Annotated in this window: 102 protein-coding genes, 3 tRNA genes and 1 other RNA gene (2 of these 106 only partly in view); 41 read left to right on the top strand and 65 right to left on the bottom strand. The window is 73.7% G+C overall.

Annotation, left to right across the window (positions count from 1 at the left end; all coding sequences use genetic code 11):
• The 4 genes from CLV52_RS12100 to CLV52_RS12115 all read left to right on the top strand — a co-directional run.
• On the top strand, window positions 1–246 hold the 3' end of the coding sequence (locus tag CLV52_RS12100) for a DUF3000 domain-containing protein (RefSeq protein WP_133766819.1). It extends 324 nt beyond the left edge of the window; 246 of the gene's 570 nt are visible here — the last part of the coding sequence; its start codon lies off the left edge, out of view; the stop codon is at window positions 244–246.
• Window positions 239–1,480: an HRDC domain-containing protein gene (locus CLV52_RS12105; protein WP_211342683.1), complete on the top strand. Its 1,242-nt coding sequence runs from the start codon at window positions 239–241 to the stop codon at window positions 1,478–1,480. Before CLV52_RS12100 ends, CLV52_RS12105 begins: the two co-directional genes overlap by 8 nt.
• A gap of 90 nt (window positions 1,481–1,570) precedes the next feature.
• Window positions 1,571–2,812, top strand: a complete 1,242-nt coding sequence (locus CLV52_RS12110) for a thiolase family protein (protein WP_133766571.1) — start codon at window positions 1,571–1,573, stop codon at window positions 2,810–2,812.
• A complete protein-coding gene (locus tag CLV52_RS12115) occupies window positions 2,809–4,971 on the top strand; it encodes a 3-hydroxyacyl-CoA dehydrogenase NAD-binding domain-containing protein (protein WP_133766572.1) in 2,163 nt (720 codons plus the stop codon). Before CLV52_RS12110 ends, CLV52_RS12115 begins: the two co-directional genes overlap by 4 nt.
• Window positions 4,972–5,066: 95 nt before the next feature.
• Here the strand turns inward: CLV52_RS12115 and CLV52_RS18460 are convergent, their stop codons facing one another.
• From CLV52_RS18460 to dut, 7 genes are all read right to left on the bottom strand, one after another.
• Window positions 5,067–5,285: an endonuclease domain-containing protein gene (locus CLV52_RS18460; RefSeq protein ID WP_162850834.1), complete on the bottom strand. Its 219-nt coding sequence runs from the start codon at window positions 5,283–5,285 to the stop codon at window positions 5,067–5,069.
• Complete coding sequence (locus CLV52_RS18465) at window positions 5,276–5,971, bottom strand: hypothetical protein (protein ID WP_162850835.1); 696 nt, start codon at window positions 5,969–5,971, stop codon at window positions 5,276–5,278. Before CLV52_RS18465 ends, CLV52_RS18460 begins: the two co-directional genes overlap by 10 nt.
• Window positions 5,972–6,158: 187 nt before the next feature.
• Window positions 6,159–8,087, bottom strand: a complete 1,929-nt coding sequence (gene dxs / locus CLV52_RS12125; RefSeq protein ID WP_133766574.1) for a 1-deoxy-D-xylulose-5-phosphate synthase — start codon at window positions 8,085–8,087, stop codon at window positions 6,159–6,161.
• 109 nt (window positions 8,088–8,196) lie between these two features.
• A complete protein-coding gene (locus CLV52_RS12130) occupies window positions 8,197–11,049 on the bottom strand; it encodes an aconitate hydratase (protein WP_133766575.1) in 2,853 nt (950 codons plus the stop codon).
• A 74-nt stretch (window positions 11,050–11,123) separates the two neighbouring features.
• Complete coding sequence (locus CLV52_RS12135; RefSeq protein ID WP_133766576.1) at window positions 11,124–11,840, bottom strand: DUF3159 domain-containing protein; 717 nt, start codon at window positions 11,838–11,840, stop codon at window positions 11,124–11,126.
• Window positions 11,837–12,466: a DUF3710 domain-containing protein gene (locus tag CLV52_RS12140; protein WP_133766577.1), complete on the bottom strand. Its 630-nt coding sequence runs from the start codon at window positions 12,464–12,466 to the stop codon at window positions 11,837–11,839. Before CLV52_RS12140 ends, CLV52_RS12135 begins: the two co-directional genes overlap by 4 nt.
• 40 nt (window positions 12,467–12,506) lie before the next feature.
• Complete coding sequence (gene dut, locus CLV52_RS12145) at window positions 12,507–12,941, bottom strand: dUTP diphosphatase (RefSeq protein WP_133766821.1); 435 nt, start codon at window positions 12,939–12,941, stop codon at window positions 12,507–12,509.
• Between the two features lie 59 nt (window positions 12,942–13,000).
• On the opposite strand from dut, the gene CLV52_RS12150 reads away from it, so the two are divergent.
• Complete coding sequence (locus tag CLV52_RS12150; protein WP_246018102.1) at window positions 13,001–13,453, top strand: DUF3093 domain-containing protein; 453 nt, start codon at window positions 13,001–13,003, stop codon at window positions 13,451–13,453.
• Between the two features lie 61 nt (window positions 13,454–13,514).
• Here CLV52_RS12150 and CLV52_RS12155 read toward each other — a convergent pair whose 3' ends face one another.
• Window positions 13,515–13,808 (bottom strand): DUF4193 domain-containing protein, encoded by a 294-nt coding sequence (locus CLV52_RS12155; RefSeq protein WP_119482387.1) that lies wholly within the window; start codon window positions 13,806–13,808, stop codon window positions 13,515–13,517.
• Between the two features lie 248 nt (window positions 13,809–14,056).
• Here CLV52_RS12155 and sepH point away from each other — a divergent pair, with 248 nt between their 5' ends.
• Window positions 14,057–15,478: a septation protein SepH gene (gene sepH / locus CLV52_RS12160; RefSeq protein ID WP_133766578.1), complete on the top strand. Its 1,422-nt coding sequence runs from the start codon at window positions 14,057–14,059 to the stop codon at window positions 15,476–15,478.
• A 12-nt stretch (window positions 15,479–15,490) separates the two neighbouring features.
• Here the strand turns inward: sepH and CLV52_RS12165 are convergent, their stop codons facing one another.
• The gene (locus tag CLV52_RS12165) at window positions 15,491–16,612 is read right to left on the bottom strand and encodes an alkaline phosphatase family protein (RefSeq protein WP_246018103.1); all 1,122 of its coding nucleotides are present in this window, start codon (window positions 16,610–16,612) and stop codon (window positions 15,491–15,493) included.
• A gap of 126 nt (window positions 16,613–16,738) precedes the next feature.
• On the opposite strand from CLV52_RS12165, the gene CLV52_RS12170 reads away from it, so the two are divergent.
• Both CLV52_RS12170 and CLV52_RS12175 read left to right on the top strand, forming a co-directional pair.
• Window positions 16,739–19,168, top strand: a complete 2,430-nt coding sequence (locus tag CLV52_RS12170) for a DNA gyrase/topoisomerase IV subunit A (protein WP_133766580.1) — start codon at window positions 16,739–16,741, stop codon at window positions 19,166–19,168.
• 182 nt (window positions 19,169–19,350) lie between these two features.
• Window positions 19,351–21,276 carry a S53 family peptidase gene (locus CLV52_RS12175; protein WP_211342684.1) on the top strand — a complete coding sequence of 642 codons (1,926 nt, stop codon included), beginning with the start codon at window positions 19,351–19,353 and terminating at the stop codon, window positions 21,274–21,276.
• Between the two features lie 90 nt (window positions 21,277–21,366).
• Here CLV52_RS12175 and CLV52_RS12180 read toward each other — a convergent pair whose 3' ends face one another.
• Window positions 21,367–23,457 carry a DNA gyrase/topoisomerase IV subunit B gene (locus tag CLV52_RS12180; RefSeq protein ID WP_133766581.1) on the bottom strand — a complete coding sequence of 697 codons (2,091 nt, stop codon included), beginning with the start codon at window positions 23,455–23,457 and terminating at the stop codon, window positions 21,367–21,369.
• Between the two features lie 172 nt (window positions 23,458–23,629).
• Here CLV52_RS12180 and CLV52_RS12185 point away from each other — a divergent pair, with 172 nt between their 5' ends.
• On the top strand, window positions 23,630–23,863 hold the full coding sequence (locus tag CLV52_RS12185) for a DUF7455 domain-containing protein (RefSeq protein ID WP_133766582.1): 234 nt from the start codon (window positions 23,630–23,632) through the stop codon (window positions 23,861–23,863).
• 67 nt (window positions 23,864–23,930) lie between these two features.
• Here the strand turns inward: CLV52_RS12185 and CLV52_RS12190 are convergent, their stop codons facing one another.
• From CLV52_RS12190 to CLV52_RS12210, 5 genes are all read right to left on the bottom strand, one after another.
• Window positions 23,931–24,656 (bottom strand): glutamine amidotransferase, encoded by a 726-nt coding sequence (locus CLV52_RS12190; protein WP_133766583.1) that lies wholly within the window; start codon window positions 24,654–24,656, stop codon window positions 23,931–23,933.
• Window positions 24,653–25,894 (bottom strand): Mur ligase family protein, encoded by a 1,242-nt coding sequence (locus CLV52_RS12195; protein WP_133766584.1) that lies wholly within the window; start codon window positions 25,892–25,894, stop codon window positions 24,653–24,655. The genes CLV52_RS12190 and CLV52_RS12195 overlap by 4 nt, the downstream gene beginning before the upstream one ends.
• Entirely contained in the window at window positions 25,891–27,192 is a 1,302-nt protein-coding gene (locus CLV52_RS12200; RefSeq protein ID WP_133766585.1) for an RNA polymerase sigma factor, read from the bottom strand. Before CLV52_RS12200 ends, CLV52_RS12195 begins: the two co-directional genes overlap by 4 nt.
• A 177-nt stretch (window positions 27,193–27,369) precedes the next feature.
• Window positions 27,370–28,701 (bottom strand): MFS transporter, encoded by a 1,332-nt coding sequence (locus tag CLV52_RS12205; protein WP_246018104.1) that lies wholly within the window; start codon window positions 28,699–28,701, stop codon window positions 27,370–27,372.
• Window positions 28,698–29,615 carry a proteasome assembly chaperone family protein gene (locus CLV52_RS12210; protein ID WP_133766586.1) on the bottom strand — a complete coding sequence of 306 codons (918 nt, stop codon included), beginning with the start codon at window positions 29,613–29,615 and terminating at the stop codon, window positions 28,698–28,700. The genes CLV52_RS12205 and CLV52_RS12210 overlap by 4 nt, the downstream gene beginning before the upstream one ends.
• A gap of 196 nt (window positions 29,616–29,811) precedes the next feature.
• Here CLV52_RS12210 and CLV52_RS12215 point away from each other — a divergent pair, with 196 nt between their 5' ends.
• From CLV52_RS12215 to sucB, 3 genes are all read left to right on the top strand, one after another.
• On the top strand, window positions 29,812–31,326 hold the full coding sequence (locus CLV52_RS12215) for a leucyl aminopeptidase (RefSeq protein ID WP_133766587.1): 1,515 nt from the start codon (window positions 29,812–29,814) through the stop codon (window positions 31,324–31,326).
• A gap of 101 nt (window positions 31,327–31,427) precedes the next feature.
• Window positions 31,428–32,801, top strand: coding sequence for a dihydrolipoyl dehydrogenase (gene lpdA, locus CLV52_RS12220; protein ID WP_133766588.1), 1,374 nt, complete (start codon window positions 31,428–31,430; stop codon window positions 32,799–32,801).
• Between the two features lie 52 nt (window positions 32,802–32,853).
• Window positions 32,854–34,371, top strand: a complete 1,518-nt coding sequence (gene sucB, locus CLV52_RS12225) for a 2-oxoglutarate dehydrogenase, E2 component, dihydrolipoamide succinyltransferase (RefSeq protein WP_133766589.1) — start codon at window positions 32,854–32,856, stop codon at window positions 34,369–34,371.
• 3 nt (window positions 34,372–34,374) lie between these two features.
• On the opposite strand, the gene CLV52_RS12230 is transcribed toward sucB, so the two are convergent.
• On the bottom strand, window positions 34,375–35,514 hold the full coding sequence (locus tag CLV52_RS12230; protein WP_133766590.1) for a protein kinase family protein: 1,140 nt from the start codon (window positions 35,512–35,514) through the stop codon (window positions 34,375–34,377).
• 73 nt (window positions 35,515–35,587) lie between these two features.
• Here CLV52_RS12230 and CLV52_RS12235 point away from each other — a divergent pair, with 73 nt between their 5' ends.
• The 3 genes from CLV52_RS12235 to glnA all read left to right on the top strand — a co-directional run bounded on the left by CLV52_RS12235 (window position 35,588) and on the right by glnA (window position 38,246).
• The gene (locus CLV52_RS12235; protein ID WP_133766591.1) at window positions 35,588–36,283 is read left to right on the top strand and encodes a DUF4191 domain-containing protein; all 696 of its coding nucleotides are present in this window, start codon (window positions 35,588–35,590) and stop codon (window positions 36,281–36,283) included.
• 17 nt (window positions 36,284–36,300) lie between these two features.
• Window positions 36,301–36,693, top strand: coding sequence for a J domain-containing protein (locus tag CLV52_RS12240; protein ID WP_133766592.1), 393 nt, complete (start codon window positions 36,301–36,303; stop codon window positions 36,691–36,693).
• 116 nt (window positions 36,694–36,809) lie between these two features.
• The gene (gene glnA, locus CLV52_RS12245; RefSeq protein ID WP_133766593.1) at window positions 36,810–38,246 is read left to right on the top strand and encodes a type I glutamate--ammonia ligase; all 1,437 of its coding nucleotides are present in this window, start codon (window positions 36,810–36,812) and stop codon (window positions 38,244–38,246) included.
• 59 nt (window positions 38,247–38,305) lie between these two features.
• Here the strand turns inward: glnA and CLV52_RS12250 are convergent, their stop codons facing one another.
• Complete coding sequence (locus CLV52_RS12250; RefSeq protein ID WP_133766594.1) at window positions 38,306–39,328, bottom strand: hypothetical protein; 1,023 nt, start codon at window positions 39,326–39,328, stop codon at window positions 38,306–38,308.
• 145 nt (window positions 39,329–39,473) lie between these two features.
• On the opposite strand from CLV52_RS12250, the gene CLV52_RS12255 reads away from it, so the two are divergent.
• The 4 genes from CLV52_RS12255 to CLV52_RS12270 are packed head-to-tail and all read left to right on the top strand — an operon-like array spanning window position 39,474 to window position 43,470.
• Window positions 39,474–40,463, top strand: a complete 990-nt coding sequence (locus CLV52_RS12255) for a LysR family transcriptional regulator (RefSeq protein WP_133766595.1) — start codon at window positions 39,474–39,476, stop codon at window positions 40,461–40,463.
• 31 nt (window positions 40,464–40,494) lie between these two features.
• Window positions 40,495–41,691: a nuclear transport factor 2 family protein gene (locus tag CLV52_RS12260; RefSeq protein WP_133766596.1), complete on the top strand. Its 1,197-nt coding sequence runs from the start codon at window positions 40,495–40,497 to the stop codon at window positions 41,689–41,691.
• Window positions 41,692–41,695: 4 nt separating this feature from the next.
• Entirely contained in the window at window positions 41,696–42,187 is a 492-nt protein-coding gene (locus CLV52_RS12265) for a hypothetical protein (RefSeq protein WP_133766597.1), read from the top strand.
• Window positions 42,184–43,470 carry an MFS transporter gene (locus CLV52_RS12270; RefSeq protein WP_133766598.1) on the top strand — a complete coding sequence of 429 codons (1,287 nt, stop codon included), beginning with the start codon at window positions 42,184–42,186 and terminating at the stop codon, window positions 43,468–43,470. The genes CLV52_RS12265 and CLV52_RS12270 overlap by 4 nt, the downstream gene beginning before the upstream one ends.
• Here CLV52_RS12270 and hisD read toward each other — a convergent pair.
• From hisD to CLV52_RS12290, 4 genes are all read right to left on the bottom strand, one after another.
• Window positions 43,397–44,716 carry a histidinol dehydrogenase gene (gene hisD / locus CLV52_RS12275; protein WP_133766599.1) on the bottom strand — a complete coding sequence of 440 codons (1,320 nt, stop codon included), beginning with the start codon at window positions 44,714–44,716 and terminating at the stop codon, window positions 43,397–43,399. The genes CLV52_RS12270 and hisD overlap by 74 nt on opposite strands.
• A gap of 508 nt (window positions 44,717–45,224) precedes the next feature.
• Window positions 45,225–45,617 (bottom strand): hypothetical protein, encoded by a 393-nt coding sequence (locus CLV52_RS12280; RefSeq protein WP_133766600.1) that lies wholly within the window; start codon window positions 45,615–45,617, stop codon window positions 45,225–45,227.
• A 308-nt stretch (window positions 45,618–45,925) separates the two neighbouring features.
• Window positions 45,926–48,958, bottom strand: a complete 3,033-nt coding sequence (locus tag CLV52_RS12285; RefSeq protein WP_133766601.1) for a bifunctional [glutamine synthetase] adenylyltransferase/[glutamine synthetase]-adenylyl-L-tyrosine phosphorylase — start codon at window positions 48,956–48,958, stop codon at window positions 45,926–45,928.
• Window positions 48,927–50,267: a glutamine synthetase family protein gene (locus tag CLV52_RS12290; protein WP_133766602.1), complete on the bottom strand. Its 1,341-nt coding sequence runs from the start codon at window positions 50,265–50,267 to the stop codon at window positions 48,927–48,929. The genes CLV52_RS12285 and CLV52_RS12290 overlap by 32 nt, the downstream gene beginning before the upstream one ends.
• A gap of 104 nt (window positions 50,268–50,371) precedes the next feature.
• On the opposite strand from CLV52_RS12290, the gene panB reads away from it, so the two are divergent.
• The gene (panB, locus tag CLV52_RS12295; protein ID WP_133766603.1) at window positions 50,372–51,181 is read left to right on the top strand and encodes a 3-methyl-2-oxobutanoate hydroxymethyltransferase; all 810 of its coding nucleotides are present in this window, start codon (window positions 50,372–50,374) and stop codon (window positions 51,179–51,181) included.
• A gap of 1 nt (window position 51,182) precedes the next feature.
• Here panB and CLV52_RS12300 read toward each other — a convergent pair whose 3' ends face one another.
• Window positions 51,183–51,350: an SPOR domain-containing protein gene (locus CLV52_RS12300; RefSeq protein ID WP_133766604.1), complete on the bottom strand. Its 168-nt coding sequence runs from the start codon at window positions 51,348–51,350 to the stop codon at window positions 51,183–51,185.
• Window positions 51,351–51,423: 73 nt separating this feature from the next.
• On the opposite strand from CLV52_RS12300, the gene ppgK reads away from it, so the two are divergent.
• Together ppgK and rnpB are read left to right on the top strand one after the other, a co-directional pair.
• Window positions 51,424–52,236, top strand: coding sequence for a polyphosphate--glucose phosphotransferase (gene ppgK, locus CLV52_RS12305; protein ID WP_133766605.1), 813 nt, complete (start codon window positions 51,424–51,426; stop codon window positions 52,234–52,236).
• 14 nt (window positions 52,237–52,250) lie between these two features.
• Window positions 52,251–52,629, top strand: an RNA gene (gene rnpB / locus CLV52_RS12310) — RNase P RNA component class A.
• A gap of 136 nt (window positions 52,630–52,765) precedes the next feature.
• Here the strand turns inward: rnpB and CLV52_RS12315 are convergent.
• From CLV52_RS12315 to CLV52_RS12330, 4 genes are all read right to left on the bottom strand, one after another.
• Complete coding sequence (locus CLV52_RS12315) at window positions 52,766–53,401, bottom strand: DUF1345 domain-containing protein (RefSeq protein WP_246018105.1); 636 nt, start codon at window positions 53,399–53,401, stop codon at window positions 52,766–52,768.
• 10 nt (window positions 53,402–53,411) lie between these two features.
• Window positions 53,412–54,146: a zinc ribbon domain-containing protein gene (locus tag CLV52_RS12320; RefSeq protein WP_133766606.1), complete on the bottom strand. Its 735-nt coding sequence runs from the start codon at window positions 54,144–54,146 to the stop codon at window positions 53,412–53,414.
• Entirely contained in the window at window positions 54,143–56,914 is a 2,772-nt protein-coding gene (locus tag CLV52_RS12325) for a hypothetical protein (protein ID WP_133766607.1), read from the bottom strand. Before CLV52_RS12325 ends, CLV52_RS12320 begins: the two co-directional genes overlap by 4 nt.
• A gap of 482 nt (window positions 56,915–57,396) precedes the next feature.
• Window positions 57,397–57,469, bottom strand: a tRNA-Val gene (locus CLV52_RS12330).
• Between the two features lie 130 nt (window positions 57,470–57,599).
• Between CLV52_RS12330 and aceE the strand changes: the two genes are divergently transcribed.
• The 7 genes from aceE to CLV52_RS12365 all read left to right on the top strand — a co-directional run bounded on the left by aceE (window position 57,600) and on the right by CLV52_RS12365 (window position 67,337).
• Window positions 57,600–60,326: a pyruvate dehydrogenase (acetyl-transferring), homodimeric type gene (gene aceE / locus CLV52_RS12335; protein ID WP_133766608.1), complete on the top strand. Its 2,727-nt coding sequence runs from the start codon at window positions 57,600–57,602 to the stop codon at window positions 60,324–60,326.
• Window positions 60,327–60,336: 10 nt separating this feature from the next.
• Window positions 60,337–61,584, top strand: a complete 1,248-nt coding sequence (locus tag CLV52_RS12340) for a PucR family transcriptional regulator (RefSeq protein ID WP_246018106.1) — start codon at window positions 60,337–60,339, stop codon at window positions 61,582–61,584.
• 96 nt (window positions 61,585–61,680) lie between these two features.
• Entirely contained in the window at window positions 61,681–62,586 is a 906-nt protein-coding gene (locus CLV52_RS12345) for an ACP S-malonyltransferase (protein WP_133766609.1), read from the top strand.
• 37 nt (window positions 62,587–62,623) lie between these two features.
• Complete coding sequence (locus CLV52_RS12350) at window positions 62,624–63,628, top strand: beta-ketoacyl-ACP synthase III (protein ID WP_133766610.1); 1,005 nt, start codon at window positions 62,624–62,626, stop codon at window positions 63,626–63,628.
• Between the two features lie 85 nt (window positions 63,629–63,713).
• On the top strand, window positions 63,714–63,962 hold the full coding sequence (locus CLV52_RS12355) for an acyl carrier protein (protein ID WP_133766611.1): 249 nt from the start codon (window positions 63,714–63,716) through the stop codon (window positions 63,960–63,962).
• Between the two features lie 62 nt (window positions 63,963–64,024).
• Complete coding sequence (locus CLV52_RS12360; protein ID WP_133766612.1) at window positions 64,025–65,266, top strand: beta-ketoacyl-[acyl-carrier-protein] synthase family protein; 1,242 nt, start codon at window positions 64,025–64,027, stop codon at window positions 65,264–65,266.
• Window positions 65,267–65,291: 25 nt separating this feature from the next.
• The gene (locus CLV52_RS12365) at window positions 65,292–67,337 is read left to right on the top strand and encodes an NAD(+) synthase (protein ID WP_133766613.1); all 2,046 of its coding nucleotides are present in this window, start codon (window positions 65,292–65,294) and stop codon (window positions 67,335–67,337) included.
• Window positions 67,338–67,641: 304 nt separating this feature from the next.
• Here the strand turns inward: CLV52_RS12365 and CLV52_RS12370 are convergent, their stop codons facing one another.
• The 5 genes from CLV52_RS12370 to CLV52_RS12390 all read right to left on the bottom strand — a co-directional run bounded on the left by CLV52_RS12370 (window position 67,642) and on the right by CLV52_RS12390 (window position 73,978).
• Complete coding sequence (locus CLV52_RS12370; RefSeq protein WP_133766614.1) at window positions 67,642–68,148, bottom strand: DUF3145 domain-containing protein; 507 nt, start codon at window positions 68,146–68,148, stop codon at window positions 67,642–67,644.
• Window positions 68,149–68,350: 202 nt separating this feature from the next.
• Window positions 68,351–69,301: an NADP-dependent oxidoreductase gene (locus tag CLV52_RS12375; RefSeq protein WP_133766615.1), complete on the bottom strand. Its 951-nt coding sequence runs from the start codon at window positions 69,299–69,301 to the stop codon at window positions 68,351–68,353.
• A gap of 35 nt (window positions 69,302–69,336) precedes the next feature.
• Complete coding sequence (locus CLV52_RS12380) at window positions 69,337–70,980, bottom strand: bifunctional 3'-5' exonuclease/DNA polymerase (RefSeq protein WP_133766616.1); 1,644 nt, start codon at window positions 70,978–70,980, stop codon at window positions 69,337–69,339.
• A gap of 73 nt (window positions 70,981–71,053) precedes the next feature.
• Entirely contained in the window at window positions 71,054–71,893 is an 840-nt protein-coding gene (locus CLV52_RS12385; RefSeq protein WP_133766617.1) for a DUF1684 domain-containing protein, read from the bottom strand.
• 189 nt (window positions 71,894–72,082) lie between these two features.
• The gene (locus CLV52_RS12390; protein ID WP_133766618.1) at window positions 72,083–73,978 is read right to left on the bottom strand and encodes a S9 family peptidase; all 1,896 of its coding nucleotides are present in this window, start codon (window positions 73,976–73,978) and stop codon (window positions 72,083–72,085) included.
• 92 nt (window positions 73,979–74,070) lie between these two features.
• Here CLV52_RS12390 and CLV52_RS12395 point away from each other — a divergent pair, with 92 nt between their 5' ends.
• Window positions 74,071–74,340, top strand: coding sequence for a hypothetical protein (locus CLV52_RS12395; RefSeq protein ID WP_133766619.1), 270 nt, complete (start codon window positions 74,071–74,073; stop codon window positions 74,338–74,340).
• A 46-nt stretch (window positions 74,341–74,386) separates the two neighbouring features.
• On the top strand, window positions 74,387–75,511 hold the full coding sequence (locus CLV52_RS12400; protein ID WP_133766620.1) for an aggregation-promoting factor C-terminal-like domain-containing protein: 1,125 nt from the start codon (window positions 74,387–74,389) through the stop codon (window positions 75,509–75,511).
• Window positions 75,512–75,608: 97 nt separating this feature from the next.
• On the opposite strand, the gene CLV52_RS12405 is transcribed toward CLV52_RS12400, so the two are convergent.
• Both CLV52_RS12405 and CLV52_RS19085 read right to left on the bottom strand, forming a co-directional pair.
• Window positions 75,609–76,283 (bottom strand): LysM peptidoglycan-binding domain-containing protein, encoded by a 675-nt coding sequence (locus tag CLV52_RS12405; protein WP_133766621.1) that lies wholly within the window; start codon window positions 76,281–76,283, stop codon window positions 75,609–75,611.
• A gap of 255 nt (window positions 76,284–76,538) precedes the next feature.
• Window positions 76,539–77,123: a LysM peptidoglycan-binding domain-containing protein gene (locus CLV52_RS19085; protein ID WP_133766622.1), complete on the bottom strand. Its 585-nt coding sequence runs from the start codon at window positions 77,121–77,123 to the stop codon at window positions 76,539–76,541.
• A gap of 268 nt (window positions 77,124–77,391) precedes the next feature.
• Between CLV52_RS19085 and CLV52_RS12415 the strand changes: the two genes are divergently transcribed.
• From CLV52_RS12415 to CLV52_RS12425, 3 genes are all read left to right on the top strand, one after another.
• Window positions 77,392–77,715, top strand: coding sequence for a TfoX/Sxy family protein (locus CLV52_RS12415; RefSeq protein ID WP_246018107.1), 324 nt, complete (start codon window positions 77,392–77,394; stop codon window positions 77,713–77,715).
• Between the two features lie 28 nt (window positions 77,716–77,743).
• Window positions 77,744–78,640: an oxidoreductase gene (locus tag CLV52_RS12420; RefSeq protein WP_133766623.1), complete on the top strand. Its 897-nt coding sequence runs from the start codon at window positions 77,744–77,746 to the stop codon at window positions 78,638–78,640.
• 218 nt (window positions 78,641–78,858) lie between these two features.
• Window positions 78,859–79,557, top strand: coding sequence for a tetratricopeptide repeat protein (locus CLV52_RS12425; protein WP_133766624.1), 699 nt, complete (start codon window positions 78,859–78,861; stop codon window positions 79,555–79,557).
• A 185-nt stretch (window positions 79,558–79,742) separates the two neighbouring features.
• On the opposite strand, the gene CLV52_RS12430 is transcribed toward CLV52_RS12425, so the two are convergent.
• The 6 genes from CLV52_RS12430 to CLV52_RS12455 all read right to left on the bottom strand — a co-directional run bounded on the left by CLV52_RS12430 (window position 79,743) and on the right by CLV52_RS12455 (window position 83,437).
• Window positions 79,743–80,624: a helix-turn-helix domain-containing protein gene (locus tag CLV52_RS12430; RefSeq protein WP_162850847.1), complete on the bottom strand. Its 882-nt coding sequence runs from the start codon at window positions 80,622–80,624 to the stop codon at window positions 79,743–79,745.
• A 126-nt stretch (window positions 80,625–80,750) separates the two neighbouring features.
• On the bottom strand, window positions 80,751–81,908 hold the full coding sequence (locus tag CLV52_RS12435; protein WP_133766828.1) for a GmrSD restriction endonuclease domain-containing protein: 1,158 nt from the start codon (window positions 81,906–81,908) through the stop codon (window positions 80,751–80,753).
• Window positions 81,909–82,033: 125 nt separating this feature from the next.
• Window positions 82,034–82,258, bottom strand: coding sequence for a hypothetical protein (locus tag CLV52_RS12440; protein WP_133766626.1), 225 nt, complete (start codon window positions 82,256–82,258; stop codon window positions 82,034–82,036).
• A 67-nt stretch (window positions 82,259–82,325) separates the two neighbouring features.
• Window positions 82,326–82,399, bottom strand: a tRNA-Ile gene (locus tag CLV52_RS12445).
• A gap of 91 nt (window positions 82,400–82,490) precedes the next feature.
• Entirely contained in the window at window positions 82,491–82,799 is a 309-nt protein-coding gene (locus CLV52_RS12450; RefSeq protein WP_133766627.1) for an SPFH domain-containing protein, read from the bottom strand.
• Window positions 82,796–83,437: an SPFH domain-containing protein gene (locus CLV52_RS12455; protein WP_162850836.1), complete on the bottom strand. Its 642-nt coding sequence runs from the start codon at window positions 83,435–83,437 to the stop codon at window positions 82,796–82,798. The genes CLV52_RS12450 and CLV52_RS12455 overlap by 4 nt, the downstream gene beginning before the upstream one ends.
• 65 nt (window positions 83,438–83,502) lie before the next feature.
• On the opposite strand from CLV52_RS12455, the gene CLV52_RS12460 reads away from it, so the two are divergent.
• Together CLV52_RS12460 and CLV52_RS12465 are read left to right on the top strand one after the other, a co-directional pair.
• Entirely contained in the window at window positions 83,503–84,576 is a 1,074-nt protein-coding gene (locus tag CLV52_RS12460) for a hypothetical protein (protein WP_133766629.1), read from the top strand.
• A 35-nt stretch (window positions 84,577–84,611) separates the two neighbouring features.
• Window positions 84,612–85,403 carry an alpha/beta fold hydrolase gene (locus CLV52_RS12465; protein WP_133766630.1) on the top strand — a complete coding sequence of 264 codons (792 nt, stop codon included), beginning with the start codon at window positions 84,612–84,614 and terminating at the stop codon, window positions 85,401–85,403.
• A gap of 75 nt (window positions 85,404–85,478) precedes the next feature.
• Here the strand turns inward: CLV52_RS12465 and CLV52_RS12470 are convergent, their stop codons facing one another.
• The 3 genes from CLV52_RS12470 to CLV52_RS12480 all read right to left on the bottom strand — a co-directional run bounded on the left by CLV52_RS12470 (window position 85,479) and on the right by CLV52_RS12480 (window position 88,989).
• The gene (locus tag CLV52_RS12470; protein ID WP_133766631.1) at window positions 85,479–86,669 is read right to left on the bottom strand and encodes a glycoside hydrolase family 3 N-terminal domain-containing protein; all 1,191 of its coding nucleotides are present in this window, start codon (window positions 86,667–86,669) and stop codon (window positions 85,479–85,481) included.
• Entirely contained in the window at window positions 86,666–87,874 is a 1,209-nt protein-coding gene (locus tag CLV52_RS12475; RefSeq protein WP_246018108.1) for a glycosyltransferase, read from the bottom strand. The genes CLV52_RS12470 and CLV52_RS12475 overlap by 4 nt, the downstream gene beginning before the upstream one ends.
• A 176-nt stretch (window positions 87,875–88,050) precedes the next feature.
• Entirely contained in the window at window positions 88,051–88,989 is a 939-nt protein-coding gene (locus CLV52_RS12480) for a DMT family transporter (RefSeq protein ID WP_246018109.1), read from the bottom strand.
• An 89-nt stretch (window positions 88,990–89,078) separates the two neighbouring features.
• Here CLV52_RS12480 and def point away from each other — a divergent pair, with 89 nt between their 5' ends.
• Entirely contained in the window at window positions 89,079–89,645 is a 567-nt protein-coding gene (def, locus tag CLV52_RS12485; RefSeq protein ID WP_133766633.1) for a peptide deformylase, read from the top strand.
• 1 nt (window position 89,646) lies between these two features.
• Complete coding sequence (locus tag CLV52_RS12490) at window positions 89,647–89,919, top strand: GNAT family N-acetyltransferase (protein WP_133766634.1); 273 nt, start codon at window positions 89,647–89,649, stop codon at window positions 89,917–89,919.
• Here CLV52_RS12490 and CLV52_RS12495 read toward each other — a convergent pair.
• From CLV52_RS12495 to CLV52_RS12570, 17 genes are all read right to left on the bottom strand, one after another.
• Window positions 89,916–90,335: a response regulator gene (locus CLV52_RS12495; protein ID WP_133766635.1), complete on the bottom strand. Its 420-nt coding sequence runs from the start codon at window positions 90,333–90,335 to the stop codon at window positions 89,916–89,918. The two genes, CLV52_RS12490 and CLV52_RS12495, sit on opposite strands and share 4 nt — an antisense overlap.
• Entirely contained in the window at window positions 90,332–91,225 is an 894-nt protein-coding gene (locus CLV52_RS12500; protein WP_133766636.1) for a sensor histidine kinase, read from the bottom strand. The genes CLV52_RS12495 and CLV52_RS12500 overlap by 4 nt, the downstream gene beginning before the upstream one ends.
• A gap of 69 nt (window positions 91,226–91,294) precedes the next feature.
• Window positions 91,295–91,819: a GNAT family N-acetyltransferase gene (locus CLV52_RS12505; RefSeq protein WP_133766637.1), complete on the bottom strand. Its 525-nt coding sequence runs from the start codon at window positions 91,817–91,819 to the stop codon at window positions 91,295–91,297.
• Between the two features lie 9 nt (window positions 91,820–91,828).
• Window positions 91,829–92,509, bottom strand: coding sequence for an HNH endonuclease signature motif containing protein (locus CLV52_RS12510; protein WP_162850837.1), 681 nt, complete (start codon window positions 92,507–92,509; stop codon window positions 91,829–91,831).
• Window positions 92,510–92,637: 128 nt separating this feature from the next.
• Window positions 92,638–92,713: transfer RNA gene (locus CLV52_RS12515), tRNA-Asn, on the bottom strand.
• A gap of 245 nt (window positions 92,714–92,958) precedes the next feature.
• Entirely contained in the window at window positions 92,959–93,591 is a 633-nt protein-coding gene (locus tag CLV52_RS12520; protein ID WP_133766638.1) for an ABC transporter ATP-binding protein, read from the bottom strand.
• Window positions 93,588–94,268, bottom strand: coding sequence for an ABC transporter ATP-binding protein (locus tag CLV52_RS12525; RefSeq protein ID WP_133766639.1), 681 nt, complete (start codon window positions 94,266–94,268; stop codon window positions 93,588–93,590). Before CLV52_RS12525 ends, CLV52_RS12520 begins: the two co-directional genes overlap by 4 nt.
• Window positions 94,265–97,303 carry an FtsX-like permease family protein gene (locus CLV52_RS12530; RefSeq protein WP_133766640.1) on the bottom strand — a complete coding sequence of 1,013 codons (3,039 nt, stop codon included), beginning with the start codon at window positions 97,301–97,303 and terminating at the stop codon, window positions 94,265–94,267. Before CLV52_RS12530 ends, CLV52_RS12525 begins: the two co-directional genes overlap by 4 nt.
• Before the next feature lie 60 nt (window positions 97,304–97,363).
• Window positions 97,364–98,230, bottom strand: coding sequence for an ATP-binding cassette domain-containing protein (locus tag CLV52_RS12535; protein ID WP_133766641.1), 867 nt, complete (start codon window positions 98,228–98,230; stop codon window positions 97,364–97,366).
• A gap of 216 nt (window positions 98,231–98,446) precedes the next feature.
• Window positions 98,447–100,831: a glycoside hydrolase family 2 TIM barrel-domain containing protein gene (locus CLV52_RS12540; protein ID WP_133766642.1), complete on the bottom strand. Its 2,385-nt coding sequence runs from the start codon at window positions 100,829–100,831 to the stop codon at window positions 98,447–98,449.
• Between the two features lie 31 nt (window positions 100,832–100,862).
• Window positions 100,863–102,734, bottom strand: coding sequence for a DNA primase (dnaG, locus tag CLV52_RS12545; RefSeq protein WP_133766643.1), 1,872 nt, complete (start codon window positions 102,732–102,734; stop codon window positions 100,863–100,865).
• A 76-nt stretch (window positions 102,735–102,810) separates the two neighbouring features.
• On the bottom strand, window positions 102,811–103,146 hold the full coding sequence (locus CLV52_RS12550) for a hypothetical protein (protein WP_133766644.1): 336 nt from the start codon (window positions 103,144–103,146) through the stop codon (window positions 102,811–102,813).
• 33 nt (window positions 103,147–103,179) lie between these two features.
• The gene (locus CLV52_RS12555; protein WP_162850838.1) at window positions 103,180–103,968 is read right to left on the bottom strand and encodes an oxygenase MpaB family protein; all 789 of its coding nucleotides are present in this window, start codon (window positions 103,966–103,968) and stop codon (window positions 103,180–103,182) included.
• Complete coding sequence (locus CLV52_RS12560) at window positions 103,965–105,221, bottom strand: deoxyguanosinetriphosphate triphosphohydrolase (RefSeq protein WP_246018110.1); 1,257 nt, start codon at window positions 105,219–105,221, stop codon at window positions 103,965–103,967. Before CLV52_RS12560 ends, CLV52_RS12555 begins: the two co-directional genes overlap by 4 nt.
• Entirely contained in the window at window positions 105,214–106,383 is a 1,170-nt protein-coding gene (dusB, locus tag CLV52_RS12565) for a tRNA dihydrouridine synthase DusB (RefSeq protein ID WP_133766647.1), read from the bottom strand. The genes CLV52_RS12560 and dusB overlap by 8 nt, the downstream gene beginning before the upstream one ends.
• 91 nt (window positions 106,384–106,474) lie before the next feature.
• Window positions 106,475–106,612, bottom strand: coding sequence for a hypothetical protein (locus tag CLV52_RS18470; protein WP_162850839.1), 138 nt, complete (start codon window positions 106,610–106,612; stop codon window positions 106,475–106,477).
• Entirely contained in the window at window positions 106,609–107,262 is a 654-nt protein-coding gene (locus tag CLV52_RS12570; protein ID WP_133766648.1) for a DsbA family oxidoreductase, read from the bottom strand. Before CLV52_RS12570 ends, CLV52_RS18470 begins: the two co-directional genes overlap by 4 nt.
• 65 nt (window positions 107,263–107,327) lie before the next feature.
• Between CLV52_RS12570 and CLV52_RS12575 the strand changes: the two genes are divergently transcribed.
• On the top strand, window positions 107,328–107,783 hold the full coding sequence (locus CLV52_RS12575; RefSeq protein WP_133766649.1) for an aminoacyl-tRNA deacylase: 456 nt from the start codon (window positions 107,328–107,330) through the stop codon (window positions 107,781–107,783).
• A 73-nt stretch (window positions 107,784–107,856) separates the two neighbouring features.
• Window positions 107,857–108,318, top strand: a complete 462-nt coding sequence (locus CLV52_RS12580) for a DUF7715 family protein (protein ID WP_133766650.1) — start codon at window positions 107,857–107,859, stop codon at window positions 108,316–108,318.
• 11 nt (window positions 108,319–108,329) lie between these two features.
• Here CLV52_RS12580 and CLV52_RS12585 read toward each other — a convergent pair whose 3' ends face one another.
• From CLV52_RS12585 to CLV52_RS12595, 3 genes are read right to left on the bottom strand one after another with little or no spacing between them, the layout of a single operon-like run.
• Window positions 108,330–109,406 (bottom strand): geranylgeranyl reductase family protein, encoded by a 1,077-nt coding sequence (locus CLV52_RS12585; protein WP_211342685.1) that lies wholly within the window; start codon window positions 109,404–109,406, stop codon window positions 108,330–108,332.
• A complete protein-coding gene (locus CLV52_RS12590; RefSeq protein ID WP_246018111.1) occupies window positions 109,403–110,173 on the bottom strand; it encodes a YqjF family protein in 771 nt (256 codons plus the stop codon). The genes CLV52_RS12585 and CLV52_RS12590 overlap by 4 nt, the downstream gene beginning before the upstream one ends.
• Before the next feature lie 25 nt (window positions 110,174–110,198).
• Window positions 110,199–111,581: a glycine--tRNA ligase gene (locus CLV52_RS12595; RefSeq protein WP_133766651.1), complete on the bottom strand. Its 1,383-nt coding sequence runs from the start codon at window positions 111,579–111,581 to the stop codon at window positions 110,199–110,201.
• Window positions 111,582–111,777: 196 nt separating this feature from the next.
• Between CLV52_RS12595 and CLV52_RS12600 the strand changes: the two genes are divergently transcribed.
• Window positions 111,778–112,104, top strand: coding sequence for a hypothetical protein (locus CLV52_RS12600; RefSeq protein WP_133766652.1), 327 nt, complete (start codon window positions 111,778–111,780; stop codon window positions 112,102–112,104).
• A gap of 4 nt (window positions 112,105–112,108) precedes the next feature.
• Here CLV52_RS12600 and CLV52_RS12605 read toward each other — a convergent pair whose 3' ends face one another.
• The 3 genes from CLV52_RS12605 to recO all read right to left on the bottom strand — a co-directional run.
• On the bottom strand, window positions 112,109–112,519 hold the full coding sequence (locus CLV52_RS12605; protein ID WP_133766833.1) for a four-helix bundle copper-binding protein: 411 nt from the start codon (window positions 112,517–112,519) through the stop codon (window positions 112,109–112,111).
• A 125-nt stretch (window positions 112,520–112,644) separates the two neighbouring features.
• Window positions 112,645–113,436, bottom strand: coding sequence for an isoprenyl transferase (locus tag CLV52_RS12610; RefSeq protein WP_133766653.1), 792 nt, complete (start codon window positions 113,434–113,436; stop codon window positions 112,645–112,647).
• On the bottom strand, window positions 113,436–113,693 hold the final stretch of the coding sequence (recO, locus tag CLV52_RS12615) for a DNA repair protein RecO (protein ID WP_133766654.1). The gene runs 513 nt beyond the window's last position; only the last 258 of its 771 coding nucleotides appear in the window; its start codon lies off the right edge, out of view; its stop codon occupies window positions 113,436–113,438. Before recO ends, CLV52_RS12610 begins: the two co-directional genes overlap by 1 nt.

Genomic DNA, 113,693 nt, shown 5'->3' on the forward strand with positions numbered 1-113,693 from the left:
GTGCGCGGGGCCGAGTACACGGCCGCCTCGGGCACCGCGACGACCATCGTCTCCTCCGGCTTCGGCGAACTCGCGAGCCAGGGCACCGGCGCGAAGGTCGAGCTGCGCGCCTCCTGGACGCCGACCGACCTGGACCTCGGCAAGCATGTGGAAGGCTGGAGCGAGTTGCTGTGCATGCTCGCCGGTCTTCCGCCGGCGGCCGAGGGAGTGAGTGTGTTGTCCGCACGACGAGCAGGGCGTGACTGACCCGGCCGAACCGGCCCCGCTGCCCGACGCGACGCCGGCCCAGCCGGTCGAGGTCGTCGCGGACCCGGACGCCTACCGGGACGCCGTTCGGCGCATCGTGGCCGGGAGCGGCCCCATCGCCGTCGACGCGGAGCGCGCGAGCGGCTTCCGGTACTCGCAGCGCGCCTACCTGATCCAGCTGTTCCGTCGCGGCTCGGGCACGGTGCTGCTCGACCCGATCGCGTTCGACGACCTCTCCGAGCTCGCCGAGGCCATGCGCGGCGCGGAATGGGTGCTGCACGCGGCGAGCCAGGACCTCCCCTGCCTCCTCGAGGTCGGGCTCGTCCCGGACCGGATCTTCGACACCGAGCTCGGCGCCCGCCTGCTCGGGTTCGAGCGGGTCGGGCTCGGGGCGGTCGTCGAGCGGCTGCTCGGGCTCCACCTCGCCAAGGAGCACTCCGCCGCCGACTGGTCGACCCGCCCGCTGCCGACCCCGTGGCTCGTCTACGCCGCGCTCGACGTCGAGCTGCTGCTCGACGTGCGCGACGCGGAGGAGGCGCTGCTCGTCGAGCAGGACAAGACGGAGATCGCCCGCCAGGAGTTCGAATCCGTGCGGACCCGCGAGGCGAAGCCGGCCCCCGCCGAGCCGTGGCGGCGCCTCTCGGGCGTCCACGCCGTCCGCGGCGCGCGGAACCTCGCGGTCGCCCGGTCGCTGTGGCAGGCGCGCGACGCCTATGCGCGGCAGATCGACGCGGCGCCCGGGCGGCTCGTGCCGGACGCGTCCCTCGTCGCCGTCGCCCGCACGCCGCCCGGCTCGAAGCGGGAGCTCGCCGGCATGCGCAGCTTCAGCGGCCGTGCGAGCCGGTCCGAGATCGATCGCTGGTGGGCGGCCGTCGAGGCCGGCCTCGCCGCGGAGGACCTCCCCTCGACCCGCGTGCAGTCCGATGCGCTGCCGCCGCCCCGCGCCTGGAGCGACCGCAACCCGGAGGCGGACCGTCGGCTCAAGGCCGCCCGGCCCGCGGTCGCGGCGATCGCCGAGGCCATGGCGCTCCCGGCCGAGAATCTCCTGCCTCCCGAGGCGCTCCGTCGCGTCGCGTGGGAGCCGCCGCAGCCCGCGACGGCCGAGGCGATCGCCGAGGTGCTCGAGCAGCACGCCGCGCGACCCTGGCAGGTCGTGGCCACGGCACAAGCGATCGCCGATGCCTTTGTGCGGGCCGCACAAGCGCCCGCCGAGACGGACGGATCGCCCTCGTAGGTCTCCTGCAGCCGATTCGGTCCAGGCCGAGCGCCGGAGAATGATTCCGGAGGCCCGTTCCGAAGGGGCCGCGTGAGGAGTCGATCAGGCGTGACGGAGCGCAGCGAGGTCGTGTTCGTCGACGGGGTGCGGACCCCGTTCGGACGGGCCGGCGAGAAGGGCATGTACTGGGGGACGCGGGCCGACGACCTCGTCGTGAAGGCGATGGTCGGGCTGCTCGAGCGCAACCCGCAGCTCCCGAAGGATCGCGTGGACGACGTGGCGATCGCCGCGACCACGCAGCAGGGCGACCAGGGCCTCACCCTCGGCCGCACGACGGCGCTGCTCGCGGGCCTCCCCCGCACCGTGCCGGGCTACGCGATCGATCGCATGTGCGCGGGCGCGATGACGAGCGTGACCACGGTCGCCGGTGCCATCGCGTTCGGGGCGTACGACGTCGCGATCGCGGGCGGCGTCGAGCACATGGGTCACCACCCGATGGGCTTCGACGCGGACCCCAACCCGCGCTTCGTCAGCGAGCGGCTCGTCGGCTCCGACGCCCTCGTCATGGGCGCGACGGCCGAGCGAATCCACGACCGCTTCCCGCTCCTGACGAAGGAGCGCGCCGACCGGTTCGCGATGCGCTCCCAGCAGAAGGCCGCGGCCGCCTACGACGCGGGCGAGATCCAGCCGGACCTCGTCCCCGTCGCGACCCGCTCCGCCGAGGGCTGGGGCCTCGCCACGCGCGACGAGGTGATGCGGCCGGAGACGACGATGGAGGGCCTCGCCGCCCTGCGCACGCCGTTCCGTCCGCACGGCAACGTGACGGCGGGCAACGCCGCCGGCCTCAACGACGGCGCGACGGCGTCCCTCATCGCGAGCGAGGAGGCCGCGAAGGCGCTCGGGCTGCCGGTCAAGATGCGGCTCGTCAGCTTCGCGTTCGCCGGCGTCGAGCCCGAGGTGATGGGCCTCGGCCCGGTGCCGAGCACCGAGAAGGCGCTCGTCAAGGCGGGCCTCACGATCGACGACATCGGCCTGTTCGAGCTGAACGAGGCGTTCGCCGTGCAGGTGCTCAGCCTCCTCGACCACTTCGGCATCGACGACGAGGACCCGCGGGTGAACCCGTGGGGCGGCGCGATCGCCTTCGGGCACCCGCTCGCGTCGTCCGGCGTCCGGCTGATGATCCAGCTGGCCCGGCAGTTCGAGCAGCACCCGGAGGTCCGCTACGGCCTCACCGCGATGTGCATCGGGCTCGGCCAGGGCGGCAGCGTGATCTGGGAGAACCCGCACTTCGACCGCAGGGCTGCCAAGAAGGCGAGCGCCGTGAAGGCAGCGAAGGGAAGCGGCAAGTGACCGACCTCCAGGAGGCGCCCGTCGACCTCGTCGCCCTCGCGGCCGACGAGGTCGTGACCGAGGCGTACGCCCGCGACCTGCCGCTGCCCGACGGCGGCGTCCTCGTGCTCGTCACGCTCGACAACGGGCGCGACCACACCCGGCCGAACACCTTCGGGCCGAGGAGCCTCGTCGCGCTCGAGACGGTGCTGCTCGCGCAGCGGGAGCGCGCCGCCCGCGGGGAGATCGCGGGCCTCGCGGTCACCGGCAAGCCGTTCATCCTCGCCGCCGGCGCGGACCTGAGCCAGGCGAGCAGGATCCCGTCGCGGGCAGCGGCCCTCGAGCTCGCGCGGCTCGGCCACCGGGTGCTCGGCCGCCTCGGCGAGTTCCCGGTGCCGACGTTCGTGTTCATCAACGGGCTCGCCCTCGGCGGAGGCCTCGAGCTGCCGCTGAACGCGGACTACCGGACGATCGACGCGAGCGCCCCCGCCGTCGCGTTCCCCGAGGTGTTCCTCGGCATCGTCCCCGGCTGGGGCGGATCGACGATCCTCCCGAACCTCATCGGCATCGAGGCGGCCCTCAAGGTCATCGTCGAGAACCCGCTGAAGCAGAACCGGACGCTGACCGCGCAGCAGGCGTTCGACCTCGGCATCGCCGACGCGATCTTCCCGTCCGCGGTGTTCCTCGAGCGCTCGGTCGCGTGGGCGGCCGACGTCATCGCCGGCCGCACGAAGGTCGAGCGCTCGCACGCGCCCGGGCGCCTCGAGCGCGCCGTCAAGTGGGACGTCGCGATCCGCATCGCCCGCAGGAGCCTCGAGTCGAAGATCGGCACGGTGCCGAAGTCGCCGTACGCCGCGCTCGACCTCCTGGCGGGCGCGAAGAGGGCGACGGACCGGGCGGGCGTGCTCGCCGGGTTCCGGGCCGAGGACGAGGCGCTCGCCGATCTGCTCGCGGGCGACCAGGGGGCGGCGTCGCTGTACGCGTTCGACCTCGTGAACCGCCGCGCGAAGCGACCGGCCGGGGCGCCCGACAAGGCGCTCGCGCGGAAGGTGACGAAGGTCGGCGTGATCGGCGCCGGCCTGATGGCGAGCCAGTTCGCGCTCCTGTTCGCGCGGCGGCTCAAGGTGCCGGTGCTCATCACCGACCTCGACCAGGCGCGCGTCGACGCGGGCGTCGAGCGCATCCGCGGCGAGATCCAGAAGCTCGCGGACCGCGGCCGGGTCAACCCGGACGAGGCGAACCGGCTGCGCGCCACCATCTCCGGCACGACGGACCTCGCCGACTACGCGAACTGCGACTGGGTCATCGAGGCCGTCTTCGAGGACCTCGGCGTGAAGCGGCAGGTGTTCGCGAACGTCGAGCCGCACCTCTCCCCCGAGGCAGTGCTCGCGACGAACACGTCCTCCCTCTCGGTCGACGACATCGGCGCCGAGCTCGCGCACCCGGAGCGGCTCGTCGGCTTCCACTTCTTCAACCCCGTCGCGGTGATGCCGCTGGTCGAGGTCGTGAACGCGTCGAAGACGGACGAGGCGACGCTCTCGACCGCGATGGTCGTGGCGAAGAACCTGCGGAAGAACGCGGTCATCACGAAGGACGCCCCCGGCTTCGTCGTGAACCGGGTGCTCGCGAAGGTGCTCGGCGAGGCGATGCACGCGGTCGACACCGGCACGCCGTTCGAGGTCGTCGACCACGCGCTCGACCCGTTCGGGCTGCCGATGACGCCCTTCGAGCTGCTCGACCTCGTCGGGCTGCAGGTCGGCGCGCACGTGCTCGACACGCATCACGCGGCCTTCCCGGACCGGTTCTTCGACTCCGCGAACCTCCACGCGCTCGCGGACGCGGGCGTGCTGCTGGACAAGGACGACAAGGGCGCGGTGAAGGGCTTCGACAAGCGGGCCCTCGCGATCGTGAAGAAGTCGCTGCCGAAGCAGACGTCGCCGATGACGGCGGAGGAGTTCCGCGTCCGCGTGGAGGACGGCCTCGCCGACGAGATCCATCGGATGCTCGAGGACGGCGTCGTCGCGGCAGCGGAGGACATCGACCTCTGCCTCATCCTCGGCGCGGGCTACCCGTTCCAGGCGGGCGGCATCACGCCGTACCTGGACCGCAGCGGCGCCTCGGAGCGCGCCTTCGGCGGCACCTTCCACACCCCGAGGATCGCCGGCCCCGCGAACCGCTGACCCGGACTGCGTCGACCCGGACGAGGAGGTTCACGGATACGGAGGTGCGGCGGCGCTTCGCGCCGCCGCACCTCCGTATCCGTGAACCGAAGCCGTCAGAGCACTGCGAGCGCCGCCTCGATCTCGTCGAGGATCGCCTCGATGTCGTGCAGGATCCGGTCGTAGCCGAACCGCAGGACGACGTAGCCGAGCGCTCGCAGCTCCGCGTCTCGGATCCTGTCCTGCTCGGAGTCGTGGAACGCCGCACCGTCGGCCTCGACGACGAGTCGTCCGCGCACGAGGAAGTCGACGCGGTGCGCCGGGTCTACCTGCACCTGCAGCCGAACCGGCCCGATCCCGCGACGGAGCATCGCGAGCCGAAGCAGCGACTCGATGGGGCTCTCCGAGGCGGCGTCGGCCGCGTCGAGCGCGTGACGGAGCCGACGAGGCAGGAGGGCCGCGAGACGACTGCGATCGTACTCATCGAGCAGCGGTGCGCCGTCCCGAGCGCCCTCATGGCGGCATCGAGCGCCGCGACGAACCAGTCGAACGGAACACATCCGCTCAGGAGCAGCAGCGTGTCGACGATGCTCGTCCGGCCGCCGACCGGCGCATCGACCAGGCCGCCCCAGTGCAGCTCGAGTCGTTCGTCGTCGTGCACGGAGTCGAGCACCCAGCGGCGGTCCCTGCTGTGCCGCAGGTGGCTCGCGTGCGCTTCCACTGCGACGTGGATCGACCGCTTCGTCGACGGCGGCGTCGGCAGCCCCATCGCGTCCGCCGAGGAGACGCAGGCAGCCGCGCCGCCTACACCGACCGCCCGCTTGACCTGCCACGGTGAGTCGGGGTCGACGAACCACCCGATCCGCGGCCGCTCGATCACTCCACGACCGTGCAGGAGCCCGACCTGCTTCCGCGTGATCCCAGCGGCGTCGAAGGCGCTGATGTGCGCGACGCCCCCGCTCTGCGCCAGGACGGCGCGAGCACGCGCATCGAGTTCGGACCAGTCGCGGTGGCGAGACATGCCGAGCAGCGTGACGGCCGGTCCCACCTCGAGCGCGGCCGCCGACCAACCGCCCTCGCATCGCGTCCTGTGGAGGAGGCGATCTCCACCCGCAGAGTTCACGGATACGGAGATCCGGGGGCGCTTCGCGCCGCCGGATCTCCGTATCCGTGAACTCGAACTGCCGGAAGGGGGTCAGGAGGGAAGGTCAGGTGCGGGTGCGGGTCCTCGTGGGGGCCGGCCTCGCCGCCGGGAGCTTCGTGCCCGCCAGCTGGCCCTGGATGTCGGCGGCGATGCGGTCGGCCGCGAGACCGCTCTCCGCGAGGATCTCCCCGCGCTCCGCGTGCGGCAGGAACGCGTCCGGGAGGCCGACCTCGTTCAGCGCCGTGTCCACGCCCGCAGCGCGCATGTCCTGCCGCAGCCGCGTCCCGACCCCGCCGACGCGCACGCCGTCCTCGATGGTCACGACGAGGCGGTGCCGCGCCGCGAGGTCGATCAGGCTCGGCGCGATCGGCACGGCCCACCGCGGGTCGACGACGGTCACGTCGATCCCCTGCTCGGCGAGCAGGCGCGCGACCTCGAGGCCCTGCGCCGCCATCACGCCGATCGCGACGACGAGGACGTCGGCGCCCTCGCCGCGCGCGAGCACGTCCACGCCGTCGTCGAGCCGCTCGAGCGCCGGGATGTCGACCGGCACCGTGCCCTTCGGGAGGCGCAGCACGGTCGGCGCGTCGTCGACGGCGATCGCCTCCGCGAGCTCCTCCGCGAGCGTCGCGCCGTCGCGCGGGGAGGCGATCCGCATGCCCGGCACGATCTGCAGCATCGCGAGGTCCCACATGCCGTGGTGGCTCGGCCCGTCCGGCCCGGTGATCCCGGCCCGGTGCAGCACGAAGGTCACGCCGGCCCGGTGCAGGGCGACGTCCATCAGCACCTGGTCGAGCGCGCGCCCCATGAACGTCGCGTAGACGGCGAAGACGGGGTGGAGGCCGCCGAACGCGAGGCCGGCGGCGGAGGTCACCGCGTGCTGCTCGGCGATGCCCACGTCGATGACGCGCCGCGGGAACCGCTCGGCGAGCGGGGCGAGCCCGACCGGGCGGAGCATCGCCGCCGTGACGCCGATGATGCGGGTGTCTCGCTCGGCGAGCCCGACCAGATCGGCGCCGAACACGTCGGCCCAGTCGCGCGCGGGTGTCGCCGCGGCGAGCGGTGCGCCCGTCTCCGGATCGATGACGCCGACGGCGTGGAACCGGTCCGCCTCGTCCGCGCGGGCCGGCGCGTAGCCGCGGCCCTTCTGCGTGATCACGTGGACGAGCACCGGCAGCTCGTAGTTCCTCGCCTGCCGGAGGGCGTTCTCGACGGCCGCCTCGTCGTGGCCGTCGATCGGGCCGAGGTACTTGATGTCGAGGTTCGAGTACATCCGCTCGTTGTTCACGAATCGGGCGAGGAAGCCGTGCATCGCGCCGCGCGTGCCGCGGTAGATCGCGCGGCCGGGTGCGCCGAAGCGGTCGAACAGCTGCTTCGACCCCTTCTGCATGTCGCGGTAGGTGCGCCGGGTGCGGACGTCGTTCAGGTAGCGCGCCATCCCGCCGATGGTCGGCGCGTAGGAGCGTCCGTTGTCGTTCACGACGATGACGAGGCGGCGGTTGTTGTCGTCGCTGATGTTGTTCAGCGCCTCCCACGTCATCCCGCCCGTGAGCGCGCCGTCGCCGACGACCGCGACGACGTGCCGGTCCGTCTCCCCCGTCACCTGGAACGCGCGCGAGATGCCGTCCGCCCAGGACAGGGAGCTGGAGGCGTGGGAGCTCTCCACGATGTCGTGGACGCTCTCCGCGCGGTCCGGGTAGCCGGAGAGCCCGCCCCGTTTGCGGAGCCGCGAGAAGTCCTGCCGCCCGGTGAGCAGCTTGTGGACGTAGGTCTGGTGCCCGGTGTCCCAGACGATCGCGTCCTTCGGCGAGTCGAAGACGCGGTGGATCGCGATCGTCAGCTCGACGACCCCGAGGTTCGGGCCGAGGTGGCCGCCGGTGCGCGAGACGTGCTCGATGAGGAACGCGCGGATCTCCCCCGCGAGCGCGTCGAGCTGCTCGTGCGAGAGCCGGCGCAGATCCTTCGGGGTCCGGATGGTCTCGAGCAGGCTCATCCGTTCACTTTAGGAGCACTGCTGGACGGAACCTGCGCGGCTCCGCGGCGTCCGAGCGAGCGGGGGCTCCGGCCGTGCCGGAGCCCCCGCGTCGATCGGTCCACCGCCGTCAGGCGACGAGCGAACGGAGGACGTACTGGAGGATCCCGCCGTTCCGGTAGTAGTCGGCCTCGCCCGGGGTATCGATGCGGACGACGGCGTCGAACTCGATCGGCGCCTTCCCGTCCGCCGAGTGCCCCGTCGGCGTCGCGACCACGTGCACCGTCTTCGGCGTCGAACCGTCGTTCAGCGCGGTGATGCCGGTGACCTCGAACTCCTCCGTGCCGTCGAGACCGAGGGAGTCCGCCGTCTCGCCCGCCGGGAACTGGAGCGGCAGCACGCCCATGCCGATCAGGTTCGACCGGTGGATGCGCTCGAAGCTCTCGGCGATGACGACCTTCACCCCGAGGAGGTTCGTGCCCTTCGCCGCCCAGTCGCGGCTCGAGCCGGAGCCGTACTCCTTGCCGGCGAGGATCACGAGCGGGACGCCCGCCGCCTGGTAGCGCTCGCTCGCGTCGTAGATGAACGCCTGCGGGCCCTCCGGCTGCGTGAAGTCGCGGGTGTAACCGCCCTCGACGCCGTCGAGCAGGCGGTTGCGCAGCCGGATGTTCGCGAACGTGCCGCGGATCATCACCTCGTGGTTGCCGCGGCGCGAGCCGTAGGAGTTGAAGTCCTTCCGGTCCACGCCGTGCTCCGTGAGGTACCGGCCGGCGGGGCTGTCCGCCTTGATCGAGCCCGCGGGGCTGATGTGGTCGGTGGTGACCGAGTCCCCGAGCTTCGCGAGGACGCGTGCGCCCGCGACGTCGACGACCGGGCTGGTCTCGAGCGTCATGCCGTCGAAGTAGGGGGGCTTGCGCACGTAGGTGGAGGCGTCGCTCCACTCGAACGTCGCGCCGGTCGGCGTCGGCAGGTTCTGCCAGCGCTCGTCGCCGTCGAAGACGCCGGCGTACTCGTGGTCGAACATGTCGGTCGAGATGGACGAGTCGATGGTCCGCTGCACCTCGTCCGCGTCCGGCCAGATGTCCTTCAGGAACACCTCCCGGCCGTCCGAGTCCGTGCCGAGGGCGTCGTGCTCGAAGTCGAAGTTCATCGTGCCCGCGAGCGCGTACGCGATGACGAGCGGCGGGGACGCGAGGTAGTTCATCTTCACGTCGGGGTTGATGCGGCCCTCGAAGTTGCGGTTGCCGGACAGCACCGCGGTCACGGCGAGGTCGTTCTGCTGCACGGCCTCCGAGATCGGCTCCTCGAGCGGGCCCGAGTTGCCGATGCAGGTGGTGCAGCCGTAGCCGACGAGGTAGAAGCCGAGGTCCTCCAGCGGGCCCATCAGGCCGGCCTTCTGGTAGTAGTCCGTGACGACCTTCGAACCCGGCGCGAGCGTGGTCTTCACCCACGGCTTCGCCTTCAGGCCCTTCTCGCTCGCCTTCTTCGCGAGCAGACCGGCGGCGAGCATCACCGACGGGTTGGAGGTGTTCGTGCAGGACGTGATCGCGGCGATCGCGACGGCGCCGTGGTCGAGGGTGAAGTTCCCGGCCGCGCCGGAGACCTGCACGGGGTTCGACGCGTGATGCGGGGCGTGGCTGACGTGCGCCGCCTCGGCTTCGCCGGGGAAGCTCGCGCCGGCCGGCTGCAGGGCGCGGTCCTCCGACTGGTCGTCGTCGCCGGGGCTCGACGCCACCGGGTCGGACGCGGGGAACGTGCCCTCGACCGCGGCGTCGAGCACCGTCGGCTTCTCGGCGTAGTCCGCGAGGTCGTGCTCGAACGTCGCCTTCGCGGCGGAGAGCTCGATGCGGTCCTGCGGGCGACGCGGGCCGGCGATGGACGGGACGACCGTGGAGAGGTCGAGCTCCATGTACTCGGAGTACGACGGCTCCCGCGTCGCGTCGTGCCACAGCGACTGGCGCTTCGCGTACGCCTCGACGAGCGCGACCTGCTCCTCCGAGCGGCCGGTGAGGCGGAGGTAGTCGAGCGTCACGTCGTCGATGGGGAACATCGCCGCGGTCGAGCCGAACTCGGGGCTCATGTTGCCGATCGTGGCGCGGTTCGCGAGCGGCACCTGGCCGACGCCCTCGCCGTAGAACTCGACGAACTTGCCGACGACGCCGTGCTTGCGGAGGGCCTGCGTGATCGTGAGGACGACGTCGGTCGCGGTGACACCGGTCGGGATCGCGCCGGTCAGCTTGAAGCCGACGACCTTCGGGATGAGCATCGAGACGGGCTGGCCGAGCATGGCCGCCTCGGCCTCGATGCCGCCGACGCCCCAGCCGAGCACGCCGAGGCCGTTCACCATCGTGGTGTGCGAGTCGGTGCCGACGAGCGTGTCCGGGTAGGCCTGCTCCACGCCCTCGACGACGCGGGTGTACGTGACCCGGGCGAGGTGCTCGATGTTGACCTGGTGGACGATGCCGGTGCCGGGCGGGACGACCTTGAAGTCGTCGAACGCCGTCTGGCCCCAGCGGAGGAACTGGTAGCGCTCGCCGTTGCGCTCGTACTCGATCTCGACGTTGCGCTCGAAGGCGTTCTCGGTGCCGAAGAGGTCGGCGATGACGGAGTGGTCGATGACCAGCTCGGCGGGGGCGAGCGGGTTGACCCGCTTCGGGTCGCCGCCCAGCTGGGCGACGGCCTCGCGCATCGTCGCGAGGTCGACGATGCAGGGCACGCCGGTGAAGTCCTGCATGACGACGCGCGCGGGCGTGAACTGGATCTCGGTGTCCGGCTCGGCCTCCGGCGCCCATGAGCCGAGGGCGCGGATCTGGTCGGCGGTGACGTTCGCGCCGTCCTCGGTCCGGAGGAGGTTCTCGAGGAGCACCTTCAGGCTGAAGGGGAGCTTCTCGTACCCCTCGACCGCGTCGATCGCGAAGATCTGGAAGGTCTTCCCGCCGACCGTCAGGTCGGTCCTGGCTCCGAAACTGTTCACCGCGGCCATGTCGCTCCTCACCCGAGGGCTCGCGGCGACCGGCCGCGACGCCCCCAGCACAGTACCGCGAGCGACCGGGGCGTTCAGGCCGCGGGGGCGGCGACCGGCCCCTCCGGCCGGCGCCGCAGCGCCTGCACGACGAGCACGGTGACGACGAGCACGATCGAGTAGAGCGGGAGACCGAGGACGATGCGGGCGATGCCGAGCTCGACGACCCTGTCGCCCGCGAGGTAGAGCGGCACCTCCACCGCGAGTCGGATCGCGAACAGGGCGACCCAGAGCAGGCTGAGCCACGAGGCCGCGCGGCGCCGCCGCGGGTCGCTCCCCCAACCGGTGTCCGAGGTGAGCAGGCCCGTCACCACCCCGACGAGCGGACGGCGGATCAGGACGGAGACGAGGAACGCCAGCCCGTAGGCGCCGTTGATGAAGAAGCCGGGCAGGAAGTTCGTGTTGGCGTCGCCCGTGACGAGCACCAGGACCGCGGACACGGCCACGAGCGCGGCGCCGCTGATGGCCCCGCCGGGCTTCTGCCGCCGGATGAGGCGGTATGCCGCGAAGACGGCGGACAGCACGAGCGGCGCGGCGACGATCGGGATCAGCGCGGGCCGCTCGACCGGTGCGGGCGCCTGCGCGATCGCGACGACCTGGTAGTAGACGACGAACACGAGCGGCGGCAGCACGCTCTCGACGATCCCGAGCGGACCGCCGACGGCGTCGAGCACGCCCCGCGCGGTCAGCGGCCGGTCGTCCGCGGCGCGAGCGAGCCCGGTCCGGGGATCCTCCCCGCCGCCGTCCGTCACGCGCCGAGCCGCGGGCGGTCGACCGCGTCGGCCTCCGCGCCCTGCGGCATGTGCAGCGGGATCAGGTCCCGCGGCGGCATCGGCGAGGACCCACGGACGACGACGACGCTGCGGAACAGCTCCTCCATCGCCGCGCCGACCTGCGGGTCGAGCGCGCCGTCGCCGGAGATGACGCCGCGGAGGAACCAGCGCGGGCCGTCCACGCCGATGAAGCGCGCGATCCGGTTCACCGGCGGCTGGCCCGGGCCGGACTGCGCCGGGATCTGCGCGAGCAGCTCGGGGCCGAACACCCCGTCCACCACGCGCGTGGTCCCGCCCTGCGCGAGGATCTGCTGCTCGATCTGCTCGCGGATCTCGTGCCAGAGACCGCTCGACCGCGGCGCTGCGAACGGCTGCACCTGCAGGCTGGAGTTGGCGAAGTCGAGCCCGACCGCCACGACGCGGCCCGTGCCCTCCTCGACCTCCAGCCGGAGCCCGAGACCCTCGCGCGGCGGGATCTTCACCCCGCCGAGGTCGACGTAGGGGCGGACGGCGTTCGCCTCCTGCGCGTCGAGCGGCCCGGTGCGCTCCCGGTCGGCGGGCGCCGACTTCGGCCTCGGCTCGGGCCCGGTGTCCTCGTCGGTCACGACGCTTCCCTTCGTTCAGGCCAGCGCTCGGCCGGCCGCGTCATCGCGTCGGCCCCGCGCCGACGCCGGTCGATCCGAAGCCGCGCTCCCCGCGGGCGCTGCCCGGCAGGCTCACGACCGGCACGAACGCCACCTCCGGCAGCGGCAGCACCAGCAGCTGCGCGATCCGATCGCCGACCGCGACATCGTACGAGGCGCTCGGGTCGGTGTTGAGGAGCGTCACGCGGATCTCGCCGCGATAGCCCGCGTCGATCAGGCCCGGCGCGTTCACGACGGTGATGCCGTGCTTCGCGGCGAGCCCGCTCCGGGGCAGCACGAGCGCCGCCGTGCCCGCAGGCAGGGCGATCCGCAGGCCCGTCCCGACGGTCGCGCGCTGCTGCGGTGCGAGCACGACGGCCTCCGCGGCCCGCAGGTCGGCGGCCGCGTCCCCGTGGAGGGCGCGCTCCGGCACGGGCCCGTCGACCAGCACCTCGATCACGAGCGCCGAGGCTACCGTCGGCCGCTCCGCGCGTCCCGCAGTGGTGGAATGGGCCGGTGCAGCGCTTCCGCGAACGTCTCGTCCCCGGCGTCGGGCCGATGCTCGCCGCACTGCTCCTGCTGCCCGCGGTCTACGTCGTCTTCCTGCCGATCTCGCCGATCGTCGGCGCGTTCGCCTGCGTCCTGCTCACGGCACTCGTCGAGGTGCTGCTGGTGGTCACCGCGCCGATCGTCGCGGTCCGCGACGGCCTGCTCGTCGCCGGCGCCGCGCGCATCCAGGTCGCCCTCACCGGGGAGACGGAGCAGTTCCGCGGGCCGGACGCGGTCCAGGCGCGCGGTCCCGGGCTCGACGCCCGGGCGTACACGATGTTCCGCGGCTGGGTCGACCCCGTGGTGCGCGTCGCCGTGGAGGACCCGGACGACCCTGCGCCCTACTGGCTGATCTCGACCCGGCGGCCGGAGGAGCTGCGCGCCGCCCTCGCCGCGGAGCGGACGACCGCGGCGTCCTGAGACGCGGAACGGCCCGCCGGCGGATCGCCGGCGGGCCGTTCGGACGGGTGCGGTGCGGGCCTCAGGCCTCGCACTCGCGGCAGATCGGGCCGAGCTTCGTCTCGTGGTCGAGCTGCGAGCGGTGCTTCACCAGGAAGCAGCTCACGCAGGTGAACTCGTCCGCCTGGGGCGGGAGCACGACCACGTCGAGGTCGAGGTCGGACAGGTCCGCGCCAGGCAGCTCGAAGCCGCCGGGGTTGTCCGCGTCCTCCACGTCCACGACCCCGGACATCTTGTCCGGGACTCGCTCCTTCAGCGCTTCGATCGAGTCGGAGTCGTCATCCGTCTTGCGGGGGGCGTCGTAATCGGTCGCCATGAAATCCGTGCCTCTCTCAAGCGTCGCGCGGGCTGTTCGCCCGGGGGTCTCGGGCGGAAAGCGGCGACAGTATGCACGAGGCGGCATGCGGATGCAAACGCCTCGCCGCGACCGCTGTCCCGGGGTCGCAGGCCGTTCAACATCCAGGACGCGCCCGCTATTTCCGGGGCAGCGGCCCCGGTGCGTGACATCCTCGACCGCGTCCCGGGATCGCCGGGCGCTCCACCCACGGAGGGAACGGGACCCGGATGCAGACGCTGAGCGTGCTGGCGGTCGAGGACGGCGCGATCATCGTCGCGTCGCCGGCCGGTGAGCGCTTCCGCCTGCCCGTCGATGCGGCGCTGCGCGCGCGCATCGCCAGCCCGACCACGCAGGGCGGCGAGAAGCGGCTGTCGCCGCGCGAGATCCAGGCGCACATCCGCTCCGGCCTCACCGCCGACCAGGTCGCCGCCATGACGGGCGTGCCCGTCGCGTTCATCGAGCGCTTCGTCGGCCCGGTGCTCGCCGAGCGCGCCTACATCGTCGAGTCGGCGCTCGCGGTGCGGCTCCCGCCGGAGACCGAGGGCGCCAGGGCCCGCACGTTCGGCGCGGTGATGGGCGAGCGCCTCGACGCGCTCGCGGCGAAGGAGGTCCTTTGGACCAGCGCGAAGGAGCCCTCCGGGTGGATCCTCGCGGTGGCCTTCGTCGCCGACGACGTCCAGCACGCGGCCCGGTGGCGCTTCGACCCGAAGCACATGCGCCTCGACGCCGACAACGTGGAGGCGTCGACGCTCTCCCAGCAGGGCGTCCCCGCCGCGCTGACCCCGCGCCTCCGCGCCATCGAGCCGACCGCTCCCGTCACCATCGTCCCGCCCGCCGCGAGCGCGCCGGCCGCGGAGCCGGCCACCGGGCCGACCGCCCGGCCGCCGCAGCTGCACGGCGCCCGCGTCGCGCCGGTTCCGCCGGCCGAGTCGGACCGCACGCGGTTCGACAGCGCCGTCTTCCGCTTCCCGCCGATCGAGCCCGGCCCGAAGCAGGACCAGGAGTCGCGGAAGGCGCCGGCCGCGGCTGCCGAGCCGGCCGTCGACCGGCCGACCACCGGCGAGATCGATCAGCTGCACCGCCGTCGCGGCGAGCGCCGGCCCGCACCCGAGCCGTCGACGGACACCGACTCCCTGCCCGTCACGAGGGCGATGGACGTCGTCGAGACGGGCGACGTCTTCGCGCCGCGGCCGAAGCCGATCCGCGTCGAGCCGACCCCGGAGCAGCCGCGCCGCGAGCCCGCGCCCGTGCAGCGGCTGCCGATCCGCACGCCGCAGGCCCCCGCCACCGCACCGACGCCGCAGCCCGCGGCCGCGAAGTCGCCGCAGCCGCAGCAGCAGCCCCGGCAGCAGCCGGCGTCCCGCACGCAGCAGCAGGCCACCGCGCCCATCCCGCCCGCGTTCCTCCGCGGGCCGGCCGCCGGCGGCCGCCCGGGCCCGACGCCGCCGAAGCAGGCGCAGGACCGGCCCACCGAGCCGATGCGGCGCCGCCGCGAGCGCGGCCGACCCGGATCCGTCCTCGAGCCCGTCGAGCACCTGCTGGAGACCGCCGAGCAGGAGACCGAGCCCGTGCCGCCCGTGCGTCCGCGCCGCGGCCGCACCTCGATGCCGAGCTGGGACGAGATCGTCTTCGGTCGCGACGAGCAGTAGCCCGGAGCGGCGTCAGCCGTCGAAGCGGACGAGCGGCACGAACCGCTCCGCCGGCGTCCACGCGCCGTGCTGCCCGACCATGCCGCGCGCCGGCGCGTCCTCGGTCGCGTAGAACGCCGCGTTGCCGCGCGAGGCGACGAGCAGGTCGCCGATCCGGGGCGCGACATCCGAGTCGACCGACGCGCCGAACCAGCCCTCGTCGATCGCCTGCTGCCGGGTCCGCACGTCGGCCGCGGCGCCGAGCGCCGCCGCCCAGCGGGCCTGCGCGTCCTCCGCGTCCGGCACGAGGTGCACGTGCAGCAGCCGGGGCTCGCCGGCGAGCCGCCGGACGTCGCCGAGGAGGCCCGAGCCGTCGAGCAGGACGTGGGCGGAGGCGGGCACGTCGACCATCCCGTGGTCCGCGGTGACGAGCAGCGTCTCGCCGCTCCGGAGGTCGGCGACCGCGTCGCGCACGGCCCCGTCGACCCGCTCGAGGAGGGCCGTCCACTCCCCCGAGCCCCACCCGTCGCGGTGCGCGGCCACGTCGAGCTCCGGCACGTAGCAGTACGCGATCCCGCGGCCGGCGGTCCGGAGGGCCCCGAACGCAGCCGGCAGCCGCTCCTCGATCACGCGGGCGCCGACGTACGTGGATCCGCGCAGGGCCTCCCGCGTGAAGCCGGACGTCGCGTAGTGCCGCGGCCCGACGGCGAGCGCCGCCACGCCCTCCCCGGTCGCGCGCTCGAACTGCGTCGCCGCGCGCTGCCAGCCGCCGGGGAGCGTCGCCCGATCGCTCGCCGGGCCCGGCGAGTCGAAGCCGTGCAGCTGGTTCACCACGAGGTCCTGCGCGGGGTCCAGCGCCGCGTAGGCGACGACGCCGTGCACGCCGGGTTCGACGCCGGTCGCGAGGGTCGTCAGGGCCGCGGCGGTCGTCGTCGGGGCGCCGGTGACGATCCGCCGCCGGTCGCCGCCGGTCAGGGTCCTGGCGTGCCCGGCGCGGGCGGCGAGCGCCTCCCACCCCAGGCCGTCGACGACGAGGACGACGACGCGTCGCCGCGACGGGAGCCCGAGCGCGTTCGGCCGACCCAGCACCGCGTCGAGCGACCCGGCGAGCACGTCGCGGAGCGCGGGCGCGCCGCTCGCTACGATGGGGGCCACGATCAGGCAGTGTGCCATTCCGGCACGTGCGCGCCGTCCGTGCGGGGACGGCAGTCGGCTTCGCGTCCGCGGCGACCACCCGTGTCGCCCCGCCCGGGACGCACCCGCGCGGAGGGACCGTTTCGCATGAGCACGACTGAGCCGAACGTCGCCGGCGAGAAGATCGAGGACGTCGACGTCTCGCACGAGATGCAGGGGTCGTTCCTCGAGTACGCGTACTCCGTCATCTACTCGCGGGCCCTCCCCGACGCCCGGGACGGACTGAAGCCCGTCCAGCGCCGGATCCTGTACCAGATGGCGGACATGGGCCTCCGTCCCGACCGCGGCCACGTCAAGTGCGCGCGCGTCGTCGGGGACGTGATGGGCAAGCTCCACCCGCACGGCGACACCGCGATCTACGACGCCCTCGTCCGGATGGCGCAGCCGTTCTCCATGCGCCTGCCGCTGCTCGACGGGCACGGGAACTTCGGCTCCCTCGACGACGGGCCCGCGGCCTACCGGTACACCGAGGTGCGGCTCGCCCCGGCCGCGATGGCCATGGTCGCGGACCTCGACGAGGACGTCGTCGACTTCGTGCCGAACTTCGACGCGCAGCTCGACCAGCCCGACGTCCTGCCCGCGAGCTTCCCCAACCTGCTCGTCAACGGCGCCTCCGGCATCGCGGTTGGCATGGCGACGAACATGGCGCCGCACAACCTCGTGGAGGTCGTCGCCGGCGTCCGGCACCTCATCGCGCACCCCGACGCGACCCTCGACGACATCATGCGGTTCATCCCCGGGCCCGACCTGCCCACCGGCGGCACGATCGTCGGCCTCGCGGGCGTCCGTGACGCGTACGCGACGGGACGCGGCGCCTTCAAGACACGCGCGAAGGTCCAGGTCGAGCCGGTGACGGCGCGGAAGTCCGGGCTCGTCGTCACCGAGCTGCCGTACCTCGTCGGCCCCGAGCGCGTGATCGAGAAGATCAAGGACGGCGTCCAAGCGAAGAAGCTGCAGGGCATCGCGAACGTCGCCGACTTCTCCGACCAGCACAACCAGATGCGCCTGGTCATCGAGATCAAGACCGGGTTCGACCCGATGGCCGTCCTCGAGCAGCTGTACCGCTACACGCCGCTCGAGGAGTCGTTCAGCATCAACAACGTCGCGCTCGTCGACGGCGGTCCGCGCACCCTCGGCCTCCTCGAGCTGCTGCGGGTCTACGTCGACCACCGCATCGACGTGGTGACGCGGCGCACCCGGTACCGCCTGTCGCGGCGGGAGGAGCGCCTCCACCTCGTCGAGGGCCTGCTCATCGCGATCCTCGACATCGACCGGGTCATCGCGATCATCCGCGCGAGCGACGACAGCGCGGCCGCGACCACCGGCCTCATGGAGGCGTTCGGGCTCAGCCAGGCGCAGGCCGACTACATCCTCGAGCTCCGGCTCCGCCGGCTCACCCGGTTCTCGACCATCGAGCTGGAGACCGAGGCGCAGCAGCTCCGGGACGAGATCGAGGCCCTCCGCGCCCTGCTCGCCGACCCGGGCCTGCTCCGGAAGACGGTGTCGGACGAGCTCGGCCAGGCCGCCGAGCTGTTCGGCACGCCCCGCCGCACGCTCCTGACGGAGGCGACCGCGGCCCCGCCGAAGTCCTCGAAGAACGCGCCCGACCTGCAGATCCAGGACGTGGCCTGCCGGGTCCTGCTGTCGACGAGCGGTCGCGCGGTGCGGGTGGACCTGCCGGACGGCGGCACGATCGAGCGGCCGCGCCGTCGGTCGCGGCACGACGCGATCCTCTCCGAGGTCGACGGCACGAGCCGGGGCGAGCTCGGCGCGGTCACCTCCCTCGGCCGGCTCGTGCGGTTCACCCCGGTGGACCTGCCGGTCGTGCCCGCCGCGTCCGCGCAGCCGGCGGCCGGCACGCCGATCGGCGCCTACCTCGGCCTCGACGCGAAGGAGCGGGTGCTCGCGCTCGTGCGGCTGGACGGCGACCCGATCGCGCTCGGCACGGCCACCGGCATCGTGAAGCGCGTCGCGATGGGGCCGTGGCCCAACAAGCCGACGTTCGAGATCATCGCGTTGAAGCCCGGCGACGAGGTCGTCGGCGCCGCGCACGCCGGCGACGACGCGAGCCTCGTCTTCCTGGCGTCGGACGCCCAGCTGCTCCGCTTCCCCGCCGGCGCGGTGCGCCCGCAGGGTGCGGGGGCGGGCGGCATGGCGGGCATCTCGCTGAGCGGATCCGCGAAGGCGATCGCGTTCGCCGTCGCGGACGCCGTCACCGCGGTGGTCGCCACGGTCTCCGCCACGGACGGCACGATCGAGGGCCTCGAGGCCGGCCGCGGCAAGGTCACCGCCCTGATCGACTTCCCGGCCAAGGGCCGCGCGACCGGCGGCGTGCGCGCGCAGACGCTCGGGCGCGGCGAGACCGGGATCCGCGTCGGCTGGATCGGCCCCGCACCGGTCCTCGCGGCCGGTGCCGACGGCGTCGCCCGCCCGTTCCCGGACGACGCGGTGCGTCGGGACGCGCCCGGGCTGCCCCTCGAGGCCCGCGTCGACGCCTTCGGCAGCGCACCGCGCTGACCCTCGGACGGGGTGCGGCTCCCGGATCGGCGTGAACCTGCTCTCTACATGAAAACGACACGCCGCTGTGTGAAATCCGTGTTTCGAGAACCTGGGATTCGGGCGGCGGGACCTGGCAGGCGCATACGTTCGCCGAGGCGCTTCGGCGTCGATCACCCACCTCGCCACACTCTGGGAGCACCGTGCCCGAACCATCCCTTCGGCGTGCCCGCGCACGCCGGATCACCACCATCTGCGTCGGTCTCGCGACCGTCGCCGGCCTGTCGCTGACCGCGATGTCCGCGCAGGCCGCCGAGCCGAACACCACCGTCCCGCACTCGAAGCCGAACTGGCTGGCGAAGGCGACGCACCTCGGTGCGGCGTCCGACGGCGCCAAGACGACCGCGAAGGTCTACCTGGCTCCGAAGGGCGGCCTGGACGCCGAGAAGGCCGCGGCCCTCGCCGTCGCCACGCCGGGCAGCGCCGAGTACGGGAAGTTCCTGACGCCGGCGCAGTACCGGGCTCGCTTCGCTCCGACGCAGGCGACCGTGAAGGCCGTCGAGCGGTACCTCACCGCCGCGGGCCTGAAGGTCACGGGCGTCGAGAGCAGCAACCGCTACATCTCGGTGTCCGGCGACGTCGCCGCGGCGACGAAGGCGTTCGCCGCGCCGATCGGCCGGTTCAAGCACAGCGGCACGACGGTGCAGGCGCCGACGACGGCGCTGAAGCTGCCGGCCTCCATCGCCGGGCTCGTCACGACGATCACCGGGCTGGACACGACGCCGAACCTCGCGCGGCCCGCCGCCGCGACGCCGGTGCCGCCGGACGCCGGGTTCCGGAACGCGCGACCCGCATCGACGGGCTACGGCTCGCTCGACGCGAAGTACGAGGCGGACTTCAAGACGCCGCTGCCGAAGTTCCAGGGCAAGACGCTGCCGTACGCGGTCTCCGGCTACACCGGTCCGCTCCTCCGCGCCGCCTACGAGGGCACGAAGAACACGCTCACCGGCTCCGGCGTCACGATCGGCATCGTCGACGCGTACGCCTCGCCCTACATCGCGCAGGACGCGTCGCGCTACGCGGCCGCCCACGGCGACGCGGCCTACCGGTCGGGTCAGCTGACGCAGGTGACGCCGTCGGCGTCGTCCTACGACCTGCTCGACGAGTGCGACGCCGGCGGCTGGTACGGCGAGGAGACGCTCGACGTCGAGATCGCGCACGCCATGGCCCCGGCGGCGAACATCCGCTACTACGGCGGCAAGGACTGCGACCAGGGCCTGCTCGACTCCCTCGCCCAGGTCGTCGACCAGGACAAGGTCGACGTCGTGTCCAACAGCTGGGGCGAGCTCGGCGAGCAGGACTCGGCGGACTCGATCGCCGCGTACGAGCAGGTCTTCCTGCAGGGCTCCCTCGAGGGCATCTCCTTCCTGTTCTCGTCCGGTGACGACGGCGACGACGTCGCTGCGAGCGGCCTGAAGCAGGTCGACTACCCGTCGAGCGACCCGTACGTGACGGCGGTCGGCGGCACGTCGGACGCCATCGACTCGAGCGGCACGCTGCTCGGCCGCACCGGCTGGGGCACCGTGAAGGAGAGCCTGTCGACGAACGGGAAGTCGTGGACGCCGGTCGGCTTCACCTCCGGCGCGGGCGGCGGCTCCTCGTCGCTGTTCAACAAGCCCGCCTACCAGAACGGCACCGTCGGCGGCGGCGCCCGGCAGACGCCGGACGTCAGCGCCCTCGCGGACCCGACCACCGGGTTCCTCGTCGGTCAGACGCAGACGTTCACCGACGGCGTCTACTACGACGAGTACCGCATCGGCGGCACGAGCCTCGCCTCACCCCTGTTCGCCGGCCTCACGGCGCTGTCGATCCAGCAGGCGAAGCACGACGTCGGTCTGCTGAACCCGACGATCTACCGCTCGAAGGCGGCCTTCACGGACGTCACCGCGAAGTTCCCGGACGTCGGCAACGTCCGCGCCGACTACGCCAACTCGGAGAACGCCGCGAAGGGCATCCTCTACTCCGTGCGCCTCTTCGACGAGGACAGCTCGCTGCCCACGACCGCCGGCTACGACAACGTCACCGGTGTCGGCACGCCGAACACGAAGTGGTTCTCCGCGCTGAAGTGATCCACTGACGAAGGAGGGCCCGGGCGGCGACGCCCGGGCCCTTCCTCGTGCGTGGAGCGGCAGGGGCGCCGGCTCCCGTCGACCGCGCCGCTACGCGTCGATGCGGTCGCGGTTCAGCGTGCTCGAGTTCTGCGTGATGAAGTCCTTGCGCGGCGCGACGTCGTTGCCCATCAGCAGCTCGAAGGTGCGCTCCGCCGCCGCGGCGTCGGTCACGCGGACCCGGCGCAGCGTGCGGTACCGACGGTCCATCGTCGTCGTCGACAGCTGATCGGCGTCCATCTCCCCCAGCCCCTTGTAGCGCTGGATCGGCTCCTGCCAGCGCTTCCGCTCCTTGCGCAGCTGCGCGAGCACGCCGGCGAGCTCCTGCTCGCTGTAGGTGTAGACCGGCTCGTTCCTCTTGCCCGTGACGACCACGCGGTGCAGCGGCGGCACCGCGGCGAACACGCGGCCCTCCTCCACCATGGGCCGCATGTAGCGGAAGAAGAGGGTGAGCAGCAGGGTGCGGATGTGCGCGCCGTCCACGTCCGCGTCGCTCATCAGGATGACCTTGCCGTAGCGGGTGGCCTCGAGGTCGAACGTGCGGCCGGAGCCGCCGCCCAGGGCGGTGATGATCGCGGCGCACTCGGCGTTGCCGAGCATGTCGCTGATCGACGCCTTCTGGACGTTGAGGATCTTGCCGCGGATCGGCATGAGCGCCTGGTACTCCGCGTTGCGGGCGAGCTTCGCCGTGCCGAGCGCCGAGTCGCCCTCGACGATGAACAGCTCGGTGTCGGCGACGTTCGTCGACCGGCAGTCCTTGAGCTTCGCGGGCAGGGAGGAGGACTCCAGCGCGTTCTTGCGACGCTGCGTCTCCTTGTGCGCGCGGGCAGAGATGCGGGTCTTCATCTCACCGACGACCTTCTCGAGCAGGACGCCGGTCTGCGCCTTGTCCTCCCGCTTCGGCGAGTCGAAGCGCTCGGTCAGCGCCTTCGTCAGGACCTGACGGACGATGCCGCGGACCGCGGGCGTGCCGAGCACCTCCTTCGTCTGGCCCTCGAACTGCGGCTCCGGCAGGCGGACCGTGAGCACGGCCGTGAGTCCGGCGAGGACGTCGTCCTTCTCGAGCTTCTCGTTCGCACCGACCTTGAGTCGGCGGGCGGCCGCCTCGACCTGCGACTTCAGGACCGCGAACAACCCGGCCTCGAAGCCCTGCGCGTGGGTGCCGCCCTTCGGCGTCGTGATGATGTTGACGAAGGTGCGGGTGGTCGTCTCGTACCCGGTCCCCCAGCGGAGCGCCACGTCGACCTCGCAGGTGCGCTCGACCTCGGTCGCCTCCATGTGCCCGTTCGCCTGCAGCACCGGGATGGTCTCGGTGAACGCGCCGGAGCCCTGGATGCGCCAGGTGTCCGTGAGGGGCGCGTCGGGGGCGAGGAAGTCGACGAACTCGGAGATGCCGCCGTCGTACCGGAACGTCTCGACGACGGGCTCCTCCCCGCGGAGGTCCTCGATGGTGATGCCGAGCCCCGGGACCAGGAACGCGGTCTGGCGCGCGCGGGACGTGAGGTCGCCGAGCGAGAACGCCGCGTCCCGGATGAAGATCTGCCGGTCCGCCCAGTAGCGCACCCGCGTGCCGGTGCTCCCCTTCGCGGCGCGGCCGACGACGCGCAGGGTGCTGCCGGAGACGAACGGCTCGAAGGGCGCGTCCGGCGACGGCCGCTTCGGGTCGGCGTCGGCGAAGGTGCCGGGCTCACCGCGGTGGAAGGACATCGCCCACGTCTTGCCGCCCCGGTCCACCTCGACGTCGAGGCGCTCGGACAGCGCGTTCACGACGGAGGCGCCGACGCCGTGCAGGCCGCCCGAGGCGGCGTAGGAGCCGGAGCCGAACTTGCCGCCGGCGTGCAGCTTCGTGAAGACGACCTCCACGCCCGTGAGACCGGTCTTCGGCTCGATGTCGACGGGGATGCCGCGGGCCCGGTCGCGGACCTCGACGCTCGAGTCGGGGTGCAGCACGACGTCGATGGAGGACCCGTGCCCGGCGAGCGCCTCGTCGACGGCGTTGTCGATGATCTCCCAGAGGCAGTGCATGAGCCCGCGGGAGTCGGTCGACCCGATGTACATCCCCGGCCGCTTCCGCACCGCCTCGAGGCCCTCGAGCACCGAGAGATGCCTCGCGTTGTAGGAGTTCGCGTCGTTCGCAGCCATGTCGCCCCCACGCTAACCGTCGGGGACGACACGCCCGTCATGCGGCCCGGTGCGGCGCCCACCCTCGCTGTGGGGGTTCCGCGTACAGCGAACTGCCCGGTGGATCGACGCACTGTTGAAACATCCCCGTGCGAACATGGTTCACCGGCACGAAGCCCAAGAGGAGGTCGTCATGACCCGCGCGTCAGACAGCAGCAACCTGGACTCCCTGGAGTCGCAGTTCTCGCTCACCGCGCTCGACCGCTGCGACAGCTGCGGCGCTCAGGCGTACATCCGAGTGCAGCTGGACAGCGGTGAGCTGCTCTTCTGCGCCCACCACGGCAAGAAGTACCAGGAGAAGCTCGCGGGCATCGCCCAGAGCTGGCACGACGAGTCGTCTCGTCTGCTCCAGGAGTCGAAGGCGTAGCCCTTCCCCCAGTCCTGCCGGAGGCCCGGGTCGCGTTCGCGCGCCCCGGGCCTCCGTCGTTCCCGGATCAGGCGGAGGCGAGGAGGGCGGTGCGGATGCGGGCCGCTGCCGCGTCGGCCGCCGCCGCGGTCTCGCCGCGGACCGACACCGGACCGCCGAGCGCGGCCGCGAGCATCGCGTCCGCGAGCGCGGGGTTCTTCGCGAGCACCGGGCCGTGCATCCGCGTGCCGATGATTGAGCCGTGCCGGACGCCGTCCGACCCGCGGCCGTCGCCGACGCCCCGCCGCACGACGCCGAGCGGCGGCACGCCGGCCTCGAGCACGAGGCCGCGGGAGTGGTTCTCGTAGCCGACGAGGTCGCCCTCGGTCGCGCGGACGACGAGGTCTCCCGCCGCCCGCGACGGCAGCGGCTCCGCGATCGCCGGGACGAGCCCGAGGCCGTCCAGGCGGCCCTCCGCCAGCACGATCGCGCGGGTCAGCGCCTCGAGCCCGGTCCCGACGGCGAGCACCGGCACGCCGTCGTCGATCCAGCCCTCGAGGTCGTCCTGCACCTCGCGCAGCGCCGCGAGGAGCGCGGGCAGCACCGGGTCGGTCGTCGATCCCAGGACGACCGCGACGGGCGTCGAGGTCGGCGCCTCCCCCGCGGCCAGCCGCTCGACGCGGATGTCGAGGTGGCCCGCCCAGACGGCGCGCCGCGCGAGCACGAGCGCGTTCTGCGCGTCGCCGTTCACGTCCGTCAGCTCCGGGAAGAGCGCGAGCACGCCGCGCTGTCCTGAGGTCCTCGAAGGGGTCATCCGGCGAGCCCCAGGTGGCTCCGCGTGCGGCGCATGGCATCGGCCGTGAACACGATCGTCTTGATCCCCCGGTCGGGTTCGGGCAGGGCGAGGAACTCGTCGAGCGCGCGCCCGAGGTCGGGCTCGACGCGGTCGACCGTCACGCCCTGGTAGAGGAGCTGCAACGCGATCTCGTCGGCCTTCGACCCCGACACGATCCGGGCGCGCCCGATCCGCGCGGTGTCCGCAGGCCAGAAGTAGGAGGGGTCCCGCACGTCCGACCCCATCGCGACGAGCACCTGGTCGAGGCCCTCGTCGAGCTCGTCGACGTTGAGCTGGAAGCTCGCGGTGTTCTGCACGAGGACGAACTCGACCTGCCGACCGCGGACCGTCACGATCTCGCCGCGCCCGAAGACGGGAGACATCGCATCGAGCGCGCCGACGGCCGTCCGGGCGTCGAACGCCCCGCCGAGCAGCCGCTCCGCGGCGGCGAGCGCGCCGGCGGCGTCGACCGCGTAGTGCACGCCCTTCGCGGGCAGCCGGACGGACAGGGGTTCCCCGCGCACCTCGATGCGCGCCTCGCGCCCCGTCACGGCGACGACGCGGGTACCGGCGGTGATGCGCTGCGGTGTCGTCGCGGCGTAGCCGAGGCCGCGCGGCGCACCGGCGAGCACGGCATCGGCGACGCCGAACGGAACCACCTCCGCGTGGGGCGCGAGCGCGGTCAGCAGCGCGTCGTCGCCGTTCAGCACCACGGCGTCCGCGGCGCGGGCCGCGATGCGGCCGAGCATCGCCTGCACCTGCTGCGCGTCGTGGAACCGGTCGATCTGGTCCGTCATCACGTTCGTGAGCAGGACCAGCCGGGCGCGGAAGCGGTCGGCGAGCCGCGCGCCGTGGCCCTCGTCCATCTCGAGCACCGCGAGATCCGCGTCGATGCGGCCGGTGATCGAGGCGCGCTCGAGGAGCGCGGACGTCAGCCCCTGCGTGATGTTCGCGGTCGACGGGTTGGTGAACACCCGCTTCCCGTGCGCGACGAGGATCGCGACGAGCATCTTCGTGGTCGTCGACTTCCCCGCCGAGCCCGAGACGACGACGAGGCCCTCCGGGAAGGAGGAGAGCACGTCGCCGAGGAAGCCGGGCGCGACGCGGTTGACCACGAGGCCCGGCACGGCGGAGCCGCCGCCCGCCTTCCGCAGACGGGCGGCAAGCCGAACGCCCCGGCCGATGAGCACGGCCGGGGCGTAGCGGGGAGAACTCACTCGAGGTAGTCGCGGAGCGACTGCGAGCGCGACGGGTGGCGGAGCTTCGCCATCGTCTTCGACTCGATCTGGCGGATCCGCTCGCGGGTCACGCCGAAGGTATCGCCGATCTGGTCGAGCGTCTTCGGCATGCCGTCGCCGAGGCCGAAGCGCATCCGGATCACGCCGGCCTCGCGCTCCGACAGGGAGTCGAGCAGGCTCTCGAGCTGCTTCTGCAGCATGGTGAAGCCCACCGCGTCCGCCGGGACGACGGCCTCGGTGTCCTCGATCAGGTCGCCGAACTCGCTGTCGCCGTCCTCACCGAGCGGGGTGTGGAGGGAGATCGGCTCGCGGCCGTACTTCTGGACCTCGATGACCTTCTCCGGGGTCATGTCGAGCTCGCGGCTCAGCTCCTCCGGCGTGGGCTCGCGGCCCAGGTCCTGCAGCATCTGCCGCTGGACGCGGGCGAGCTTGTTGATGACCTCGACCATGTGCACCGGGATGCGGATGGTGCGGGCCTGGTCCGCCATCGCGCGGGTGATGGCCTGACGGATCCACCAGGTGGCGTACGTCGAGAACTTGAAGCCCTTGGTGTAGTCGAACTTCTCGACGGCGCGGATCAGACCGAGGTTGCCCTCCTGGATCAGGTCCAGGAACTGCATGCCGCGGCCCGTGTAGCGCTTCGCGAGCGAGACGACGAGGCGGAGGTTGGCGCCGAGCAGGTGGCTCTTCGCGCGCTGGCCGTCGCGGGCGACCCACTTCAGCTCGCGCGTCAGCTCCTTGTCGAGCTTGTCGCCCTCCGTGGAGAGCTTCTCCTCGGCGAACAGGCCGGCCTCGATGCGCATCGCGAGCTCGACCTCTTCGGCCGCGTTCAGCAGCGCGACCTTGCCGATCTGCTTCAGGTAGTCCTTGACCGGATCGGCGGTCGCGCCGGTGATCGCGGTCGAGTAGACGGGGACCTCGTCCTCGTCGGACATCGACAGGACCAGCGCGCCCGTGGGCAGCGGCTCGTCCTTCGACGCGGCGACGGGCTCGTCGGTCGTCGTCCCGTCCGATGCCTCCTCGTCGGCGGTCTCCTCAGCGGCGTCCTCGGGCGCGTCCGACTCCTCGGTGTCGTCCTCGGCGACGGGGCCGTCGGGCTCCTCGTCCTCGGCCGGCTCCTCGTCGTCCGTGGCCGACTTCGGCTTCGGCGCGGCCTTCGTCGCCTTCTTGGCCGCGGGCTTGCGGGCGGCCTTCTTCGGCGCCGGAGCGGCCGCAGCCTGCTCGTCCACCTCGGTCAGTGCGGTGTCGTCCGCGACGGTTGCGGTCGGTGTGCTCATGTGGCCCCCTCAGGACAGGCGTCGGGTTCGACGTCGACGATGGCGGAAACGGGTTCGGGCCGCCCTCCCCGACGGGCGACGTACAGCGACAACGACCGCGAGTGCTCGCGTGTTCCCACTCGGCGCGTCCGGTGCCGCCCGACGCTCCTACAATTGTACACGGCTCTCGGCGTGTCCTCAGGACCGGGGGCGCGACCTGCGCATCGCGGCTCGCGACCGGAACGCCCGCCAGAGCGGGCCGACGTCGACGCCCTCGTCGCGGAGGATGTCGCGGCGGGCCAGCCTGCGGGTGAGCCAGAAGCCCACGACGCCGCCGCCGACGATCAGGTACTGGACGGAGAGCGCGACCTTGAAGGCGCCGAGCGAGTAGAGCGGCGCGCCGGTCGCGTCGTGCTGCACGTCGAGCAGCAGGCCGATCAGGAACATCATCGTGAAGCTCGCGGTGAACCCGCCGACGTTGACGAAGCCGCTCGCGCCGCCGAGCCCCTCCGGCGGGTTGTAGGTGCGGGCGTAGTCGAACCCGATCTGCGACGCGGGACCGCCGGCTCCCATCGCGACGACGAGGAGCACGAGCAGACCGATCGGCGGCGGGCCGGGCCAGAGCAGCACGAGCGTCCACGCGCCCGCCAGCCCGATGACGATCGCGAGGACGAGGTTCGACCGGCGGAGCGGGAAGCGGGCGGTCAGGCTGCCGAGCAGCGGCCCGATGAGGAAGCCGGTGAGCACCTGCACGGTCAGGAGCGCCGACGCCTCGGCGCGCGGCAGCCCCACCGCGGACACGAGGAACGGGTACCCCCACAGCAGCGCGAACACGACGCCGCTCGACTGCGTCACGAAGTGCGCCCAGAAGCCGAGCCGGGTGCCGCGGCGGGCCAGCGCGCCGCGGAGGGATCGCAGCGCGGACGGCAGGTCCGTCGACCGGACCGGCACCCCGGCGGGCGCGTCGTGCAGCACGAGCAGCGCGACGACGAACGCGACGCCGGAGACGCCCGCGGCGCCGAGGAACGCCGGGGTCCACCCGGCGACGCCGAGGAACGCCGCGAAGGGGAGCGCCGAGAGCACCTGCCCCAGCTGGCCGAGGTTGCCGAGCCACTGGCTGAGCACCGGCACCCGCCGCGGCGGGAACCACGCGTTCACGAGCCGGAGGGCGGCGATGAAGGTGGTGGCGTCACCCGCGCCGACGAGGGTGCGACCGAGGACCGCCACCGGCAGGACGCCCGCGGAGGCGACCGTCGCCTGCCCAGCCGCCATGAGCAGCGCCCCGACGACGATCACCTTCTTGGGGCCGAAGCGGTCGACCAGCACGCCGACCGGGATCTGCAGCACGGCGTAGACGAGGAGCTGGACGACGCCGAGCGTCGAGAGGGCGGCGGCCGAGGTGTCGAAGCGCTGCGCCGCCGCGACCCCGGCGACGCCGAGCGTGCTGCGCTGCAGCACCGCGCAGAGGTAGGCGACGACGGCGCCGCCGAGCACCAGCCACGCGCGGGCGGGAGTGCGCTCCCGGATCACGCCTCGTCGTCGTTCGAGCGCCGCAGCGCGAGGAACTTCTCCAGCTCGGCCGCGAGCTCGTCGGCGCTCGGCACCTCCCCCTCCACGTCCGTGAGGGGCGAGCGGACCGGGTTGCCGGCCATGTAGGCGTCGTGCCGCTCCTCGAGGGTGCGGACCAGGCCCTCCAGCTCGGCGTTGCCGGCGACCTGCTCGTCGACGCGCGCGGTGAAGTCCCGCGAGCGGTCGCGCACCGGGTCGATCGCGAAGAGCAGCCCCGTCGCCGCCGAGACGACCTCGAGGCCCTTCGCCACGGCGGCGGGCAGCTCGGTGTCCGCGAGGTAGTGCGGGATGAGGAGCACGAACTCGGCGACCTCGCGGTCCTGCTCCGCAAGACGGAACTCGAGCAGGTGCAGCACGTTCGACGGCGCCCTCGTCGTCGGCCGCCAGGCGCTCATGGAGTCGATCAGCGCCTGCCGGTTGCCGCCGACCGTGACCTGCAGCGGTCGCGTGTGCGGGACGGGCATCGGGATCGCCTGCACCCAGGTCGTGCTCGTGACGCCGAACCGCTCGATGAGTCCGATGACGGCGGCCGTGAAGCGGTTCCACTGGAAGTCGGGCTCGAAGCCGCTGAGCAGCAGGAACGGGCGGCCGATCTCGTCGTGGCAGAGGCTGAGCTCGAGGGACGACGTCGTGAAGGACGCGATGTGGTCCTCGTCGAACTCGATGACCGGGCGGCGGGCGCGGTAGTCGAGCAGCTCGTCGGTGTCGAAGACGGCGATCGGCGTCGGCGAGGCGTTGTCGGCGAAGTACTCGGCGAGCTGCTGGACCGCGCCGCCCGCGTCGGCGAAGCCCGTCAGCCCGGCGACGAGCGGGAGCCCCTGCGGCACGTCGGCCGCGTCGGGCGTGAGCTCGTACAGGTCCTCGGGCTCGCGCATCGGTCGATTCTACGGACGCCCGCCGACGGCGGCGGGCGCGTGACAGGGTGGCGGGATGCCCCCCGCGCCGCCGATTGAGGAGGTCGTCGCCGCGCTCGCCGAGGCGTGGACGCGGCACCCCGTGACCGACGGGTTCCGGCTCGAGACCGACCGGGCTGAGGCTCCCGGCCCAGCGACGCCTCCCTAGGCTCGGGCCATGACCGCGCCCGAGCTCATCGTCACGTCCGCCCCCGCCGCCGAGGTGGAGGCCGACGTGCTCGTCGTCGCCGTCCGGTCCACCGAGTCCGACGGGGCCGCCGTCCTCGGCGACGTCGGCGCGGGGATCGACCTCGGCTCGATCGGGTTCACCGGCACCGTCGGCGACGGCGTGCGCCTCCCGGCCGCGGACGCGAGCGCCGGGTCGCTGCTGCTCATCGGCGTCGGCCGAACGGTCGATCCGGACGGGCTCCGCGCCGCCGCGGCGAACGCCGTCCGCCGGCTCGCGGGGACCCCGCACGTCGCCCTCGCGCTGCCCGTGGAGGACGGGACCGCGCTGGCCGCCGTGCTCGAGGGCGCCGCGCTCGGGACGTACGCGTACACCGATTACCGGGAGCGCACGAAGGCGGCGCAGAAGGCGCCCGTCGCCCGCGTCACGGTCGTCGCGCCGGAGTCGGCGGACGCGGACGCCGCGGTGCGGCGCGCGACCGTGCTCGCGGACGCGGTCGCGCTCGTCAAGGACCTCGTCAACACGCCGCCGAACGACCAGCCGCCCGCCGTCCTCGCGGACCGCGCCGTCGAGGCGGCCGAGGCCGCCGGCGCGACCTCGCGCGTCTGGGACGAGGCCGCGCTCGCCGAGGACGGCTTCGGCGGCATCCTCGGGGTGGGCGCCGGCTCGGTGCGGCCGCCGCGGCTCGTCCGCGTCGGCTGGGAGCCGGAGGGCGCCGAGGCGTCCGTCGCGCTCGTCGGCAAGGGCATCACGTTCGACTCGGGCGGCCTCTCGCTGAAGCCCGCCGCCTCGATGGTCGGGATGAAGTACGACATGACCGGGGCCGCGACCGTGCTCGCGGTCGTCGCCGCCGCCGCGCGCCTCGCCCTGCCGGTGCGGGTCGTCGCCTGGCTCTGCATCGCGGAGAACCTCCCGTCGGGCAGCGCGGTCCGACCGAACGACGTCCTGCGCATCCGCGGCGGCCGGACGGTCGAGGTGCTGAACACCGACGCCGAGGGCCGCCTCGTGATGGCCGACGGGCTCGTCGTCGCCGGCGAGGAGCACCCCGACCTGATCCTCGACGTCGCGACGCTGACCGGCGCCGTGATCACCGCGCTCGGCACCCGTTACACGGGGGCGATGGGCGACGGCGCGCTCGTCGCCCGCACCCAGGCCGCGGCGAAGCGCGCCGGCGAGCTGCTCTGGCACCTCCCGCTGCCGGAGGAGCTGCGCACGATCCTGAACTCGGACGTCGCCGACATCGCGAACGTGAAGATCGGGAACACCGCGGGCGGCGCCCTGGTCGCCGGCCAGTTCCTCAAGGAGTTCGTGCCCGAGCGGGAGGACGGCTCGCCGGTGCCGTGGGTGCACCTCGACATCGCCGGGTCGTCCGAGAACAAGGGCGGTGCGTACGGCGCGACGGGCTCCGGCCCGACCGGCGTGATGGTGCGGACGCTGCTCGCGCTGCTCGAGGACGTGGCGGCCGAGGGCGTCGCTCCGAGTCGTCCCGCACCCGGCAGGGAGTAGGGTTCCAGCGGCGCTCCGGGGTGGGGCACCGCTCCCCACCGGACACCGGCGGGACGGTCTTCCTCGGTCGCGTCAGTGACGAGAACGGGAGTACCGACGACGTGCCAGACCAGTCCTTCGACCTCGTGATCCTCGGCGGCGGGAGCGGGGGCTACGCCGCTGCGATCCGCGCCGCCGAGCTCGGCATGTCCGTCGGTCTCATCGAGAAGGACAAGGTGGGCGGCACCTGTCTCCACCGCGGGTGCATCCCGACCAAGGCGCTGCTGCACGCCGCCGAGGTCGCCGACACCGCGAAGGACTCGGAGCACTACGGCATCAAGGCGTCGTTCGACTCCGTCGACATCGCCGGCGTCACCTCGTACCGCACGGGCATCGTCGCCAAGAAGTTCAAGGGCCTGCAGTCGCTGCTCAAGGCGCGCGGGATCACGACGATCGACGGCGAGGGGCACCTCGCCTCCGCGACCACGATCCATGTCGGCGACTCGACGATCACGGGCAAGAACATCGTCCTCGCGACGGGCTCGTACTCGCGCTCGCTGCCCGGCCTCGAGCTCGGCGGCCGGGTCATCGACTCCGAGCAGGCGCTCGACCTCGACTACGTCCCGAAGAAGGTCGCGGTCCTCGGCGGCGGCGTGATCGGCGTGGAGTTCGCCAGCGTGTGGCGCTCCTTCGGCGCGGACGTCACGATCATCGAGGCGCTCCCCCACCTCATCCCGAACGAGGAGGAGGTGCTGTCGAAGGCGCTCGAGCGCGCCTACCGCAAGCGCGGCATCCAGTACTCCCTCGGGGTCCGCTTCCAGTCCGTGACCCAGGACGACGCCGGCGTCGTCGTCACGCTCGAGAACGGGAAGACGATCGACGCGGAGCTGCTGCTCGTCGCGGTCGGCCGCGGTCCGTCGACGGCCGGCATGGGCTTCGAGGAGGCCGGCGTCACCCTGAACCGCGGGTTCGTGAACACGAACGAGCGGCTCGAGACCTCGCTCAAGGGCGTCTACGCGGTCGGCGACATCGTCTTCGGCCTGCAGCTCGCGCACCGCAGCTTCCAGCAGGGCATCTTCGTGGCGGAGGAGATCGCGGGCCTCAACCCGGCGATCGTGTCCGACACGAACATCCCGCGGATCACGTACTGCGAGCCCGAGGTCATGTCCGTCGGCCTCACCGAGGCGAAGGCGGTCGAGCAGCACGGCCGCGACGCGGTCGTCGCCTACGACTACAGCCTCGCGGGCAACGCGAAGAGCGAGATCCTCGACACCAGCGGCTCGATCAAGGTCGTGCGGCTGAAGGACGGCCCGGTGCTCGGCGTCCACGGGATCGGCACGCGCGTCGGCGAGCTCGTCGGCGAAGCGCAGCTGGTCGTCAACTGGGAGGCCTACCCGGAGGACGTCGCGCCGTACGTCCACGGCCACCCGACGCAGTACGAGGCTCTCGGCGAGGCCTTCCTCGCGCTCGCCGGCAAGCCCCTCCACGCCCTCTGACCGCACCGCACCACGTCCGACGGCGATGCCGCCGCCCGAAAGGAACCATCCGATGAGTGAGTCCGTCACCCTTCCGGCGCTCGGGGAGAGCGTCACCGAGGGCACGGTGACCCGCTGGCTGAAGCAGGTCGGCGAATCGGTCGAGGTCGACGAGCCGCTGCTCGAGGTCTCCACCGACAAGGTCGACACCGAGATCCCGTCCCCGATCGCGGGCGTGATCGAGGAGATCCTCGTCCAGGAGGACGAGACGGTCGAGGTCGGCGCGGAGCTGGTGCGCATCGGGGACGGCTCGGGTTCCGGCTCGAGCGGCAGCGAGCCCGCACCGGAGCCGGAGGAGGCCGACCAGGCGCCGATCCGCTCCGACCCGGAGCCCGCGCCGACGCAGGTCTCGGACGCCGGGCCGGAGGAGGACGTCGACGCCGGCTCGTCCTACAGCGAGCCGACGCCCGAGGAGGAGGTCGCCCCGGCCGCGAGCCAGGAGCCCGAGCCGGTGCCGTCGAGCGAGGCTCCGGTGGGATCCGACCGCCCGGCCGCCCAGGCGCCCGCCGCACCGCCCGCGCCCGCGCAGCAGGCTCCGGCGCCGAGCGCTCCGTCGGCCCCGAGCGCGCCCTCGGCGCCTTCGGCCCCGGCCGAGGGCGGCGGCTCGCACGCCGCTGCGCCGTACGTCACGCCGATCGTCCGCAAGCTCGCGCACGACCGCGGGGTCGACCTCGCGACGATCACGGGTTCCGGCGTCGGCGGCCGCATCCGCAAGGAGGACGTCATCGCCGCCGCGGAGGCGCAGGCTCCGGCCGCCGCGCCCGCCCCGGCCGCGGCCGCGGCCGCTCCGGCCAAGCCGGTCGAGCCGTCACCGCTGCGCGGCACGACGGTGAAGATGTCCCGCCTGCGGAAGGTCGTCGCGGAGCGCGCGGTCGTCTCGATGCAGTCGACGGCGCAGCTCACGACGGTCGTCGAGGCGGACGTCACCGCGGTCGCGAAGCTCCGCGGCCAGGTGAAGGACGAGTTCCTCGCGAAGACCGGCCAGAAGCTGTCGTTCCTCCCGTTCTTCGCCCTCGCGGCGGTCGAGGCGCTGCAGCAGTACCCGATCATCAACGCGACCGTGGACGGGGACTCGATCGTCTACCCGGACACGGAGAACGTCTCGATCGCGGTCGACACGGAGCGCGGCCTGCTGACGCCGGTCATCCGCAACGCGGGCGGCCGCTCGATCGCGGACCTCGCGGCGCAGATCGCCGACCTCGCGAGCCGGACGCGCGACAACAAGCTGAAGCCGGACGAGCTCGCGGGCGGCACCTTCACGCTCACGAACACGGGTTCGCGCGGCGCACTGTTCGACACCCCGCTGGTCTTCCTGCCGCAGGTCGCCATTCTCGGCACCGGCGCGGTCGTGAAGAAGCCCGCGATCGTCGCGACGGCGGACGGCGGCGAGTCGATCGCGATCCGCTCGACGGTGTACCTGGCGCTCAGCTACGACCACCGGATCGTGGACGGCGCCGACGCGGCCCGCTTCCTCACCGCGGTCAAGCAGCGGCTCGAGGGCGGCGACTTCCGGGGCTCCCTCGGCATCTGACGCTCACCGTCCCACTGGAGGCTCCGCGACGACGTCGCGGAGCCTCCAGCCGTTCCGGTCCCGGATCGCGAGCGCCGTGCCTCGCCCGACCGTGCCGAGCGCGGTGGCGCCGCTCGCGGTGACCGTCAGGCGGGCGGGATCGAGCCGCGCCGCGTCGACCCCGGCGCGGACGGCCGCGAGGTCCGCGTCCAGGACGGGAGACCCCGCGGCGTCGACCCCTCGGAGACAGGGCTCGCTCCCCCGCTCGAGGCAGCGGTCGCGGTCCGCCAGCAGCCGGCGGAGCGCATCGGCCGGTCCGGTCGATGCCGGGACGCCCGCGGACGACGCGGACGACCCGGACGACGCCGTCGATGCCGTCCGGGTCGGCGCGACCGGGGTCGAGGCCGCCGTCGCGGCCGGCGCCGCATCCCCGGACGGGAGCAGGACGACCGCCGTCGCGAGCAGCACCGCGGCCGCACCGAGCGCACCCCAGGTCCTCGGCCGCACCACGCGGAGCGATGCGAGCACCGCAGCGGCACGACCGTCCGCGGCGACCCGCTGCGGCGCGGTCGGCGCGGACGCCGGCAGCAGCCGGGACGGCGGCCCGGCCGGCGGGGTCGCGGCACTGCGGACGAGCCGGACGGGCTCCGGCGGCGCGACCGCGAAGAGGCGGACGGCGAGCTGCTCGAGATCCGGCGCGTCCGGCACCGACGCGGGACCGAGCAGCGCGCCGCAGAGCGCCCGGAAGCCGACCTCGTCCTCCCCGACCCGCACGGCGAACGCCGCCGGTCCGACCGCCCGCAGCAGCGACGGGGCGAGCGGCGCCGTCCAGGCCGGGCTGCCGTCCGCGTCGAGCACCACCGCGCCCGCGCGGATCCCGCCGTGCGCGACGCCCGCGGCGTGCAGCCGGTGCAGCGCCTGGGCGAGCGGCACGAGGACCGTGACCGACTCCCCCGGCGTGAGCCCGCCGGGCGCCTCGAGCAGCGTCGTCAGCCGTGCGGCGGGCACGGGGAGGACGACGACGAGATCGCCGTTCGCGGCCCCGCCGACGTCGAGCACGGGCTCGAGGTGCGGTCCGGCGCCGAGCAGCAGCGCCTCCAGGCGCTGGGTGCGGTCGGGCCGCAGCCGCAGCTCGACGGTCGCGACGGTCGGGGCGCTGGTCATGGCGCTGCAGCCTGCCGCGCCACGGCGGCCCGCGTGCCGTCCGGGCCTGTGGAGGAGCGGATATCCTGCTGCCATGGCCCGTCCCACCGGCCGGCCGGCCAAGGAGCCGGGCCGCGTCAAGCAGCTGATCGACGTCTTCCACATGACGAGGAAGGTCGACTCCACCCTCGTCTGGTGGATGGTGCTGGCGTTCCTCGTCCCGGTGCTCGTCGGGATCGTGCTCGCGGTCCTCGTCGGCGGCACGGTGCTCGGCGTCATCCTCTGGGTCGTCCTGGGCGTCTTCGCGGGCGTCCTCGCCGCGCTCATCGTGATGAACCGTCGCGCCGAGCGCGCGGCGTACGCCCGCATGGAGGGGCAGCAGGGCGCGGTCGGCGCGGTCCTCCGGGCGACCCTGCGGCGCGGCTGGCGCGGCAGCGAGATCCCCGTGGCCGTCAACCCGCGGACCCGCGACGCCGTCTACCGCGCCGTCGGCCGCCCCGGCGTCGTCCTCATCGCCGAGGGCCCGAAGGGCCGGACGCAGCGGCTCGTCGACGAGGAGCGCCGCAAGGTCACCCGCGTCGCGCCGAACGTCCCGGTGTCGGTCCTCCGCGTCGGGCAGGACGACGGCTCGATCCGCCTCGGGCAGATCAACCGCAGCCTCACCCGCCTGAAGGGCAAGCTCACCCGGGCGGAGGTGCTCGCGGTGAGCAACCGGCTCGAGTCCCTCGCGGGCGGCGTGCCCGTGCCGAAGGGCATCGATCCGACGAAGACGCGTCCCGTCCGGCGGTGATGCCCGCGGCGGCGCCGATGTCGCGCGACGACGCGGCCGCGCTGCTCGGCGTGCCCGCCGACGCCGACCCCGCCGCCGTGCAGCACGCCTACCTCCGCGCCGCTCGGCGCACGCACCCCGACCTGCTCACGGACGCGGACGAGACCGAGCGGCGCGCCGCAGCGGACGCCTTCGACGCGCTGACGCGCGCGCGGGACCTGCTCGTCGAGTCCGCGCCGGTCGACCCGCTGCAGCGTGCGACGTGGGCGGTGCGCCCGGACGCGCCCCCGCCGCGGGCCCCGCAGCGGGGTCTCGGCGGCCCGCTGGTCGTCCTCGCGCTGCTCGGCTTCCTCCTGATGGGCATCGTCGTCGCCGAGCACGCGCTGCTGGGACAGGGCGTCCCGGCGCCCGCCGTCTCGGCGAACCCGTAGGCCGTGTAACACCCCGGAAACGCATCGGTGACCTCGCCGAAATCCGGACCCCAATAGGGTCGGAGGGGCTGCAAGCGCAGCCATCCGAAGGACCAGGCGCAGGAGATCCGACCGGCATGCCCACTCCCAAGTTCACCGACTCTTCCGAGGTCATCAAGTTCATCAAGGACACGGACGTCAAGTTCCTCGACATCCGGTTCACCGACCTCCCGGGCGTGCAGCAGCACTTCAACATCCCGGCGTCCACCGTCGACGAGGAGTTCTTCTCGGTCGGCCAGCTCTTCGACGGCTCGTCGATCCGCGGCTTCGCGAACATCCACGAGTCCGACATGCAGCTCATCCCGGACATCTCGACGGCGTACATCGACCCGTTCCGCGTCGAGCGCACCCTGATCCTGGTGTTCGACATCTACAACCCGCGCAACGGCGAGATCTACGCGAAGGACCCGCGCCAGATCGCGCACAAGGCCGAGAAGTACATCGCTACGACGGGCATCGCGGACACCGCGTTCTTCGCCCCCGAGGCGGAGTTCTACATCTTCGACGAGGTCCGCTACGACGTCTCGCAGGGCTCGAGCTTCTACAAGGTCGACTCCTCCGAGGCGGCCTGGAACTCCGGCCGCGAGGAGATCGGCGGCAACCTGGGCAACAAGACGCCGTTCAAGGGCGGCTACTTCCCCGTCTCCCCCGTCGACCAGCACGCGGACCTCCGCGACGACATCTCGCTGAAGCTCATCGAGGCCGGCCTGATCCTCGAGCGCGCGCACCACGAGGTCGGCACCGCCGGCCAGGGCGAGATCAACTACCGCTTCGACACGCTCGTGCACGCGGCGGACGACATCCTGAAGTTCAAGTACATCGTTAAGAACACGGCGAAGCAGTGGGGCAAGACGGCGACGTTCATGCCGAAGCCGCTGTTCGGCGACAACGGCTCGGGCATGCACACGCACCAGTCGCTCTGGAACGGCGGCCAGCCGCTGTTCTACGACGAGGCCGGCTACGGCGGGCTCTCCGACCTCGCGCGCTGGTACATCGGCGGCATCCTCAAGCACGCCCCGTCGCTGCTCGCGTTCACGAACCCGACGACGAACTCGTACCACCGGCTCGTGCCCGGCTACGAGGCGCCCGTCAACCTCGTGTACTCGGCCGGCAACCGGTCCGCCGCGATCCGCATCCCGATCACGGGCACGAACCCGAAGGCGAAGCGCATCGAGTTCCGCGCGCCCGACGCCTCCGGCAACCCGTACCTCGCCTTCGCCGCGCAGCTGATGGCGGGCATCGACGGCATCCAGAACCGCATCGAGCCGCACGAGCCGGTCGACAAGGACCTCTACGAGCTGCCGCCGGAGGAGGCGAAGCTCATCCCGCAGGTGCCGGGCTCGCTCGACAAGGTGCTCGACGCCCTCGAGGCCGACCACGACTACCTGACCGCGGGCAACGTCTTCACGCCCGAGGTCATCGAGACGTGGATCGACTACAAGCGCGAGAAGGAGATCAAGCCGCTGGCGGCTCGTCCCCACCCCTTCGAGTACGAGCTGTACTACGGCGTCTGATCCCCGCTCGTCGCCGAGGCCGCCGTCCCGTCCGGGGCGGCGGCCTCGGCCATTCCGGCTCAGTTCTGGACGCGTCCGGGCGTCCGACGCGTGCAGAACTGAGCCGCACGACACCCTGCTGGCGAACTCGTGGACGCTTCAGCCCTCGAGATGCGTCCGGAATCGAGCCGCCGGGGCATCACACGCGCGCCGCGAGCCGGCTCGCCACCCGCACGACGAGGGCCCGCCTCGTCGCCCCTCAGGTCGTCGGCGGAGACGCGGATGATGTCCCACCCCGCGTCGCGGAACCGCTCGATGCGACCGATGTCGTACCGCATCCGCGCCTCGTCGGCGTGGCCGCCGCCCTCGTACTCGACGCCGACGCGCTGCGGGAGCCACGCGAGGTCCGGCTTCCCGAGGTAGAGGCCGTCCTCGCGGTGGATGCGCCGGTTCAGCGCGGGCTCCGGGAGGCCGGCGCGCACCAGCAGCAGGCGCACGCGCGTCTCACCAGGCGACAGCACGGGGCACCGCGCTTCGGCAAGGGCCGCCCGCAGCAGCGGCGCGGCGGCACGTCGGACGGCCGCGATCCTCGTTTCGAGCAGCAGGCGGGTGCGCTGCTCGTCCATCGGCGAGACGGTGAGCAGATGGTCCGCGATCTCGATCGCCTCATCCAGGGTGAGGACGTCGCCGAGCTGCGCCCAGGCCTCGGTCGGTGCGCAGACGGGCAGCCCGTCGACCGGCTGCAGCGCCGGCGCCCTCGAGAGCCGGTGCGGGACCACGCCCCTGGTCCGAGGCGGACTCGCCGGACGCACGGCGGCGACGTGGAGCGGCAGCTCGGTCTCCAGGCGGCGAGGGAGCGGCTCCCGATGGAGGAGCGCCGCGGTGACGTGCGAGAACGACTGACCGGGTCGAAGTCGCACGGCGTAGGCGTGGCAATGCTCGAGCAGCGTCGTCGGCGTCCTCGAGGTGTGGACGCCGTGATAGGGGTTCTCGATGTCCCTGCGCCTCGTGCGCCCCTGGGTGACACGGGCCGCGTCCAGCGCTGCTCGGTCGAAGGGGCGCCCCTGCAGGTCGTCCGGAAGCGGTCGCGGGCTGCTCGGCATGATGGCCAGGGTGGCGCGACGCCGAAGCGGCCGTCGCACGTTCTCCACACCACGCCCCGACGCCGGCACGGATGCGGTCGCATCGAGCACATCGGTGCGACCGGACGTGAACCGGCGACGTGCGGCGAGCGCATAGGTTGGCCCGATGACGCTGATCCAGCTGCGCGTGTTCCTCGCAGCCGCTCGGCTCGGCAGCTTCACGGCGGCCGCCGTCGCGATGCACATGGCGCAGCCGTCGGTCTCCGAGCTGATCCGACGCATCGAGGAGACCTACGGCGCCCGGCTCTTCGTGCGGGGCGGTCGCCGACTCGTCCTGACCGCCGCCGGCGAGACCCTGCTGCCGCTCGCGGAGCAGACGGTCGCCGGCGCGGACGAGGCGGACCGCTCCCTCCGGTCGCTCACCTCGCTGTCCGGCGGGACCGCGTCCTTCGGGCTGCTGCGCAACGCGAAGTACTACGCGCTGGAGGCCCTGGTCGCCCGGTTCCACGCGCTCCATCCGGACGTGCGCCTGCGGATCGTCGGACTCAACTCGGTCGAGGTCGCCGCCGCGGTCGCGTCGGGCGAGCTCGAGGCCGGGCTGGTGGTGCTCCCCGTCGACGACGACGGCCTCCACGTCACGCCGCTCGTGCACGACGAGGTCCTGTACGCGAGCATCGACCCCGCCGCCGTCGCCGAACCCGTCACGATCCAGGCGCTCGCCGAGCGGCAGCTGGTGCTCTACGACGCGCACTACGGCTGGCGGGATCCGACGCGGCGGCAGATCGCGGATCGCGCCCGCCTCGCCGCCGTGCGGGTCGATCCGCTCGTCGAGGTCGAGCAGGTCGAGTCGGCGCTCGCGCTCGTCGCGGCCGGCGTCGGCGACACGTTCGTCTCCCGGGCGGTGGCCGAGGCGCAGGTCCACGGCGGCCCGATCCGCTTCGTTCCGTTCGCCGAGCCCCTCCACGACACCATCGCGCTGGTCCGACGGCGCCAGACCGCCATGTCGGCGGCGACGGTCGAGCTGATCCGGCTCGCCCGCAGCATGCTCGAGGACGTCGGCGGCGGAGCCGGAGTCCTCCGCGGGCCCGCCGCAGAGGGCGACCCTGTGGCAGGGAACGGACGCTGGTCGGTTCCGGAGGACGTGCCCGCCCTCTAGCGTCGGATCGACACGCAGCGGAGGAGCGCAGATGACGGAGCCGACCCCGGCGGACGGATCGGGAGCGACGAACGACGGTCGCCCGATCCTCTCCGCGACCCTCTCCGAGGCGCAGACGCCCAGGACGATGCCGCAGGATCTGTCCATCACGGTCCGGCCGGCGTCGGGCCGGGACACCGCCCGCGGCGAGCGCGACCGCGGTCCTCGGCGCCAGTCGATGCGCGGCTTCGAGGACACCTACACGGACATCGTCGACTGGATCGTGCGGGTCACCCACCGGATCTGGGAGGAGCAGGACGTCGGCTACGTGTACGACACGTACGCGACCGGCGCCTTCGTCTTCTCCGACCACGGGCCGCAGTGGGGCGTCGAGCGCGTCGTCGAGGACACCGTGCAGTCGATCCACGCGTTCCCCGACACGCGGAGCCTCGCGGACGAGGTCATCTGGGCGGGGAACGACGTCGAGGGCTTCGTCACGTCCCACCGGTACATCACCGCCGGCCACCACCTCGCCCCGTGGCGCTGGGGCCCCGCGACGGGCCGGCACGTGCGGCTGTGGGGCATCGCGAACTGCGTGGTGCGGGAGAACGAGATCTACGAGGAGTACGTCCTCTACAACATGTGCTCGCGGTTCGCGCAGCTCGGGATCGACGTCGCGTGGGCGGCGCGGCAGTACGGCGACGAGCTGCAGCGGGTCAGCGCGGACGCGCACATGCCGGAGGTCGACCGGCTCGTCCGAGGCCGGCACCCCGAGCCGTACCCGACGGGCGGCGACCGGTTCGACCTGGACCACGCCGTCCGGGGGCTCTTCCACGACGTCTGGAACCGTCGCGACCTCTCCGCCGTCGACCGCGCCTACGCCGCGAACGTCCGATGGCACGGCACCTCCGACCGGTCCGGGTTCGGTCGCGCGGACGTCAAGGGGCAGGCGCGGGCCCTGCTCGCCACGTTCCCCGACCTCGGTCTGCGGGTCGAGGAGGTCTACTGGATGGGCAACGACGAGGAGGGCTACCGCGCGTCGGTGCGATGGTCCGCGGCCGGCACGCATCGCGGGTACGCGCTCTACGGGCAGCCGACCGGGCGGCGGGCGTTCCTGTGGGGCATCTCGCAGCTCTACTTCTCCGACGGGCTCATCACCGAGGAGTGGTCGATGTTCAACGAGTTCGACGTGCTCGCGCAGCTGCTCTCGTCGGAACCGCGCCCGATGTTCCCGACCCCGCAGCCGTAACGGCATGGAGCAGGACGGGCGGCCGGTCGGGAGCGGTGCGGACGGCCTCGGCGCGTTCGCCGCGCCCGCGGGGGCGCTCCCGGTGCTCGTCATCGAGGAAGCGGGACGGGAGGCGGTGTGGGACGAGCTGCTGCTCGAGCCGTCGCCGCCGCGCCCCGTGCGCTTCGTGTCGCGCACGGCAGCCAGGGCGCTGCGATCGCCCCTCGAGGTCCCCTCCCAGCCGCGCAGCGGGTTCGTCGTCGCGGCGGCCGGGCCGTCGGCCGGGGCCGCCCTCGGCCTGGCCGCCGCCGACGACCGGGTGCGGGCGCTGCTCCTCGTCGACCCCGTGGCGTCGCCCGTCGACCTCGCCGTGGGGGTGCGCGTGCTGGTCGTCCGCTCGGGCGACCACGCCGACGACGGGATCGCGCTGCCCGACGGCGAGGGCCGCGCCATCGCCGTTGCCCGCATCCGGTCGGCCCTCGCCGCCCCGCCGTTCGTGCCGTCCGCGCGCCGGTGACGCGGACCCGCTCCGCCGCGGTGCTCGTCGCCGCCGTGCTCGTCACCGCCTTCAGCCTGCGCACCGCGGTCGCGAGCGTGGGCGTCCTGCTGAGCGAGCTGCGGGCGGACCTGGCCCTCTCCCCCGCTCTCGCGGGCGTGCTCACCTCGCTGCCGGTGCTGTGCTTCGCGGCGCTCGGTCCGTTCGCGCCGCGGATGGCCGCTCGCATCGGGCTCGACCGCCTGCTCGTGCTCGGCTTCGCCGCCGTCACCGTCGGTACCGCCCTCCGCCCGTTCACAGGGCAGGCCGGCTTCACGGCCTGCAGCCTGCTCGCCTACGCGGGGTGCGCGGTCGTCAACGTCCTCCTGCCCGGTCTGATCGGCCGCGACTTCCCCGGCCGCGTCCCGCTCCTCACCGCCGGGTACTCGACGGCGATCGCCGTCGGCGTCGGACTCGCGTCACTCGTCACCGTGCCGATCGCCGACGGCGGCGCGATGTGGCGGCTGGGCCTCGTCGTCTGGGCGGTGCCCGCCGCGGCGGCGACGCTGCTGCTGGCGCTGCGGCCGACGCCCCGCGTGCTCCGCGGGCCCGAGGAGGCCGCCCCGCCGCGGGTCCCCCGCCGGGCGGCGCTGCTGGGCGCGCTCCCCCTCGCCGTCTACTTCGGGACGCAGGGCCTGCAGTCCTACGTCGCGATCGGCTGGATGCCGCTGTTCCTCCGCTCGGCCGGCCTCTCCGCGGAGCAGGCGGGCGCGCTCGTCGCGCTGCTGCTCATCACGGCGGTGCCGGTGTCCCTGGTCGTCCCGCTGCTCGCGCGCGGTCCGCACCTGCTGACGACGGTGCTCGTGCTCGCCGCCGCGTACGCCGCCGGCTACGTCGGCCTCGCGACGGCGCCGGTGCCCGGTGCCGTGGTCTGGATGCTGCTGATCGGCACGGGGGCGGGCGCGTTCCCGCTCGCCCTGGCCGTCATCGGCGGGTGGAGCCGGCACGCGACCGCGACCGCCGGCTTCTCCGCAGCGGTCCAGTCGATCGGCTACCTGATCGCGGCGCCGGGCCCCGTGCTCGTCGGTGTCGCGTCCGCCGCGGTGGGGACGAGGACGGCGCTGCTCACCGTCCTCGGCGTCACCTGGGTCGTCCACGCGGCCGCGGGCGTCACCACCGCGATCGTGGTGCGGCGGCGGACCGCGGCCGACGCGGCGGGCGCCCGGTCGTCCTCCCGGCCGCCCGGGGACCTCAGGCGCGGTAGCGCTCGAGACGGAGGGTCGCGGTGGCGCGATGCGCGGCCATGCCCTCCGAAGCCGAGATGACGTCGACCGCCTCGGCGAGCTCTGGCGTCGCCTCCCGGGTGATCCGCTGGTACGTCAGCGGCTTGAGGAACCGGCCGACGGAGAGCCCGGCGCTGTGCTTCGCACCGCCGGCGGTCGGGAGGGTGTGGTTCGTACCCGCCATGCCCTTGTCGGAGTAGGCGACGGTGCTCCACGGTCCGAGGAACAACGAGCCGTAGTTCCGGAGCCGCTCGAAGTACCAGTCGTCGTCCGCGGTGATGATCTCGAGGTGCTCGGGAGCGAGGTCGTCCATGAGCGCGGCGGCGGTCTCCCGGTCGTCCGCGACCGTGATGGAGCCGAAGTCGCGCCAGGCGGCACCGGCGATCTCCGCGGTCGCGAGGGTCGAGAGCTGCCGCTCCACCTCCTCGTCGACGCGGTCCGCGAGCCCGCGGTCCGTCGTGACGAGCGCGGCCGGCGAGTTGGGGCCGTGCTCCGCCTGCCCGAGCAGGTCCGCGGCCACGATCACCGGGTCGGCGGTGCCGTCCGCGAGCACGGCGACCTCGGACGGGCCGGCCGGCAGGTCGATCGCGACCCGACCGAAGAGCTGGCGCTTCGCCTCCGCGACGTACGCGTTGCCGGCACCGACGAGCATGTCGACCGGCGCGTCGTCGAGCAGGCCGAACGCCATGGCGGCGAGCGCCTGCACACCGCCCAGCACGACGATCCGATCGACCCCGGAGCAGTGCGCCGCGTACAGGACCGCGTCGTTCGCGCCGCCACCGGGCTGCGGCGGGGTGCAGGCGAGCACGGTGGGGACGCCGGCGACCTTCGCGACGCCGACGGTCATGAACGCGCTGGCCGTCAGCGGGAAGCGCCCGGCGGGCAGGTAGGCGCCGACGCGGCCGACGGGGACGTAGCGCACGCCCGTCACCAGCCCGGGCACCGGTTCCGTCCGGAAGTCGACGAGGTGCTCGCGGGTCGCCGCGGCGAACGCCCGGGTCCGGGAGGAGCCGAGCTCGATGGCGGCGCGGAGGTCCGCGGGCAGGCGGTCACCGCTGGAGGCGACGCGCTCGGCCGACAGCTCGAGCTCGTCGGGTCCCTGGTGGTCGAGCCGCTCGGCGTACTCGAGCACCGCGTCCATCCCGCGCCGCTCGATGTCGATGAGCATCGACGAGACGGTCTCGGCGACCCGGGGATCGGTCTGCGCGGCCGGCGCGTCCACGGCGGGGCTCTTGACGAACGAGTAGGAACCGGAGAGCGCCGAGAGCACGGCGGGGGTGTGACGCATGGCTCGAGGCTAGGGAGCGCGTCCACGCCCGTGCAGGACCGATCGCGAGTGGGCGCGATAGGTCGGGCCTATGCGCACCGCCGCGCCGACGAGAAGGCGCTCGCTCCGGTGCCGAAGCCGGGTGCGCATCGAAGGGCCGCCGTGCGCACGCGCATTGCGCGATCAGGCTCTTCTGAGAGGATCGAGGGCCCGTCCTGGGAGGCGGGGTGCACCCGTGGGAGAGGCGCTCAGTCGGAGGGATCCGCCGCTGGGCGCCTCGATCACATCTCGGCGAGGAACCGCCTGACCGCCGCGAGCAGCGCCCAGGACACCCGCCCTCCACGACCGACCTGCAGGAACACGACTCCGACCATCCTCCGGCCGCTCCTCCGCGGGCAGCCCCAGGACGGGGGGCCGGTCCACGAGCAACTGAGCAGGCCGATCGCTCTTCGGCAGGCCGAACAGCGGCTCGGGAGCCTGCCGAAGCGCGACCGATCTGCCGAGGTGCGCCGATGGGTCCAACGACCGCTCAGCGAACCGGCGCGTGCTGGCGGAGGACGTCCTGGACGCATGCGAGAACGAAGACCCAGTCGTACAGGATCGTCGCGTACCCGAAGCGGAGGACGATGCGGCCGTCCCGCATGATCGTCGCCTCATGGACGCGATCCCTGGTGAAGGCCCTGTCCTGCGCGTGCGTGCCGCGTCCGTCGAGCTCAAGCACCAGCCAGTCGTCGATCAGCACGTCCACGCGGCAGGCGCCGCGGACGACGACCTGGATCCGCGCCCGGATGCCTGCCGCCCACAGCCCGAACCGGACGATGGACTCGATGCCCGAGGCCGACTGGGCGTTCAGCCGCGGCGCGAGGTGCTGGAGCCGCTGCGGCCCGCGCAGGATGAGCGCCTCGAGCCGGTTGCGCTGCACCACCCGCTCGTGCAGCAGCGAGTCCAGCGTGGCGACGATGAACCCCGGCGGCTGGCAGAGGAGCAGGTCGGCGACCGCGTGCTCGGAATTCGCCCATGGACGACGACCTTGCTGCGCCGCCAGCGGGCGTGCGCGCCGGACGGCGCTCGCGCGCGGAGAACGCGGCTGTGGAGGAGCCGACGTCGGACCGATGCCCCCGCGCGAGCTCTTGAGCAGGCTGTGCGCGCTTCAGCAGGCTGACATCGGCTCATCGGGCCTGCCGAAGTGGGAACAGCCTGCCGAGGTGCTCGGAACAGGACGGGGGCCGGTCAGGCGAAGAGGCGCTCGAAGATCGTCCGGGCCCGGCGCGCGGCGCGGAGGAGGTCGTCCTCGAGCTGCGCGGCCGACCCCGGCGGGTACTCGAGGATCCGGGCGATGCCCTCGAGCGCCGCGCGGTCGGTGGGCAGCACGTCGGAGGTCCGGTTCGTCCAGAGGGTGATCGCGCTCCGCAGTCGGGAGGCCAGCACCCACGCGTGCCGCAGCTGGGCCGCGTCGTCCCGGTCGATGAGGCGGGCGGTCGTCGCCGCGTCGAGGGCGCCGAGGGTGCTCTGCGTGCGGAGCGCCGGCACCTGCGCCGCGTGCTGCAGCTGGAGCAGCTGGACGATCCACTCGACGTCGGAGAGCCCGCCGGGGCCGAGCTTCAGGTGCCGGGTCGGGTCGACGCCGCGGGGCAGCCGCTCGGTCTCCATCCGCGCCTTGATGCGCCGGATCTCGCGGACGGACGCGTCGTCGAGCGCGTCCGGATACCGGAGCCGGTCCGCGAGCGCCTCGAAGTCGACGACGAGCGTGCGGTCCCCCGCGACGCCGTGCGCGCGGAGCAGGGCCTGGGACTCCCACGTGAGCGACCAGCGCGCGTAGTACGCCTCGTAGGACCGGAACGACCGCACGACGGGGCCGTTCCGGCCCTCCGGGCGCAGGTCGAAGTCGAGGTCGAGCGGCAGGCGCGGGTCGGTGGTGAGCCGCTTCACCTCCGATACGAGCACGCCTGCCTGCTTCTGCGCGACGTCGTCCGGCATCCCGGCGATCGCGCGGTAGACCACCATCACGTCGGCGTCGGAGCCGAACCCCAGCTCCGCTCCCCCGTATCGGCCCATCGCGATGATCGCGAACTCGGGCCACGGCCCCTCGTCGCGCCGGACGGAGCGGACGCAGCCGGCGAGCAGCGCCGTGGTCACGTCCGCGAGGGCCGGCCCCAGCTCCTGCACCGTGATCGTCCCGAGCAGCGCCCCGAGGGCGAGGCGGAGGACCTCGCGGCGCCGGGCCGTGCGCAGCGCCGCCGCGGCGTCGTCGCGGGACGCGTGCCGGAGCACCGTGGCGGAGGTCTCCGCGCGCAGGGTCGCCCGCGGCCTCGGCCGCAGGTCGGCGTCGCGCTCGAGCCACGCCGCGGCCTCCGGGTTCGTCTCCAGCAGGCCCGTGACGAAGCGGGACTCCGAGAGGACGGTGGCGAGGCGCCGGGCCGCGGTCGGCGAGTCGCGGAGCATCCGGAGGTACCAGGCCGTGTCGCCGAGCCGCTCCGAGAGCCGCCGGAACGCGAGCAGCCCGAGATCCGGCGCGGGCCCCTCCGTGAACCACTGGAGCAGGACCGGGAGCAGGGTGCGCTGGATGGCGGCGCGGCGGGAGACGCCGGCGGTGAGGGCCGCGATGTGCTGCAGTGCCCCGCGCGGGTCGAGGAAGCCGATGCCGGCGAGTCGATCGAGGGCGGCGCCCTGGGTGAGCATGAGCTCGTCCTCGGGCAGGTTGCTCACCGCCGTCAGCAGCGGCCGGTAGAAGAGGCGCTGATGCAGCCCGCGGACCCGTCCGCGCACGCGCGCGAGGCGCTCGGCGAGCGCCGGCCCGTCCGCCGCGAGACCGCTCGACCGCGCGACGACCCGCAGCTCGGCCTCATCCGTCGGCAGCAGGTGCGTGCGCTGCAGCCGCCGCAGCTGCAGCCGGTGCTCGACGAGACGGAGCACGCGGTAGTCCTCACCGAACTCGGCCGCCTCGACGCGGCCGACGTAGCCCTGCTCGGTGAGCGACCGGAGCGCCGGCAGGGTCGCCCGCGCGTGCACGCGGTCGTCGGTGCGGCCGTGCACGAGCTGCAGCAGCTGGACGGTGAACTCGACGTCGCGGAGGCCGCCGGCGCCGAGCTTCAGCTCGCGGTCGGCGTGCCCGGCGGGGATGTGCTCCTCCACGCGGCGGCGCATCCGCTGCACGTCCTGGACGAAGTCCTCCCGGGCCGACGCCTGCCACACCCGCGGCCGCAGCGCCTCGACGTAGCGGGCGCCGAGCTCGAGGTCCCCGGCGAGCGGCCACGCCTTCAGCAGCGCCTGGAACTCCCACCCGGACGCCCAGCGCTCATAGTAGCCGATGTGGGAGGAGAGCGTCCGGACCAGCGCCCCGTTGCGGCCCTCCGGGCGCAGGTTGGCGTCCACCTGCCACAGGGACGGCTCCACGTCCGTGTCGTCGATGACGCGCATCAGGCCGATCGCGAGGCGGGTGGCGATCGGCACCGGGTCGAAGCCGGTGTCGGGGTCCGGCCGGTCGGTGACGAAGATCACGTCGACGTCGCTCACGTAGTTGAGCTCACGCGCGCCCGCCTTCCCCATGCCGATCACGGCGAGCGGCACGGCGCGCACCCGGTCGGCGCCGCCGGACGCGGCGACCTCCGCGCGCGACACCGCGAGCGCCGCCCCGAGGGCCGCGGCGGCGAGGTCCGAGAGCGCCGCGGCGACCCGCTCGAACACGGCGGTGCCGGACGGCTGCTCCAGGTCCCAGGCCGCGAGCCGCGTCAGCTCGCGTCGGTACGCGACCCGCAGCGCCCGCCGCGCCTCGGCGCCTGTCAGCGCGGCGACGCCGTCCTCGGCGGCGACGGACTCGAGCAGGCTCGTCGCGAACGCCTCCGGCGACGGGGGCGCGAGCATCCCGTCCAGCAGCACCGGCAGCGCCTCCGGCCGGCGGACGAGGAAGTCGGCGATGCCGTTCGACGCGCCGAGCACGAGCGCGAGCCGGCGCCCCGCTCCGCGGTCCTCGAGCAGCGCCGCGACCCCGGCCGCGTCCCGGTCCGCGAGACGCTGGAGCGCGAGCAGCGCCTCGTCGGGCGAGCCGACCGGCCGGCCGAATGCGGCCAGGACGGTCGCGGACGGCAGCCCGACCTGCTCGGCGAGCGCCCGCACGCCGGCGCCAGCGGCGGTCAGGTCGAGGAAGCCCGCCCGGGCCAGGTCCGTGAGGCGGAGGTCGGCCGCGTCGCCCGGCCGTCGCGCCGCGACGTCCCGGGTCGCACGGCGCCCCGCGTCAGAGGAGCTCGAGGTTGCTGGCGAGCTCATACGGCGTGACCTGCGCCCGGTATGCCTCCCACTCGCGCCGCTTGTTCGCGAGGACGTAGCGGAAGACGCGTTCGCCGAGCGTTTCGGCGACCAGCTCGGAGTCCTCCATCAGCCGGATGGCCGTGTCGAGGTTCGTCGGCAGCGGGTCGTATCCGAGCGCTCGCCGTTCGCCGTCGGACAGCGACCAGACGTCGTCCTCGGCCTCCGGCGGCAGCTCGTAGCCCTCCTCGATCCCCTTCAGCCCGGCGGCGAGCATCAGGGCGTAGGAGAGGTACGGGTTCGCGGCGGAGTCGATCGCGCGGTACTCCACCCGCGACGACTGCCCCTTCGTCGGCTTGTACAGCGGGACGCGGACGAGCGCGGAGCGGTTGTTGTGCCCCCAGCAGACGTAGCTCGGGGCCTCGTCGCCGCCCCACAGCCGCTTGTAGGAGTTCACGAACTGGTTCGTGACCGCGGTGATCTCCGGCGCGTGGCGGAGCAGGCCGGCGATGAACCGGCGCCCGATCGTCGACAGGTGGTACTCGCCGCTCGCCGAGAAGAACGCGTTCGCGTCGCCCTCGAACAGCGACATGTGCGTGTGCATCCCGCTGCCCGGCCGGCCGGAGAGCGGCTTCGGCATGAAGGTCGCGTAGACGCCCTGCTCGATCGCCACCTCCTTGATGACCGTGCGGAACGTCATGATGTTGTCGGCCGTCGTCAGCGCGTCGGCGTACCGGAGGTCGATCTCGTTCTGACCGGGGCCGGCCTCGTGGTGGCTGAACTCGACGGAGATGCCGAGGTCCTCGAGCATCCGCACGCTGCGGCGGCGGAAGTCGTGCGCGGTGCCGCCGGGCACGTTGTCGAAGTAGCCCGCCGAGTCCACCGGCTCCGGCCCGGCCGGGCCGATCGTGCTCGACTTCAGCAGGTAGAACTCGATCTCGGGATGCGTGTAGAAGGTGAAGCCGTGGTCGTTCGCCTTCGCGAGCGCCCGCTTCAGCACGTTCCGCGGATCGGCGGCGGCGGGCTGCCCGTCCGGCGTCATGATGTCGCAGAACATCCGGGCGGTCGGGTCGATCTCGCCCCGCCAGGGTAGGATCTGGAACGTGCCCGGGTCGGGCATCGCGAGCACGTCCGCCTCGTAGGAGCGGGTGTAGCCCTCGATCGCGGAGCCGTCGAACCCGATGCCCTCCGCGAACGCCCCCTCCACCTCGGCCGGCGCGATCGCGACCGACTTCAGGGTGCCGACGACGTCGGTGAACCACAGGCGGACGAACTTGATGCCCCGCTCCTCGATGGTGCGGAGCACGAAGTCGCGCTGCTTGTCGACCACGATGTCTCCTCGTCCGGTCGGTGGGGCGGATCCGGGGTCGGAGCCCGTGACAAACCTACCGGGCGGGCCGGACAGCCGGGTCGGCCCTCGCGTACCCTCGCCGCATGGCCGACCCCCGCGCGAAGGTGCGCACCCGACACTTCCTCGAGGCGAAGCAGAAGGGCATCCGGATCACCGGGCTCACCAGCTACGACACGAACACCGCGGCGATCTTCGACGAGGCCGGCATCGACTTCCTCCTCGTCGGCGACTCCGCGGGCAACACCGTGCTCGGCTACGACACCACGGTGCCGGTGACGGCGGACGAGCTGATCCCGCTGACCCGCGCCGTCGCCTCCTCCGTCCGCCGCGCGTTCGTCATCGCGGACCTGCCGTTCGGGTCGTACGAGATCGGCGCCGAGCAGGCGCTCACGACCGCGATCCGCTTCATGAAGGAGACGGGGGCGCACGCCGTCAAGCTCGAAGGCGGGCGGCGCAGCGCCAACCAGATCTCGCGGATCGTGGAGGCCGGTATCCCCGTGATGGCGCACATCGGCTTCACCCCGCAGAGCGAGCACCGGCTCGGCGGCCACCGCGTCCAGGGCCGCGGCTCCGACGCGGACGAGCTGCTCGCGGACGCGCTCGCGGTCGAGGACGCCGGGGCGTTCGCCGTGGTGCTCGAGATGGTGCCGTCGGACGCGGCCCGGCGGGTCACCGAGGCGCTGACGATCCCGACGATCGGCGTCGGCGCCGGGCCGCACGTCGACGGCCAGCTGCTCGTGTGGACGGACTTCGCCGGCCTCACGTCGGGCCGGATGCCGAAGTTCGTGAAGCGCTACGCGGACCTCCGCGGCGCGCTCACGCAGGCCGTCGCCGACTTCCGCGAGGAGGTCGCCTCCGGGGCGTACCCCGCCCCGGAGCACGAGTACGAGTGAGTCAGTCGTCCTCGTTCATGCGGCGGGAGTTCGCGGCGATGCGCGCCGGCGCGCCCTCCGCCTCCTCGCGGGTCTTGTAGGGCCCCGCACGGTCCGACCACGGGGACTGCGCGCCGTGCTCGACCTCGCCGGTCGTCGTGTTGTACCACCACTGGTCGTCGTCGGCCACGGGGCCTCCCTTCGTCCCGGGGCCCTCTCGGCGCCCCAGCGGGCATCGTAACGGGGGCACTACTGTCGACGCCGTGGCGCAGGCGATCGGCATCGACATCGGCGGAACCGGCATCAAGGGCGGCCTGGTCGACCTGGACTCCGGCCAGCTGCTGAGCGACCGCATCAAGCACCCGACCCCGGACGGCGGTCAGCCGGACGACGTCGTCGCGGTCGTGAAGACGATCCTCGCGGAGCTGTCCGACGCGGAGGACACCGCCCCGATCGGCGTCTGCTTCCCCGCCGTCGTCCGGGGCGGTCGGACGATGTCCGCGGCGAACGTCTCGAAGAAGTGGATCGGCCTCGCGGCGGAGAAGCTCTTCGAGCAGGCGCTCGGCCACGACATCACGTTCGTGAACGACGCGGACGCGGCCGGCTACGCGGAGAGCGAGTACGGCGCCGCGAAGGGCCACGACGGCCTCGTCATCATGACGACCCTGGGCACGGGCATCGGCAGCGCGATCATCTACCGCAACCTGCTGGTCCCGAACGCGGAGCTCGGCCACATCGACATCGGCGAGCACGCCGACTTCGAGAAGTACGCGTCGAACGCGGTGCGGGAGAAGAAGGAGCTCAGCTGGAAGCAGTGGGCGGAGCGGCTCCAGACGTACTACGCGACACTCGAGAAGCTCTTCTCCCCCGATCTCTTCATCGTCGGCGGCGGCGTCAGCAAGCACGCGGAGGAGTTCCTCCCGCTCTTGGAGCTCGACACCCCGATCGTCGCCGCGGCGCTGCGGAACAACGCCGGGATCCTCGGGGCCGCGTCGCTGGCGGCGCACGGCTCCGGCGACCGACCCTCGACGGGTGCGGAGCACCTCGTCCGCGCCACGAACCCGGTCGCCCCGTAGACTCGCCCGCAGGAACGGGCCGGTGGACGGTCGCGTCGTCGCCCGCGAGGGCGGCGCCGAGGAACGTCCGGGCTCCGCAGAGCAGGGCGGTGGGTAACGCCCACCCGGGGTGACCCGAGAGCAAGTGCAACAGAGAGCAGACCGCCTCCGAGGGCCTTCGGGTCCTCGGCGGTAAGGGTGAAACGGTGGTGTAAGAGACCACCAGGGGCCCGTGTGAGCGGGCTCGCTGGGTAAACCTCGCCCGGAGCAAGGTCGAACAGGGACCGATTCGGCTGCTCGTCGATGGTCCCGGGTGGACCGCTGGAGGGCCGCGGCAACGCGTCCCCGAGATAGATGGCCGTCACCGGTGCCTCGGCACCGGGACAGAACCCGGCGTACAGCCGGCCCGTTCCGCACTGCCCCACGGCCGCGCCGCCGCCCCCACCCGCTGGTCGAGGTGCGAGCGAAGCGAGCCTCGAGACCACCCCGCGCGGCATGGGTCCGACACGGGCGCAGAGCGCCCGGCTGAATCACCGGGTCCCCGTTCCGGTCAGCCGAGGACCGCGATGACCAGGTTCACCGTCGTCGCCACGACGACGGCGCCGAGCAGGTACGAGAGCAGCGACTGCTCGAGCACGATGCGCCGGATCGTCGACGACGAGATCGTGGTGTCCGACACCTGGTACGTCATGCCGAGGGTGAAGCCGACGTACGCGAAGTCCAGGTACGCGGGCTCCTCCTTCTGGTTGAAGTCGATGCCGCCCGTCGGGGCCGAGTAGTAGTCGGCCGCGTACCGCAGCGTGTACAGCGTGTGCACGACGACCCAGGACGCCGCGACGCTCAGGACGCCGAGCGCCGCCGCCAGCAGGTCGTCCTTCTTCGTGCTCGCGAGGAAGAGGACGGCCACCCCGCCGAGGCTCGCCAGGCTCGCGATCGTCAGCACGATGCGCGCGACCGGCGCCGCGGGGTCCTCGCGGAGCGCGTGCCGCCGGGTCGAGGCCGCGTCCATGGGGCGGATCACCGCCCAGGTCCAGACGAGGAACACCAGGGCTGCCGCGATCCAGCCGACGACCGGGCCGAACTCGGCGCCGAGCGTCACGGCGGCCGCGACCCAGCCGACCGCGCCCGCGAGGACGGCGACGCCCAGGCGCCGGGCGGCGGTGTGGCCCATCACGTCCGCGCTCACGGTCGCCCGTTCAGGCCCGCACGAGGATGCAGTTGCTCTCCGGGTCCAGCACGATCGCTTCCGGCGCAGCCGCGCGGACCTCGGCCAGATCGGCGCCGGTGAGCGCCATGTTGCTGCCCTCGGACACGGCGCCGACGAGGCGGGCCGCGCCGACGCCGTACCGCGTGCGCTGCCGGTCGTACAGCGCGACGAGGTCGGCCGGCAGCTCCTCCACCAGTGCGGTCCGGCGCGCGGCGGCGTCCGTCTGCTGCGCGTCGAGCCCGGCGAGCGCGTCGTCGCGGTCCGTCCGCATCGCGGCGAGGCGCTGCTCGACCTCGTCCAGCGCTGCGGCGACCTCGCCGGCCGCGGCCTCGACCGCCTCGACCTGCTCCATGAGCTCGAGCTCGTCGTCCTCGAGCGCCTCGCGACGGCGGCGGAGGGACGCGATCTCCTGCTCCAGGCCGTGCGCGTCCTTCGGCGAGCTCGTCGTCGCGAGCCGCTCCCGGTCGCGCTCCAGTCGCTGCTCGACGGTGCGGACGTCGGTCTCGACCCGCCCGATGCGGGTCCGGAGGTCCTCGAGCTCGCCACGGCGGTCGGCGGCGGTGCGGCGCAGCGCGCTGCGCTCGGCCTCGGCCGCGGTCACGTCGGCCGCCTGCTCGAGGCGGCGCCGGTGCTGGGCGACGCGGGTGAGCTCGTCGTCGATGCGCTGCAGGTCGAGCAGGCGCGCCTGGACGGCGGGGGGCGCGAAGATGCCCGGTACGGTCATCCCTCCACCGTATCGGCGGGGCGGGCGGCCGATCGGCCGATCGTGGTCGCGGAGCCGCCGAGCAGGCCGGCGAGCGCGCCGACGACGAGCGCGGCGAGCAGGCCGAGCGCCGGGCCGCCGTGCAACCCCGAGGAGGACGGCAGCGCCGCGAGCAGCGGGCTCCGGACCCCGGGCAGGACGCCGTCGGAGAGCGCCCAGCCGAGGACGGTCGCGACGACGAGTCCGGCGGTCGTCACGGCGGGCCGCAGCGCGCCGCGGGTCGCGGTGAGCGCACCGGCCCAGGCGGCGACCGGGGCGCCGCACAGCGCGGCGACGGCGAGCACGTCCGCGGTCGGGTCGACCCCGCCCGCGAGGAGACCGAGCGCGACCGCGAGGGCGAGGAGGCCGCTCGCGACGGCACCGAGGCGGACGGGCCGGCCGGCACCGAGCAGCCGCGCGGCGGCCGCCCCCGAGGAGCGCACGAGCAGGGCGGGCAGCGTGATGCCCGCCACGAGCAGGATCACGAGCATCGGCGCGGCGAGCAGGCTCGCGGAGGCGTCGGAGAGCGCGCCGGCGAACTCGTCGAGCGCGTCCCCGCCCCCGCTCAGTCGCGACGCGATCACGGTGCCCCCGGCGAGGATCGCAGCGCCGCACACCACCGCGACGATCGAGGCGACCGCCGTCGCCACCGGGTGCGCGAGGTCGGTCCGCCAGCGAGCGACGTCGGCGCCGCAGAGGACGAGGAGCAGGCCGATCCCGGCGAAGCCCGCCGCGGCGCCGGCGACGGCGCCGGAGGCCGTGGTCGCGATCGGCGGACCGCCGTTCGGTGCGAGGACGAGCGCGATCAGGAGCGTGCCGACCGCACCGCCGACGGCGGCGAGGAGGGCGAGCGCCGCCGTGGCGCGGACCGGCAGCGCGGCGCAGAGGATCGCCAGCAGGCCGACGCCGGTGCAGCCCAGCAGGGCCGCGTTCGAGGCGCCGAGGCCGAGCGCGCCGGTCCGGTCCGCCCAGGCCCCGGCGGCGGAGCCCGCCGCGAACAGCACGGTCGCGGCGGCGCCGAGGCGGGCGAGGAGCAGCGCGATCGCGACCCCGCGGCCCGCTGCGCCGCCGAGCACCGCGGTCTCGTGCATCGCGCCGTCGTCAGTCGCGCGCGCCGACCACCCGGCGGTGCGGATCAGGGCCGGGACGGCGAGCAGTGCGCCGGCGACGACCGCGACGGCGGCGGCGGGACCGGCGCCGGCCGCGGCGAGTCCGAAGGCGAGGACGAGCACGACCGGCGACGTGAACGCGCCGATCCATCGGCCGACGATGGCGCCCGCACCCGACCCGGTGGGCGACGGCGGCACGGTCGGCAGCTGGAGCAGGGCCGTGCGGACGCGCTCGATGAGGACCGGCGCCGTGCGGGGCCTCGGCTCGACCTGCGGGAGGTCCACCGCGCCCGTCGTCGCGGCGCTCACGACCGGGTAGTCGACGGCGACCTCGTCGATGCCCTCGGCGTCGTCGTCCGTCCCGAGGACGGAGTCGGCGCGCTCGGCCTGCAGCTGCTGGAACGGCTGCGGGGCGGACGGGAGGACCTCACCGGTCGGCGCGTCCGGCTCGACGATCGGCGCGGGAGCGGACGCGACCGGGGCAGACGCGGGGGCGGCGGGCGGCTGCGGCAGCGCGTCCTCCGGCACCGCGGCCCGGCGGCGGCCGGAGCGCCGCGGGCGCGCCTCCGGCTGCTCCGGGAGCTCGACCGGCGCGGCGTCGGCGGGCAGCGCGTGCGCGCCGCGGCTCGCGGCCTCGGGGATCGGCGGGGCGCTCGGCACCGGACCGGTCGGCTGGATCCGGACCGCGACCGTCGCCACGTCCGGGTCGCCGCCGGTCGGCACGATCTGCTCGTCGTCGACCTCCCACGGCGGGCGGGGGCGGCCGATGGCGCGGAGCGACTGCTCCCAGTCCTCGTAGAACCCGTCGGAGGCGCCGGCGGGAGCCGCCCAGGGCGCCGTCTCGAGCTCCCCGGCGGGTGGCGTCGTCGAAGCGGGCCGGGCCGCGGCGGGCTCGGACCAGACCGGCAGCGCGATCGCCGGAGCCGGAGCCGGAGGCGCGGGCAGTGGAGCCGGAGCCGCGGGCGGTGGCACGGCGGCCTGCGGCGCGGTCTCCGCGACCGGCTCCGCCGCCCAGGGGCCGGCGTCGACGTCCGGTGCCGCGTGCCGGGCGGTGCGCTGCGTCGGGGTGTCGATCACCGGGATGGCCCCGGTGATCATCTCGTCGAGCAGGCTCGCCGTCGGCTCCGGCAGGGACACCGGCCCGGTCGCGGGGAGCACGCGGTCCAGCGGCTCGACCGGCGGCAGCGGGACGGCGCTGGGCGGCGGCCGGAAGCCGGTGCGGCGCTTGACGGGGAGGTCGTCGGCGGTGGGGAGGGCGGTCGGCTGCATGATCGGACCGGTCGCGCTGCGCCGACCGGTCGGGCGGTCTGCGCGCCGGAACGGTCCGGCCGTCGCGGCGGTGTCCACCGTCGCCTGCGCTCGGACCGGCGCCGTCTGCACCTCGCGGATGGTGCGCTCGACCTCTGCGGCGCGACGCGCGAAGGCACCCTCGTCGACGGTCGCGGCCGGCTCGATCCGCGGCACGGCGAGCGGCTGGATCGGGTCCTCCGTCGGCGCCGGAGCCGACACCCGCGGCAGCACGGGCACCGTGCCGGTGGAGTACCGCTCGAGCTCCGCGGCCAGCACCTCGGCGAGCTCGTCGTCGTCGTGGACGGAGGCCTCGGGCGCCGCGGAGCCGGTGTTCGACCGGTCGTCCGCCATGGACGTGGATGCTACCGGCGGGCGGGGAGCCGCCACCGCCCGGCCGCGGCGTGTGCAGGACCCCGCGCCCGGCGCAGCCCGGAGCACGACAGCAGGAACCCGCGAGCCCATCAGCAGGAACGAGCCAGTCCGACAGCAGGAACGAGCCGCTTCAGCAGGATGCGGACGACGGCGAGTTCCTGCTGCAGCGCCTGCTTCCCGCTGAAGCGCTCGAACACGAAGAGCGGCGATGTCTCGACGCACACGAGATCGGAGAGCGCCGTCAGCCGAGCGAGCGTTCAGCGAGCCGGTACGGCACAGCCGCGCCGGAGGCGCGGCCATCAACACCGTGGGCCCTGCCGGGATCGACTCCCCACCGGCTCCCCGCACGCCGCTGGCGCGTCGCGCGGGGCCCCTCGCCGGCGGGGCCCCAGACGAGATCGCGTCCCTCGCGCCGGCAGGGCCCACGGCGACCCGCGTGCCTTCGGCCCGGTGGGCCGCCGTGGGCCCTGCCGGGATCGAACCGACGACATCCACGGTGTAAACGTGGCGCTCTACCAGCTGAGCTAAGGGCCCGGGCGCGGTCAGCGTAGCGCCGCGAGTCCACCGCGAGTCGGGTCCTGCGGACGGACGCCGGTCGGTCGCCGGTCGGCCGCCGACTAGCATCGGAAGCCGCTCGTCCTCGACCAGGAAGTGAGAGCGCAAGGTGGCGGTCAACGATCAGAATCCCTACCTCGCAGGCACCCTCGACCGTGACCCGGCCGAGACCGCCGAGTGGGTGGAGTCCCTCGACACCCTCGTGAGCCGGCTCGGCCACGAGCGGGCGCGCGAGATCATGCTCAGCCTGCTGAGCCGCTCGCAGGAGCTGCATCTCGGCATCCCGATGGTGCCCACGACGGACTACGTCAACACCATCGCACCCGAGGACGAGCCCGCGTTCCCCGGGGACGAGGACGTCGAGCGGCGGTACCGGGCGTGGATCCGCTGGAACGCGGCCATCACGGTGCACCGCGCGCAGCGCCCCGGCATCGCGGTCGGCGGCCACATCTCCACGTACGCCTCCTCGGCGGCGCTGTACGAGGTCGGCTACAACCACTTCTTCCGCGGTCCCGACTTCCCGGGCGGCGGCGACCAGGTCTTCTTCCAGGGGCATGCCTCCCCCGGCATGTACGCCCGCGCGTTCCTGGAGGGGCGGCTCTCGGAGCAGGACCTCGACGGGTTCCGCCAGGAGAAGTCCCGCGCTCCGCACGCGCTCCCCTCGTATCCGCACCCGCGGCTCATGCCGGAGTTCTGGCAGTTCCCGACGGTGTCGATGGGCATCGGCCCGATCAACGCGATCTACCAGGCGCAGGTCGCGAAGTACCTCACCAACCGTGGTCTCAAGGACGCGTCCGAGAGCCATGTGTGGGCGTTCCTCGGCGACGGCGAGATGGACGAGGTCGAGAGCCGCGGCCAGCTGCAGATCGCGGCGAACGAGGGCCTCGACAACCTGACGTTCGTCATCAACTGCAATCTGCAGCGCCTCGACGGACCGGTCCGCGGCAACGGGAAGATCATCCAGGAGCTGGAGAGCTTCTTCCGCGGCGCCGGCTGGAACGTCATCAAGGTCGTCTGGGGCCGCGAGTGGGACGACCTGCTCGCCCGCGACACGGACGGCGCCCTGCTGCGCCTCATGAACACGACGCCGGACGGCGACTTCCAGACGTACAAGGCGGAGAGCGGCGCGTACGTCCGCGAGAACTTCTTCGGCCGCGACCCGCGCGCCGCGAAGCTCGTCGAGGGCTACACCGACGACCAGATCTGGAACCTCAAGCGGGGCGGCCACGACTACCGCAAGGTGTTCGCGGCCTACCAGGCGGCGATGGAGCACAAGGGCCAGCCGACGGTCATCCTGGCGAAGACGATCAAGGGCTACGGCCTCGGACCGAACTTCGCGGGCCGCAACGCGACCCACCAGATGAAGAAGCTGACGCTCGACAACCTGAAGCAGTTCCGCGACGAGCTCCGCATCCCGATCTCCGACGCGCAGCTCGAGGAGAACCCGTACCTGCCGCCGTACTACCACCCGGGGCAGGACGACGAGGCGATCCAGTACCTGCAGGAGCGTCGCCGCGCGCTCGGCGGATACGTGCCGCAGCGCCGCACCGAGCACAAGCCGCTCGCGCTGCCGGATGCGAAGGCGTACCAGGTCGTGAAGAAGGGCTCGGGGACGCAGCAGGTCGCCACGACCATGGCGTTCGTCCGCCTGCTGAAGGACCTGGTCCGCGCGAAGGACTTCGGCGCCCGCGTGGTGCCGATCATCCCGGACGAGGCCCGCACGTTCGGCATCGATGCGTTCTTCCCGACCGCGAAGATCTACAACCCCCGCGGCCAGCACTACACGTCGGTCGACCGCGAGCTGCTCCTCGCCTACAAGGAGAGCCCGCAGGGCCAGATCGTCCACGTCGGCATCAACGAGGCGGGCGCGCTCGCCGCGTTCACGGCCATCGGCACGTCGTACGCCACGCACGGCGAGCCGCTCATCCCGGTCTACGTCTTCTACTCGATGTTCGGGTTCCAGCGGACCGGCGACGCGATCTGGGCGGCGGGCGACCAGATGACCCGCGGCTTCATGATCGGCGCGACCGCGGGTCGCACCACGCTGACCGGCGAGGGCCTGCAGCACGCGGACGGCCACTCGCTGACGCTGGCCGAGACGAACCCGGCGGTCGTCGCCTACGACCCCGCCTACGGGTACGAGATCGGGCACATCGTCGCCGACGGCCTCGACCGGATGTACGGCGGGCAGCACCCCGACCCGAACGTCATGTACTACCTGACCGTCTACAACGAGCCGATGCCGCAGCCGGCCGAGCCGGAGGGACTCGACGTCGAGGGCGTCAAGCGGGGCATCTACCTGCTGAAGCGCTCCGAGGCGCAGGGCCCGAAGGTGCAGCTGCTCGCATCCGGCGTCGGTGTGCCGTGGGCGCTCGAGGCGCAGGAGCTGCTCGAGAAGGACTGGGGCGTCTCCGCCGACGTGTGGAGCGTCACGTCATGGTCCGAGCTGCGTCGCGACGGCCTCGCCGCCGAGCACGACGCGTTCCTGAACCCGACGGAGGACCGCCGTACGCCGTTCGTGACGGAGAAGCTGCAGTCGACCGAGGGGCCCGTCGTCGCGGTCAGCGACTTCGCGCACTCGGTCCCGGACCAGATCCGGCAGTTCGTCCCCCGCACCTACGCGACGCTCGGCGCCGACGGCTTCGGCTTCTCGGACACCCGGGCGGCCGCCCGACGGTTCTTCCACATCGACGGCCCGTCGCTCGTCGTCCGCGCCCTCGAGGCGCTCGCCGACGAGGGCAAGGTCGACCCGTACGCGGCGGCGCAGGCGATCGACAAGTACAAGCTGCACGACGTGTCCGCCGGGACGTCCGGCACGGCCGGCGGCGAGAGCTGACGCGCCGGCGGTGGCCGCTCGGACCAAGGCGGAGACCCTCGCGTGGCTGCGTCAGATCGCCGGTGAGCTGGCCACCGCCACGCTGAAGCGGCTCGAGGACACCCTCCCGTGGTACCGGGACATGCCCCCGGGCCGCCGCAGCTCCGTGGGGCTCGTCGCGCAGGCCGGCATCCGATCGTTCATCAGCTGGTACGAGGACCCGGCGTCGACCCCGTGGATCGCCGCCGACGTGTTCGGGGCGGCGCCGCGGGAACTCCTCCGGTCGGTCAGCCTGCAGCAGACGCTGCAGCTGATCCGCGCCACGGTGGAGGTGGTGGAGGAGCGCATCGCGAGCTCCACCGACCAGGGCCTGCGCGAGCCGATCCTGCTCTACTCGCGCGAGATCGCGTTCGCGGCCGCCGACGTCTACGCGCGGGCGGCGGAGGCGCGCGGCCTGTGGGACGCGCGGCTCGAGGCGCTCGTCGTCGACTCGATCCTGTCGGGCGAGGCGGACGACGCGCTGCCGAGCCGTATCGCCGCGCTCGGGTGGCACGGGCACGGGGAGGTGTCCGTGCTCGTCGGGACGACGCCGCGACTGCTCGACGTCGATCAGCTGCGGCGCACCGCGCGACACCTCGCCTCCGACGTCCTCATCGGCGTGCAGGGCGCGCGGCTCGTCCTCGTGATCGGCCGGTCGGACGAGGCGGCGGCGCAGGTCCCGCGCGCCGAGGACCTGCCCCCGCGCCCGGAGGACCCGCCGCTCGAGGAGCTGCCGCCGGGCTCGCAGCCGTCCTTCCTCGACATCGCGACGAGCCTCGAGCCCGGGTTCGGCCCCGGGCCGGTGGTGCTCGGACCGACCGTGCCGGACCTCGTCGCCGCGTCCCGCAGCGCGCGGGCCGCCCTCGCCGGGTTCGCCGCCGCCCGCGCGGTGCGGTCCGCGCCGCGGCCGGTCGCCGCGGACGACCTCCTGCCCGAGCGCGCCCTCGCGGGCGACCCGCTCGCCCGGACCACGCTGGTCTCGCGCATCCACCAGCCGCTCCGGGAGCACCACAGCCCGGAGCTGCTCGCGACGCTGTGGGCGTATCTCGACAACGGCCGCTCGCTGGAGGGCACCGCCCGCGAGCTGTACGTCCATCCCAACACCGTCCGCTACCGCCTCAAGCGGATCACGGAGCTGCTCGGCTGGGACCCGACCTCGCCGCGCGACGCCTTCGTCCTCCACGCCGCGCTGATCGTGGGCGCCATCAGCGAGCCCGTCCAGGTCCGCAGGAGGAAGTAGGGCGTCCCACCGCTGTGCGACCCGCACAACGATCCGGACGATCCTTTGGACGCGTTCTCAGCACGGCGCGCGGCGTCTCCGACAGACTTGGATCTCGTGATCGTCGTCGTCGCGCCCGGTCAGGGCTCCCAGACCCCCGGGTTCCTCACCCCGTGGCTCGAGCTCGACGGGGTGCGCGAGCGCCTCGAGGCGCTCGGGGACGCGGCGGAGCTCGACCTCGTCTCGCTCGGCACCACCGCCGACGCGGACACCATCCGCCGCACCGAGATCGCCCAGCCGTTGATCGTCGCCGCCGGCATCGTCACCGCCGCCGCGCTGGAGCGCACGCCGAGCGCGGTCGCGGGCCACTCCGTGGGCGAGGTGACCGCCTCGGTCGTGAGCGGCGTGCTGTCGGACGTCGACGGCATGCGCCTCGTCGCCGTGCGCGGCCGTGCGATGGCGGAAGCGGCCGCGGCCGTGCTCACCGGGATGAGCGCCGTCGTCGGCGGCGACGAGACGGCCGTGGTCGAGCGGCTCACCGAGCTCGGCCTGATCCCCGCGAACCGCAACGGCGGCGGCCAGATCGTCGCGGCCGGCGAGCTCGCCGCCCTCGACACCCTGCGGGCCGAGCCGCCCGCCGGCACGCGGGTGATCCCGCTGCAGGTCGCCGGCGCCTTCCACACCGCCTTCATGGCGCCGGCCGTCGACGCGCTGCGCGGGTTCGCGGCCGGCCTCGCCCCCGCCGACCCGTCCGCACGGCTGTGGACGAACAAGGACGGGTCCGAGGTCGGGTCCGGCTCCGCCTACCTCGATCTGCTCGTCGGGCAGGTCGCCTCACCGGTACGGTGGGACCGCTGCATGGAGTCGTTCGCGGCCGCCGGGATCACGGGGCTCGTCGAGCTCGCTCCGGCCGGCACGCTGACCGGGCTCGCGAAGCGCGGGCTCAAGGGCGTGCCGACCGTCGCGGTGAAGACGCCTGCGGACCTGGCCGCGGCGCAGGACCTGCTCGATCGGACGGCATGAACACCATCCCCCCGCGCACCTCGTCGGCGGCCGCCCGATGACCGCGCTGCACCAGACCGTCGGCCGCGCCGGGTCGCGCATCCTCGCCTACGGTGCCGCCCGCGGCTCGGAGGTCGTCACGAACGACGACATCGTCGGCCCGATCAACTCCTCCGACGAGTGGATCCGCCAGCGCACCGGCGTGATCGCTCGTCGCCGCGCCACCGCGGACGTCCAGGCCGTCGACCTCGCGGAGGAGGCGGCGAAGCAGGCCATCGAGGCCGCCGGCATCCGCCCCGAGCAGATCGGCGCGGTGCTCGTGTCGACCATCTCGAACACGGTGCAGACGCCGTCGCTCGCTGCGCTCCTCACCGACCGCGTGGGCGCGACGCCCGCGCCGGCGTACGACATCTCCGCCGCGTGCGCCGGCTTCACCTACGGCATCGCGCAGGCCGACTCCTTCATCCGCACCGGGCTCGCCGAGTACGTGCTCGTCGTCGGCGCCGAGAAGCTCTCGGACTACGCGAAGCCGACGGACCGGACGATCTCGTTCCTCCTCGGCGACGGCGCGGGCGCCGCGGTGCTCGGCCCCGCCGACGAGCCCGGCGTCTCCCCCACCGTGTGGGGCTCCGACGGCGGCAAGTGGGACGTCGTGGGGATGGACAGCACCCTGGGCGCCTACCGCGACGGCAACGGCGAGGTCGACTGGCCGACGCTGCGGCAGGAGGGCCCGACCGTCTTCCGCTGGGCCGTCTGGGAGATGGCGAAGGTGGCCCAGCAGGCGCTCGACGCCGCCGGCATCACCGCCGACGACCTCGCCGCGTTCATCCCGCACCAGGCGAACATGCGGATCATCGACGAGCTCGCCAAGCAGCTGAAGCTGCCGGCGCACGTCGCGATCGCGCGCGACATCGCGCTGACGGGCAACACCTCCGCCGCGTCGATCCCGCTCGCCGCGCACGCCCTGCTCGCCGAGCACCCCGAGCTGTCCGGCGGTCTGGCCCTCCAGATCGGCTTCGGCGCGGGGCTCGTGTTCGGCGCCCAGGTCGTCCGCCTGCCCTGAGTGCGCGGCACGCGCCCCAATACACTGATCACCGACCGGTTCCGCGCGCTGCGGAGCCCGTGAGACCAAGGAGAACGACCCCCACATGGCTCAGTCCACCGAAGAAGTCCTCGCCGGCCTCGCCGAGCTCATCAGCGACGAGACGGGCATCGCGACCGACACCGTCGAGATGGAGAAGTCGTTCACGGACGACCTCGACATCGACTCGATCTCGATGATGACCATCGTGGTCAACGCCGAGGAGAAGTTCGACGTGAAGATCCCGGACGAAGAGGTCAAGAACCTCAAGACGGTCGGCGACGCCGTCAACTTCATCACGGCCGCCCAGGCCTGATCGAGCCGGGTCCGCGAGGACCCGGCCCTCCCATCCGCATCGAGGAAGGCGAACGCCGCTCCATGGCAGCTCCAGACATCGTCGTCACCGGCATCGGGACGTTCTCGCCGCTCGGCGTGAACGTCCAGGACACCTGGACGGCTCTGCTCGCCGGCGAGTCGGGGGCGCGCACGCTCCCCTACCCGTGGGCGGAGGAGCTGGAGCTGCCGGTGCGGTTCGCGGGCATCACCAAGGTCGATCCGACCGAGGTGCTCGATCGGATCGAGGCGAAGCGGCTCGACCGCGGGGCGCAGCTGGCACTCATCGCGGCTCGCGAGGCCTGGGCCGATGCCGGATCGCCCGAGGTCGAGCCGACGCGGCTCGGCGTCGACTGGGCGACCGGCATCGGCGGCGTCTGGACGCTGCTCTCGGCGTGGGACACGTTGAAGGAGAAGGGACCGCGGCGCGTGCCGCCGATGACGGTCCCGATGCTCATGCCGAACGCGGCCGCCGCCGCGATCGAGATGGAGTTCACCGCACGGGCCGGTGCCCGCACGGTGGTCTCCGCCTGCGCCTCCAGCAACGAGTCGATCGGCAACGCGATCGAGCACCTCCGCCGCGGCTACGCCGACGTGATCATCGCGGGCGGTACGGAGGCGTGCGTGCACGCGCTCCCGCTCGCGGCGTTCGCGCAGATGCAGGCGCTCTCGAAGCGCAACGACGCCCCGGAGCTCGCCTCCCGACCGTACGACTCCGGACGCGACGGGTTCGTGCTCGGCGAGGGCGCCGCGGCGCTCGTCCTCGAGCGCGAGGACCACGCGAAGGCCCGTGGCGCGCGGATCTACGCCCGCGTCCTCGGCGGCGCGGTGACGAGCGACGCGTTCCACATCAGCGCGCCGGACCCCGACCCGAACGGCTCGGTGCCGCGCGCGATGCGCCTGGCGCTCGAGGACGCGTCGGTGACGACCACGGACGTGGCGCACATCAACGCCCACGCGACGAGCACGCCGGTGGGCGACATCGCCGAGTACAAGTCGATCCGGAACGTGTTCGGCGACCACCTCGACGAGGTCGTCGTCAGCGCCACGAAGGCCGCCACCGGTCACCTCCTCGGCGGGGCCGGCGCGATCGAGGCGGTCTTCACCGTCAAGGCGCTCCAGGAGCGCACGGCGCCGCCGACCATCAACCTCACGGCGCAGGACCCCGAGATCGTGCTCGACGTCGCCACGTCGCCGCGGAAGCTGCCGGACGGCGACCTCGTCGCGGTCAGCAACTCCTTCGGGTTCGGCGGCCACAACGCGGTGACGGTCTTCGCGACCGCCTGACGCGTCGATTCGAGGAGGCGCCGCCTTGGAGTTCCGCTCGATCCACGAGCACGGGTTCGCCCGGGTGGCCGCCTGCACCGGCCTCACGACCGTCGGAGACCCGGCGGCGAACGCCGAGGACATCCTCGAGATGGCGGAGCGCTGCAGCGACGACTCGGTCGACGTCGCCGTCTTCACCGAGCTGGCGCTCTCCGGCTACTCCGTCGAGGACCTCGTGCTCCAGGACGCGCTGCTCGACGCGGTCGAGGCCGGTCTGGACCGCATCGTGACCGCCAGCACCGACCTGCGGCCCGTCCTCGTCGTCGGCGCCCCGCTCCGGCGCGACGGCCGCGTGTTCAACTGCGCGGTCGTGGTGCACCGCGGCGGCGTCCTCGGGGTCGTGCCGAAGTCGTACCTGCCCACCTACCGCGAGTTCTACGAACGCCGGCAGCTGACGCCCGGCGACGACCGCCGCGGGCAGCGGATCCTGGTCGGCGGCGTCGACGTCCCGTTCGGGCCCGACCTGCTCTTCGAGGCGGTCGACCTCCCGGGCCTCGTGCTGCACGTCGAGGTCTGCGAGGACATGTGGGTGCCGATCCCGCCGAGCGCGGAGGCCGCCCTCGCCGGCGCCACCGTCCTCGCCAACCTGTCCGGCAGCCCGATCACCGTCGGGCGGGCGGAGGACCGCCGTCTGCTCGCGCAGTCGGCGTCGTCGCGCTGCCTCGCCGCCCACGTCTACGCGGCGGCGGGCCGCGGCGAGTCCACGACGGACCTGTCGTGGGACGGCCAGACGATGATCCACGAGAACGGCATGCTGCTCGCCGAGACGGACCGCTTCCCCGACGCGGACCGGATCGCGGTGGCGGACGTCGACCTCGACCTGCTCCGGCAGGAGCGGATGCGGATGGGCACGTTCGACGACAACCGGCGGACGCACGCCGACCGCGTCGACGCCTTCCGCCGCATCCGGTTCGAGCTGCAGCCCGACATGTCCGACATCGGGTTCGAGCGTCGCGTGGAGCGGTTCCCGTTCGTGCCCGCGGACGCCGCCCGCCTCGCGCAGGACTGCTACGAGGCCTACAACATCCAGGTCGCCGGCCTCGTGCAGCGCCTGGAGGCGATCGGGAGGCCGAAGGTCGTCATCGGCGTCTCCGGCGGCCTCGACTCGACGCAGGCCCTGCTCGTCGCCGCGCAGGCGATGGACCGGACCGGCCGCCCGCGCACCGACGTCCTCGCGTTCTCGCTGCCCGGCTTCGCGACCGGGGACGAGACGAGCGGGAACGCCCGCTCCCTGATGCGCTCCCTCGGCGTCACCGCCGGCGAGATCGACATCCGGCCGACCGCCACGACCATGCTCCGCGAGATGGGCCATCCGTTCGGCAGCGGCGAGCCCGTCTACGACGTCACGTTCGAGAACGTGCAGGCGGGCCTCCGCACCGACTACCTCTTCCGGATCGCGAACCAGCGCGGCGGCATCGTGCTCGGCACCGGCGACCTGTCGGAGCTCGCGCTCGGCTGGTCGACATACGGCGTCGGCGACCAGATGAGCCACTACAACGTCAACGGCGGCATCCCGAAGACGTTCATCCAGCACCTCATCCGCTGGGCGATCTCGACCGACCAGTTCGACGCGGAGGTCGAGGCGACGCTCGGTCGCATCCTCGACACCGAGATCAGCCCGGAGCTCGTGCCCGGCGAGCAGCTGCAGTCCACCGAGTCGAAGGTCGGACCGTACGCACTGCAGGACTTCGCGCTCTTCCACGTGCTCCGGTACGGGTTCCGACCGTCCCGCATCGCCTTCCTCGCGTGGCACGCATGGCGCGACGCGGAGGAGGGCACCTGGCCGCCGAACTTCCCGGCCGCCAAGCGGGTGGACTACGACCTGCCGGAGATCCGCCGGTGGCTCGAGGTGTTCTGCCGCCGGTTCTTCGCGTTCGCGCAGTTCAAGCGGTCCGCGATGCCGAACGGGCCGAAGGTGCTGGCCGGCGGCTCGCTGTCCCCGCGCGGCGACTGGCGGGCCCCGTCCGACGGGACGGCGACCGCGTGGCTCGCGGACCTCGAGCGCTGGGACGCCGAGGGCGCCTTCGACTGAGCGGTTCCCCGCCTGCTCGGGGTGGTTTCGACGCGGGCGCGGAGCGCCCGGGTCAACGACCGTCGCGGGCCCCGCCGGTCGAGCCCGACCCCGCGCAAAGGGAAGAGCCCCCGTTCCGGTACCCATCCGGACGGGGGCTCTTCTGCCGCACGATGCTGAGGTTCGAGGGCCGCTACCCATACAGCCCGAACACTAAGAAGTCGCACCAGCGGACGTGAAGAAGGTACTGAACTCCGCCCCCTTCGCAGGCCCTGACACGCCGATGAATTACATCTTCGTGATTCGGATCTTCCGCGGGGCGCGGTCAGACCGCGGAGCGGTGCAGCCAGGTCACCGAAGAGGTGCCGATGGCGTGCCGGAACGGCTCGAGCTCGTCGTCCCAGGCCTGCCCGAGGGCGAGGCGGAGCTCCCGGTGGAGCTCGATCGCGCTGGTGCCCGCGGCGTCCATCGCGGCGCGGATCCGGTCCTCGGGCACGACGATGTTGCCGGCCGCGTCGGTCTGCGCGTGGAAGATCCCGAGGTCGGGCGTGTGCAGCCACCGGCTGCCGTCGACGCCGTCACGGGGGTCCTCCGTGACCTCGAAGCGCAGGTGCTCCCATCCGCGCAGCTTCGACGCGATGGCAGCGCCAGTGCCCGGGCCACCCTCCCAGGTGAAATCGGTGCGCTGCGCACCGCGCAGCACGGGCTGATCCGTCCACGTGAAGCTGACGGGTCGACCGATCGCATGACCGGCCGCCCACTCGACGTGGGGGCAGAGTGCTCGCGGTGACGAGTGCACGTACAGCACGCCACGGGCGACTGAGGTGACCATGGATTCGTCCTCCGTTCGAACAGATGCGTCTTCCCCAACGATCTGTGGTGAACGGTCGGAACCGAGTGTCACCTCTATGAAATTAGCGCGGGCCTATTCGGCACCCGGGAAGTATGCCGGACGACACGCCGGGAAGACAACCGAATCGGTACCCGCCCGGCGCGCCGCGGGGCGTCCCCAGTCCTGGGGGCCGCCCCGGAGGTCACGGAATCAGGGCGATCTTGCCCCCCGGGTGGCCGTCCGCGAGGAACGTCAGCGCTTCCGCTGCGCGGGCGAGCGGGTAGGTCCGCGCGATCGGGACGACCAGGTCACCGGAGCCCGCGAGGGCGATGAGCGAGGCGCGGACCGAGTCGCGGAAGGCCGCGCTCTCCGGCATCCGGCCGCCGACCGCGAGGAACCCATCCCGCTGAGCCCGCCCCATCGCGGCGATCGTCACGACCCGCTCCTTCGGCGCGACCGCGAGCGAGACGTCGACCGCCTCGTCGGTGCCGACGCAGTCGAGCGCGGCGTCGACGCCGTCGGGCGCCAGCGCGCGGACGCGGTCGAGGAGCCCGTCGCCGTAGCGGACCGGTTCGCCGCCGAACTCGGTGACGACGTCGGCGCGGGCGCCGCTCGTGGTGCCGATCGCGCGGATGCCGCGCAGGCGCGCGAGCTGGAGGACCATCACCCCCACCGCGCCGGAGGCGCCGTGCACGAGCACCGTCTCGCCGGCCCGCACGCCGGTGACCCGCAGCATGTCCTCCGCCGTCGTCCCGGCGAGCAGCAGGTTCGCCGCCGCCGGGAAGTCGAGGGCGGCGGGCTTGGCGAAGACGTCCGTCGCGGGCACGGTGATGCGGGAGGCGTATCCGCCGCCCACGCGGAACGCCAGCACCTCGTCGCCGACCGCGCCGCCGCCCGAGGCAAGCTCGGTGTCGGCACCGAGGTCGAGGACGACCCCGGCCACCTCGTAGCCGGGGTGGATCGGCAGCGCTTCCGGGTCCTTCGAGTAGGCGCCGGCGAAGCCCTTGTAGTCCGCGGGGTTCACCCCGGCCGCGCGCACCTCGACGGTCACCTGGCCCGGGCCCGCCTGCGGGATCTCCTGCTCGACCTCCTCGAGGACCTCGGGCCCGCCGTACCGGGGGGCGACGATCTGCTTCGCCGTGCGCTGCGTCATGGGGCGAGCACACACCGTCCTGCTGAGGGCGCCGTTCAGCCGGCCTCGTCGTACCGGTCGACCACGGCGACGTCGAGGGGGAAGTCGATCGGGAAGTCGCCGAAGAGCAGGCGCCCCGCGCTCTCCGCCGACGCCGTGACGGCCTCCGCCACCCGGTCGGCCATCGCGGCGGGCGTGTGCACGATCACCTCGTCGTGCAGGAAGTAGACGAGGTGCGGTCGCTCCTCGACGCGCCCCTCCCCCAGCTCCCACAGCCGACCCCGGAGGTCGGCGAGCCAGCACAGCGCCCACTCGGCGGCGGTGCCCTGCACGACGAAGTTTCGGGTGAAGCGGCCGCGGTCGCGCGCGACGGACCGGGCACGCTGCAGCACCCGCTCGTCGGCGTCGAACACCGCCGCGTCGCGGTCGAGCGCGCGCTGCCGGTCGGAGACGGGCGGGGTCGACCGGCCGAGCAGCGTCGAGACCGTGCCGCCCCGCTCCCCCTCCCGCGCCGCCTGCTCGACGAGCGCGAGGGCGCGCGGGAAGCGCTGGGCGAGCCGCGGGACGAGCCGGCCGCCCTCGCCGCCGGTCGCGCCGTAGAGCGCCCCGAGCATCCCGACCTTCGCGCTCTGCCGGGTCGCGACGGCACCGCTCGCGACGATGCCGGCATAGAGGTCCCGACCGCGACCCGCATCGGCCATCGCCCGGTCGTGCGCGAGGCCGGCGAGCACTCGCGGCTCGAGCTGAGCCGCGTCCGCGACGACGAGGCGCCAGCCGTCGTCGGCCGACACCGCCGACCGGATCTGCTTCGGCAGCTGGAGCGCTCCGCCGCCGCGAGCGGCCCACCGCCCGGTCACGACGCCGCCGACGAGGTACTCGGGGTGGAAGCGGTCGTCGCGCACCCACGTGTCGAGCCACGCCCACCCGTTGGCAGCGTGGAGGCGCGCGAGCTTCTTGTACTCGAGCAGCGGGCCGACGGCGGGGTGGTCGATCGTGCGCAGCTCCGCGGCGCGGGTGCTGGCCACCTCGATCCCGGCCGACCGCAGCGCGCGGGCCAGCTCGATCGGCGAGTCCGGGTTCAGCGCGGGGGCACCGAGCGCGATCCGCACCGCATCGGCGAGCCGCTCGAGCGATGCGGGCCGGCGATCGGCGGGGACCCGCGGGCCGAGCAGCGATGCGAGGAGGCGCTCGTGCTCCGCCCGGCGCCACGGCAGCCCCGCGAAGCGCATCTCCGCCGCGGCGAGCGCGCCGGCGGACTCCGCCGTGAGGAGCAGGCGCAGCGCGCCCGGGCGCTCGGAGGCGGCGATCTCGGCGGCCTGCCGGGCGTGCTCGGCGACCGGGTCGAGGTCGGACCCGAGGTCGAGGGGCAGCGCCCCGTCGTCGACGGGCGCGAGCTCGTCCCAGCCGTCGGCGGGCAGCGCCGCGATCGTGCCCCGCGTGCCGGCTGCGCGGCGCAGCAGTGCCCGACCGAGCCGCAGGTCCCACGCCCGGGCGACCCGGACGCCCGCTTCCAGCAGCGCCGGGTAGACGTCGGCGGTGTCCCACGCCCAGCGCGGCCCCTGCGCCTCGAGCCGCGCGACGGCGGCGGCCAGCGCACCCGCGGCGACCTCCTCCACCCCGTCGCCGTGCGCGAGGGCGTGGCCGTCCGCGGTCCGGCGCACGACGACCACGTGATCGCGCTCGCCGGTCCGCTCGTCCATGCGGGAACCGTAGAACACACCTCCGACGGTCCGTCGGTCGGCGGACGCGGGCGCGTCCGCCGACCGAGCCGCGTCACTCGTGCAGGAGCGACCCGTCCGTGCCGAGCACCTGCTTCTCGCCCGCCTCGATGCGGAACGGGAAGCGGTTCTGCTTGGGCGGCATCGGGCAGTTGAAGTTGTACGAGAAGGCGCAGGGCGGCAGCACCGCGTAGTTGAAGTCGAGCGTGATCGTGCCGTCCGGGTTCGGCGCGATGAAGAGGAAGCGGCCGACGCCGTAGGTGTCGCCGTCGCTCGTCTCGTCGGCGAACACGAGCTGCAGGCGACGGCCGTCCTTGAACGCCGCGATCCGGTACTCCTCGCCGCGGAGGGTGACCGCGATGTCGCCCGGGACGGGCAGCTCGCGGGTCGCGCCGTCGTCCTTCACGTGCGAGAACCCGACCGTCGTGCCCGCCGGGTTCGGCGTGAAGGTGCCAGTGACGACCCACTCCTCGTTGTACGGGAAGGTGCTGATCGAACCGAACTCCTCGATCGCCTCCGACTTCGCGTCCCAGACGCGGAGCGCGTACTGGCCGTCCTCGCCGCGGATGACGGTGCCGGTGGTGTGGTCGTCGAAGACGATCTTCGACGGCTGCGGGTCGTCCTTGCCGCGGACCACGACCGTGCCGTCGACCGGCTCGCCGTCGACGACGATCCCGTCCTCCGGCGCGGCGGTCACGAGCAGGCCGGACTCGCCGTCCGCGCGCGGCGCCCAGGTGCCGGGCACGCCCCAGATCGTCTGCTCCTCCCCCACCCACTGCGTGTTCGTCAGGGCGAGGAAGCCCTGCGCGGTCTGCACCGCCTGCTCGCGGGCGGCGTGGAAGCGCTCGAGGCGCTCCTCAGCGGAGGGGGCGGGTGCGGTGGCGGTGTCGGTCACGGGTGTCCTTCCGGAGGCGGTCGTGGGGAAGGAACGTAGCGGGTGCCTCGGACCTTCCCGCCGCGCCGAGGAGCACGACAGCAGGAACCGTCGAGCACGACGGCAGGGACCAGGCGCATCAGCAGGAAGGAGGCGCTCCGGAGTTCCTGCTGACGCGCCTCCTTCCTGCGATCGTGCTCCGGGACGCCGTCAGCGGTCGAGCGGCAGGACCGGGACGTCCGGCGGCGTGAACCCGAGCACCTGGCCGTAGAAGGAGAGCGCCGCCTCGCGGGACGACACGAGCGCCTCCCGGCCGCGGAACCCGTGCCCCTCCCCCGGGTACTCGATCAGCGCGTGCGGGATCCCGCGCGCGGCGAGCGCGTCCCGGAACAGCCGCGACTGGGCGGGCGGCACGACCTTGTCGTCGAGTCCCTGCAGCAGCAGGACCGGCGCCCGCAGGCCGTCCACGTGCGTGATCGGCGACCGGTCCCGGTAGACCTCCTCGGCCTCGGGGTAGGGCCCGATCAGGCCGTCGGTGTAGCGGGACTCGAAGTCGTGCGTGTCCGCGGCCAGCACGGCGCCGTCCGCGATGCCGTACTTGGAGACGCCGGCGGCGAACGCGTCGGTCGTGGTCAGGGCCGCGAGCACGGTCCAGCCGCCGGCGGAGCCGCCCTCGATCGCGATGCGCGAGCCGTCCGCGATGCCGAGCTCCGCGAGCCCGCGCGCGACGGTCACCACGTCCTGGACGTCGACGACGCCCCACTGCCCGCGCAGGCGCTCCCGGTACGCGCGGCCGTAGCCGGTGGAGCCGCCGTAGTCGACGTCGACGACGCCGATGCCGCGGCTCGTGTAGTACGCGTACGCCGGGTTGGTGCGGATGCCGGCCTGCGCCGTCGGGCCGCCGTGGACGAAGGCGACGAAAGGCGGCAGCGTGCCCTCCGGCGCGGCGAACGCCGGGTTCCGCGGGCGGTACACGACCGCGTGCACGCCCCCGAACTCGAGCAGCTCCGCCTCCGGGAACACGTCGAGCGGCAGATCGTCGACCCCGCTCCGGACGAGGGTGAACGAGCCCGCGTCGACGTCGAGCGACCAGAGGGAGACCGGGTCGGCGGCGGACTGGTCGATCAGCAGCACGCGGCCGTCGCGGGTGTCCTCCCACGTCACGTCGGACCGGTCGTCGCGGAGCACGGTCGTCGCCCCGTCCGCGTCGAGCAGCACCTCCTGCGTGCCGCCGAGGGTGGAGCTGAGGAGGATCCGCCCGTCGGGCAGCGGCTGGTACCAGCGGGTGCCGAGGACCCACAGCGGTCCGCCGGTCTCGCGCTCCGCGGCCAGCAGGGGCTGCGGCTCGCCGCCGTCCGCGTCGAGCGCCACGAGGTTCCACCAGCCGGACCGGTCGGAGATCGCGGCCAGCCGCCCGTCGGGCAGCCACTCGGGCTGCAGCACCGACTCCGCGGGGCCGCCGAGGACCGTCCGCCACGTCGCGACCCGGCCGTCGCGGAGGTCGCCGACGCGCAGCTCGGTCCCGTCCCAGGGCATGTTCGGGTGGTCCCACGCGATCCACGCGATGCGGGCGCCGTCGGGGCTGATGCGCGGCTGCGCGAGGAACCGCGAGCCGGCGACGACGCTCGTCACGGTCCCGGATCCGTCGAGCGGCACGAGCACGAGGTCGCGCTCGACGTCCTGCGGACCGTCGCCGGTGTGGACCTCGCGGACCGCCAGCACCGCGTCGCCGGCGGGGACGAGGCCGCCGTACGCGACGCCGTCCTGCTCGGGCGTGAGCGGGACGGGCTCCGCGCCCGGCCAGTCGAGGCGACGGAGGCGGCCGTCGTCGAAGTGCGCGAACACGACGGTCGCGCCGACGGCCGTCCAGGCGCCGCCGCCGTACTCGTGCACGGAGGTCCGCACGTTCCAGGGCGCGGGGAGCACCACCTCGAGGCCGCCGGAACCCGACCGGAGCAGGGCCGTCCGCCGCTCGGCGGCGACCGGCTCGGCCCACCAGATCTCGTCGCCGACGAACCGGGCGGAGTCCGGGGCGTGGCTGCCCGCGGCGACGGCCTCGGCCGTCAGCGGCGAGCGCCACTCCCCGTAGGGGGCGGTGGTGACCATGCGGACACGGTACGGGCGTGTCCCTCCTTGCCGCCGGGGCGGCTGCAGCGTACCGTCATGCCATCGAACAGGTGTTCGAACAGGAGGAGCGCATGTCGAGCATCGCCGTCGGGACGGAGCAGGACGCCGACCTCGTCACGGGCAGCCGCGGCCGACCGCGCCTGCTCCGCTGGCGACGCCGCACCTACCGGGTGACGGACGCCCCGACGCCCCTCGAGGACGCGCTCGGCTCCGTGGTCACCCATCCGCTGCCGGTGCACGGCTGGCGGTTCCAGGGCACCTGCGTGCACGACGGCGAGACCCTCGTGTTCGACGTCGTCGAGCTCGGCGCCGGCTGGCATGTGCTGAAGACGTACGCCTGACCGCGCGTCGCCGGGCGCGGGGACGCGCCGGTCCTACTCTGGCCCGATGCGAGCGGGGCTGCGGAGGGTGCCGGCCGTCGCGCTCGTCGCCGGCCTGATCGTGATCGCGGTCGGCTTCGGGCCCACGACGACGGCGCGCGCCGACGACCCGACCTGGGCCGAGGTGCAGGCCGCGAAGAACGACGTGAAGAAGAAGGCCGCCGTCGTCGCCGCGATCGAGACGACGCTCGACGGGCTCGAGGCGCAGGCGGCGCGGCTCGGCACGGTCGCCCTGCAGAAGGCGGCCCTCGCGTCCGCGGCGCAGGCCCGGCTGCAGGCGGCGCAGCAGGTCTACGACGTGCTCGAGCGGCAGACGACGACCGCGGCGGACCGGGCGCGCTCGGCGCGGCGCACCGCCGCGAGCGTTGCGACGCAGCTCTACCGCGGGGGCGACCCCGACCTGCAGGTCTGGCTGTCGGGGCAGTCGTCCGGGTCGCTCCTCTACCGGCTCGGCGCGCTGTCGCAGATCGGCGACACCTCCAGCGCCCTGCTGTCGCAGGCGGAGACGGACGAGCACCAGGCGAAGTCGCTCGGCGACCAGGCGAAGGCGCAGGCGGCGGTCCGGAACACGCTGGCCGACCAGGCGCAGGCGGCGGCGAACGTCGCGAAGGCGGCGCAGCAGGCGGCCGACCGGCAGGTGGCGCAGACGAAGGCGCAGCGCGCGAAGCTGCAGGCGCAGCTCGCGACGCTGAAGGCGCGGTCGTCGGCGCTGCAGGACTCCTACGCGGCGGCGCAGCGGGCGAAGGCCGCCGCGGCGGCGAACGGCGCGACCTCCGGCGGCACGGGGCTCGGCGGCATCGCGGCGGGTCCCGATTCGCTGTCACCCGCCGGGGCGCAGGCGTACGCGCAGTCGCGGCTCGGCGCGTACGGCTGGGGCGGCGGGCAGATGTCCTGCCTGATCAGCCTCTGGAACATCGAGTCCGGCTGGCGCTGGAACGCCTACAACGCGTCGTCGGGGGCCTACGGCATCCCGCAGTCGCTGCCCGGCTCCAAGATGGCGACCGAGGGCGGCGACTGGACGACGAGCTCGAAGACCCAGATCGAGTGGGGCCTCGGGTACATCCAGGCCCGGTACTCGACGCCGTGCGGGGCGTACGCGTTCGAGACGAGCCACGTCCCCTACTGGTACTGAGCGACCGCCCAGGCGGAACGGCCGCGCGGGACCGCCGCCGCTCGGGGACGCGCTCGGCGCGTCGGTCCCGATCGGCGGCGGGTCCGCATCATGGCGATCAGGCCGGGAGCTGCAGCTTCTGGCCGGTGAAGATCAGGTTCGGGTCGCCGACCTTCGGGTTCGCGGCCCACAGCCGCTGCCAGCCCCCGTCGATGTCGAGGCGCTGCGCGATCTTCGAGAGCGAGTCGCCGGACTTGATCGTGTACGTCTCGCCGGAGGTCTTCACCGCCGCCGGACGAGCGGGCGCCGCGGCGACCGCGGCGCGCGGCGCGGGGCTCGAGGACGTCGTGCGCGACGGCGTCGAGGAGTGCGAAGAGTACTCGTGCGACGACGAGGTCGAGCGCGAGGACGACGAAGCGGAGCTCGAGCTCGACGAGGCGGAGCTCGAGGAGCCGGTCGCCCCGGCCTTCACGGAGCAGACCGGCCAGGCACCCCAGCCCTGGCCCGCGAGGACCTTCTCGGCGATGGCGATCTGCGTCGACTTGCTCGCGGCGGCCGGGTTGCCCGTGCCGCCGTAGCCGTGCCAGGTCGCGAGGCTGAACTGCAGCCCCCCGTAGTAGCCGTTGCCGGTGTCGATGCTCCAGTTGCCGCCGGACTCGCAGGCGGCGACGCGGTCCCAGACGCTCGTCGGAGCGGCCTGGGCGGGTGCTGCGCCGAGCGCGAGGCCGGCGGTGGCGAGGCCCGCCACGGCGAGCGTCGAGATGACGGCACGGGTGTTGGTCAGGATCTTCATGGCGTACGTGCTCCGACGGGTCCGCCTCCGCTCGCCCCATCCCTGGGGTTCGACGCGCCGCTGCCCACCCTGATGTTGCGAAGGTATCGGTCGGTGCGGTCTGGGGGCAGCGCGAGGCGTGGCCGTACCGGGCAGTAGCCCGGGGGACGTAGGTCGCGGTGGTTCCTGATCACCGGTTCCCCTCGGGCGCCACGAGGGTGCCATGGAAATCCAGGGCAGCGGAACCCGGTTCCGCTCGCCGGAAACAGTTTCGATTCAGGCGGGCAGGTGCAGGCGCTGCCCGATCCGGAGGACGTTCGGGTTCGTCAGCTGCGGGTTCGCGGCGGCGAGGCGGTGCCAGCCGCCGCGGACGCGGGCCCGCTGCGCGATGCGGACGAGGGTGTCGCCGGACCGCACGACGACCGTGCGCTTCGACGCCTTCACGTGCGTGCGGTGCCGCACCACGTGCCGCTTCGCGTGGTGCTTCGTGTGATGCGCCGTGTGCTTGGCGGCGGGCTTGCCGTGGAGGCCGAGCCGGCTCGAGCACGCCGGCCACGCGCCCCAGCCCTGGCTGCGGAGCACCTTCTCGGCGACGCGGATCTGCCCGGCCTTCGACGCTCGGGCCGGGCTGCCGCTGCCACCGTGGGCCCGCCACGTGCCCATGCTGAACTGCAGGCCGCCGTAGTAGCCGTTGCCGGTGTCGATGTGCCAGCGGCCGCTCGACTCGCACTGGGCGAGGCGGTCCCAGGTGCGGGTCGCGGCGGCTTCGGCGGGGGCGGCGGTGGCGACGACGCCACCGAGGACGAGTGCAGCGGTCGCGACGGCGGACACGAGGGCGCGACGGAAGGACAGGAGGGGCATGTGCGTACGGGCTCCGCGGGTCCGCCGCCGCTCGTCCCATCCCTGGGGGTCGACACGTCGCTGCCCGCCCTGGGGGGGTGTGGATCGTCCAGCCGGTGCGGTCTGGGGGCAGCGCGTGGCGTGGCCGCACCGGGGTATGCAGCTCACGGAGGAAGGGGGTGTCCGACCGCTCCTGCGCGTCGGTTCCTCCGCAAGTGGTGTGAGAGTGCCATGGGTTTTCAGGGCAGATCAAGCGATTTCCACGTGCCGGAAGTGGGAATCTGATGCCGTGGCGGACGATCCCGAGCTCACGGAGCGCGTCCGTCGACTGCTCGACGGGGAGCCCGACGTGGTCGAGCGGCGCATGTTCGGCAGCGTCGGCTTCATGGTCGGCGGCGTGCTGCGGGTGGGCGTCGGACGCCACGCGGACCACGTGATGATGGCGCGGATCCCGCTCGCGCAGGCGGCCGCGGCGCTGGCCGAACCGGGCGTCCGGCCCGCGATCATGCGGGGTGCCCGGATGCGCGGCTGGCTGTTCTTCGAGGACGAGGCGGTCGCCGCCGACGCCGCCCTCGAGCGCTGGGTGAGCGCGGCGCTCGCCGCGGAGGTCTGAGTACAGGTCCGTCGGCCAGGCTGCGGGGATGGTCTCCCCCGACGCCTTCCCCATCCCCGACCAGCACGGCCGCACCGTCGTCGTGACCGGCGCGAACAGCGGGATCGGCTTCGAGACCGCGCGGCGGCTCGCCGGCGCCGGCGCCCACGTGGTCCTCGCGGCGAGGAACCGCGAGAAGGCGGAGGACGCGGCCTCCCGCATCGAGGGCAGCACCGAGGTGCGGCTCGTGGACACGAGCAGCCTCGCGTCCGTCCGCGCGTTCGCCGAGGCGGCGCCGGAGCGGATCGACGTGCTCGTGAACAACGCCGGGGTGATGGCGACGGACGAGTCGCGCACGGTCGACGGCTTCGAGCTGCAGTTCGCCACGAACTACCTCGGGGCGTTCGCGCTGACCGGTCTGCTGCTCCCGCGGCTCACCGACCGCGTGGTGATGGTATCGAGCCTCGCCCACTACGGCGGACGGATCGTCCTCGACGACCTCAACCGGCAGCGGCGGCGCTACTCCCGCTGGGCGGCGTACGCCGACTCCAAGCTGGCCGATCTGATGTTCGCGCTCGACCTGCAGGCCCGGTTCGCGGCGGCCGGCTCCCCGCTGCGCGCGATGGCGGCGCACCCGGGCATGGCGGGCACGAACCTGACGCGGGACCTCCACGTGCCCGCGCCGGTCTCGGCCGTGTCGGAGGCGATCCTCAAGGGCGTCGGCCAGTCCGCGGCCGGCGGCGCGCTGCCGCTGCTGCTCGCCGCGACGGCGCCGGACCTGCCGGGCGGCTCCTTCGTCGGGCCCGGCGGTCTCGCCGAGGTGCAGGGCTCGCCGATCGTCGTCGGCACCAGCCGTCGCGCCCGCAACCGGGAGCTGCAGCGACTTCTCGTGCAGGAGTCCGAGCGCCTCACCGGCGTGACGATCGAGGTGCCCGCGCCCCGCTGACGGGCCGGCGCCGACACGAGCAGCGCCCCGCCCTCCCTGGTGGGAGGACGGGGCGCTCATCATGGGAGTCCGCTCTACTCGTCCGGGCTCCGGATCCGCGGTCCATCGTTCATGTCGTTCACGGTGCGCCGCGAACCTGAGATCCAGGTGAGTCTTTCGGCGTGTCCGCGGTGGAGGTCCGCGCAGGCTCGACGGCGGCACGACCTACAGTCGACGGGGTGCAGGAGGACGTGGAGCTGCGGACTCTGCGCGAGGCCTGGTCGACCGCGCGCGACGGCGTCACGGGTACCCGGTACGCGGAGGGTCTGCGCGCCGCCGGCGAGATCGAGGCGGCGATCGCGGTGTGCCGCGAGGTCGCCGAGCTCGGCTACTTCGCGGGCTGGTACGAGTGGGCCTGGCTCGAGCACGGCCGCGGTGACGTCCGCCGGGCGATCGGGCTGATGGAGGAGGTCGCCGAGCTCCTCGACGACGACCCGGACCGCGCCTACGCGCTCGGGGTCGCCGGCCACTGGCGCTGGGACGACCTGAGCGACGTCGGGTCGGAGCCGCTGCTCCGGGTCGGGATGGACGCGTACCCGGACGCCCGCGCGGACCTGGCGCACCTGCTGATGGCCACCGGTCGGCGGGAGGAGGGCCTCCGGGTCCTCGCGGACGGCGTGCGGGACGGCCAGGTCGCCTGCATGCTCCCGCTCGCGAACATCCTCAGCGAGGACGGCGAGAAGGAGGCCGCCGAGGCGCTCTACCGGCGCGCCTTCGAGGCGGGCGACAGCTACTCGGCCTGGAACCTCGCCGTGCTGCTGTGGGAGACGGGGCGCGGCGACGAGGCCGAGCAGTGGGTGTGGAAGGCGGCCGAGGGCGGCGACGACCTGGCGATCGGCTATCTCAGCGACGTGGACCCGAGCGACCTCGACCGCTGACGCGTCCGCCTCGGGCGCGCTCGGCTCGGCCCCTCTCGCGGGCGTTGCCACTTCGGGTACGTTTCCGGGCGCAGAACGTGCCCGAACCGGCAACCCCGAGCGCATCGGCCGGCGCTTCGACCGGGGAGTTGCCACTTCGGACACGTTTTCGGGCACGAAACGTGCCCGAACCGGCAACCCCAGCGCTACGGGATCGCGAGTCGGCCGACCGCGCCTGGAGGATCCAGGGGACGCCGCCGGATCAGCGCGACGATGAGACCGACGAGGAGCCCGCCGCCGAGCCCGATGCCGCCGAGGCTCGCGATGCCGACGAACCAGCCCGAGTCCGTCGAGATCCTCGGCCCGTCGATCTGTCGCAGTCGCACGCGTTCATTCGGACCTTCCGGCGTTACGAGTCCGACCACCTCGATGAGCGACTGCACAACAGCGTCCACCCGACGCTCAGCTGACAACGGGGTGCTCCCCCGAGCGGTTACGGCGAGTACGACGGTGCCGGGTTCGACTCGGGCGACTACCGAGCCGGGAAGATCCCGCCCGTCCTGCCCGAGTCGGGCTGCAGCCCGATTGAGCACCACCGGCTCCTCCACGAGCGCCGCGTAGGACCGCGCAGCCTCCTGCGCGTAGGTCGCTTCCGACAGCAGATAGACCGACGCCCCGCCGTCCGATGAGGCGTAGAGCTGCACGGAGGCTTCGAAGCCAGCGGGGCGAACAGCGCCGACAGCGGCTCCTGCAAGCGATCCGGCCAGCGCGAGGACCCCGATGAGGACCGCGATCCGTGCCGCGCCCCTGGGTGAGCCGCGACGCTCAGCCCGCGCGGACGCCGTCACCTCTGCCGGGCCGACCGGCACGGTCGTCGCCTCGATCTCCCCTGAATCCCCCGGACTCGCACTCGCGGCGAAGAGCTCCGGCACCGGGACCTCGAGCGCGGCCGCGACGCGCCGGAGGGTCTCGAGGCTGCCGTCCTCGCCGGCCTCGAGCCGCTGGACGGTGCGCACCCCGACGCCGCTCACCGAGGCCAGGTGCTCCTGGGTCCAGCCTCGCTCCCGCCGGAGCGCGGCGATCCGCATGTCCGTCACCCCGCCATCGTCCTCCGGCGGGGTCGCCCGCCACCAGGCCCGAGACCCGCCGATCGCCCGCCAGCGGTCGCCGCAGCTGCGGCGACGGGTCGATGGCGCTTCAGCGCGCGCGGTGCGTCACTCGCAGACCCACCCGTCGTGGTCGCGGTCCTGGTACCAGGCGTACTCGGGGTCCACGCCGCGGTGGTACGGCGCGTGGTTCGGGTGCTTCTTCAGCTCGGTGCAGGTCGGGTAGCGCTTGTCGAGCCCGGTGGTCGTGCCACCGCCGCCGGAACCCGAGTGCTTCGTCGATCCGGCGAGCGCGGTCAGGTTCGGCTTGCCGGGCTTCGCCACGTACGGGTCGACGCAGTACTGGACGAGGTCGTGCTGGAGCGCGGCCTTCTCGTCGGCGTCGACCTTCAGGCCCCAGCGGTACTTCACCGCGACCCAGTCGCGGACGTAGGTGCAGTCGTAGGAGGTCCTCGGCGGCAGGTAGGCGTCGGGCGCCTTGTCGCCCTTCGACCGGTTGGCGTGCTGCGAGACGGCGACGAGGGACGGTCCGTAGCCGAGGTCGTTCGCGTACGCCGTGCGCTTCTTCGTGGACCAGGAGGCAGCGCCGGAGGTCCACGCCTCCTCCAGCGGCACGAGGTGGTCGCTGTCGAGCTTCGAGCCGACGGTGAAGACCTTCCCGTCGTAGGGCGAGACCCAGCGGCCGGTCCTCACGGTCCCGCTCCGGCTGAGCACGACCTTCTTCTTCGACTCGGCCTTCAGCACCTCGGCCCGGGTGTTCTCACCGTTCCGGTTCGCGTCGACCCAGAGCGTGAACTTCGACCGCTTGTACGAGGACGCATGGCTCTCCGGGGCGACCGACAGCTTGCCGAGCAGCGTGAGGGCCGAGACCTGTCCCCGCTTCGCCGCGACCGCGTGACGCGAGACCGTGGCGGAGTACAGGACGGTCTCCGTGCAGTCGGAGAACTCGCCCTCATCGATGCAGTTGACGCCGACCACGCGCACCTTCGCGGGGCCGGCCGAAGCCGCACGTTTCGTGCTGTAGACCGCGCTCCGGCCCGGCGCGGGGTCCGGTGCTCCGACTCGGCGGGCGCCGTCGATCTCGACCACCATGTCCTGGTCGCCGGAGCCGGTGGCGACCCAGGGGTAGGTGACGCGGAGCGTGTCGTTCACCCAGACGGCCTTCACCGACGGGGCGGACACGACGGCGGTGGCCGCGGTGGCCGGGACCACGGCCGCGAGGCCGGCGAGGGACGCGGCGGCGAGGCCGGCGAGAAGGCGCTTCATCGGGTCTCCTGAGTCATCGGAGGGACCGTAGGAGCGCGCGCCCGCGTCGCGAGGACGCCATGCCGTGCCGACGCGGAAATGGTTCAGCGAAGGCCCGAGGAGCTCGACGTCGGAGCCACGGGCCGTCAGCGCGGAGGCGCTCCGGTCCCGCCGCCGGCACCGCCCGCCGCTTGGGCCCGCTTCCAGACGAGGACCTGGACACCGGCGAGCAGCAGGCGCGACGCCACGATGAAGATCGCGATGAGGCGGGTCGTGTCGTTACCCGTGAGGAGGAGCACGACACCGAAGGCGACGAGGACGCCGTCCGCGAGCCACAACCAGGTGCGCCGACCGAGCCAGTAGCCGCTCATGTCCGTGAGCGTACGGGGCTGCCGCGCGCAGCCCGCGCATCGCCCCGTCCACCAGGCATTCCGCAAGTAGGGCGGACGGGACTTGAACCCGTGACCGACGGATTATGAGTCCGCTGCTCTGACCGGCTGAGCTACCGCCCCGCATCAGACCCTAGCGGCGCCCTGGCCCGCCTCCGGGCGGCAATCGGGCCTGCCGGCGCGGGCGAGATTGCCGCGAAGCGGCGGGCGAGGGCTACTTCACGTTGACGATGCCGCCGAAGCCCTCCGGAACCACGACCACGTTGCCCGATGCGGCGAGCTTCGCGAGCGTGTCGATGTAGTTCTGCTTCAGCACGTTCGTCGTCAGCGACTTGTTCAGCGAGTCGTTCGCCTTCGCCTTCGCCTCGGCCTGCACGACCTGCTGCTGCGCCGACACCTGCGCGGCCTCCAGGAGGTTCTTCTCCGTCGACACCTTGATCTGCGCGTTCTGCGCGGCCGCGTACGCGTCGGTGACGCTCTTCGGGGGCGTGATCTGCTGCAGGCTCACGGAGTCGACGGTCACGCCTGTCCCCTCCCACCGCTTCGAGAGGCCTCCTGGATCGCGGTGTTCACGTCGGCGCGCTTCGTGATGAGATCGAGCGTCGTGAAGGCGTTCGGCGCGTCCCGGACCGTCGAGCGGATGTCCTGCGTCACGAACTGGGACACGAAGTTCGTCTCGTCGCGGAACTGCTTGTAGATCGTCGTCACCTGGTCGGAGCGGATCGAGTACCGCACCGCGATGTCGATGTCGCTCGTCACCCCGTCCGCGTCCTGCACGGTGATGCCGGGGCCGAGCGCGGAGCCGCCGGTGAAGTCCGTCGACGCGCGGGTGCCTGCGAAGACGACCTGCTGGTTGCGCACGCTGAAGGTCTTCACCTCGCTCCACGGCGCCTTCACGTGGAGGCCCGGCGTCGTCTCCTGGCCGAGGATGTCGCCGGTCCACGACACGATGACGCTCGCGTCGCCGGTGTCCTGCGCGTAGGCGCTCGAGGCGCCGACGAAGGCGACGCCGAGCAGGCCGCCGACCCCTGCGGCCAGGCCGAGGATGACGCCGGTCCGGCGCTGCGCCGCGCTCGACTGCCCGCCTCTCCGTCGACGTCGCAGCACGACGACGAGCAGCACCGCGGCGGCGATGAGGAACAGGAGGCCCACGACGAACACGTGCACACGCTAGAGGTGCGGAGCCTCCACGACGAAATGGTGCGCGGGATCAGACCGGATGGAGGATGATCGCCCTCGGCGCCGACCCGGGCGCCACCGCTCGAACGCCCCCGGAGCACCATGCCCTCCACCCCCGCGACCCGCTCATGAGGATCGCCGCCTTCATCGTCGCGCTCGTGGTGACGAACCTCGTCGTCACCGGCGGCATCCTCCTGATCGTCGTGTCCAGCCCCGAGCCGTTGATGCCGCTGATCTGGCTCCCGACGTCGGCGCTCATGCTGCTCGTCTATCCTCCGCTCCTCGCGGGCATGCTCCTGTCGTGCTGGGACGTCCGGTCGAGCGAGGAGGCCGCCGTCTACTTCCGGCGCTGGTGGATCGGGCTCGGCAGCGCGCAGGCGCTCGGCGCCGTCGCGGTCCTGACGTTCAGCGTCCTCGCCGGCACGGCGTGGTGGCTGACACCCGCCTACCTCGTCGTCGCCGTGCTGCTCGACCTCCTCGTGGTCCGGGTCGGCCGGGCGCTCCGCCTGCGGGAGGAGGCGACCCGTCCGCGCCAGGTGCCGTGGACCCCGATGTCGCGCCAGGAGATCGTGCGTCGGATCGTCGTCATCGCCGGCGTCTTCGTGCTGGTGCTGCTCGTCGCCGGAATCGGACTCTCCCTGCTGACCACGGCCGTCGGGGCCCCGCGCGAGCGGACCGACGTACCCGCGCTGCTGTTCGCGGTCGAGTTCGCGTTCCTGGCCGCCGCGCTCACCTGCACCGCGACCGCGCTCCGACTGCAGCGCCAGGTGCGCGAGCAGGTGACGCGGGACGTCGGGATGCTGCGGCGCATCGCGAAGGTCGTCGCGCGCGGCAAACGGATCGACCTGGCGCCGGACGAGGAGGTCCTCGCCGCCCGTTACGCCGCGATCATCGCCGTGAGCCTGCCGTTCACCCTCGGGTTCACGGTGCTGCTCTACGCCGCGCTCGCCGCGCAGCAGGCGGAGCAGATCCTCTCGGGACGCCTCGGCTGGTTCCCGGTGGGATTCCTCGTCTTCCTCGTCGTCGCGCTGGTGGCCCTGACTCCGCTGCAGATCGTGCGCATCCGCCGGGTCCGCGCCTACGCCCGCACGCACGCCGCGCTGCTGCACGAGGTCCCCTGACAGCCGCCGTCCGCGGGCGGTCCTAGGGTCGGCGCATGACCGACGGGACCCTGCAGCTGGACGGTGCGCACCTCTCCTGGTCGGTGCTGGAGGGCGACCGGCCGACGGTCGTCCAGCTGCACGGCCTGAGCTCTTCCCGCGCGAGCGAGGCGACCGCCGCGTTCTTCGACTGGTCCCCGGTGTCCGCCGCGGGTCGCCGCCTCGTCCGGTACGACGCCCGCGGGCACGGGCGGTCGACCGGTCGCGCGGTGCCGGACGACTACGCCTGGCCGGCGCTCGCGGAGGACCTCTTCGCCCTGCTCGACGAGGTCGCCCCGGGCGAGGCCGTCGACGCGATCGGGGTGTCGATGGGCGCCGGGACGCTGCTCCACGCGGTGACGCAGCGCCCCGAGCGGTTCCGTCGGCTCGTCCTCGTCATCCCGCCGACCGCGTGGGCGACGCGAGCGGCGCAGGGCGACGCGTACCGGCAGATGGCCGCACTGGTCGAGGCGCAGGGCTACGACGCCCTCGTCCGCGCGACGGCCGCGTTCCCGCCGCTGCCGCTGCTGGAGGAGGGCGGCTGGACCGTCGCGCCGCCGCCCGATCTCGACCCCGCGATCCTCCCGGCCGTGTTCGAGGGCGCCGCGGCGACCGACCTCCCCGCGACGGAGGCGATCGCCGCGATCCGGCAGCCCGTGCTGCTGAAGCCGTGGGTCGGCGACCCCGGCCATCCCGTCTCGACGTCGGAACGGCTGCACGAGCTCCTGCCGGAGTCGACGCTCGAGGTGATGGCGGCGCCGGAGGACGTCCGCGCCCTCGGCGAGCGCGTCGCCGGCTTCCTCGCGTGAACCCGCTCCGCACTCTTCGTCTCGGAGGACTCGCCGTCCTCCGAAACGACGAGCGCGTGCGGGTGGGGACGCGGTTCAGTCGGCGAGGCGGAGCCGGGCGGTCACGACGCGGACCGCGGCTGCGGTGAGCGCCCGGTCGAACGCGGCGTCGTCGGTGGCCGTGGAGACCAGGGCCGCGTGCATCGTCGGCAGGTCCGCGGGCTGCACGTCGAGCAGGAGATCGCCGCCGGCCCGCACGAACTTCACCGCGCGCTGCCCGGGGCTCCAGGCGCGCACGGCCACCGCTCCCCCGACGTCGTCCGACACGACGACGCCGTCGAAGCCGAGCCGGTCGCGCAGCATCCCCCGCACGATCCGGGACGAGAACAGCGCCGGTGTGCCCGGATCGATGCGCGCGTACTCCGCGCTCGAGACCATCACGAAGCCCGTCCCGGCCGCGATGCCGTCCTCGAACGAGCGCAGCCGCGGCGAGTCCGCGGTCGTCGTCCGGTCGACGACGTGCGCCGCCGTGTCCGTGTTCGCGGTGACGCAGCCGAGGCCCGGGAAGTGCTTCACCGCCGTCTCGACGCCCGCCGCGCGCATGCCCGCCACGAAGGCGTCGACGTGCGCGCCGGCCACGGCGGGATCGGACGAGTACTGACGATCGAGCGCGGCGACCGGCGGGTTGTCGTGCAGCGTCGCCGCGCACGGCACGTCCGCGACGGGCGCGAGATCGAGCCGCACGCCCGCCGCCGCGAGCTGCCGTCCCCAGCGCTCGGCATCGGACCGCGTCGCCGACGCGCTCCCCCGCCCCTGCACGACCGCGCTCGCGATGCGGGAGAAGCCGGGCCCGCTGAGCACCTGGACGGTCCCGCCCTCCTGGTCCGTCGCCGTCAGCAGCGGCAGCCCGTCCGGCGCCGCAGCCCGGACCGGCCCGAACGCCTTCGCGACGGCCGCCGTGCCGGCGCCGCTGCGGCCCCGCACCATCACGCCCGCCACGTGGTAGCGATCGACGACGGACGCGAGCCCCGGCAGCTGCGCCACGGTGCCCGCCGTCATGAGGACCTGACCGGCGCGCTCCGCCGGCGACATGGCCGTGACGAGCGCCTCCGCCCGCTGCGTGAGCGACGGCGTGGCGGTCGCGGTCGGCGTCGGCGTCACCGCTGGAGCGAGCGGTGCGCTGGAGACCGGCGCGACGTCGGGGGCGCCGCTCGTGCAGCCCGCGAGCAGCAGGCCGACGAGGAGCGCCGGGACGAGCGACCGGACGCGGCGGAGGCCGCGGGTCAATCCGTGATCGCGCTCTTCGCCCGCTTCGCGAGCGATCGGAACTGCTCCCGCACCTTCGCCGACAGCGGCGGCACGTCGGTCTCCGGGTCGGTGACCTCCTCGCCGCGGTAGAGCCGCTCGAAGATCGTGATCGTCGTGTCGATGTCGTGCGGCTCGAGGAGGCGGAGGGAGGCGCGCTGCATGACCTCGCGCTCGTCCTGTGGCATCGAGAGGACGCGCGTCAGCCGGTCCGCGAGCGCGTCGATGTCGCGCGGCGGGAACAGGTAGCCGTTCTCGCCGTCCTTCACCAGGTGCGGGAGGGCCATCGCGTCCGCCGCGACGACGGGCAGGCCGCTCGCCATCGCCTCCATGGTGGCGATCGACTGCAGCTCGGCCGTCGACGGCATCGCGAACACGGTCGCGCGGGTGAGGATCGTACGGAGGTCCTCGTCGCTGACCCGGCCCGGGAAGTGCACGCGGTCGGCGATGCCGAGGCGCTGCGCCTGCTGCTCGAGCTGGCGCTTGATGTCGCCCTCGCCGACGAGGTCGAGCTGCGCGTCGAGCTCCCGCGGGATGCGCGCGACGGCCTCCACGAGGTCCGGCAGCATCTTCTCGCCGGTGATCCGGCCGACGAACACGATGCGGTTGTCGGGCTTGGCCTCGAAGTCGGGCGTGTAGTCGCTCATCCGGATGCCGCACGAGATCGCGTGCACGTTCCGCAGCCCGGTCCTCGCCTCGAGGTACGCGGCGGCGCGCTTCGTCGGCGTGGTGAGGGCCGCCGCCTTCCTGTAGAGGCGCGTGCAGTCCTTCCACGCCAGCCAGGTGATGAGCGGCCACGTGAACTTCGGGAAGGGCGTGTGCTCGATCAGGTTCTCGGGCATGAAGTGGTTCGTCGCGATGATGCGGATGCCGCGCTTGTACGACTCGGTGGTGATCCCGCGACCGATCAGCATGTGCGAGTTCATGTGCGAGACGTCCGGGCGGACCTCGTCGATGATCCTCGCCGCGTTGTGATGGATCCGCCACGGGTAGACCGCGCGCAGCCAGTCGTGCAGCGGCCAGCGGAAGCTGTTCAGGCGGTGCACCGTGAGCATCTGGCCCAGGTGCTCCTCGCGGTACGTGCCCTGCTTCACGCCCTTCGGGGCCTGGGCGATGATGTGCACGTCGTGCCCGCGGGAGGCGATCCCGGACGCGAGTCGCACCTGGAAGCTGGCCGCCCCGTTCACATCGGGAGCGAACGTGTCGCCGCCCATCAGCATCGTGAAGCGCGGCAGCGCGGCGTCCTCCGTCGGCTCGCTGATGGCGGTCTCCTCGGGGCGGTTCGGGCCCCGTCGGGAGGGGCCGGGCGAATCAGACGGTACCGCACCCCCGAGCGAGGGCCGCGCGGAGCGTCGGCGCGCCCTCAGCGGGTCTTCGTGCCCTCCCGGGCGGCGACCTCGGGGTGGTGGCGAGACAGCTCGACGACCCCGAAGACGGCGATCGCGCCGGAGACGAGGAACGCCGGCCCCGCCCACCACGGGGCGTTCGCGGCTTCGCCGAGCACGCTCACGCCGATGCCGACCGCCACGATCGGGTCGACGACGGTCAGGCCCGCGATGACGAGGTCGGGCGGCCCGACCGCGTACGCGGTCTGCACGAGGTACATCCCGGCCGCACCCGCGGTCAGCAGGCCGACCCCGCAGAGGACCGTCAGCCAGTCGAACTGCCCGGTGACCAGGCGGTTGATCACGGTCTTCGCCATCGTCGCGACGAACCCGTAGAGCACGCCGGCGCCGACGATGTACGCGATCGGGATCATCCGGGCACGGAAGACGGCGTACAGCACCCCGAAGGCGACGAGGACGATCGCGAGCAGCACGAGGATCGTTCGGAGGTCGTCGTCGCTGATCGCGCTGTCGGTCGCGTTCGGGGCGGCGATGGACACGAAGATCGCGACGCCGCCGACGCAGAGCACGATCGCGCGGATCACCTTGCGGCTCAGGTGGATGTGGTTCATCCGCGCGTTCAGGATCGCCGTCACGACGAGGGCGATCGCGCCGATCGGCTGGACGACGATCAGCGCCGCGAACCGCAGGCTGGTCAGCTGGAGGACGACCGCGAGCCCGAGCGCGAGGCTGCCGAACAGCCACGAGCGGGTGCGGATCAGCTGCAGCAGCTCGGAGCGGCCGAGCTCGGTGCCGGCGGTGGCCCGCCGCGCCTCCACCTGCTTCACGCCCCGCGACTGGAACTGCGCGCCGAAGGAGAGGAAGACCGCGCCGACGAGCGCGATCGGGATGCCGACGGCCTGCGCCGTGTTGATGACCACCTCGCCGCCGATCCGGATGTCGAGAAGCGGCGCCACGGCCGAACGATAGCGGCCCGACCGTCGAGGGAGGCCCCGCTACGCTGATGAGACCCCTGTTTCTGACAGAGCCGCGGAGGTTCGACGGGATGACCGTGCTGCCCATCCGGATCACGGGCGACCCCGTGCTCCACACCCCGGCGGCGCCGGTCGTGACGTTCGACGAGGAGCTGCGGACCCTCGTCGCGGACATGTTCGAGACCATGGACGCGGCGCCCGGCGTCGGACTCGCGGGGCCGCAGGTCGGCGTGCCGCTGCGCCTCTTCGTCTACGGCTACGAGCACGATCCGGACGGCCCGCAGCGCGGCGTCGCCATCAACCCGGTGCTCTGGATCACCCCCACGCCGACCGGCGAACCGGACGAGGACGCCGAGTCCGAGGGGTGCCTCTCCGTGCCCGGCGAGCGCTTCCCGCTGCGCCGCTCCCCGAGAGCCCGCTTGGAGGCCGTCGACATCGACGGGAAGCCGTTCACACTGGAGGCGCGCGGCTGGTTCGCGCGGATCCTGCAGCACGAGACCGACCACCTCGACGGGACGCTCTACGTGGACCGGCTCGACTTCCTCCACCAGCGGCGCGCGAAGAAGGCGATCAGCGGCAACAAGTGGGGCCGGCCCGGCAACAGCTGGACACCGGGGGTCGACGACCTGGAGGCGTGACGTGGAGTTCGAGCACCAGGCGGACCGCCGCCGCTACCTCGGCCGCATCGACGGCGAGGTGATCTGCTCGCTCGACTACGCGGACGACGGCGCGGTCGTCTCGATGACGCGCACGTTCACGAACCCGCCGCACCGCGGGCGCGGGTACGCGGCGCAGATCACCGCGCACGCCGTCGCCGAAGCGGAAGCCGCCGGCCGCCTGGTGCGGCCGATGTGCTGGTACGTCGCCCAGTGGTTCGACGAGCACCCGGAGAAGGCCGCCCTCCTCGCCTAGGAGGCGGGGATCGTCCGGAACGCCGCCGCGTCGCGGATCGCGGCGGACAGCTCGGCCGGGTCGGCGTCCTTGTAGAGGACGGCGTCCGCGCCGGCCGCGCGCCCCGGTCCCGCGTAGCGGTCGAGGTCGGTGGCGGTGACGAGCACGACGCGGGTCACCGGCGAGTGCTGCATGAGCCGGATGCGCGCGTCGGTCGCGACGGCCTCCGTCACCTGGACGCCGCCGAGCCGCGGCATCCGCACGTCCACGACCGCGACGTCGACGGCCGTGCGGCGCAGCACGGCGAGCGCCTGCACGCCGTCCGGCACCTCCGCGACCACCTCGAGGTCGGGCTGCGCGTCGAGGACGAGACGCCAGCCCTCCCGCTGCAGCGGGTCGGCGTCGGCGAGGAGCACCCGGATCGGCGCGCTCGTCACCGTCGGCTGAGGTCGACGCCGTGGACGCCGTTGTGGAACCGGATCGAGGGGAACACCGCCGAGATCGAGAACCCGACGCCGGGCGTCTCGGTGGCGGTGAGCGTGCCGCCGAACAGCTCGGTGCGGGCGCGCATCTCCTGGATGCCGGGGCCGGCGATCTCCTGCGTCAGGGAGCGCAGGTCCTCCTCCACGCCGTAGGAGAGCTCCGCGGCCGCGTCGTCGGGCGTCAGCCCGCGGCGGAGGACGGCGTTGCGGAACCCGTCGTCGTCGACGCGGACGGCGAGGCCGGACGAGGTCCAGGTGAAGACGACCCGGACCTCGGTGCCGTCGCCGCCGTACTTGAGGGAGTTGGAGAGCGCCTCCTGGAGGATGCGGTAGACCGCGAGCTCCGCGCCCGAGTTCAGGTCGTACGCCTCGCCGTGCTCCTCGACGACGACGCTGAGCCCCGCGTCGCGCATCGTCTTGAAGAGCTCGCGCGTCGACTTCAGTCGTGGCTGCGGTGCGGCCTCCGCCTCGCTCTCGCGGACCAGGGTCATGACGCGGCGCATGTCGGCGAGCGTCGCGCGGCCCGTCTCGGCGATGGTCTGCGCCGCGCGCACCGCCGCGGTCGGATCGGTGGCGCCGGCGTACCGGGCGCCGTCCGCCTGGGCGACGATCGCGGAGACGCGGTGGACGGCGACGTCGTGCAGCTCCCGGATGATCCGGAGCCGGCCGCCCTGGTCCGCGACGGAGACCTGCAGCTGCGCGGTGAAGCGGTCGTCCTCCGCGGCCTGCCGGCGCTCCTCGCGGAGCCGCCGGGCGGTCGCGAGCCAGAGCACGAGCAGCACGACGGCGACGACCAGCAGGCCGCCCGCGACGGCGAGCCAGACGGTCTGGGGCAGGCTCGGCATGCGACGGAGTCTACGAACCGGCGATGCGCACGCCCGGAGGCGCACGGGAGGACCCGGCCGGATCCGAGGTCAGCCGACGCCGGCGTCGCGCAGCAGGCCCATCAGCACGATGTCCTCGTAGGAGCCCCGGACCCACGCGTGCTCGCGCAGGCGCCCTTCGACGACGAAGCCCGCCTTCTCGTAGGCGCGGATGGCGCGGGCGTTCGACGCGATCGCCTGGAGGTGCAGCCGACGGAGGTTGCGGCGGACGAATGCGAACTCGACGATCTCCCGGATCGCCGCGGTGCCGATGCCGCGGCCCCGCGCCTCGGGGAGCAGGGCGATGCCGACCTCGGCGTGCCGGGCGAGGTCGTCCTCACCCATGAGCGTGACCGTGCCGACGGCGAGCCCGTCGGCCTCGATGACGAACCGGACGACGTCGGAGCCCTCGCTCTCGACACGGGCGAGCCGCGCCTCGAAGGCGGCGCGGCTGAGCGGCGCGGGCGACGACGGGCCGCGCTCCTCCCAGCTCGAGAGCTCCCCGGCGAGCCGGTAGAGCGCGTCCGTGTCGGCGTCGATGCGGGCGCGCAGCGTCACGGTCGGCGAGTCGGGCACGAGCGCACGCTAGTCGAGACGGTCGTCGTCCGTCCGCCCGCGCCCAGCACGCATCCGCGCGTTCAGCTCGGCCCGGCAGACGAGACAGGTGCGACGGCCGCTCAGCCCGATCCGGTGGGACCCCGGCTCGTATCGGTGCCCGTTCAGGCATCGGTCCGGCCGCTCACCGCGCTTCGCGAGCCGTGCCGAGCTGTTCTTCCGCTGCCGACGCTCGGCGTCGTCGTCGAGCTCGCGCCGGCGGTCGATGCGGCGCGCGCGCTCCTCATCCGAGCGGACCGCGTACTCCTCCCGCCCGAGTCGTCGCTCGCAGGCGCTGCAGCGTCGACGTCCGGATGGATGGACCTTGTCGAACGCATGGCCGTGCACGCAGCCGGACATCCGTGCGTCGGCGGCAGCGACGCCGCCGCTCCGCAGCGTGTTCTCGCGCGGCGTCACGGCTTGCAGGTGGCGCGGGTTGACACAGCGACGACGGGGGCAGGCGTCGGTGGCGCTGCAGCGGGCCGGGTCGTGGCACCGGTGGTCGATCTGGAACCCGGCCGGGATCAAGCCGTAGGCCGCCCAGTAGGCGATGCGGTGCGCTGAGGTCACGATGCCGCCGACCTGGAGCTTGTTCGGGTACCCGTCGGGGTCGACGTGCCCCGTCCAGAGCAGGCACGGCGTGCCGTCGAAGACCTCGGTGGCGCTGGTCACTGATCGCGCCCGGAGGCGCCTTCTCGCTTCGTCGACGTCGAGCACGCGCGCACCGTAGGCGCAGCCGACGACATCGGTCGGCGAGTTCGAGGTCGCAGAAACTCGCCCTCGAACGGGCGGACCGGGAGTGGCTCCCCGAATAGGACTCGAACCTATAACCTGCCGGTTAACAGCCGGCTGCTCTGCCAATTGAGCTATCGAGGAAGGCTGGCGGTGGTGTGCCGCCGTGGCCGTACGAGTGTAGCCCACCGGACGCCCCTGCATCGGACCGCCGGGCCCGCGTGCCGTGCATTCCCCTCGCGCGGTACCGCCGGGCCCGCGTGCCGTGCATTCCCCTCGCGCGGTACCGCCACCCTCGCGCGGTACCGCCGGCGACGTGCGGTCCGCATGCGGACCGCGCGAGGGCGCGGCTACCGCGCGACGCGATCGCGCGACGCGGGCGCTCGGCGTCAGGCGGGGAGGACGCGGCCCTGGTCGACGACGAGGACCAGGTCCGCCCGGGCCGCGAGCGTCCTGTCGTGGGTCGCGATCAGGACCGCGGTGCCCCGGGCGGGCAGCGCGAACAGCAGGTCCGCGACATGCTCGCGGTTCTCCGCGTCGAGGGCGGCGGTCGGCTCGTCCGCGATCAGCAGCGCGGGGCCGGTGACCAGGGCCCTCGCCACGGCGACGCGCTGCTGCTGACCGCCGGACAGGGCCTCGACGAGGTGGCTGGCGACGTCGGTCAGGCCCACCTCGGCGAGCGCCGCGTGCGCTCGCCGCCGCACCTTCGCCCGCGGCACCGGACGGCGGCCGGGCGCCTGCAGCGGGACGGCCGCGTTCTCCTCGGCGGTCAGGAGGCTGACGAGCCCGTGCCCCTGCAGCACGAGCCCGAGGTCCTCCGGCGGCAGCGTGCGCTCGATCGTGCCCGTATCCGGCTGCTCGAGCCCGGCGATGAGCGCCAGGAGCGTCGACTTGCCCGATCCGGATGGGCCGACCAGCGCGAGCGACGACGCGGGCCGGACGTCGAGGTCGACCTCCTGCAGCACGGTGCGGCCCGCTCGGACCGCGCCGACGCCACGCGCACGGACGATCACGTCGGTCACGGGGCCACGACCTTCCCGCCGTCGAGGACCAGGACGCCCCCGAGGCGGTCGGCGACGACCCGGTCGTGCGTGATCGAGATCAGCGTGGCCCCCTCCCCCGCGACGCGCTCGAGCAGGTCGAGCACCTCGTCGCGCGAGCGCGCGTCGAGCGCGCTGGTCGGCTCGTCGACGAGCAGCACGTCGGGGTCCAGCGCCAGCCCGGCCGCGATCGCGATCCGCTGCCGCTCCCCGCCGGAGAGCCGGTCGACCCGGTCGTGGGCGACCGCGTCCAGCCCGAGGGACCGGAGCAGCTCGATCGGGTCGCGCCGCCGGACGCCCCGCCCCGCCGGGCGCTGCGCGAACCGCACGTTGTCGACCGCGGTGCCGTAGGGCAGCAGGTTCCGCCGCGGGTCCTGCACGACCACGGCCAGGTGCTGCCGGCGGAGGGTGACGAGCTCGGTCTCCGAGAGCGCGGTCAGGTCCTGGTCGCCGACGAGGACGCGACCGCCGGTCGGCCGCTGCAGCCCCGCGAGCACCGTCAGCAGGGTCGACTTGCCGGACCCCGACGGTCCGACGACCGTGAGCCGCTCCCCCGCCGCGACCTGGAACGCGACGTCCACGAGCGCCTGCACCCGCTCGCCTTCGGCCTCGTACTCGTGATCGAGGTGCTCCGCGCGCACCGGCAGGCCCGCGCTCATTCCTCCGCCTCCCGCAGCCGCGTGGCGGATCCCGCCCGCACCACGCGCGCCGCCGACACGAGCACGGTCACGGTCACCAGCGCGACGAGCACGACCGCGCACAGCACGATCGGCAGGGCGGGCGGCAGGGCGGCGAGCGGCACCGGGGAGTCGTCCGCGAACTGCGGCACGGCCGGCAGGGCGAGCACCAGCGCGAGCACACCGGCGGGCACGCCGACGACGACCGCGGTGCCGAGCAGCAGGAGCTGCTCGACGAGCGCGGCGCCGTAGAGCTGCCCACGGCGGATCCCGACCGTGCCGAGCGCGGCGGCCTCGTACGAGCGGCGGCGCACCGCCGCGCCGATCGAGACCGCGGTCCCGCCCATGGCGAGCAGCGCGCCGGTCACGGCGCAGACCGCGAGCAGCAGCAGGGCGAGGGCCGGGCCCTGCCGCGTCAGCTCGGCGTCCCGCGCCGCGATCGACGTCCCGCCGTCCACGACCAGGCCCTGCGCGCGCAGCCGCTCGACGGCGTCCTTCGGCGCACGGGGGCCGAGCCACACCGACCACTGCGCGTCCACGGCGAACGTCGGCAGCGCCGCCTGGAACGACCGGAGGTCGACGAGCACCCCGTCGTCGAGCACGACCGGCACCACCGGTGCCGCGTCGACCACGCGCAACCGCACCGACGAGCCGTCCGAGGCCTGCGTCGACGGCTTCGCGCCGATCCGCGGCGATGCGGCGCCGTGGCCGCCGACGACCGCGGGGACCGGGTCGAGCACGTCGCCGTGCACCAGCCCGCCGGTGCCGCCCGACCCGACGCTGAAGCGGTCCTCGAGGCCTTCCGAGGTCGCGCGCACCCGGTCGCGCGCGTCGCCGAGGGGGTCGGCGGCGCGCCACGAGCCGGATCGGGCGAAGCCGGTGTCGACCGCGGCGCCGTCCACCGACAGCCGGTCGATCCGCATCGTGCCGCTGACGGTCCCGGTCGCACGGGCGTCGCTCGACACGTCGATGCCGGCCAGCTGGCAGCCGCGCGCGCACGGCACGGCGGCGCGGTACTCGGCGGTGCCCGGGCGCAGCGTGTCCGAGTTCACCTGCAGCGCGGAGCCGTCGACTGCGCGGAGGTCGAAGCGGATCCGCGGCAGCGGGCCGCCCGACGGGTCCGTCACGGTGATCCGGACCGCCATCGACCGGCCCCGGACGACCGTCGGGTCGACGGCGCCGCGCGTCAGCAGCGCCGCGGCGGGCGCCGGGGCGAGCAGGCCGTCCGCGCGCGCTCCGACCGCGGCGAGGCGGGACGCATCGACCGCGAGCACCGCACCGGGCACCTGGTCGCCGCCGAAGCCGAGCCACTCCGCGGCGGCGGCCGCCCACCGTTCCTGCGGGTCGGCCCGGCGCACCTGCGCCACGACGTCCTCGCCGGGTGTGTACTGCAGCGCGACGACCCGCGCTGCGCCGATCTCGGCGGCGGCCCGGGTCGCCCGGTTGCCGCTCGCGACGACCTGCCCGCCGACGCCGAACACGGCGAGGCCGACGGCGACGGTCAGCAGCGCGACGAGCCGCAGCCCCGCGGGCCGCCGCGCCACCTGCCGGACGGCGAGGAAGAGCGCGATGCGTCGGGATGCGGCGGTCGCGGGAACGGCGGCCCGCAGCACTACCGGCAGGAGGCGTGCGCCGCCGAACCCCGCTGCGCTGACGAGCAGACCGGGTCCGATCAGGGTCACCGGACCGCCGCCCGGGCCGGCGGCCCTGAGCGCGACGAACGCCGCGAGGGCGACGACGGCGACCGCGACGTCGGCGATCACCCCGGTGCGGGTGCCGTGACGGTTCGTGCTGGTCCGACGCCACTGGTCGAGCACCGGGCGGCGGAGCGCGCTCCACGCGCTCTGCACGATCGCACCGACGCCGCCCGCGACCGCGGCGACGAGCGCGAGCCCCGCCTGCCACGGGAACACCACGGGCGTCGCCGGCAGCAGCACCGCCCGGGTCAGCAGGAGGGCGCCGGCGTACGCGAGCGCCGCGCCCACGGGGACGGCGACGAGCAGCAGGACGAACGGCTCGCCGAGGCCGAAGCGGAGCAGCTGGAGCCGCCGGAACCCGCGGAGCTTCGCCAGCGCGATGTCCGCGCTGCGGGCCTCCACCGTGTCGACGAGGACGCGGTGCAGCACGAGCCAGCCGAGCACGCAGAGCTGCAGCACCACGAGCGCCGTCGCGGCGTCGATGCGCGCCTGCGCCGTTCGGGCGTCGTCGAGCACCGCCCCGATGTCGGAGGACACCGTGAACCGCCCCCGCGTCTCCGCGCGCAGCGTCCCGAGCTGGGCACGCAGACCGTCGAGGTCCGCGATGCGCACCGAGGCGTCATCGAGCGGGAGGTCGACCGCCTGCTGCATGAGCGCGGTCGGGGGCAGCGCCCCGAACGTCGGACGGGACACGAACACCGTGTCGGTGAAGGGGATGCCGTCCTTGTCCTGCCCGATCTGGAAGTACGACTGCCCCGACCAGCGCGGGGACGCCGTCGAGATCGGCGTGTACGCGCCGACGATCCGCACGTCGGTGCTGAAGCCGTCGACCGTCGACGTCAGCGTGAGCTGCTCGCCGACCTTCCAGCCGAGCTCGGCGGACACGGACCGGCTCGACACCATCGCCTCGCCCGGTCCCGTCGGGCACCGGCCGGCGGTGAGCCGGACCTGGGAGCAGACGCCGTCGCGCCAGACCATGCGCGTGTGCATCACGCCCGAGCCCACCGCACCGTCGGCCTGCACGTACAGCGAGCCGATCCGATCCGGGCGGTGGGCGATCCCGGGCAGCCGCTCCGCGGCGGTCAGGCGCTGCTGCGCCTGCGCGAGGGTCACCTGCGGCGAGCCGTCGACGGTGCCGAGCAGTCGGACCCCGGTCGACGCACCGGCCTCCCGGAGGACGTCCTGCAGCCCGCTCTCGGCGGCGGCGAGCGCGAAGACGGGGCCGAGCGCGGCACCGGCGCAGACGACGACGGCGCAGATCCAGACGGTCAGGGACAGCCCCGCGCGCCAGCGGAGCGCGCGCAGCACCAGACCGGGCACCCGCCACCGCCCCTCCGGGCCGAGCGCCCGGCAGCACCCTAGTTGCCGGGTGGCAAGGACTCAGCGCGGCGCCGCAGCCCCGGCGAGCTCGTCCGCGGCCTCCACGACGCGCGGCGACGTCACGCCGATCGCGCCGGTGCGGAGGAAGTAGTCGTCCCGCAGGCCGCGGACGTACGGGTGCGCCGGGTCGGCGAGCACCTGCTCGGCGGTGCCGGCCGCGATGAGCACGCCGCGGTGCATCACGACCACGCGCTGCGTGGTGCGATGCATGACCGCCGCATCGTGGCTGATGATCACGGCGGAGAAGACGCGCTCGGCGTGGAGATCGAGCAGGGTGTCGAGGACCGGGCCGCGCGTGGCCACGTCGACGCTCGAGGTCGGCTCGTCCGCCACCCACAGCATCGGCTGGAGGATCAGCGACCGGGCGATCGCGACGCGCTGCCGCTGCCCGGCGGAGAGCTCCCACGGGTACCGGGACATGGTCGAGAGCGGCAGCTGCACCGCGTCGAGGAGCTCGGCGGCGCGGGTGCCGGCGTCGCGGCGATCGAAGCGGCGATCGCGCCCGAACAGCGGCGCGGTCACGTTCTCCACGACGGTCAGGCCGGGCGTGAGCGTGCGGCCCGCGTGCTGCGGGAGGTAGCCGACCTGGGCACCGAGGACGCGGGTCGTGGTGCGGCCGGGACGCTCGGCGCGCATGCCGAGCACCGAGACGGAGCCGCCGAGGACGCGCGGCGCCCGCTTGCCCCGCACGCGGCCGGCGAGCACCTGCGCGAGCGTCGACTTGCCCGCGCCCGTCTCGCCGACGATCCCGACGAGCTCGCCGGGCTCGATCCGGAGGTCCACCCCGCGGACGGCGTCGAACCGGGCCGCGCCCGGGTAGCCCACCGTGAGATCGCGTGTGACGACCACCGCACCGCTGTCGATCATCCGCACCCCTCCGTCGGTGCTCGGAGCGTATCTCCGGCGCGGCGCGCCGGACCCGCGACACCCCAGGACTGGGGCGGCCCGCCGCGGCTCCTCGCTGGTCGAGGTGCGAGCGAAGCGATGGGCCCCACGGGCGGTGTTCCCGCCCGAGGGACTCGAGACCACCCCGAGCGCGCGATCCGCTCGGGGAGGTCTCGACACGGGCGCAGAGCGCCCGGCTCAACCAGCGAAGCGGGCGGAGTCGTCGCGGATCAGCACCTCGTCGAGGCCCTCCGCGCGGAGGGTGATGGCCGTCGAGCCGGCGGGACGGACGAAGACGATCAGGCGTCCGTCGCGCGTGCGGCGCTCGGTCGACGGGTACGGCGTCGGATCGGCGAGGTCGCCGCTCTCGATGCCGAGCAGCTCGCCGCCCTCGACCGCGACCGCGACGAGGCGGTCGTCCCCGGCCGGCTCGCCGGCACCGTCGACGAGCCGGACCTCCACCTGCAGCAGCTCGTCGAGGGGCAGGCCAGCGGCGCGGACCGCCGATGCGACGTGCTCCGGGGCGCGCCATGCGGTCGCTTCGACCCGCTCGGCCGGTCCAGCGGTGCGGACCTCGTCGCGGGCGACCGTGCGGCCGTCGCGCCGGATTTCGAGCACCAGCGGCTCGGCGCGCGGCGTCGCGACCGCGGACCACCAGCCGTGCTCCTCGTCCCGCTCGAGCGGGATCCGCTCGTCGCCCCAGCGCAGCTCGACCTCGTCGCCGTTCGCGAAGGCGAGCACCTGCAGGGGGTCGCGGCCATTCCAGCCGCGCACCGCGCGGCCCTCCCGCAGGTCCCCGTCCTCCCCCGCCGGGCGGAGGACGACGTGCGCGACCGGCTCCTCGGCCCACCAGGAGCGCCGCAGGTGGTAGCCCGGCTTCGGGAAGCCGGCGATGGTCAGCAGCCCGGCCCGGGAGCCGTGGTTCGGCCACAGGGTCGTCTCGCCGAGGAAGTCGACACCGGTCCAGAGGAACTGACCGGCCACCCACTCGTTCCGCACGACCGCGAGCCAGTCGACGTAGCGGTGGGAGGTCTCGCTGCCGACGAAGGGCTTGTCCGGGAAGCGCGCGTGGTCCTCCGCGTACCTGGCCTCGCGGTAGTTGTAGCCGACGAGGTCGAGGTCGTCGAGCAGCCCGGTCCGGCTCGACAGCTCGGGGAACGCGGCGGCGAGCGTCACCGGCCGGGTCGGGTCCGCCGCGCGCACGATGGCGCCGAGCCGCTTCGCGATCGTCGTCAGGCGACGGATGTCGGGCCGGTTCGGGTCGTACACGCGCTCGGCGGCGGGCTTGCCGGCGTCGTTGTTGCCGACCGACTCCTGGAAGAGCGGGTGCGCGTACGGGTCGTTCGGGTAGTCGACCTCGTTCCCGATGCTCCAGGCGATCACCGACGGGTGGTTGCGGTGCGCCTCGACCATCGCCGTGAGGTCGCGCTCGTGCCACTCCGGGAACTCCCGTGCGGGGCCGTCGTGCTTCGGCGGATACACGTTGTGGCCCTGCCACCACTTGTTCTTCGGGTTCTCCCACTCGTCGAACGCCTCGTCGATCACGAAGAGGCCCAGGACGTCGCAGAGCGCGTACAGCTCGGGCGAGTGCGGGTTGTGCGCCATCCGCACCGCGTTCGCGCCCATCTCCCGCAGCGTCAGGAGGCGCCGGAGCCACACGTCGGCCGGCACGGCGGTGCCGAAGGGACCGCCGTCGTCGTGGAGGCAGACGCCGCGGAGGACGCGGCGCTCGCCGTTCACGGAGAACCCGTGGTCCGGGTCGAAGCGGATCGTCCGGATGCCGACGATCTCGGTGTACTCGGCCCGCTGCGCGGCCCCGTCGGTCGTCCACGACAGCGTCGACGTCAGGCGGTGGAGGCGCGGATCGGTGTCCGTCCACAGCTCCGGGTCCGCGATCGTCACCACCGCCACCGCGATCGCCTCCGTGCGCGCCGGCACCGTGACCTCCGCTTCGAACGCGTGCGAGCGATCGGTCGACAGCGAGCGGAGCTCATGCCGCACCGCGACGACGACCGCCGCGTCCGTGTCGTTCGCGATGCGCTGCACGACCCGCACGACGGCCTCCGCCACGTCGGCCCGCTCGGTCGTGACCACGGTCCCGTGCTCGCGGAGGTGCACCGGCTCGTGCACCTCGAGCTCGACCCGCCGGTTCAGGCCCGTGCCGTTGAACCAGCGGGAGTCGGCGGTCTCGAGGCGCGAAACGCGGACCGCGATCACGAGGTCGTCATCGGGGGCGTAGGAGGCGATCTCGGTCAGGTCGAAGGAGAACCGGGCGAACCCGGACGGCCGGGCGCCGAGGTGGTACCCGTTCACCCACACCTCGGCGTCGCGGTACACGCCGTGGAAGACGAGCCGGACGTGCTGCCCCGGCGCGGCCGTGAACGGCACGTGCGCCCGGTACCAGCCGATCCCGCCCGGGAGGTAGCCGGTACCGCTCGAGTGCTCCTCGGCGAAGGGCTGCTCGACGCTCCAGTCGTGCGGCACGCGCACGCGCCGCCACGCCGCGTCGTCGAAGCCCTTCGCGGACGCCCCCCGCTCGTCTCCGAGCCGGAACGCCCACCGATCGATCACCGCACTGTGCACCCGTCGAGCCTAGGGAAGGGCGCGCACCGGGTCAGACCCCGCGGAGCGTCCTCCGGTCCGCCTCGACGCCGACGAGCCGTTGGCGCAGCTCCCGCAGGCGCTCCGCGTCGGCGGCGCCCTCGGTGCGCTGCAGCTGCCGGACGAGGTCGGCCTTCTGCCGCAGCAGGTGCCGGTCCACGAGCGACGCCACGGTGGCCTTCGCCGTGCGCGCGAGCTGCTCCTCCTGGCTCGCCCGCACGGGCAGCGGGAGGAACGCGAGCTCCTGCACGATCGGCGCGATCGGCTCCGGCACCTCCGCGGTCAGCCGCTCGAGCCAGCCGGCGCCGCCGAGCTGCGCGAGCTGCGAGCCGATGGCGTCGCGCACGACGGCGAGCGTCGCGTTGTGGAAGCCGACCTCCGTCGAGCGGCGGATCAGGTCCCCGCCGACGAGGTGCGGCACCTGCACGATCATCATCAGCGCCTCGCGCTCGAGGCGGGTCGCGGGGTCGTCGGGCAGCGAGCGGAGCGAGGCGGGCGGCCGCGGCGGTCGGGTGGGCGCCTCCTGCTCCCGGGAGGGCCGACGGTCGGGGTCCGCGCGCGCCGGCCGGTTCCGGCCGCGCCGCACCGCGCGCTCGACGGTCGGGAGGTCCATGGCGAGCCAGCGCGCGAGGAGCCGGACGTACGCGGGCCGGACGTTGTCATCGCGGATCGTCGCGACGATCGGCACGGCGGCCTCGAGCGCGGCCACCTGGCCCTCGACGGCGTCGAGGTCGTGCATGTCCAGCACACGCCGGATCATGTACTCGAACATCGGGTGCTTCGCCTCGACCATCGCGCGGACGGCGGCGTCGCCGCGCTGCGTGCGGAGGTCGCTGGGGTCGAGCCCGTCCGCGCCGACCGCCACGAACGTGCGCGCCGAGAAGCGCTGCTCCTCCGCGAACGCGCGCACGGCGGCCTTCTGCCCGGCCGCGTCGGGGTCGAACGTGAAGACGACCTCGCCGTTCGCGCTCGCCTCGTCGCCGAGCACGCGGCGCAGGACCTTGATGTGGTCCGCGCCGAACGCGGTGCCGCAGGTGGCGACCGCGGTCGTGACGCCGGCGAGGTGGCAGGCCATCACGTCCGTGTAGCCCTCGACGACCACGACGCGGTGCTCGCGGGAGATGTCGCGCTTCGCGAGGTCGAGCCCGTAGAGCACCTGGCTCTTGTGGTAGATCGCCGTCTCCGGCGTGTTCAGGTACTTCGGCCCCTGGTCGTCCTCGAGCAGGCGCCGGGCGCCGAAGCCGACGACCGCGCCGGTGAGGTCGCGGATCGGCCAGACGAGCCGGCCGCGGAACCGGTCGTAGACCCCGCGGTCGCCGGAGGAGACGAGGCCCGCGGCGGACAGCTCCGCCTCCTGGAACCCGCGCCCCTTCAGGTGCTTCGTGAGCGCGTCCCAGGACTTCGGCGCCCAGCCGACCCCGAAGTGCGCGGCCGCCGCCTCGTCGAAGCCGCGCTCGGTGAGGAACTGCTGCCCCGGCGCCGCGGCCGGGGTGCGGAGCTGCGCGGTGAAGTACTCGGCGGCGAGCCGGTTCGCCTCGAGCAGGCGCACGCGGTTGGACGTGTCCTGCTGCGGCTGCCCGTCCTCATAGGTGAGCGTGAAGTTGATGCGCGCGGCGAGCGACTCGACCGCGTCCGTGAAGGACAGGTGGTCCAGCTCCATGAGGAAGCTGATGACGTCGCCGTCGACCCCGCAGCCGAAGCAGTGGTACCGGCCGACCGCCGGCCGCACGGTGAAGCTCGGGCTGCGCTCGTCGTGGAACGGGCAGAGGCCCTTCAGCGAACCGACGCCCGCCGGCTTGAGCGCGACCTGCTCGCCGACGACCGCGGCGATGTCGGTGCGGCTGCGGACCTCGTCGACATCGCTGCGACGGATCCGGCCTGGCACAGACCGGATTCTAGGTTCGTGCGGCGACGCCCGGGCGCGGTCTCCACAACCGGGCCCGCCCCGCCGACGCGCGGCGTCAGTCGACGCGGTCGACGGCCTCGCGGAGCAGCGCGACGGCCTCGGCGCGGTCGAGCCCGCGCTCCTCCAGCAGCACGAGCGCGCGGTGCAGCAGCAGTCCGGTCGGTCCGATGAGGTCGGAGACGTCGATGCTCACGCCGATCTCGTCGTCCGCCCCGTCCTCCTCCGATTCGGCGATCTCGACGTCGACGCGGACGGCGTCCGCCTCGAGCAGCCGCTCGACGGCGACGTTCGCGGTCTCGAAGTTCTGCTCGGGATCGGCGTCGCCGTCCCAGGCGTTCGCGACGTCGAGCAGGACGTGACCGGCCGCGCGGGCCGCTTCGGGGATGGGCATGCCGCGATCGTAGATCCCGGCTCCGTCACGGCCTCAGCCGAGCGCGCGGCTCGCGGCGGCGAGGATGCGCCGGGCGGGCAGGCGCCGGAGGGAGCGCGGCAGCGACCGGGTCAGCGGCGCGACGCGGCGGGCGAGCGGCAGCAGGTCGGGCGCGCCGCGCGGCACGAGCGGCTCGAGCGCGGGGCGCAGGGCCGGCAGCGTGCCGACGGTGGCGCGCAGGTACGCGGGCATGATCCGGCGCAGCCACCAGGGCGTGCCCCGCGCGGCGATCAGCGCCCGCACGACGGGCAGCGTCTCCGCGTCGAAGGCCAGGACGGCGGCCTCCGCCTCGACCGCCCGCTCGAAGGCCGCCCGCCCGACGGGCCACTCCTCCGCCGGCAGGCCGAGCGCGGTCGCGAGCCGCCCCATCCGGGCGAGCAGCTCGTCGGCGAGCGCCGGCGGGAGCGGCCCCCAGGTCGCCTCCGCGATGCGGAGCGCGGTGTCCGCGATCGTCGCCGCCACCCACCGCTGCAGCGCCGGATCCCGGGCGTCGTACGCGACCGCCTCGTCCGAGGCGCTCACGACCGGGCGGTGCGCCCGACCGACGGCCCGCGCCGACCGGCGCACGAGGTCGTCGTCCCCGGCCGCGACGACGTAGACGTAGCGAAGCGTCCCCCACAGCCGGGCGAGCGGATCCGCCTCGAAGGCGCTGTGCCGCGCGACGCCGTGCCCGACCGCGGGGTGCGCGAGCTGCAGCAGCAGCGCGCGGAGCCCGCCGGCGAGCAGCACCCCCTCGAGCTGCAGCTGCGCCGCGGGCGGGATGCGGCGGGTCCGCCGCCTCACCGCACGAGCCGCCCGTGCCACGCGAGCGCGGACTGGTCGGTGAGGCTGGCGACCTGGTCGACGATCACCCGCTGCCGGGCGCGGTCGTCCTCCGCGGCGGCCCAGTCGGCCGAGAACGCGGTGTCGAGGTGCTGCGGCGCGGCGTGGAGGGCGTCCGCGAGCTCCTGCAGCAGCTCGCGCTGCTGCACGTAGACGGGGCGCCGGTCGTCGTTCGCCATCACGAAGGCGGCGACGATGCCCTTCAGCGCGGCGATCTCCGCCTCGATGCCCCGGGGCACGACGACGTCGGCGTTGAACCGGACGAGATCGCCGCCCGGGTGCGCGCGCCGCGTCGCCGTGGTCGCGGCGCCCGAGAAGCGGCCGATCAGCTGGCTGGTCAGGTTCTTCAGCGCCGCGTGCGCGCGCCGCGAGCCGTCCCACTCGACGATCCACGAATCCATGGCGCGCAGCCGGTGGAGGGCCTCCACGAGCTCGTCCTGGTCGAACGCGCCGCCGACCCACGCCCACATCGCGCCGACGACGTCGCGCTGCGAGGCGTTCGAGCGCAGCGCCGCGAGGTCGACGGAGCCGCCGACGACCGCGTCCTCGAAGTCGTGCACCGAGTAGGCGATGTCGTCGGAGAGATCCATGACCTGCGCCTCGATGCAGGGCCGACGCGGCGGCGCACCGCTGCGCAGCCAGGCGAACGCGGCCTCGTCCTCCGGGTAGTAGCCGAACTTCGCCCGCCCGCTCGGGTCGCCCACCGGGGCGTCGAGGCCCCACGGGTACTTGAGGGATGCGTCGAGGCTCGCCCGGGTGAGGTTCAGGCCGTAGGGCTGATCGTCGGGCCCGAACACCTTCGGCTCGAGCCGCGTCAGCAGCCGCAGCGACTGCGCATTGCCCTCGAAGCCGCCGATGCCGGCACTCCACTCGTTCAGCGCGCGCTCGCCGTTGTGGCCGAACGGCGGGTGGCCGAGGTCGTGCGCGAGGCACGCGGTGTCGACGACGTCGGGGGCGAGCCCGAGGTTGCCCGCCAGCTCCCGGCCGACCTGCGCGACCTCGAGCGAGTGGGTCAGCCGCGTCCGCGCGAAGTCGAGGCCGAGCGTCGGCGACAGGACCTGCGTCTTCGCCGCCAGCCGACGGAGCGCGCCGGAGTGCAGCAGGCGGGCCCGGTCGCGGGCGAAGTCGCTGCGCCGGGAGGAGTGGTCCTCCGGCAGCCAGCGGTCGCGGTCGGACTCGCCGTACCCGAGGTCGGCGTCCCGCGCGTCACCCACCGCTCGAGTCCAGCTCCGCACCGGCGACGGCGGCGCGGTCGGCCGCATCGAGCGTGCGCGACTCGAGCCAGCGGTCCGGCAGCGCCGGCGACTTCGGCGTCCCGGCGCGGCCGCGCTGGCCCTCCGCCGGCTCCCCCGGGTACGGCTGGTCGCGCTCGAGCTGCCCGAGCAGCTCGTCGAGGTGCGCCAGCGACTCGACCTGCGCCAGCTGCGAGCGCAGCTGGCCGCCGACGCCGTAGCCCTTGAAGTACCAGGCGACGTGCTTGCGGATGTCGCGGCAGCCGCGATGCTCACCCCCGTCGGCGTCGTCGCCGAAGAACTCGACGAGCAGCTCCGCGTGCCGCTTGAACGCGTCCGCGACCTCGCCGAGGCTCGGCGGCTCCGGCGCGACGCCGCGGCCGAACGCGGCCGCGAGGTCGCCGAAGAGCCACGGCTTGCCGAGGCAGCCGCGACCGACGACGACGCCGTCGCACCCGGTCTCCGCCATCATCCGCAGCGCGTCGTCGGCGCTCCAGATGTCGCCGTTGCCGAGCACGGGCACGTCGGTGACCGTCTCCTTGAGCTTCGTGATCGCGGACCAGTCGGCGTGCCCGGAGTAGAACTCCGACGCCGTGCGGGCGTGCAGGGCGATGGAGGCCACCCCGGCGCCCTCGGCGATGCGGCCCGCCTCGAGGTACGTGAGGTGGTCGGCGTCGATGCCCTTGCGCATCTTCACCGTGAGCGGCAGGGGGCCGGCGGCCCGCACGGCGCGCTCGACGATGTCGCGGAAGAGGTCGAGCTTCCAGGGCAGCGCGGAGCCGCCGCCCTTGCGGGTGACCTTCGGGACGGGGCAGCCGAAGTTCAGGTCGATGTGGTCCGCGCGGTCCTCCTCGCGGAGCATCGTGACCGCCGCCTCGACCGTCGCCGGGTCGACGCCGTAGAGCTGGACCGACCGGGTCGTCTCGGACTGGTGGAACGTGATGAGCCGCATCGACTCGCGGGTGCGCTCGACGAGCGCGCGGCTCGTGATCATCTCGCTCACGTAGAGCCCGGCGCCGTACTCGGCGCAGAGCCGCCGGTACGCGGTGTTCGTGATGCCGGCCATGGGCGCGAGCACGACGGGGACGTCGAGGTCGAGGGGCCCGATGCGCAGGATCGGCGCGGGCGCGAGTGCCGTGGTCACGCCCCCATTCTCCCGGACGCCTGGGACACCCCGTTCCCGCCCGGCACCCTTCGTTTCGGAGGAGTCGCACTCCTCCGAGACGGAGGGTGCGTCAGGAGTCGGCGGGATCGAGCGGGAGGGCGGCCGCCGGGAGGCAGTCGTCGCCCTCGCAGGCCGGACCGGCGCCGGGCAGCATCGTAAACGCGATCGGTGCGAGCGGCTCGGCGACCGCCGGTGCGGCGTCGCTCATCGGGCGGCCGCCTGCTCGGCGGCGACCTGCGTGAGCGCGCCGGCGAAGACCTCCGGCGCCTGCGCCCCCGAGACGCCGTAGCGCCCGTCGATGACGAAGAAGGGGACGCCGCGGATGCCGTAGGCGACCGCCTGCGCGAGGTCGGCCTGCACGTCGCCGGCGTGGCGGTGCTCCTCGAGCGCGGCGCGCGCCTCGTCGCCGTCCAGGCCGACCGACTCGGCGATCGCCACGAGCTCGTCCACGTGCCCGACGTGCTCGCCGTCGACGAAGTAGGCCTTGAACAGAGCCTCCGTCACCTCGAGCTGCTTGCCGTGCGCCTTCGCGAAGTGGGAGAGCTCGTGGGCGAGCAGCGTCTTCGTGTGCCGGATGTCCTCGTAGTGGTACTCGAGGCCGACCTCCGCCGCGATCGCGGAGACCTGGTCGGTCATCTGCTTCGCCTGCTGCAGCGGGATGCCCTTGTGCCCGGAGAGGAAGTCGACCGCGCTGCCCTCGAAGTCGACCGGGGTGTCCGGCGAGAGCTCGAACGAGTGGTACTCGACCTCGACGGGCACGCCCGAGGCGGCCGCGCCGGCCTCGAACTTCCGCTTGCCGATGTAGCACCAGGGGCACGCGACGTCCGACCAGACGTCGATCTTCACGGGGGTGTTCACGGCTCAGCGAACCGTGCCGCGTCCTGCCGCATTCCCTCCGGGTCCGAGCCCGTTAGCGTTCCAGCATGGGCAGCGAACGCGTGACGGAGGCCGCCGAGCGGCTCGGGCTGGACGTCGAGCTGGTGGAGCGGCCGGCGGCGGACTCGCTCGAGGGCGCCGCCGCGCTGCTCGGGCTCGACCCGGCGTCGATCGTGAAGTCGCTCGTGGTCGCCCGGAGCCACGGCACGTTCCTCTTCGCGCTCGTCCCCGGCGACCGGCAGATCGCCTGGGCGAAGCTCCGCGCCGCGGTCGGCGTGAACAAGCTGCGCCTGCCGAGCGCGGACGAGGCGCTCGCCGCGACCGGCTACGAGCGCGGCACGATCACCCCGCTCGGCAGCAGCACGGCCTGGCCCGTCTTCGCGGACGAGCGGATCACGGGCCGCATCGCGATGGGCGCCGGCGCGCACGGCTTCAGCGCCTTCGTCGACGGCCCGGCGCTGCTCACCGCGCTCGACGCGCGCGTGGCGGACATCAGCAGCTGACGCCCGCACGCCCGCCGCGGGACTGTCGGACCCGCCCCCTACCGTGCCCCTGCCCGTGCCGGGTGAGGAAGGAATGCGGAAGAACGATCCCCGGATCGACGGGGCGCCGGTCCGACGGCCGACGCAGGGGCGGGGGACGGCGGTGCTCCTGGCCGTCGACGGCTTCTCCGAGCCCGGCCGCGAGTGCGTGCCGGGCGAGCTGCTCATGCCGCCGGCCGGCTGCGGCCGCGCGAACTGCACGTGCGAGGACGACTTCCACGGCGTCGCGTCGCACGGCGTGACCTCGATCGGCCGGGTGCGGCTGCTCCGGGGCGTGTCCCGAGCCCTGGTGGCCGGCGAGATCGCGGCGGCGCTGCGGCAGGACGGCGAGGTCGACGACCCGCTCCGCCGCGCGATCGCCTACCTGGACGAGGTCGCGACGATCGAGGAGGGGCGTCTCGTGCGACGGGAGGTGCACGTCCTGCTGCCCTTCCCCGCCGCAGCGCGGATCGTGGCGCCCCACGAGATCGAGTACCGGCTCGACGACGCGCCGTGACCGGGCTGCGGTCAGCGGTGGAGGACGCGGAGGCCGGCCTCGCCGCGGCTGAACCGGACGAAGCGCCGGGCTCCGGGCCCGGTGCGCGTCACCGCGAGGTGCGCGAGCGCCGGTGCGCGCTCGAAGACCCGCAGCAGACGCGCGCCGGCGCGCTGGTCCGGCTCGAGCTCACGCGCGACGAACGCCTCGTAGCCGGGGAGGTCGTCCTCCGCGGCGGCCGCACCGGCCGCGAGGCCCGAGCGCAGCGCGGCGGTGATGCCCTCCCGCGTCCACGGCTCGAGCAGGCCCGCGGCGTCGCCCGCGACGAGCACGCGGCCGCGTCGCACCGGGGAGCCGGGCTCGCGCCACCGGGTCAGGTGCCCGGAGTCGTGCAGCCGCTCGCGGTCCTCCAGCCCGAGCCCGGCGAGCAGGCGCGCGAGGTAGGCGCGCGTCGCGGTCCCCTCGCCCTTGCGCTGGATCACGCCGACGGTGAGCCGGTCCGCCTTCGGGAAGACCCAGCCGTAGGTGCCGGGGTCGTGCCCCCAGTCGAGGTGGACGCGGTGCTCCCACGCCTCCCCGACGCCCGCGAGCTCGACCTCCAGCCCCAGGTCGGCCCGGGCGATCCGGACGCCGACGTGCCGCGCGACGACGCTCGCGGAGCCGTCGGCGCCGACCACCGTGCGCGCGAGGACGGGCCCGTCGGAGGTCGTCAGCGCGACCCCGTCCCCGGTCTCCGCGAGCCGGGTCACCCGCGTGCCGTCGCGGAACGTCGCGCCGGCGGCGACCGCGGCGTCGACGAGCGCCTGGTCGAGCACCTCGCGGCGGGCGAGCGCGAGGAACGGCCGCGTCGACCGGACGCGGCGCTCCGGACCGCCACGGAGGGAGAAGGACACCGTCGCGACGCGGCGTTCGACCGCGGTCAGCGCCGCGGACGGCAGCAGCTCGAGCGCGGTGCCGATGAGCCCGCCGCCGCAGGTCTTGTACCGCGGGAACCGGGCCGCGTCGAGCAGCAGCACGCGCCTCCCCCGCTCGGCGGCGACCCGCGCTGCGCTCGAGCCGGCCGGACCGGCGCCGACCACGACGACGTCCCAGACCTCCGCGTCGGTCACCGATCGCCGATCGGGGCCGAGAAGCGCGTCGTGACACCGGGCGACACGAGGACTGAGTCGGGCGACCGATCCGCGAGCCCGGGGAACCCGGCGGAAGCGAGCAGCTCGTCGTCGAGGTCCATCAGCTCGCCCCGGTGCAGCGGCCACGCCTCGTGCTCGTTGCGCCAGTACCGCGTGCCCCAGGGCCGGCCGACGTGCATCGCCCACCGCGCCGTGAGGAAGTCGGCGAGCGCGTCGCCCTCCACGCGTCCGGGCAGCCGCCGCACCGCGATGCGCGTGCGCGGCCGGACCGCGCCCTCCAGCCGCTCCGAGGCGTACCGGAGGACGTCGCCGTGGCGCTCGCCCCGCATCCGCGCCCAGCGGTACGGCAGCCCCAGACCGATGCGCGCCGCGAGCACCGGCAGCAGGTGCGCCGCGTCCAGGCTGCGGAACACGACGCTGCGCCGGCCGCGCTCGTCGACGGCGTACAGGCGGACGTTCGTCTCGAGGAAGGTGCCGAGCCACGGCACGACCGGCAGCGGCGGGAACGCGGTGCGCTCCAGCCGGAAGGGGATCAGCCCGACCCACGTCGCGCCGTCCTCGGTCGTGTCCGGCCGGGTGCCCGGCGGCAGCCAGCCGGCGACCTCGCCCGGCTCGACCCGCCAGTGGAGGAAGACCGCGTCGCTCCACCGCTGGCGGATGACCGCGCGCCCCGGCAGCGGAGCGGCGGCCGTCGAGACGGGCTCGACCTCGATCCCGGACGCGGGACCGGATGCGCGCGCGGTCACGGGTCCGGGATCGGGAACGAACGGCTCAGGCGCCGACGAGCGCCGACGCGAGGTAGCCGTGCAGCCGGTCGAGGCCCACGCGCTCCTGCTGCATCGTGTCGCGGCCGCGCACGGTGACCGACTGGTCGTCGAGCGAGTCGAAGTCGACGGTGATGCAGAAGGGCGTGCCGATCTCGTCCTGCCGGCGGTACCGGCGGCCGATGGCGCCCGCGTCGTCGAACTCGACGTTCCAGTCCTGACGCAGGTCCGCCGCGACCTGCTTCGCCAGCGGCGACAGGCGCTCGTTGCGGCTGAGCGGCAGCACCGCGGCCTTGACCGGTGCGAGCCGCGGGTCGAGCCGCAGGACCGTCCGCTTGTCGACGCCGCCCTTCGTGTTCGGCGCCTCGTCCTCCGAGTACGCGTCCACGAGGAACGCCATCAGCGAGCGCGTCACGCCGGCCGCGGGCTCGATGACGTAGGGCGTCCAGCGCTCCCCGGCGCCCTGGTCGAAGAAGCTGAGGTCGGTGCCCGACGCCTTCGAGTGCGTCGACAGGTCGTAGTCGGTGCGGTTCGCGATGCCCTCGAGCTCGCCCCACTCCCCGCCGGTGAAGCCGAACCGGTACTCGATGTCGACGGTGCGCTTCGAGTAGTGGGAGAGCTTCTCCTTCGCGTGCTCGTACAGGCGGAGGTTCTCGGGCTTGATCCCGAGGTCCGTGTACCAGCGGTGCCGCTCCTGGATCCAGTACTCGTGCCACTCCTCGTCCGTGCCGGGCTCGACGAAGAACTCCATCTCCATCTGCTCGAACTCGCGGGTGCGGAAGATGAAGTTGCCGGGCGTGATCTCGTTCCGGAAGCTCTTGCCGATCTGGCCGATGCCGAACGGCGGCTTCATGCGCGCGGACTGCAGCACGTTCGCGAAGTTCACGAAGATGCCCTGCGCGGTCTCCGGGCGCAGGTAGTGGAGGCCGGCCTCGTCGTCGACGGGGCCCAGGAACGTCTTCATCAGGCCGGAGAACGCGCGCGGCTCGGTCCAGGAGCCCGGCTGGCCGGTCTCCGGGTCCCGGATGTCCGCAAGGCCGTTGACCGGCGGGTGACCGTGCTTCGCCTCGTACGCCTCGATGAGGTGGTCGGCGCGGTACCGCTTGTGCGTGTGGAGGCTCTCGACGAGCGGGTCGGAGAACACCTCGACGTGGCCGGAGGCCTCCCACACCCGGCGGGGCAGGATCACGGAGGAGTCGATGCCGACGACGTCCTCGCGGCCGCGGACCATCGTGCGCCACCACTGGCGCTTGATGTTCTCCTTCAGCTCGGCCCCGAGGGGGCCGTAGTCCCAGGCCGACCGGGAGCCGCCGTAGATCTCACCCGCCTGGAAGACGAAGCCGCGCCGCTTGGCGAGGGCGATGACGCTGTCGAGCGAGGTGGCTGCCACGGTTCTCCCGTTCCGGGCCTCGCCGGCTGCGGGGCCTCGTCGTGTGTGCCGGGCAAGCCTACCGACCGCGCGCGGGCCGTCCCCCGGACTCGGGCGCCGCAGTGCTACGCCGTGTGACCGGCCCCGTGGACCGGGCCCCGACCCCGCCCTACCGTGGCTCCACCGCCGGACGGCCCGGCGAGTTCAGGAGCGGACGATGACGCACCACGCAGCCCAGCAGCAGGCCCTCTCGGCGTGCGAGCAGGGCGCGATGTGCATCGACGACCACCCCGGCCACGCGGTGACGCTGATGCGCCTCCGGCTCGCGCACCTCCACCCGGAGGGCTGGGTCGACGCCGTCGTCGCGGGCACCGCGGAGGACGGAACGATCGCGCTGCACCGCTGGTCCGACGGCGCGGCGGTGCACGTGTGGCACCACACGCACCGCAGCGACCTGCTCGTGCCCGGCTCGCTCGTCGCCGTGCACGAGCGCTACGGCGTCCTCGCAGCCGGCGAGCACCGGCTGAACGTGGCTCCTCGCTAGCGCGTCAGGCGTCCGTCGCCATCGAGGCGAGCAGCGCGCTGCACGCCGCGTTCGTCCCCTCGCACGCGTCGGCGCACATCGCGCAGGTCGCGCTCATGTCGGCGTGCGTGCGGCACTCCTCCATGCACGCGGCGGTCATGGCGATGCAGGCCTCGAGCATGGCGACCATCGCGGTCCGCTCCATGCCGGCGGGGCGCATCATCATGCGCATCGTCGTCATGCAGACGTCCGAGCACATGGCGCAGCGGGACGCGCAGACGCCCATGCCCTCCATGCCGCCCATCGCGTCGGCGCACATCGTGCAGGCCTGCATGGACATCGAGCAGGCGTCGATGGCCTCCTGCATCTTCATCATGTCCATGGCCATGCCCTCGGGCTTCGCCATCGAGCGCATCATCGTGGTCGTCGTCTCCATCACGTGCACGTCCCCGTCCTCGAAGCCGGCGGCCCGCCCGCGCCGGGCGACGTCCTCCCGTCGGCTGCGTTCCCGATCGAGGGTACGGAGGAAGCCTGCGGAGCGGCAGGGGCGTTCCGACCCGGTCAGCCGCTCGCGGCCCCCGGCGCGTCGACCGCGCCGCCGAAGCGCCGGTCGCGCGCGTTGTACTCCGCGATCGCATCCCACAGGTGGGTGCGGCGGTAGTCCGGCCAGAGCGTGTCCTGGAACACGAGCTCCGCGTACGCGGACTGCCACAGCAGGAAGTTCGAGGTGCGCTGCTCCCCGGACGACCGGACGAAGAGGTCGACGTCCGGCATGTCCGGCAGGTAGAGGTGCCGCGCGATCGTCCGCTCCGTGATCGCACTCGGCTTGAGGCGACCGGCGGCGACCTCCTTCGCGACCTCGCGGACCGCGTCCTGGATCTCGACCCGGCCGCCGTAGTTGATGCACATCGTCAGCGTGAGCGTGCGGTTGTCGCGGGTCAGTTCCTCCGCCGCCCGGAGGTCGCCGATGACCGTGCGCCAGAGGCGCGGGGTGCGGCCCGCCCAGCGGATCCGGACGCCCCACGCGTTCAGCTGCTCGCGCCGGCGGCGCAGCACCTCACGGTTGAAGCCGAGGATGAAGCGCACTTCGTCGGGCGAGCGCGCCCAGTTCTCGGTCGAGAACGCGTAGGCGGAGATGTGCTTCACGCCGGCCTGCAGGCCCCCGGCGACGACGTCGAGCAGGGAGGCCTCCCCCGCCCGGTGCCCCTCGATGCGCGGCAGTCCCCGCCGGTTCGCCCAGCGGCCGTTGCCGTCCATGACGATGGCGACGTGCTCCGGCACCTTCGCGAACGCCGGCGGGTACTCCTGCGTCCAGTCGATCGGACGGATCGGATCCAGCTGCACCCGCGCCATCAGGCGGTGGTCCCGGTGGGTGCGAGGCCCGCCGCGGCGGGCGCGGTGACCGAGCGGTCGAGGTGGTTCAGCGACTTGAGCCCGCGCTCCAGGTGCCACTGCACGTAGGCGGCGATGACGCCGGACGCCTGCCCCCGCGTCGACTGACCGGAGGCGTCCGCGATCGCCCAGTCCCCCGTGAGCAGCGCGCCGAGCAGCTCGATCGTCTCGGTCTTCAGGCGCGGCACGCCCGGCGGCGCGACCGCGTCCGCCACGAC

The sequence above is a fragment of the Amnibacterium kyonggiense genome (assembly GCF_004364555.1).
GTDB lineage: Bacteria > Actinomycetota > Actinomycetes > Actinomycetales > Microbacteriaceae > Amnibacterium > Amnibacterium kyonggiense.

What these genes read in the sequence shown, in the direction of transcription:
- CLV52_RS18465 (WP_162850835.1), bottom strand. Translation starts at nt 5,971, where the DNA reads ATGTCTCGCCACCGCGACTGGTCCGAACTCGATGCGCGTGCTCGCGCC.
- dxs (WP_133766574.1), bottom strand. Translation starts at nt 8,087, where the DNA reads ATGAGCCTGCTCGAGACCATCCGGACCCCGAAGGATCTGCGCCGGCTC.
- CLV52_RS12130 (WP_133766575.1), bottom strand. Translation starts at nt 11,049, where the DNA reads ATGGCCGCGGTGAACAGTTTCGGAGCCAGGACCGACCTGACGGTCGGC.
- CLV52_RS12155 (WP_119482387.1), bottom strand. Translation starts at nt 13,808, where the DNA reads ATGGCGACCGATTACGACGCCCCCCGCAAGACGGATGACGACTCCGAC.
- sepH (WP_133766578.1), top strand. Translation starts at nt 14,057, where the DNA reads ATGCAGACGCTGAGCGTGCTGGCGGTCGAGGACGGCGCGATCATCGTC.
- CLV52_RS12170 (WP_133766580.1), top strand. Translation starts at nt 16,739, where the DNA reads ATGAGCACGACTGAGCCGAACGTCGCCGGCGAGAAGATCGAGGACGTC.
- CLV52_RS12180 (WP_133766581.1), bottom strand. Translation starts at nt 23,457, where the DNA reads ATGGCTGCGAACGACGCGAACTCCTACAACGCGAGGCATCTCTCGGTG.
- CLV52_RS12185 (WP_133766582.1), top strand. Translation starts at nt 23,630, where the DNA reads ATGACCCGCGCGTCAGACAGCAGCAACCTGGACTCCCTGGAGTCGCAG.
- CLV52_RS12190 (WP_133766583.1), bottom strand. Translation starts at nt 24,656, where the DNA reads ATGACCCCTTCGAGGACCTCAGGACAGCGCGGCGTGCTCGCGCTCTTC.
- CLV52_RS12200 (WP_133766585.1), bottom strand. Translation starts at nt 27,192, where the DNA reads ATGAGCACACCGACCGCAACCGTCGCGGACGACACCGCACTGACCGAG.
- CLV52_RS12210 (WP_133766586.1), bottom strand. Translation starts at nt 29,615, where the DNA reads ATGCGCGAGCCCGAGGACCTGTACGAGCTCACGCCCGACGCGGCCGAC.
- CLV52_RS12215 (WP_133766587.1), top strand. Translation starts at nt 29,812, where the DNA reads ATGACCGCGCCCGAGCTCATCGTCACGTCCGCCCCCGCCGCCGAGGTG.
- sucB (WP_133766589.1), top strand. Translation starts at nt 32,854, where the DNA reads ATGAGTGAGTCCGTCACCCTTCCGGCGCTCGGGGAGAGCGTCACCGAG.
- CLV52_RS12230 (WP_133766590.1), bottom strand. Translation starts at nt 35,514, where the DNA reads ATGACCAGCGCCCCGACCGTCGCGACCGTCGAGCTGCGGCTGCGGCCC.
- CLV52_RS12235 (WP_133766591.1), top strand. Translation starts at nt 35,588, where the DNA reads ATGGCCCGTCCCACCGGCCGGCCGGCCAAGGAGCCGGGCCGCGTCAAG.
- CLV52_RS12240 (WP_133766592.1), top strand. Translation starts at nt 36,301, where the DNA reads ATGTCGCGCGACGACGCGGCCGCGCTGCTCGGCGTGCCCGCCGACGCC.
- glnA (WP_133766593.1), top strand. Translation starts at nt 36,810, where the DNA reads ATGCCCACTCCCAAGTTCACCGACTCTTCCGAGGTCATCAAGTTCATC.
- CLV52_RS12250 (WP_133766594.1), bottom strand. Translation starts at nt 39,328, where the DNA reads ATGCCGAGCAGCCCGCGACCGCTTCCGGACGACCTGCAGGGGCGCCCC.
- CLV52_RS12255 (WP_133766595.1), top strand. Translation starts at nt 39,474, where the DNA reads ATGACGCTGATCCAGCTGCGCGTGTTCCTCGCAGCCGCTCGGCTCGGC.
- CLV52_RS12260 (WP_133766596.1), top strand. Translation starts at nt 40,495, where the DNA reads ATGACGGAGCCGACCCCGGCGGACGGATCGGGAGCGACGAACGACGGT.
- CLV52_RS12265 (WP_133766597.1), top strand. Translation starts at nt 41,696, where the DNA reads ATGGAGCAGGACGGGCGGCCGGTCGGGAGCGGTGCGGACGGCCTCGGC.
- hisD (WP_133766599.1), bottom strand. Translation starts at nt 44,716, where the DNA reads ATGCGTCACACCCCCGCCGTGCTCTCGGCGCTCTCCGGTTCCTACTCG.
- CLV52_RS12285 (WP_133766601.1), bottom strand. Translation starts at nt 48,958, where the DNA reads ATGAGCTCGCCAGCAACCTCGAGCTCCTCTGACGCGGGGCGCCGTGCG.
- panB (WP_133766603.1), top strand. Translation starts at nt 50,372, where the DNA reads ATGGCCGACCCCCGCGCGAAGGTGCGCACCCGACACTTCCTCGAGGCG.
- CLV52_RS12320 (WP_133766606.1), bottom strand. Translation starts at nt 54,146, where the DNA reads ATGACCGTACCGGGCATCTTCGCGCCCCCCGCCGTCCAGGCGCGCCTG.
- CLV52_RS12325 (WP_133766607.1), bottom strand. Translation starts at nt 56,914, where the DNA reads ATGGCGGACGACCGGTCGAACACCGGCTCCGCGGCGCCCGAGGCCTCC.
- CLV52_RS12350 (WP_133766610.1), top strand. Translation starts at nt 62,624, where the DNA reads ATGACCGCGCTGCACCAGACCGTCGGCCGCGCCGGGTCGCGCATCCTC.
- CLV52_RS12355 (WP_133766611.1), top strand. Translation starts at nt 63,714, where the DNA reads ATGGCTCAGTCCACCGAAGAAGTCCTCGCCGGCCTCGCCGAGCTCATC.
- CLV52_RS12360 (WP_133766612.1), top strand. Translation starts at nt 64,025, where the DNA reads ATGGCAGCTCCAGACATCGTCGTCACCGGCATCGGGACGTTCTCGCCG.
- CLV52_RS12370 (WP_133766614.1), bottom strand. Translation starts at nt 68,148, where the DNA reads ATGGTCACCTCAGTCGCCCGTGGCGTGCTGTACGTGCACTCGTCACCG.
- CLV52_RS12375 (WP_133766615.1), bottom strand. Translation starts at nt 69,301, where the DNA reads ATGACGCAGCGCACGGCGAAGCAGATCGTCGCCCCCCGGTACGGCGGG.
- CLV52_RS12380 (WP_133766616.1), bottom strand. Translation starts at nt 70,980, where the DNA reads ATGGACGAGCGGACCGGCGAGCGCGATCACGTGGTCGTCGTGCGCCGG.
- CLV52_RS12390 (WP_133766618.1), bottom strand. Translation starts at nt 73,978, where the DNA reads ATGGTCACCACCGCCCCCTACGGGGAGTGGCGCTCGCCGCTGACGGCC.
- CLV52_RS12395 (WP_133766619.1), top strand. Translation starts at nt 74,071, where the DNA reads ATGTCGAGCATCGCCGTCGGGACGGAGCAGGACGCCGACCTCGTCACG.
- CLV52_RS12400 (WP_133766620.1), top strand. Translation starts at nt 74,387, where the DNA reads ATGCGAGCGGGGCTGCGGAGGGTGCCGGCCGTCGCGCTCGTCGCCGGC.
- CLV52_RS12405 (WP_133766621.1), bottom strand. Translation starts at nt 76,283, where the DNA reads ATGAAGATCCTGACCAACACCCGTGCCGTCATCTCGACGCTCGCCGTG.
- CLV52_RS19085 (WP_133766622.1), bottom strand. Translation starts at nt 77,123, where the DNA reads ATGCCCCTCCTGTCCTTCCGTCGCGCCCTCGTGTCCGCCGTCGCGACC.
- CLV52_RS12420 (WP_133766623.1), top strand. Translation starts at nt 77,744, where the DNA reads ATGGTCTCCCCCGACGCCTTCCCCATCCCCGACCAGCACGGCCGCACC.
- CLV52_RS12430 (WP_162850847.1), bottom strand. Translation starts at nt 80,624, where the DNA reads ATGCGGATCGCCGCGCTCCGGCGGGAGCGAGGCTGGACCCAGGAGCAC.
- CLV52_RS12435 (WP_133766828.1), bottom strand. Translation starts at nt 81,908, where the DNA reads ATGAAGCGCCTTCTCGCCGGCCTCGCCGCCGCGTCCCTCGCCGGCCTC.
- CLV52_RS12440 (WP_133766626.1), bottom strand. Translation starts at nt 82,258, where the DNA reads ATGAGCGGCTACTGGCTCGGTCGGCGCACCTGGTTGTGGCTCGCGGAC.
- CLV52_RS12460 (WP_133766629.1), top strand. Translation starts at nt 83,503, where the DNA reads ATGATCGCCCTCGGCGCCGACCCGGGCGCCACCGCTCGAACGCCCCCG.
- CLV52_RS12465 (WP_133766630.1), top strand. Translation starts at nt 84,612, where the DNA reads ATGACCGACGGGACCCTGCAGCTGGACGGTGCGCACCTCTCCTGGTCG.
- def (WP_133766633.1), top strand. Translation starts at nt 89,079, where the DNA reads ATGACCGTGCTGCCCATCCGGATCACGGGCGACCCCGTGCTCCACACC.
- CLV52_RS12500 (WP_133766636.1), bottom strand. Translation starts at nt 91,225, where the DNA reads ATGCCGAGCCTGCCCCAGACCGTCTGGCTCGCCGTCGCGGGCGGCCTG.
- CLV52_RS12525 (WP_133766639.1), bottom strand. Translation starts at nt 94,268, where the DNA reads ATGAGCGCGGGCCTGCCGGTGCGCGCGGAGCACCTCGATCACGAGTAC.
- CLV52_RS12535 (WP_133766641.1), bottom strand. Translation starts at nt 98,230, where the DNA reads ATGATCGACAGCGGTGCGGTGGTCGTCACACGCGATCTCACGGTGGGC.
- CLV52_RS12550 (WP_133766644.1), bottom strand. Translation starts at nt 103,146, where the DNA reads ATGCCCATCCCCGAAGCGGCCCGCGCGGCCGGTCACGTCCTGCTCGAC.
- CLV52_RS18470 (WP_162850839.1), bottom strand. Translation starts at nt 106,612, where the DNA reads ATGAGCGACGCCGCACCGGCGGTCGCCGAGCCGCTCGCACCGATCGCG.
- CLV52_RS12575 (WP_133766649.1), top strand. Translation starts at nt 107,328, where the DNA reads ATGGGCAGCGAACGCGTGACGGAGGCCGCCGAGCGGCTCGGGCTGGAC.
- CLV52_RS12580 (WP_133766650.1), top strand. Translation starts at nt 107,857, where the DNA reads ATGCGGAAGAACGATCCCCGGATCGACGGGGCGCCGGTCCGACGGCCG.
- CLV52_RS12600 (WP_133766652.1), top strand. Translation starts at nt 111,778, where the DNA reads ATGACGCACCACGCAGCCCAGCAGCAGGCCCTCTCGGCGTGCGAGCAG.
- CLV52_RS12605 (WP_133766833.1), bottom strand. Translation starts at nt 112,519, where the DNA reads ATGGAGACGACGACCACGATGATGCGCTCGATGGCGAAGCCCGAGGGC.
- CLV52_RS12610 (WP_133766653.1), bottom strand. Translation starts at nt 113,436, where the DNA reads ATGGCGCGGGTGCAGCTGGATCCGATCCGTCCGATCGACTGGACGCAG.